This is a genomic window from Novosphingobium soli (genome assembly GCF_042432915.1).
Taxonomy (GTDB): domain Bacteria; phylum Pseudomonadota; class Alphaproteobacteria; order Sphingomonadales; family Sphingomonadaceae; genus Novosphingobium; species Novosphingobium soli.
Genome location: NZ_JBHLWK010000001.1, coordinates 1 through 115,343 on the forward strand (window position 1 = coordinate 1; position 115,343 = coordinate 115,343).

87 protein-coding genes (1 of these 87 running past the window's edge) are annotated in these 115,343 nt (G+C 70.5%); 50 read left to right on the forward strand and 37 right to left on the reverse strand.

Features of this window, described 5'->3' with window-relative positions; genetic code table 11:
- Positions 1–165: 165 nt before the first annotated feature.
- From ACFFJC_RS00005 to ACFFJC_RS00020, 4 genes are all read right to left on the reverse strand, one after another.
- Positions 166–777 (reverse strand): hypothetical protein, encoded by a 612-nt coding sequence (locus ACFFJC_RS00005; RefSeq protein WP_379485520.1) that lies wholly within the window; start codon positions 775–777, stop codon positions 166–168.
- Between the two features lie 55 nt (positions 778–832).
- Positions 833–3,988 (reverse strand): CHAT domain-containing protein, encoded by a 3,156-nt coding sequence (locus ACFFJC_RS00010; protein WP_379485521.1) that lies wholly within the window; start codon positions 3,986–3,988, stop codon positions 833–835.
- A gap of 5 nt (positions 3,989–3,993) precedes the next feature.
- Positions 3,994–12,642, reverse strand: coding sequence for a filamentous hemagglutinin N-terminal domain-containing protein (locus tag ACFFJC_RS00015; protein WP_379485522.1), 8,649 nt, complete (start codon positions 12,640–12,642; stop codon positions 3,994–3,996).
- A 14-nt stretch (positions 12,643–12,656) separates the two neighbouring features.
- The gene (locus tag ACFFJC_RS00020) at positions 12,657–14,309 is read right to left on the reverse strand and encodes a ShlB/FhaC/HecB family hemolysin secretion/activation protein (protein WP_379485523.1); all 1,653 of its coding nucleotides are present in this window, start codon (positions 14,307–14,309) and stop codon (positions 12,657–12,659) included.
- Between the two features lie 457 nt (positions 14,310–14,766).
- Between ACFFJC_RS00020 and ACFFJC_RS00025 the strand changes: the two genes are divergently transcribed.
- Both ACFFJC_RS00025 and ACFFJC_RS00030 read left to right on the forward strand, forming a co-directional pair.
- On the forward strand, positions 14,767–16,389 hold the full coding sequence (locus tag ACFFJC_RS00025; RefSeq protein ID WP_379485524.1) for an NAD(P)/FAD-dependent oxidoreductase: 1,623 nt from the start codon (positions 14,767–14,769) through the stop codon (positions 16,387–16,389).
- 19 nt (positions 16,390–16,408) lie between these two features.
- Positions 16,409–17,584, forward strand: a complete 1,176-nt coding sequence (locus tag ACFFJC_RS00030) for a BaiN/RdsA family NAD(P)/FAD-dependent oxidoreductase (protein WP_379485525.1) — start codon at positions 16,409–16,411, stop codon at positions 17,582–17,584.
- Between the two features lie 10 nt (positions 17,585–17,594).
- On the opposite strand, the gene msrA is transcribed toward ACFFJC_RS00030, so the two are convergent.
- The 4 genes from msrA to ACFFJC_RS00050 all read right to left on the reverse strand — a co-directional run bounded on the left by msrA (position 17,595) and on the right by ACFFJC_RS00050 (position 22,980).
- Positions 17,595–18,293 (reverse strand): peptide-methionine (S)-S-oxide reductase MsrA, encoded by a 699-nt coding sequence (msrA, locus tag ACFFJC_RS00035; RefSeq protein ID WP_379485526.1) that lies wholly within the window; start codon positions 18,291–18,293, stop codon positions 17,595–17,597.
- Positions 18,294–18,361: 68 nt separating this feature from the next.
- Entirely contained in the window at positions 18,362–20,086 is a 1,725-nt protein-coding gene (locus tag ACFFJC_RS00040; protein WP_379485527.1) for a hypothetical protein, read from the reverse strand.
- A 7-nt stretch (positions 20,087–20,093) separates the two neighbouring features.
- Positions 20,094–21,800 carry an Hsp70 family protein gene (locus ACFFJC_RS00045; RefSeq protein ID WP_379485528.1) on the reverse strand — a complete coding sequence of 569 codons (1,707 nt, stop codon included), beginning with the start codon at positions 21,798–21,800 and terminating at the stop codon, positions 20,094–20,096.
- 124 nt (positions 21,801–21,924) lie between these two features.
- Positions 21,925–22,980, reverse strand: a complete 1,056-nt coding sequence (locus ACFFJC_RS00050) for a LacI family DNA-binding transcriptional regulator (protein WP_379485529.1) — start codon at positions 22,978–22,980, stop codon at positions 21,925–21,927.
- A gap of 371 nt (positions 22,981–23,351) precedes the next feature.
- Here ACFFJC_RS00050 and ACFFJC_RS00055 point away from each other — a divergent pair, with 371 nt between their 5' ends.
- Together ACFFJC_RS00055 and ACFFJC_RS00060 are read left to right on the forward strand one after the other, a co-directional pair.
- On the forward strand, positions 23,352–24,275 hold the full coding sequence (locus tag ACFFJC_RS00055) for an ROK family protein (RefSeq protein ID WP_379485708.1): 924 nt from the start codon (positions 23,352–23,354) through the stop codon (positions 24,273–24,275).
- A 211-nt stretch (positions 24,276–24,486) separates the two neighbouring features.
- Complete coding sequence (locus tag ACFFJC_RS00060; RefSeq protein ID WP_379485530.1) at positions 24,487–29,256, forward strand: NAD-glutamate dehydrogenase domain-containing protein; 4,770 nt, start codon at positions 24,487–24,489, stop codon at positions 29,254–29,256.
- Positions 29,257–29,321: 65 nt separating this feature from the next.
- On the opposite strand, the gene ACFFJC_RS00065 is transcribed toward ACFFJC_RS00060, so the two are convergent.
- On the reverse strand, positions 29,322–29,783 hold the full coding sequence (locus ACFFJC_RS00065) for an Lrp/AsnC family transcriptional regulator (protein ID WP_379485531.1): 462 nt from the start codon (positions 29,781–29,783) through the stop codon (positions 29,322–29,324).
- A 28-nt stretch (positions 29,784–29,811) separates the two neighbouring features.
- Here ACFFJC_RS00065 and phhA point away from each other — a divergent pair, with 28 nt between their 5' ends.
- From phhA to maiA, 4 genes are all read left to right on the forward strand, one after another.
- A complete protein-coding gene (phhA, locus tag ACFFJC_RS00070; protein ID WP_379485532.1) occupies positions 29,812–30,747 on the forward strand; it encodes a phenylalanine 4-monooxygenase in 936 nt (311 codons plus the stop codon).
- Complete coding sequence (gene hppD, locus ACFFJC_RS00075) at positions 30,744–31,868, forward strand: 4-hydroxyphenylpyruvate dioxygenase (protein ID WP_379485533.1); 1,125 nt, start codon at positions 30,744–30,746, stop codon at positions 31,866–31,868. Before phhA ends, hppD begins: the two co-directional genes overlap by 4 nt.
- Before the next feature lie 209 nt (positions 31,869–32,077).
- The gene (locus ACFFJC_RS00080; protein ID WP_379485534.1) at positions 32,078–32,632 is read left to right on the forward strand and encodes a VOC family protein; all 555 of its coding nucleotides are present in this window, start codon (positions 32,078–32,080) and stop codon (positions 32,630–32,632) included.
- Positions 32,633–32,645: 13 nt separating this feature from the next.
- Complete coding sequence (gene maiA, locus ACFFJC_RS00085; protein WP_379485709.1) at positions 32,646–33,287, forward strand: maleylacetoacetate isomerase; 642 nt, start codon at positions 32,646–32,648, stop codon at positions 33,285–33,287.
- A gap of 27 nt (positions 33,288–33,314) precedes the next feature.
- On the opposite strand, the gene ACFFJC_RS00090 is transcribed toward maiA, so the two are convergent.
- The 6 genes from ACFFJC_RS00090 to ACFFJC_RS00115 form a co-directional block, all read right to left on the reverse strand.
- Positions 33,315–34,001: an HAD family hydrolase gene (locus ACFFJC_RS00090; RefSeq protein ID WP_379485535.1), complete on the reverse strand. Its 687-nt coding sequence runs from the start codon at positions 33,999–34,001 to the stop codon at positions 33,315–33,317.
- Positions 34,002–34,080: 79 nt separating this feature from the next.
- Positions 34,081–35,343, reverse strand: a complete 1,263-nt coding sequence (locus ACFFJC_RS00095; protein WP_379485536.1) for an N-succinylarginine dihydrolase — start codon at positions 35,341–35,343, stop codon at positions 34,081–34,083.
- 50 nt (positions 35,344–35,393) lie between these two features.
- Positions 35,394–36,401: an arginine N-succinyltransferase gene (gene astA / locus ACFFJC_RS00100; RefSeq protein WP_379485537.1), complete on the reverse strand. Its 1,008-nt coding sequence runs from the start codon at positions 36,399–36,401 to the stop codon at positions 35,394–35,396.
- Entirely contained in the window at positions 36,398–37,615 is a 1,218-nt protein-coding gene (locus tag ACFFJC_RS00105) for a hydrolase (protein ID WP_379485538.1), read from the reverse strand. Before ACFFJC_RS00105 ends, astA begins: the two co-directional genes overlap by 4 nt.
- Positions 37,612–39,036 carry a succinylglutamate-semialdehyde dehydrogenase gene (astD, locus tag ACFFJC_RS00110; RefSeq protein ID WP_379485539.1) on the reverse strand — a complete coding sequence of 475 codons (1,425 nt, stop codon included), beginning with the start codon at positions 39,034–39,036 and terminating at the stop codon, positions 37,612–37,614. The genes ACFFJC_RS00105 and astD overlap by 4 nt, the downstream gene beginning before the upstream one ends.
- The gene (locus ACFFJC_RS00115; RefSeq protein WP_379485540.1) at positions 39,033–40,064 is read right to left on the reverse strand and encodes a 2-oxoadipate dioxygenase/decarboxylase family protein; all 1,032 of its coding nucleotides are present in this window, start codon (positions 40,062–40,064) and stop codon (positions 39,033–39,035) included. Before ACFFJC_RS00115 ends, astD begins: the two co-directional genes overlap by 4 nt.
- Positions 40,065–40,287: 223 nt before the next feature.
- On the opposite strand from ACFFJC_RS00115, the gene ACFFJC_RS00120 reads away from it, so the two are divergent.
- The 4 genes from ACFFJC_RS00120 (at position 40,288) to ACFFJC_RS00135 (ending at position 45,961) form a co-directional block, all read left to right on the forward strand.
- The gene (locus tag ACFFJC_RS00120; RefSeq protein WP_379485541.1) at positions 40,288–41,091 is read left to right on the forward strand and encodes an NAD(P)-dependent oxidoreductase; all 804 of its coding nucleotides are present in this window, start codon (positions 40,288–40,290) and stop codon (positions 41,089–41,091) included.
- A 145-nt stretch (positions 41,092–41,236) separates the two neighbouring features.
- The gene (locus ACFFJC_RS00125) at positions 41,237–43,585 is read left to right on the forward strand and encodes a glycosyltransferase family 4 protein (protein ID WP_379485542.1); all 2,349 of its coding nucleotides are present in this window, start codon (positions 41,237–41,239) and stop codon (positions 43,583–43,585) included.
- Entirely contained in the window at positions 43,557–44,867 is a 1,311-nt protein-coding gene (locus tag ACFFJC_RS00130) for a glycoside hydrolase family 130 protein (RefSeq protein WP_379485543.1), read from the forward strand. The genes ACFFJC_RS00125 and ACFFJC_RS00130 overlap by 29 nt, the downstream gene beginning before the upstream one ends.
- Before the next feature lie 38 nt (positions 44,868–44,905).
- Complete coding sequence (locus ACFFJC_RS00135) at positions 44,906–45,961, forward strand: NAD(P)H-dependent flavin oxidoreductase (protein ID WP_379485544.1); 1,056 nt, start codon at positions 44,906–44,908, stop codon at positions 45,959–45,961.
- A gap of 161 nt (positions 45,962–46,122) precedes the next feature.
- Here ACFFJC_RS00135 and ACFFJC_RS00140 read toward each other — a convergent pair whose 3' ends face one another.
- From ACFFJC_RS00140 to zwf, 5 genes are all read right to left on the reverse strand, one after another.
- The gene (locus ACFFJC_RS00140; protein ID WP_379485545.1) at positions 46,123–48,921 is read right to left on the reverse strand and encodes a phosphoenolpyruvate carboxylase; all 2,799 of its coding nucleotides are present in this window, start codon (positions 48,919–48,921) and stop codon (positions 46,123–46,125) included.
- Positions 48,918–49,556, reverse strand: coding sequence for a bifunctional 4-hydroxy-2-oxoglutarate aldolase/2-dehydro-3-deoxy-phosphogluconate aldolase (gene eda / locus ACFFJC_RS00145; RefSeq protein ID WP_379485546.1), 639 nt, complete (start codon positions 49,554–49,556; stop codon positions 48,918–48,920). The genes ACFFJC_RS00140 and eda overlap by 4 nt, the downstream gene beginning before the upstream one ends.
- On the reverse strand, positions 49,556–50,539 hold the full coding sequence (glk, locus tag ACFFJC_RS00150; protein ID WP_379485547.1) for a glucokinase: 984 nt from the start codon (positions 50,537–50,539) through the stop codon (positions 49,556–49,558). The genes eda and glk overlap by 1 nt, the downstream gene beginning before the upstream one ends.
- Complete coding sequence (gene edd / locus ACFFJC_RS00155; protein ID WP_379485548.1) at positions 50,536–52,350, reverse strand: phosphogluconate dehydratase; 1,815 nt, start codon at positions 52,348–52,350, stop codon at positions 50,536–50,538. Before edd ends, glk begins: the two co-directional genes overlap by 4 nt.
- Positions 52,351–52,465: 115 nt before the next feature.
- The gene (gene zwf / locus ACFFJC_RS00160) at positions 52,466–53,908 is read right to left on the reverse strand and encodes a glucose-6-phosphate dehydrogenase (protein ID WP_379485549.1); all 1,443 of its coding nucleotides are present in this window, start codon (positions 53,906–53,908) and stop codon (positions 52,466–52,468) included.
- A 344-nt stretch (positions 53,909–54,252) separates the two neighbouring features.
- On the opposite strand from zwf, the gene ACFFJC_RS00165 reads away from it, so the two are divergent.
- Positions 54,253–55,242 carry a sensor histidine kinase gene (locus tag ACFFJC_RS00165; RefSeq protein WP_379485550.1) on the forward strand — a complete coding sequence of 330 codons (990 nt, stop codon included), beginning with the start codon at positions 54,253–54,255 and terminating at the stop codon, positions 55,240–55,242.
- 9 nt (positions 55,243–55,251) lie between these two features.
- Here ACFFJC_RS00165 and ACFFJC_RS00170 read toward each other — a convergent pair whose 3' ends face one another.
- A complete protein-coding gene (locus ACFFJC_RS00170) occupies positions 55,252–56,646 on the reverse strand; it encodes an OprO/OprP family phosphate-selective porin (RefSeq protein WP_379485551.1) in 1,395 nt (464 codons plus the stop codon).
- 335 nt (positions 56,647–56,981) lie between these two features.
- Here ACFFJC_RS00170 and ACFFJC_RS00175 point away from each other — a divergent pair, with 335 nt between their 5' ends.
- The 8 genes from ACFFJC_RS00175 to ACFFJC_RS00210 all read left to right on the forward strand — a co-directional run bounded on the left by ACFFJC_RS00175 (position 56,982) and on the right by ACFFJC_RS00210 (position 64,534).
- Complete coding sequence (locus ACFFJC_RS00175; protein ID WP_379485552.1) at positions 56,982–58,028, forward strand: substrate-binding domain-containing protein; 1,047 nt, start codon at positions 56,982–56,984, stop codon at positions 58,026–58,028.
- A gap of 123 nt (positions 58,029–58,151) precedes the next feature.
- The gene (pstC, locus tag ACFFJC_RS00180) at positions 58,152–59,525 is read left to right on the forward strand and encodes a phosphate ABC transporter permease subunit PstC (protein WP_379485553.1); all 1,374 of its coding nucleotides are present in this window, start codon (positions 58,152–58,154) and stop codon (positions 59,523–59,525) included.
- Complete coding sequence (gene pstA / locus ACFFJC_RS00185; protein ID WP_379485554.1) at positions 59,518–60,405, forward strand: phosphate ABC transporter permease PstA; 888 nt, start codon at positions 59,518–59,520, stop codon at positions 60,403–60,405. The genes pstC and pstA overlap by 8 nt, the downstream gene beginning before the upstream one ends.
- A gap of 4 nt (positions 60,406–60,409) precedes the next feature.
- A complete protein-coding gene (pstB, locus tag ACFFJC_RS00190; RefSeq protein WP_379485555.1) occupies positions 60,410–61,171 on the forward strand; it encodes a phosphate ABC transporter ATP-binding protein PstB in 762 nt (253 codons plus the stop codon).
- 23 nt (positions 61,172–61,194) lie between these two features.
- Entirely contained in the window at positions 61,195–61,896 is a 702-nt protein-coding gene (phoU, locus tag ACFFJC_RS00195) for a phosphate signaling complex protein PhoU (protein ID WP_379485556.1), read from the forward strand.
- Positions 61,893–62,579 carry a phosphate regulon transcriptional regulator PhoB gene (gene phoB, locus ACFFJC_RS00200; RefSeq protein ID WP_379485557.1) on the forward strand — a complete coding sequence of 229 codons (687 nt, stop codon included), beginning with the start codon at positions 61,893–61,895 and terminating at the stop codon, positions 62,577–62,579. The genes phoU and phoB overlap by 4 nt, the downstream gene beginning before the upstream one ends.
- A gap of 103 nt (positions 62,580–62,682) precedes the next feature.
- Complete coding sequence (locus ACFFJC_RS00205; protein WP_379485558.1) at positions 62,683–63,693, forward strand: LLM class flavin-dependent oxidoreductase; 1,011 nt, start codon at positions 62,683–62,685, stop codon at positions 63,691–63,693.
- Between the two features lie 7 nt (positions 63,694–63,700).
- Positions 63,701–64,534: an IclR family transcriptional regulator gene (locus tag ACFFJC_RS00210; protein WP_379485559.1), complete on the forward strand. Its 834-nt coding sequence runs from the start codon at positions 63,701–63,703 to the stop codon at positions 64,532–64,534.
- A gap of 2 nt (positions 64,535–64,536) precedes the next feature.
- Here ACFFJC_RS00210 and ACFFJC_RS00215 read toward each other — a convergent pair whose 3' ends face one another.
- On the reverse strand, positions 64,537–65,607 hold the full coding sequence (locus ACFFJC_RS00215) for a glycosyltransferase family 4 protein (protein WP_379485560.1): 1,071 nt from the start codon (positions 65,605–65,607) through the stop codon (positions 64,537–64,539).
- Positions 65,604–66,509 (reverse strand): UDP-2,3-diacylglucosamine diphosphatase, encoded by a 906-nt coding sequence (locus tag ACFFJC_RS00220; RefSeq protein WP_379485561.1) that lies wholly within the window; start codon positions 66,507–66,509, stop codon positions 65,604–65,606. The genes ACFFJC_RS00215 and ACFFJC_RS00220 overlap by 4 nt, the downstream gene beginning before the upstream one ends.
- 211 nt (positions 66,510–66,720) lie before the next feature.
- Between ACFFJC_RS00220 and ACFFJC_RS00225 the strand changes: the two genes are divergently transcribed.
- Positions 66,721–67,395, forward strand: coding sequence for a response regulator transcription factor (locus ACFFJC_RS00225; RefSeq protein ID WP_379485562.1), 675 nt, complete (start codon positions 66,721–66,723; stop codon positions 67,393–67,395).
- Between the two features lie 99 nt (positions 67,396–67,494).
- Here the strand turns inward: ACFFJC_RS00225 and ACFFJC_RS00230 are convergent, their stop codons facing one another.
- From ACFFJC_RS00230 to ACFFJC_RS00245, 4 genes are all read right to left on the reverse strand, one after another.
- The gene (locus ACFFJC_RS00230) at positions 67,495–68,031 is read right to left on the reverse strand and encodes a hypothetical protein (RefSeq protein WP_379485563.1); all 537 of its coding nucleotides are present in this window, start codon (positions 68,029–68,031) and stop codon (positions 67,495–67,497) included.
- A 175-nt stretch (positions 68,032–68,206) separates the two neighbouring features.
- Positions 68,207–68,782, reverse strand: coding sequence for a TMEM165/GDT1 family protein (locus ACFFJC_RS00235; protein ID WP_379485564.1), 576 nt, complete (start codon positions 68,780–68,782; stop codon positions 68,207–68,209).
- A 305-nt stretch (positions 68,783–69,087) separates the two neighbouring features.
- Positions 69,088–71,787 (reverse strand): TonB-dependent receptor domain-containing protein, encoded by a 2,700-nt coding sequence (locus tag ACFFJC_RS00240; protein ID WP_379485565.1) that lies wholly within the window; start codon positions 71,785–71,787, stop codon positions 69,088–69,090.
- A gap of 79 nt (positions 71,788–71,866) precedes the next feature.
- Positions 71,867–73,474, reverse strand: coding sequence for a beta-helix domain-containing protein (locus tag ACFFJC_RS00245; protein ID WP_379485566.1), 1,608 nt, complete (start codon positions 73,472–73,474; stop codon positions 71,867–71,869).
- Between the two features lie 292 nt (positions 73,475–73,766).
- Here ACFFJC_RS00245 and ACFFJC_RS00250 point away from each other — a divergent pair, with 292 nt between their 5' ends.
- From ACFFJC_RS00250 to virB11, 8 genes are all read left to right on the forward strand, one after another.
- Entirely contained in the window at positions 73,767–74,135 is a 369-nt protein-coding gene (locus tag ACFFJC_RS00250; RefSeq protein ID WP_379485567.1) for a hypothetical protein, read from the forward strand.
- Between the two features lie 189 nt (positions 74,136–74,324).
- Positions 74,325–74,669: a TrbC/VirB2 family protein gene (locus ACFFJC_RS00255; protein ID WP_379485568.1), complete on the forward strand. Its 345-nt coding sequence runs from the start codon at positions 74,325–74,327 to the stop codon at positions 74,667–74,669.
- A gap of 13 nt (positions 74,670–74,682) precedes the next feature.
- The gene (locus ACFFJC_RS00260) at positions 74,683–74,964 is read left to right on the forward strand and encodes a VirB3 family type IV secretion system protein (protein WP_232496084.1); all 282 of its coding nucleotides are present in this window, start codon (positions 74,683–74,685) and stop codon (positions 74,962–74,964) included.
- Positions 74,965–74,992: 28 nt separating this feature from the next.
- Entirely contained in the window at positions 74,993–77,422 is a 2,430-nt protein-coding gene (locus ACFFJC_RS00265) for a VirB4 family type IV secretion/conjugal transfer ATPase (RefSeq protein ID WP_379485569.1), read from the forward strand.
- Between the two features lie 4 nt (positions 77,423–77,426).
- The gene (locus ACFFJC_RS00270) at positions 77,427–78,695 is read left to right on the forward strand and encodes a TrbL/VirB6 family protein (RefSeq protein ID WP_379485570.1); all 1,269 of its coding nucleotides are present in this window, start codon (positions 77,427–77,429) and stop codon (positions 78,693–78,695) included.
- Positions 78,692–79,576, forward strand: coding sequence for a TrbG/VirB9 family P-type conjugative transfer protein (locus ACFFJC_RS00275; protein WP_379485571.1), 885 nt, complete (start codon positions 78,692–78,694; stop codon positions 79,574–79,576). Before ACFFJC_RS00270 ends, ACFFJC_RS00275 begins: the two co-directional genes overlap by 4 nt.
- Positions 79,577–79,579: 3 nt before the next feature.
- Positions 79,580–80,668, forward strand: a complete 1,089-nt coding sequence (locus ACFFJC_RS00280; RefSeq protein ID WP_379485572.1) for a TrbI/VirB10 family protein — start codon at positions 79,580–79,582, stop codon at positions 80,666–80,668.
- A gap of 6 nt (positions 80,669–80,674) precedes the next feature.
- Positions 80,675–81,712 (forward strand): P-type DNA transfer ATPase VirB11, encoded by a 1,038-nt coding sequence (gene virB11 / locus ACFFJC_RS00285; RefSeq protein WP_379485573.1) that lies wholly within the window; start codon positions 80,675–80,677, stop codon positions 81,710–81,712.
- 47 nt (positions 81,713–81,759) lie between these two features.
- Here virB11 and ACFFJC_RS00290 read toward each other — a convergent pair whose 3' ends face one another.
- Both ACFFJC_RS00290 and ACFFJC_RS00295 read right to left on the reverse strand, forming a co-directional pair.
- A complete protein-coding gene (locus ACFFJC_RS00290) occupies positions 81,760–83,253 on the reverse strand; it encodes a Ppx/GppA phosphatase family protein (RefSeq protein WP_379485574.1) in 1,494 nt (497 codons plus the stop codon).
- Between the two features lie 102 nt (positions 83,254–83,355).
- A complete protein-coding gene (locus tag ACFFJC_RS00295; RefSeq protein WP_379485575.1) occupies positions 83,356–85,563 on the reverse strand; it encodes an RNA degradosome polyphosphate kinase in 2,208 nt (735 codons plus the stop codon).
- A 132-nt stretch (positions 85,564–85,695) separates the two neighbouring features.
- Between ACFFJC_RS00295 and ACFFJC_RS00300 the strand changes: the two genes are divergently transcribed.
- The 3 genes from ACFFJC_RS00300 (at position 85,696) to ACFFJC_RS00310 (ending at position 92,516) form a co-directional block, all read left to right on the forward strand.
- A complete protein-coding gene (locus ACFFJC_RS00300) occupies positions 85,696–89,064 on the forward strand; it encodes a transglutaminase family protein (RefSeq protein ID WP_379485576.1) in 3,369 nt (1,122 codons plus the stop codon).
- A gap of 105 nt (positions 89,065–89,169) precedes the next feature.
- Positions 89,170–91,635, forward strand: coding sequence for a circularly permuted type 2 ATP-grasp protein (locus ACFFJC_RS00305; protein ID WP_379485577.1), 2,466 nt, complete (start codon positions 89,170–89,172; stop codon positions 91,633–91,635).
- Positions 91,632–92,516, forward strand: a complete 885-nt coding sequence (locus ACFFJC_RS00310) for a transglutaminase family protein (protein ID WP_379485578.1) — start codon at positions 91,632–91,634, stop codon at positions 92,514–92,516. Before ACFFJC_RS00305 ends, ACFFJC_RS00310 begins: the two co-directional genes overlap by 4 nt.
- Before the next feature lie 149 nt (positions 92,517–92,665).
- On the opposite strand, the gene ACFFJC_RS00315 is transcribed toward ACFFJC_RS00310, so the two are convergent.
- The 5 genes from ACFFJC_RS00315 to ccmA all read right to left on the reverse strand — a co-directional run bounded on the left by ACFFJC_RS00315 (position 92,666) and on the right by ccmA (position 96,634).
- Entirely contained in the window at positions 92,666–93,109 is a 444-nt protein-coding gene (locus ACFFJC_RS00315) for a hypothetical protein (RefSeq protein WP_379485579.1), read from the reverse strand.
- Between the two features lie 379 nt (positions 93,110–93,488).
- Positions 93,489–94,109, reverse strand: a complete 621-nt coding sequence (locus tag ACFFJC_RS00320; RefSeq protein WP_379485580.1) for a carboxymuconolactone decarboxylase family protein — start codon at positions 94,107–94,109, stop codon at positions 93,489–93,491.
- A 35-nt stretch (positions 94,110–94,144) separates the two neighbouring features.
- Complete coding sequence (locus ACFFJC_RS00325) at positions 94,145–95,272, reverse strand: sulfotransferase family protein (protein WP_379485581.1); 1,128 nt, start codon at positions 95,270–95,272, stop codon at positions 94,145–94,147.
- A gap of 130 nt (positions 95,273–95,402) precedes the next feature.
- A complete protein-coding gene (locus ACFFJC_RS00330; protein ID WP_379485582.1) occupies positions 95,403–96,059 on the reverse strand; it encodes a heme exporter protein CcmB in 657 nt (218 codons plus the stop codon).
- Positions 96,056–96,634, reverse strand: a complete 579-nt coding sequence (gene ccmA / locus ACFFJC_RS00335; protein ID WP_379485583.1) for a heme ABC exporter ATP-binding protein CcmA — start codon at positions 96,632–96,634, stop codon at positions 96,056–96,058. Before ccmA ends, ACFFJC_RS00330 begins: the two co-directional genes overlap by 4 nt.
- A 47-nt stretch (positions 96,635–96,681) precedes the next feature.
- Between ccmA and ACFFJC_RS00340 the strand changes: the two genes are divergently transcribed.
- Positions 96,682–96,972, forward strand: a complete 291-nt coding sequence (locus ACFFJC_RS00340; protein ID WP_379485584.1) for a 4a-hydroxytetrahydrobiopterin dehydratase — start codon at positions 96,682–96,684, stop codon at positions 96,970–96,972.
- A 163-nt stretch (positions 96,973–97,135) separates the two neighbouring features.
- Here ACFFJC_RS00340 and ACFFJC_RS00345 read toward each other — a convergent pair whose 3' ends face one another.
- The 3 genes from ACFFJC_RS00345 to ACFFJC_RS00355 all read right to left on the reverse strand — a co-directional run bounded on the left by ACFFJC_RS00345 (position 97,136) and on the right by ACFFJC_RS00355 (position 98,885).
- Entirely contained in the window at positions 97,136–97,576 is a 441-nt protein-coding gene (locus ACFFJC_RS00345) for a hypothetical protein (RefSeq protein ID WP_379485585.1), read from the reverse strand.
- Between the two features lie 197 nt (positions 97,577–97,773).
- Entirely contained in the window at positions 97,774–98,052 is a 279-nt protein-coding gene (locus tag ACFFJC_RS00350) for a hypothetical protein (RefSeq protein WP_379485586.1), read from the reverse strand.
- A gap of 215 nt (positions 98,053–98,267) precedes the next feature.
- Entirely contained in the window at positions 98,268–98,885 is a 618-nt protein-coding gene (locus ACFFJC_RS00355; RefSeq protein ID WP_379485587.1) for a DNA-3-methyladenine glycosylase family protein, read from the reverse strand.
- Between the two features lie 105 nt (positions 98,886–98,990).
- Between ACFFJC_RS00355 and ACFFJC_RS00360 the strand changes: the two genes are divergently transcribed.
- The 16 genes from ACFFJC_RS00360 to murB form a co-directional block, all read left to right on the forward strand.
- The gene (locus tag ACFFJC_RS00360) at positions 98,991–99,308 is read left to right on the forward strand and encodes a 2Fe-2S iron-sulfur cluster-binding protein (protein WP_379485588.1); all 318 of its coding nucleotides are present in this window, start codon (positions 98,991–98,993) and stop codon (positions 99,306–99,308) included.
- A gap of 90 nt (positions 99,309–99,398) precedes the next feature.
- The gene (locus tag ACFFJC_RS00365) at positions 99,399–100,424 is read left to right on the forward strand and encodes a cysteine synthase A (RefSeq protein WP_379485589.1); all 1,026 of its coding nucleotides are present in this window, start codon (positions 99,399–99,401) and stop codon (positions 100,422–100,424) included.
- 15 nt (positions 100,425–100,439) lie between these two features.
- Entirely contained in the window at positions 100,440–100,808 is a 369-nt protein-coding gene (locus ACFFJC_RS00370; protein ID WP_379485590.1) for a hypothetical protein, read from the forward strand.
- 58 nt (positions 100,809–100,866) lie between these two features.
- Positions 100,867–101,664 (forward strand): motility-associated ABC transporter substrate-binding family protein, encoded by a 798-nt coding sequence (locus ACFFJC_RS00375; protein WP_379485591.1) that lies wholly within the window; start codon positions 100,867–100,869, stop codon positions 101,662–101,664.
- A gap of 247 nt (positions 101,665–101,911) precedes the next feature.
- A complete protein-coding gene (locus ACFFJC_RS00380) occupies positions 101,912–102,418 on the forward strand; it encodes a division/cell wall cluster transcriptional repressor MraZ (RefSeq protein ID WP_379485592.1) in 507 nt (168 codons plus the stop codon).
- Positions 102,419–102,434: 16 nt separating this feature from the next.
- Positions 102,435–103,436: a 16S rRNA (cytosine(1402)-N(4))-methyltransferase RsmH gene (gene rsmH / locus ACFFJC_RS00385; protein WP_379485593.1), complete on the forward strand. Its 1,002-nt coding sequence runs from the start codon at positions 102,435–102,437 to the stop codon at positions 103,434–103,436.
- Positions 103,433–103,975: a hypothetical protein gene (locus ACFFJC_RS00390; protein ID WP_379485594.1), complete on the forward strand. Its 543-nt coding sequence runs from the start codon at positions 103,433–103,435 to the stop codon at positions 103,973–103,975. The genes rsmH and ACFFJC_RS00390 overlap by 4 nt, the downstream gene beginning before the upstream one ends.
- A gap of 26 nt (positions 103,976–104,001) precedes the next feature.
- Positions 104,002–105,747, forward strand: coding sequence for a peptidoglycan D,D-transpeptidase FtsI family protein (locus ACFFJC_RS00395; protein WP_379485710.1), 1,746 nt, complete (start codon positions 104,002–104,004; stop codon positions 105,745–105,747).
- Positions 105,744–107,204 carry a UDP-N-acetylmuramoyl-L-alanyl-D-glutamate--2,6-diaminopimelate ligase gene (locus ACFFJC_RS00400; protein WP_379485595.1) on the forward strand — a complete coding sequence of 487 codons (1,461 nt, stop codon included), beginning with the start codon at positions 105,744–105,746 and terminating at the stop codon, positions 107,202–107,204. The genes ACFFJC_RS00395 and ACFFJC_RS00400 overlap by 4 nt, the downstream gene beginning before the upstream one ends.
- Positions 107,205–107,211: 7 nt before the next feature.
- Entirely contained in the window at positions 107,212–108,669 is a 1,458-nt protein-coding gene (locus ACFFJC_RS00405) for a UDP-N-acetylmuramoyl-tripeptide--D-alanyl-D-alanine ligase (RefSeq protein ID WP_379485596.1), read from the forward strand.
- A 17-nt stretch (positions 108,670–108,686) separates the two neighbouring features.
- Entirely contained in the window at positions 108,687–109,757 is a 1,071-nt protein-coding gene (gene mraY / locus ACFFJC_RS00410) for a phospho-N-acetylmuramoyl-pentapeptide-transferase (RefSeq protein ID WP_379485597.1), read from the forward strand.
- Positions 109,758–109,770: 13 nt separating this feature from the next.
- The gene (gene murD, locus ACFFJC_RS00415; protein ID WP_379485598.1) at positions 109,771–111,126 is read left to right on the forward strand and encodes a UDP-N-acetylmuramoyl-L-alanine--D-glutamate ligase; all 1,356 of its coding nucleotides are present in this window, start codon (positions 109,771–109,773) and stop codon (positions 111,124–111,126) included.
- Positions 111,126–112,316 (forward strand): FtsW/RodA/SpoVE family cell cycle protein, encoded by a 1,191-nt coding sequence (locus ACFFJC_RS00420; protein WP_379485599.1) that lies wholly within the window; start codon positions 111,126–111,128, stop codon positions 112,314–112,316. Before murD ends, ACFFJC_RS00420 begins: the two co-directional genes overlap by 1 nt.
- The gene (locus tag ACFFJC_RS00425) at positions 112,313–113,572 is read left to right on the forward strand and encodes a UDP-N-acetylglucosamine--N-acetylmuramyl-(pentapeptide) pyrophosphoryl-undecaprenol N-acetylglucosamine transferase (protein ID WP_379485600.1); all 1,260 of its coding nucleotides are present in this window, start codon (positions 112,313–112,315) and stop codon (positions 113,570–113,572) included. Before ACFFJC_RS00420 ends, ACFFJC_RS00425 begins: the two co-directional genes overlap by 4 nt.
- 82 nt (positions 113,573–113,654) lie before the next feature.
- A complete protein-coding gene (murC, locus tag ACFFJC_RS00430; protein ID WP_379485601.1) occupies positions 113,655–115,079 on the forward strand; it encodes a UDP-N-acetylmuramate--L-alanine ligase in 1,425 nt (474 codons plus the stop codon).
- Positions 115,076–115,343 carry the beginning of a UDP-N-acetylmuramate dehydrogenase gene (gene murB, locus ACFFJC_RS00435; RefSeq protein WP_379485602.1) on the forward strand. Its footprint extends 632 nt past the window's final position, so the window shows 268 of its 900 coding nt (coding positions 1–268); it begins with the start codon at positions 115,076–115,078; the stop codon falls past the right edge of the window. The genes murC and murB overlap by 4 nt, the downstream gene beginning before the upstream one ends.

Consider the following 115,343-nt stretch of genomic DNA (forward strand, 5'->3'; position numbering starts at 1 on the left):
CTCCTAACCAGCCAACAGGTTGAATCAGAAAAATCAGGCGCGTGAATCCCCCTTACGATTCACTCAAAGAAGATCACGCTCTAGCGTGGCCTTAGCGTGGCATCAACGCGGCGGTAGCGCCACCGTCGGAAGCCGCGGGTCGGTCCACCGAGTTCGGTGGGGACCTCAGGACCATATCTTGGAGACCACGGCGTGGACGTCGAGCGGGGTCACGATCAGTCCCGCCGGGCGCAGGGCGGTCACCGTCCGGTCGATCCCGAGGAGCTTGATGCTTTCGATCACTTGCGCATAGCCGCCCCAGCCACCGACGATCCGGTCGAGGATCACCCCGGCGCGGGCCAGCGTGGCTTCGGTGTTTGCCTGGCTGCTGAGATAGGTGGCCCAGATCCTCGTCCGCAATTCCGGAGCGGCTCCGATGAGGAGCGCCCTGAACACGGTGGTGGAGCAGTTGTTGCTGAGGAAGCGGTAGGAGCCCAGCGCTCGCTCATCATGGGACCAGTTGTCGTTGGCGTCGCACACCGACTTCCACCACGAGAGGACCTTGTCCTCGTCGAGGTCCGCGATCGGGGCCGAGGCGAAGTGGGGAGTCCCGTCCGCTTCGATGTCGTCGCGGATGGTGTGCCGCTTGGCACGCGAGTCGAGCGCCGCCTTGAGCGCGTGCTCGGCCGGCCACCAGGAGATATAGGCGTCCCCGACTTGCGCCGAGGCATGGCCGACGCCGCGCGTACCCTGCGGACCGACCCCGCCCATGTTCCAGGTGAAGACGGTGATCGTCATGCCATGTCCTTGGCTGCCGCCGCCGGCGAGGCCAGCGTTCCGCGTGCGCCGGGCCTCACTTCATCGCCACCTGGCCGGGCTGCGTCAGCATCGTCTTGGCGCCATCGCCGACCAGGAAGTAGGCTCCCCAGTAATAGGGATGCGAATAGCGCCGCGTGTCGATGAGCTGGTTCTGCGCCACGCGCAGCGAGTTGCCCATAGGGGCGGTACGCCCGGTGCTGTAGAAGGTCTGCATCAGGTTCTGGGTTTCCTGCGAATCGGGAACCGCCCAGAAGGTCGCCATCACCGCGCGGGCCCGGGCGGCGATGAAGGAGCGCACCAGCCCGTCCAGCGCCGGCGATGCGTTCTCGAGGCCGGCCTTGAGCGCGGTCCGGCTGCTGGTGCCCGCCGCGGTGTCGCAGGCGGACAGCACCACCAGGTTGGCGTCGAGCTGCAGACGGGCGACTTCGTCGAACGAGAGCAGTCCGTCCGAGAGGACTTCCCCGTCGGCGGCCGGTGCCGCCAGCGTGGTGACCAGCGCCGGGGGAAGGTGGACCTTGCACTGCGGCAGGTCCACTTGCGTCTCGGGCAGCCCGTGCGTGGCGAAATGGATCACCTGGTAGCGGCCCAGCTCGGTGGAGGCGGGACCGTTCAGCAGGTTGACGTCGGTGAACGCCCCCAGCGTGATCTCGGGCGAGCCCGGTGCGCCCAGCGCCGCGGCGGCGAGGCCGAGTTCGCGTGCGCTGATCGGCTTGTTCTGCGCCATCACGCCCGCCCAGGTGCCGTAGGAGACCGCGCAGTCGAACGGCATCTTGTCTTCCGCCGCCGCGATCGAGGCGCGTTCGGCGGGGGCGTTCTCGCCCAGCCCGAGGAACTTGCCGGGCGCCTGCGAGGGGCGCACGTCGTTGCGCACGCGCAGGAACGCGCGGGGCGAGAGGGCCACCGCGGTGTCGGTGCCGCGCGCCAGGAACTTGAGCTTGGAATAGTCGCCCTTGGCGCGCTGCTTCTCGTAGGCCTCGGCCGACGCCGGATCGGTCACCAGGATCGCCAGGGGCAGCTGGCGCAGCTTGCCCGCGGGATCGTAGACGACGCGGGTGGCCCCGGCCACCGTCGCGGCCGCGGGGCCGGCGATCGCCTGGAACAGTTGCGAGGCCTTGCTCACCTGGAAAAGCCGCGTCGAGCGCGTGGCCTCGTCCAGGCGGGCGCTGGACAGGACCTGCTCGGCCAGCCGCTCGGTCCGCGCCAGGCCGCCATCGACCATGTAGATCCAGGTCTGGTCCCGGGTGATGACGATGCCCGCCATCGTCGAATAGAGCTGCGTCAGCTTCAGATAGGCCTCGCCGGGCGCCAGCGCATCGCGGATCTGGGCGATGGTGGCGGGCTCGTCCTGCAGCGCGCCGATACGGTCGCTGGAAAGGAGCTGGCCGTTGATCGTGTCGCGCTCGGCGGAGGTGGCCTGCCGCTCCTGCTCCAGCCGCTCGAACTCGGGCCCGCTGCTGGTCGGCAGCCCGGAGATCTCGGTGCGCAGGCGCACCATCTGGCGATCGAGGAGCGCGCGGCGGCGCAGCAGCCCTGCCACGCTTTCGTCGGCAGCGACCACCTTCTGAAGCTGGGCATACTCGCGCGCGATGGCCGGCTCGCCGATCATCTGCATTGCGTGGAAGTATTCCTGGTCGCGCGCGTCGCTCTGCGGCGCGTTGGTGAGCAGCGTGAAGTAGCGCTCCAGCGCGGCGAGCGAGACGTAGCCGGTGCCGGTCAGCTCCGGCAGCGTCTGGACCGCGCTGCGATAGTTGGCGAGGACCTTGTCCGGCGCGGTGGCGGGGTCGCGCGAGGCGATGCTGGCGCGCTCCAGCCGCGTGTCGGCCAGCAGAGGCGCGTTCTGGAAGGTGTCGCTGACCGGCCGCGCGCCCGGGAACACGCAACCCGCGCCGGCGGTGTTGCCGCTCAGCGCGTCGACGGCGCAGTCGAGATGCACCAGCGCCTTGTCGATGCTGCCGCGGCGCACGAGGATGCGGGCCTGCTGGCGCTCGATGACCGTGCGCAGCCACACGATGTTGTCGGCCGCGTAGCGCGCCAGGATGACGCGCGCCGCCTTGGCGGCGTTCTGCAGCGCCACGTCCGCCTCGTCGATGCGATTGGCGCCGAGATAGGCGACGCTCAGCGCCTGGTAGCGCTGCGCTTCGAGCAGCGAGCGATTGAGCTGGTTCTGGTCGGTCAGTTCGGCCTGAACCTCATCCGCCTGGCCCAGCGCTTCCTCGTTGAGGCGGCTCAGCGTGACCGGATCCTCGAGGCTCCCGGCCTCGGCCTGGCTGCGCGTGAGGGCGGCGATGGCGTCGTTCCAGCGATGCTGGTTGATGAGGTCCACGCCGCGATAGGTGGCGAGCTGGCGCACCTGCTCGTCCCGCCGCGGCAGATCGCGCCCGGTGCGGAGCAGGCCGTCGGCGACCGCGAAGTCGTTGGCCGCGAGCTCGAACTGGCTGAGGTTCGATTCGGCGAGGCCGGCCGCGAGGCGCAAGTCGATGCGGGTCGAGACGTCGGCATTGGCGAAGGCGCGCAGGGCATCGTTGAGCGTGCGCGAGGCATCGAGCAAGCGCCCGGTCTGGAGCGCGGTGACGCCGTCGGCCAGCGCAGCCTCGGCAGTCAGCGCCTTGGTGTCGCCCGCCGCGGTGAAGGCCTGGCCCGCGGGCACCGCGGCCAGGTCGAACGAAGGCTTGGCGGCGGTGTTGCCGCCGGGGGTGCGGCCGCCGCCGGCGATGACGCGAAGCGCCGTCTCCAGCGTGCCCACCGCCGATTCCAGCGCCGCGCCCTGCCAGGTCGTGCCCTTGCGCGTGAAGCGGATGTCGATCGCCGCCTTGCCCAGCGTGGCGTCGACGCAGCGGCGCACTTCGACCGGACCGAGGCCCGCGACCTCCGCCGTCAACGCCGCGCCGCAGTGGTCCAGCGGCGCGGGCTTGCCGGCGGGGCCGACGTAGCCTTGCGCATCGGCGGCGGCGATATCGCGGCAGGTGATGACATAGGCCTGGTCTCCGGCGTAGCGCACCGGGCCGCCACCGGCAGACCACTCGCGCGAGGCGGAGCACGAGTCCCCGTTCGCGTTCGTGCCCAGCGCAAAGCGCTCGGGCGCCGGCGCGGCGAGGGCCGGGCTGGCGGTCGCCAGGACGGCCAGCGAGGATGCCAGGGAGAGGACCGCCTTGCGGCCGTTCCGGAGCGGGGATGAGGTGCGGTTCGACATCGTGCTTACTCCGGTTTCGCGGCAGGGCATTCCGGGTTCTCCGGCCGGCATTCGAGCGTATCGATGCCCACCGGCGCATCCGCGACGTTGACGATCAGCCCTTCGTTGCCGCGCCCGATCAGGGGGCTGACCGCGATGGTGGTGTCGTCGTCGGCGTCGAAGAGGGCGATCTGGCGCTCATCGTAGAAGTTGAAGTTGGGCTGCGGGATGTCGGTGGAGAGGCAACCGCGATCGGGTGCGCCGATGACGCATCCGTTGAACCGCGAACTGGCGCGGGTGACGCGGAAGTCGTTGGGATCGCCGGTGGGATTGACGATCTCGATCGCCTCGTTGGTGAGCAGCGCGGCGGTGCTGTTCGTGAAGTTGTTGACCACCCCGAACATGGCGAAGCTGTTGTTCCCCGTCTCGCCGGTGCTGATCAGCCGCAGCGCGAGCGCGGTCTGGTCCGGTTGGCCGTTGGCGGGCGAGTTGATGAGGACGCCGCGGTTCCCGGAGATCTGCGTGTTCTGGAACAAGGCGAAGTTCCGGTATCCCACGGTGACGCGCCTGGCGGTGAGGAAGACGCCGAGGTTCTGCGCCGTCCGGTCCGTGTAGAGGATCGAGGCGGGGTTGGAGACCTCGGCGGCGATCTGCGCGTTGGTCATGCCGATGTAGCCGTCGACCATGAGCGTGGTGCCGAAGACTATGCGCTCGCCCCGTAGCTCGAGCAGGCTGGAGCCCGCGTCGATCCGCGGCGCCGTGCTCCTGTCGAGCCGGGCGACGATCGAGGTGGCGAGGCTTTCGGACCCGGCATCGTCGCCGAGCTCGCCCAGCAGGCCGCCGATCTGCAGTGTGCGTTCCGCGCTTCCGGCGACCACGATGGGGCCGGTGATCTCCACCGCGCCGGTGGTCAGGAAGCGGGTGTCGGTCGTGCCGGTAGCGGCGCCGATCGTCATCGTTCCCAGTTCCAGCGCCTTGCTGCCCGCATCGACGACCACGGTGGCGGCCTTGGCGCGGCCGAGTTCGGCGTTGGAGATCGCGAAGGCGGCGCCCGAGGTGATCGTCGAGTCCCCCATCACGGTGGCGTTGGCGCCGGTGTTGCGCAGCACCACGCGGCCATCGGCGCTGGTCAGGTCGCCGCGGATGTCGACGTCTGCCGCCGCGATGACGATGTTGCGGCCATTGGCGGCGCTTGCCAACGCCGACCCCGCCGGCAGCCCCGGCGCGCCGCGCGGGTCGCCCGCGACCAGGCTGATGCCCGCGGCCTGGCCGGCCAGCGCGGTGTCCAGCACCGCGTGGCGGGCGTCCGCGCCGCTGCGCGTGCCCCCGATCGTCGCCGCGCCGGTGGTGACGAGGCCGCTGGCGGCGATCTCGATGTCGTCCCCGGCGCTGGTGGTGCCGAGCGTGGCGTTGAGGCCCGCGCGGACGGCGACGTCCTCGCTGGCGATGGTGGTCGCCGCGCTCAGGTTGCCTCCGGCGAGGAGGACCACCGAGCCGCCGGCGGCGCTGCTGGTGGCGAGATCGAGGTTGCCCCTGGCGTTCACCAGCACGTCGCCCACGCCGAGCGTGCGCAGCGCGCCGCCCGAGGTCACGGCCCCACCCTGCGCCCTCAGGCGCAGGCTGGACTGGGCGAGCTGCGGGTCCTCGCCCCCGGCGATGCTCACGGCGTTGGCCGCTCCGGCCACGGCGGTGAAGGTCACCGAGGTGCCTCCCTCGCCGGTGGCGCCATTAGCCGTGCCGTTGGTGAGCGCGAGGTTGCCGGCGTTGGCGGTCATGTCGATGTCGTCGCCGGCGGTGGCGGTCGCGACGGTGATCCCCGAGCCGGCCTGGACGGCGATGTCGCGGCTCGCCACCAGCGAGCCGGCGGTGACCGCGCTTCCCGCGAGCACGCCCACCGACCCGGCGCTCGCCGTCGCCGCACCGAGCGAGACGGTGCCCGCGGCATTGACCAGGATTTCCCCGGCGCGCTGCCCGTGGAGCGCGGTGGCCGAGGTCACGTTGCCGGTCTGCGCCCGCAGGCGGATCGTCGCGGCGGTGAGCTGCGCATCTTCGGTGCCGATGCCGAGGGCCCCGGCCGCGCCCGGCGTGCCGGTGAAGACCACCGATGTGCCGCCCGCTCCCGTCCCGGTCGCGGTGCCGCTGGCGAGCGCCAGGTTCCCGTTGAGCGCCACCACGTCGATGTCGTCGCCGGCGCTGGCGGCGGCGATCACGACGTCGCTCGCCGCACCGCCGGTGGTGCCGCCGCGCACGCCGATGTCGCGGCTGGCGATGAGCGTGGCGGCGTCGATGCGCTGGCCGGCGAGCAGGCCGATCGACCCGTTCGCCGCAGTGACGGTGTTCAGCGAGAGGCTGCCGCTGGCATTGACCAGCACCTCGCCGGCGCCGGGCGTCTCGAGCGCGGTGGCGGAGACGATGTTCCCTGCCTGCGCGCGCAGCCGGATGGTCGAGCCCGTCAGCTGCGCATCCTCGGCGCCGAACGTCACCGCATCCACGCTGCCCGGCGCGGCGGCGAAGGCCAGCGACCGGCCATCGCTGCCGCCGGCACCGGTCGAAAGCCCGCTGCCCAGCGCCAGGTTCCCGTTGAGCGCCACCACGTCGATGTCGTCGCCGGCGCTGGCGGCGGCGATCACGACGTCGCTCGCCGCACCGCCGGTGGTGCCGCCGCGCACGCCGATGTCGCGGCTGGCGATGAGCGTGGCGGCGTCGATGCGCTGGCCGGCGAGCAGGCCGATCGACCCGTTCGCCGCAGTGACGGTGTTCAGCGAGAGGCTGCCGCTGGCGTTGACCAGCACTTCGCCGCGCCCTTGCGTCTCGAGCAGCGTGGCGGAGGTGACGTTGCCGTTCTCGCTGCGCAGGCGGATCGTGGAGTCGTCGAGTTGCGCGTCTTCGGCACCGATCCTCAGGGCACCGGCGCTTCCGGGCAGGCCGCCGAACAGGACCGAGGCCGCGTNATCCTCGGCACCGATGACCACGGCACCCGCGCTTCCGGGCAGGCCGCCGAACAGGACCGAGGCCGCGTCGGTGCCCGTTGCGCCGGTAGCCACCCCGGTGGTCAGGAACAGGTTCCCGTTGAGCGCCACCACGTCGATGTCGTCGCCGGCGCTGGCGGCGGCGATCACGACGTCGCTCGCCGCACCGCCGGTGGTGCCGCCGCGCACGCCGATGTCGCGGCTGGCGATGAGCGTGGCGGCGTCGATGCGCTGGCCGGCGAGCAGGCCGATCGCGCCGTCGCTCGCCTCGACGGTGTTCAGCGAGAGGCTGCCCGCGGCGTTGACCAGCACCTCACCCCGGCCGCGCGCCTCCAGCGCGTCGTCCGAAGCGATGCTGCCGACGGCCGCGCGCAGGCGGATGCTCGATCCGAGCAGCTGCGCGTCCTCGGTGCCGAAGCCGACGGCGTCGACGGTTCCGGGCGTGCCCGTGAACGACACCGAACGACCGTCGGTTCCGTCCGCGCCCAGCGCGGCCCCGGTGGTCAGGAACAGGTCGCCGTTCAGCGCCACCACGTCGAGGTCGTCGCCCGCCGTGGCCGTGTCGATCGCGACGTCGCTTGCCGGGCCGGCGGTGGTGCCGCCGCGCACGCCGATGTCGCGGCTGGCGGTGAGGCGGGTGGCGGTGACGGTGCCGCCCGCAAGGATGCCGATCGCGCCGCCGGCATCCGCATCCGCGACCGTGACCGCGTTCCCCGCATTGAGGAGGATGTCACCCTCGAGCGTCTGCAACCGGGTCCCGGTGAGCGGCGACCTCGAGCCGGCGATGTTGCCGGTGGCGGCGCGCAGGCGGATCGACGACTGGACGAGCTGCGGATCCTCGGCATCGACGATCCGCACCGCGTTCTCGGCGCCGGCCACGCCCAGGCTGACCCCGGTGCCCCCGGTCCCGTCGCTCGCGAGCGCGGTGCCGTCCTGCAGGTGCACGTTGCGCTCGGCCACGAAGTCGATGTCGTCGCCTGCCCGGGCCGAGCCGACGCTGACGTCGACGCCCGCCAGCATGCCGATGTCGGCTTGCGCGACGAGCGTGCCGGCCTGCGCGGCGAAGCCCGCCAGCACGCCGATCGACCCTTGGCGCGCCTCGGCCTCGCCGAGCGTCGCATTCCCCGCCGCGTTGACGAGGATGTCGCCGGCGCCGGTGCCGAGGAGCGTGTCGCTGTCGATGCTGCCGGCCGCCGCGCGCAGGCGAATGGATGCTCCGGCGAGGTCCGCATCCTCTCCCACGGCGCTGTCCAGCGCGTCCAGAGCGCCGGCCGCAGCGGTGAAGCGGATCGAGGTGCCGCCGACTGGGACGATACCGTTGGAGGTGCCATTGGCCAGCACGAGATCGCCCGCGAGCGCGACCATGTCGATGTCGTCGCCCGCGGTCGCGGTGCCGACGTCGATGCCGGCGCCGGCCTCGACGGTCACGTCGCGGCTGGCGGTCAGCAGCGTGGCGCGGGTGTCGAGGCCGGTCAGCACGCCTATCGAGCCGCCCCCGGCCGCTGCGTCGCCGAGCTGCGCGTCGCCGCTGGCGTTGACCAGGATGTCGCCGCTGCCGGTCGCGAGGTCGTCCGACTGGATGCCGCCCGCCTCTGCGCGCAGGCGGATCGTCGAGGCGGCAAGCGGCGCGATTTCGGTGGTCCGGTCGATTTCGACGGCGGCCGGCGCCCCGGCGGTGCCGAAGACGACCATGCTGCCGCCCGTGCCGGGGGTGCCGTTGGCCGTCGCCGACCTCAGCACGAGGTCGCCCGAAAGGGCGGTGACGTCGATGTCGTCGCCGGCATTCGCCGACCGCACGCGCACGCCCGTGCCGGCGCGGATGCCGATGTCGACACTGGCCGTGAGCGCGGAGAGAGGACCGTCCGCCGCGACCGTGCCGCCGGCAAGGATGCCCATCGAACCCACATCGGCGGTGACGAGGTTCAGCGTGGCATCCTGCGCGGCATTGACCAGGATGTCGCCGTCGCCGCGCGTCGCAAGCGTGCCCGTGCTGGTGATGCTGCCCTGCGCGGCGAGGCGGATGGTGGAATTGGAGAGTTGTGCATCTTCGCCCAGGTCGATGCCGATGGCGGTAGCCGTGCCAGGAATGCCGGCCGCCACCACCGAGGTCCCCGTCCCGCCGGTTCCCAGCGCGGTGCCGTTGGTGAGCGACAGGTCGCCGGTGGTGGCACGCATGTCGACGTCGTCGCCGGCGACCGCCGTCGCCACGGCGATGCTGGCGCCGATCACGCCGACGTCGGCGCTGGCTGCCAGACGCGATGCGGTCACTGTCCCGCCAGCGCGGATCCCGACCGAGCCCGAAGCGGCCTCGGCCGCGTTGAGCGCGGCGTCCGCGGCGGCGTTGACCAGCAGGTTGCCCGTGGCGGCGGTGGTGAGCGTGCCGGTGGAGGTGACGCTTCCCGTCTGTGCCCGAAGGCGGATCGTCGAGCCCGCCATCTGCGCGTCCTCGCCCGGGCCGACCAGGATCGAGCCCGGCTGCCCCGGCAATCCGGGGAAGCTGACCGTCTCGAGGTTGATCCCGGTGCCGGTGGCGGTGCCGTCCCGCAGGGCAACCGAACCGCCGGTGCTGACGAAATCGATGTCGTCGCCCGTGCGGGCGCTGGTCACCGCGATATCGCCGCCGGCGCGGATCGCCACGTCGTGCAAGGCGTCCAGCGCTCCCGCGGTGACGCTGCCCCCGGCATGGAGCCCGATCGCGCCGCTTGTGGACGCGGCGTTCGCGAGCGTGAGCGCGCCGCCCGCCGAGGCGAGGATGTCACCCGATGCGAAGGCACCTTCGATCCCGACCCCGGCAGCGCCGCTGACCAGGATGTCTCCGTCGACGGTCCGCAGCTCGGTGCCCGACGAGACGCTGCCGAGCGCCGCGCGCAGGCGGATGGTCGATCCGGCGAGGGCAGGGTCCTCGGGCGTGAGGACGGCGATCGAGCCCGGCAGGCCCGGCGCGACGGGGAAGGCGATGGCGCTGCCGCCCGTCCCGGTGCCCAGCGCGCTGGCGCGCGCGAGCGAGACGTCGCCGGTGCTGCTGAGGACGTCGATATCGTCTCCCGCCGCGGCGCTGGCGATGGTGACGTTGCCGCCGGCGCGGGCGGCGATGTCCTCTCCTGCCGTGAGGGCACCGGCGACGATGGCGCCGCCCGCGGACAGGCCGATGTTGCCGCCGACGGGAGCGGTGGCGGGGTCGGCGAAGGCGGTGGACGCGCCCTGGAGGCTGACGTCTTCCCCGGCCGAGACGCGGATGTCGCCGCGGTTGGTCCGCAGGTTGCCGGTGGCGGTCGCGTCGGTGCCGGCGCGGATCTCCAGCGCCGCGCCTTCGTCCTGGATCGTGATGCTGCCGGTGCGCACCGCGCCCGTGGTGGAGGCGATGGTCAGCGCGTTGTCGACCACGATGGCGCCCGTCGTGATCGCGCCGGCGGCGTTGAGCGCCGTGCTGCCGGCCGTGGACAGGCTGGCCGCAGTGACGTTGCCGAGGGTGATGGCGGGCGCGCTGGTGACGATCACGTCGCTGCGCTGGGCGGGCGTTCCCGCGGCAAAGCCGGCCTCCAGCAGGGTCTGCGCACCGAAGCGGACTTCGCCGAGGTCGGACTGGAGCTCGAGATCGGCATTGCCGGTGCGGTCCGTGTCGGAACGCAAGGTCAGCGCGCCCACGCCGGTCACGTCGTCATCGCGGGCGTGGATGAACACGCGGCGGGCCGCCTGCTGCGTGCTGGCGGCATCGTCGGTGCCGAGCGTGACGGAGCCGGCTTCCACCAGGTAGTCGTCGCCCGCGGTCACCCCGCCGGAGACGGAGATCTGCCGTCCGGCGCGGAGATCGACGTCGCCGCCGGTGGTGATCTGGCCGAGGAACGCGGCGTCGCGGCCGGCCTCGACGATCACGTCGGTCCCGGCATCGAGCGCGCCAAAGCGCGCGTCGTTGCCGATCGTTGCGGTGATCGCGCCGGTGCCGGCGGAGATCGGACCCGTCACGATGGCATCGCCGGCGGCGTCCAGGTCGACGCTTCGCTGGGCGAAGACGCTTCCCGCCTGGGTATAGTCCCGGGTGCCGGTGACGAGGACGTCGCGGCCCGCGACGAGGCTGCCTGCAACGGAGGTGTCGCGCCCGGCCGTGAGGCGGGTGTCGCGACCGGCGGTGGCCGCGCCGTTCAGGGCGATGTCGGTTCCCGCCTCGACGAGGAAGTCGACGCCGGCGCTGACGGCGCCATCGACGGTCACGAACCCGCCCGCTTCGACCGAGACGTCCGCGGCGGCCGAAAGCGCGCCAAGCGTGGCATCGCCGTCCACGTCGATGGTCAGCGTGCCGCCGCTCGACTGGTTGCGGCCGGTGGCGCTGACGGAACCGGTGACGAGAAGGGTGGAATCCCCGGCCGAGACGATGTCACCGGTCTGGGTGAGCGCGGCCGTCTCCAGCGAAAAGGTGCCCCCGGCGTTGATGTCGCCGGTGACGGTCGTGTCGCCCCCGACCTGGAGCGCAATATCGCCGTTGGCGACGGTGATCGCGCCTTCGATCACCGCGTCCAGCCCGGTGGCGAGCGCAAAGCCGCTGTCCGCCTCGACGGCACCGGCGAAGGTGGCGCTGCCCGCGGACGCGACCTCGACCCCCGCCCCGGCGGTGATCGCGCCCAGCGCGGCGTCGCCGGCGGTGCTGACGATGGCGTTCCGCCCCGCCGTCATGCTGCCGCTGCCGGTCAGGTCGCGCGCGGAAACGATGCGCACGTCGGAGCCGGCCTGTGCGGCGACGAGAGCGCCGGCCTGGTCGATCGATGCCGCATCGCTGCTGTTGATGGTGATGGTACCCGCGGGGGATGCCGCGGACGCCGTGGCGAGCGTGACCGTTCCGCCTGCGGCGGTCGCGGTCAGCGTGGCGTTCGCAGCGACGTTGAGCAGGGCGGCGGTCAGGGCGTTCTCCACGCCGCCGGCCACGACGACCGACTGGCCCGTGAGGTTGTCGTTCACGTTGACCGCGGCCGAGCCCAGCGTGGTGCCCGCGTTGATCGTGAAGCTCAGCGGGTTGCCGAGCCCGCCGGTGAAGGTGACGTCGCTCGCGGCGACCAGCACGATGGAGCCGCTGTCGGTCGCCAGCGCGCCGGTGGTGGAGATGGTCTGGCCGACCGCGACGATCGAACCCGCGACGTTGAGGCTGCCACCGAGCGCGATCGGGCTGGCACTGCCGCCGGCAAAGGTCAGCGCGGTGGAATTAGCGGCACCAGGCGCTGCGAAGGCCGTACGGAACGATCCATCGACGGTGTTCGCGAAGTCCAGCGTGGACAGCATCAGGCTGCCGCCGGCGAGGTTCACGCGCGACCCGGAGCCGAAGGCGATGCCCTCCTGGTTGACCAGCCACACCGAGATGCCCGCATCGGCGTTGATCGTGCCGTCGATCACCGAGGCAGGGCCGCCGGTCAGCACGCGATTGACCGCGACCAGGTCGGTGGCCGAGGCGCTCGTGTAGTTCACGACGTCGTTGGCGCCGACGCTGTAGCTGTTGAAGTCGAGGATGCGGCTGGCGCCGTTGAGGTCGATGTCGGTGGTGATCGCACCGTCGGGCGCGGTCGCGGTGCTGACCGAGGCGCCCCCCGCGTTGGCGAGGCTGGGCGCGACCTGGGCATGGGCCTGGTCGGCGAGGAAGCCCGTGCCGATCAGCGCGGTGGAGCCCAGCAGCGAGAGGCGCAGGGTGGCAGTGATGCCGAAGCGACGCGTGGTGGCGGTCATGGAACCTTTTCCTCTCAGAACAGCTTGGCCGTGATCGAGACCAGGACGCGGTCGGACGGCTTCTTCTCGTCGGTCGGCAGCACCCGGTCGAGCGGGTGGGCATACGTCAGATCGACCACCAGCCGGCGCGGCAGCACGAAGCGCAGGCCTGCGCCAAGCGAGCGCAGCGTGCGCTTTTCGTCGATGGTGCCGGGATCGAGGTTCTCCAGCCGCACCCAGTCGAAGAAGGCGCTCGCCTCCACCCCGAAGCGCGGCACCGGCAGCTTGACCCGCGGTTCCACCGTGAAGCCATAGGCGCGGTCGCCGCCGAAGCCGCCCGGATCGTAGCCGCGGCCGTGGGTGTAGTTGCCCAGCGAGAACTCCTCGAGGTTGAGGAGCGGGTCGTCGGTCCACTGCCCGAAGCCGCCGAGATCGAGCTGGATGCGGTCGGTGGGGCGAAGCGAGACGTCGAGGTCGCCCTTGACGACGAAGGCTTGCGGGTCGCCGAAGAGGCGGCTGGGCGCGCCGCTCGACGTCACCACCCCCTGCTGCGTGGCGTCGAGCACGTCGAGGCCCTTGCGCAGTTCGAGCGCGGCATGGGTGCGCATCCATTCGCGCGTGGCGTTCTCCACCCGGAAGTCACCCTCGATGCGGCCGTAGAGGACGCGGATCTTGTCGTAGGTGAACGGCAGCGTGTTGCCGCCGGCATGGAAGCGCGCCTTCTGCTCGATCAGCTCGAAGCCGCCGGTCGCCAGGACCGTGGTCTTGAGATCGCGCACCAGCGGCATGCTGAGGTCGATGCCCGCGATGATCGAGCGCGAGCGCAAGTCGAGGTCCTCGATGTCCGGACGCGACCACGCCATCGAGCCGCGCAGGCCCAGGCGCAGCCCCGAGGCGGTCACGCCGAAGTCGTGCCCGGCCTGCACCACGCGCACCTCGTCCCAGTCGAACGAATTGGAGTAGGCGACGTAGGTGCGGTCCGCGAGGCCGGTCAGGCCGTAGGCCTCCGCCCGCAGCGAGCCGACCCAGCGGCCGAGCTGGTGCGAGCCGTAGTCCTGCACGTTCGCCATCACCGCGAAGCGCTCCGACGTGACATTCAGCGTGCCGATCACGTCGCCCGGCGCCGCATTGGCGGAGCTCAGGGTGAGCGTCACGTCCAGCCCGGGCACGTCGCCGGTGAGCAGCAGCAGCCGGATCGCGTCCTTGCGGTTCAGCGGCTCCAGCGCGCGGATCTGTTCCACCGCCCGCTCGAGCTGGCCGCGGAACGGGCCCGGGTCGCCGACGATGCGCACTTCGGTGATGCGCGCGGTGACGACCTGGATGCGCAGCGTGCCGTTGCTGATCTGCTGCGGCGGGATCTGCGCGAGCGCGACGTAGCCCGCTTCGCTCAGCCGCTGGTTGATGGCATCGCGCACCCGGCAGACCACCGCGATCGGCTGCTCTCCGCGCACGTCGCCTTCGACGCCCGCCAGGAGAGCCTGCAGTTCCTGCGGCAGCGGCGAGCCGTCGGGCTTTTCGATCACCAGGCCGGAAAGGTTGACGCGCACGTCCGACCCTTCGAGCGCGCAGGGCGCCGGCGTCAGGGCGTTTGCGGTCTCCACGCGCACGTCGGGGCGCGGCAGGTCCCGTTCGGGAATGGTCTGTTCGATTTGCGGGCGGTCCGGAAGCACGTCCTGCGCCGATGCCACTGCACCGCCTGCGCATACCCCGACAGTCGCCAGGACTGCCTTCCCCCAAGCGTACTTCATATTGCCCCCTGCATCCAGGTGGAGCGGAATCATCCTACCGTTGCTGGTGAGATCATGTTCGCCCCGCGGCGGTTTATTCGGAGATTCTTTAAGCAAGTCAACTGAGTTAACAGAAGTATTGCATTGCGGCATGACAATCGCAGTCATACCACGATCAGGGTATGACGAATTGTGTCAGCTGTACTTTGGGGAGCATTTTCGCGGTGGTTTTGGTCTCCGCCCGCTGTTCCCATCGTCCCGGCTCGGGACTAGCACCTGCAGAGCGGACCTTCCGCCGGAAAAGCATTCAAAATGGATGCGGCGCTGCAGCATGGCTGAGCCGCGGAGCAGCGAGGTCCGTCCAGCGCCCGGCATGCACCGATGGCGCTCCGCCGCGGGAGCGTATAAAGGCGCGCGGATGCTTCGCCTGACCGATCTCTCGCTGCCGCTGGACCATACCCCTGCCGACCTCGACGCCGCGGTGGCCACGCGCCTGGACCTCGCGCCCTCGCGAATCGAGCGCGTGGCCGTCTTCCGGCGCGGCAACGATGCGCGCCGCAAGAACGCGATCAAGCTTGTCTATGCGCTCGACGTGACGGTGCAGGACGAGGCGGAAGTGCTCGCCCGTTTCGTGGGCGATCCGCATGTGCGGCCGACCCCCGACACCGCCTACAAGTTCGTCGCGCGCGCGCCCGAGGGCTATGCCGGGCCGCGGCCGGTGGTGATCGGCGCCGGGCCCTGCGGCCTGCTCGCCGCGCTGGTCCTGGCGCAGATGGGCTTGCGCCCGATCATCATCGAGCGCGGCAAGGCGGTGCGCGAACGCACCCGCGACACCTGGGGGCTGTGGCGGCGCTCGGTGCTCGATGCGGAGAGCAACGTCCAGTTCGGGGAGGGCGGCGCAGGCACGTTCTCGGACGGCAAGCTCTACAGCCGCATCAAGGATCCGCGCCATCTCGGCCGCAAGGTCCTGACAGAGTTCGTCAAGGCCGGTGCGCCCGACGATATCCTCACCGAAGCGCACCCGCACATCGGCACCTTCCGCCTGGTCACGATGGTCATGGCGATGCGCGAGACGATCGAATCGCTGGGCGGCGAGTACCGCTTCGGCACGCGCGTCGAGGACTTCGCGATCGAGGCGGATGGGGCTGGGGTCCGCCGGCTGCAGGGGCTGCACCTCTCCACCGGGGAGTTCCTGCCGGTCAGCCATGTCATCCTCGCGGTAGGGCACTCGGCCCGGGACACCTTCGAGGTGCTGCACACCCGTGGGGTCCATGTGGAGGCCAAGCCCTTTGCCATCGGCGTTCGCATCGAGCATCCGCAGAGCTGGATCGACAAGGCGCGGTACGGTCCCTGCGCGGGCAACCCGATCCTGGGGGCGGCTGCCTACGCGATCTCCCATAAGGCGACCAACGGGCGCACGGTCTATTCCTTCTGCATGTGCCCCGGCGGGCGCGTGGTGGCCGCCACGAGCGAGGAGGGGCGGGTCGTGACGAACGGCATGAGCCAGTATTCCCGCGCCGAGTTCAACGCCAACTCGGGCCTGGTGGTCGACGTCAGCCCGGAGCGCGACTTCCCGGGGCACCCGCTGGCCGGCGTCGCCCTGCAGCGCCGGCTGGAGGAGCTCGCCTTTGCGGCAGGCGGCTCCGACTACAAGGCCCCCGCGCAGAAGGTCGGCGACTTCCTGGCCGGGCGGCCCTCCAGCGAACTCGGCGCGGTGGTTCCCAGCTATCAGCCCGGAGTGCGGCTCACCGCGCTGGAGACGTGCCTGCCCGACTTCGTGACCGAGGCGATCCGCGAGGCGCTGCCGGTGTTCGGTCGCCAGGTCCCAGGCTACGACCATCCCGACGTGGTGATGACCGGCGTCGAGACGCGCACCTCGTCGCCGATCCGCATCACCCGCGGCAAGGACCTACAGAGCCTCAACACGCGCGGGCTCTACCCGGCCGGGGAAGGGGCGGGCTACGCCGGGGGGATCCTCTCGGCCGCGGTCGACGGCATCCGCGTCGCCGAGGCACTGGCGCTGGAGCTGGTCGGGACATGACCAGGCTGCGGAGTATCCGGTGATCGAGACCTACGACGCCATCGTCCTGGGGGCAGGCGCCGCCGGGTTGTTCTGCGCCGCCACCGCGGGGCAGCGCGGCCGGCGCGTCCTGCTGCTGGACCACGCGCCCGAACCGGGTCGCAAGATCCTGATCTCGGGCGGGGGGCGGTGCAACTTCACCAACCTGCACACCGCGCCCGAGCGCTATCTTTCGAGCAATGCCCACTTCGCCAAGTCGGCGCTGAGCCGCTACACCGCGGCCGATTTCCTGGCCCTGGTGGAGGCGCATGGCATCGCCTGGCACGAGAAGACGCTGGGGCAGCTGTTCTGCGACGGTTCGGCCCGGCAGATCGTGGCGATGCTGCTGGACGAATGCGCCAAAGCGACGGTGACGCTCCGCTGCGGCGTGGCGGTGGACGCCGTCGAGCATGCCGATGGGCTCTATCGGGTGCGCCACGGCGCCGTCACCGCGAATGCGCCGGCGCTGGTCGTCGCCACCGGGGGGGCGTCGATCCCGAAGATGGGGGCTACCGGGTTCGCCTATGATCTGGCGCGGCAGTTCGGGCTCAAGGTGGTGCAGCCGCTCCCGGCGCTGGTCCCACTGACGCTTCCGGGTGAAGAGGCGCTGTTCCGCGAGCTGTCCGGCGTCTCGACCGAGATCGTGGCGCGGTGCGGCAAGGCGGCGTTCCGCGAGGCGGCGCTGTTCACGCACCGCGGGTTGTCCGGCCCGTCGATCCTGCAGGTGTCGAGCTACTGGAAGCGGGGTGACACGATTACTGCGCAGTTCCTACCGGACCGCCCCGAAGGCTGGCTCAAGGCCATCAAGCGCGAGCGGCCGCGCGTGTCGTTCCGCAAGGCGCTGGGCGAAGGGTTGCCCGAGCGGCTGGCCGAGGCGCTGTCCGAACGGCTGGGGCTCGACGGCGAGATCGGTGGGCTGTCCGACAAGGCGCTGGCGAACGCAGAGGCCCGGCTGGCGCGCTGGCCTTTCGTGCCGGACGGCTCCGAAGGGTTCGCTAAGGCCGAAGTGACCGCGGGCGGGATCGACACCACAGCGCTCTCGTCCAAGACCATGGAAGCGCGCAAGGTGCCGGGGCTCTACGCGATCGGCGAAGCGGTGGACGTCACCGGCTGGCTCGGCGGGTACAACTTCCAGTGGGCCTGGGCGAGCGCCCGCGCGGCCGGACTGGCGATCTGAGAGCCGGCGGTCAGCTGCGCCAGAGCGCCGGCCAGGTCTTGCGCAGCGCCGCCAGCTTGGGCGCGTCGTAGCGGCGGATGTAGCTGCTCTGCGGGTTCCGGCGCAGGTAGTCCTGGTGGTAGGCCTCCGCCGGGTAGAAGCTGCCGCTCTCGATCTTCGTCGCGATCGGGCGCGGGTAGACGCCGGCCTGGTCGAGGCGGGCGATGTAGGCGGCGGCCACCTGGCGCTGGCCGGGGTTCTGCGGGAAGATCGCCGAGCGATAGCTGGGTCCCACGTCGGGGAACTGGCGATTGACCTGCGTCGGATCGTGTCCGACCGAGAAGAAGACCTTCAGCAGCGTGCCGTAGCTGACCTGTCGCGGGTCATAGACGATGCGCACGGCTTCGGCATGGCCGGTCCTCTCGGAGGACACGGCGCGATAGTTGGCGTCGGCCCGGACGCCTCCGGCATAGCCCGTGGTGACGGAGCGGACGCCGCGGACATGCTCGAACACCCCTTCCACGCCCCAGAAGCACCCGCCTGCGAGTACCGCCACCTGATCGCCGGCGGGCGTCGTCTCGGCCGGCGGCGCGGGGAAGGGGGCGGCCGCCGCGGGGGCTTGCGGCCAGGACGCGAGGCCTACCGTGGCGGCAATCGCGGCGGCGGCCAGGATGGCGAGGGAAGCAGGGCGGCTGGGACGCTGGGAGTGGGATCGGCGGCGTGTGGGCATGGGGCTCTCTCCGGTTGATCCCGATATGGGAAGCCTCGGCCGCTGCGCCAGGGGGCGGCGCCGGTGGGTCAGAGCGTCTGCAGGATGGCGCGGCGCTGGTCACCCCGCCAGGCGAGTGCCGCGTCCAGGAGGGCGATGGCGACGTCGCAGCGCTCCGCGTCGGGTCCCTTGCCCTGCAGGGCCTGCGCCACCGCATCGCGGGTGAGCCCGGTGGTGTCGCGTACCTGCGCCACGAGGCTGGCGGGCACGCGCGCGGTGATGGTGTCGGACGCCGCGGGTAGACCCAGCAGGTTTCGTTCGGCGAATGTGCTGGCAAGGCTGCGCTCCGCCGCGCGGGTCGCGGCCGGGACGGGGGTGCTGCCGGACAGCGTGCCGAAGCTCAGGTAGCGCACGCAAGTGGCGGGATCCCTGCCGCGCGCGGCTTCGAGCAGGTCCAGGCGCAAGTGCATCGTGCGCTCGAAGTCTTCTCCGGAGGTCAGGCGACCCTGCAGGAACATGCGCTGGCGCACCAGTTCGACCGTCTGGTCGACCGCCGCCGCGCTGCCCTTGCCGGAGAGGACGGCGTTGCGGCCGTGCCCCTCGACGGTGGCGGCCAGCAGGGCATCCTGTTCCCGCAGCCAGGCAAGGCCATGGTCGGCGCCGAAGGCCTCCCGCACGGCGGCCGTGCTGGCCTGCTCGATCGACCAGCTCTGTGCGGCAGAGCCGGCGCGGTGGTCGCGAGAGGGCTCGTTCAGAGTGCTGAGGATGCCGGCAAGGCCGATGAAGAACACCACCATGACCACCGTCAGCCAGGCGCTGCCTTTCTCCCAAGACGCCACCCGGTCGGCGTCGAGGCGCTGTTCCACCTCGGGGAAGCGCCTGCGTATGCCAGCCAGAAGCGCGCGCACGTCTGCGCCGTTGGCGCGCAAGAAGCGCAGCGGGCCTGCGGGGCCGGGGCGGCGAAGTTCGGCCCAGGCCCGGTGATAGCGGTGATCCTTTTCGCGTACCTTGCGCTCGAAGCGATAGCCGCGAAGGCGCGAACCGAGGTAGTCGACGGCGGGGCGCGCGTCTATCTTGCCCCACTCCTGCTGCCACGCGAACGCCTCGGCGGCCGTTTCCAGCAGCGGCGCGCTGCGCGGCCACGCCTGGGCCAGGAGGTCCGCCAGCCAGTCCTCCATCTCCTGCTGCGCGGTGATGCCGGATTGGTGGACCAGGTCGAGCACCTGGCGCAGCGCGGCTTGCGCGCGTGCCTCCTGCGCTTCGTCCAGCGGCGTCGTGTCCGGCGCGTGCTCGGGATCGAGCAGGGCGGCCAGGCGGGTGAACGGCGATTGCGCGGGAGGCGCGTCGATGCCGGCCGCCCGGGCGTGACCTTCGACGAGGGGCGCCACGAAGGGTTGCCCCGCATCGGTGGCGAGCGCCTGGTGCTCGCCCAACCCGTCCGTGACGCGCAGGTCCGGCGCGAGGCGAACGGCCAGCGGCGCCTCACCAAGCGGGGCGATGCGGGTTGAAAGGAGAGGGTCGGCCTGCCATTCGCCCGGCAGGAGCGGTGCGGCATGCGGCCACTCCGGCGCGGCGGGCGCGGGGGGCTCCGGGGTCGCGACGGTCGGCTCCAGGGCCGCAGCGTCCGGCGGCGATGCCATGCCTCTGGCCAGACGCAGGGCCGCGTCGCGGGCGTCGCGCAGCCGGGCATAGGCATCCACCTCGCGGTCGATGTCCATCGCCTTGATGCGTGCGGCGTAGGCGGCGCGGATCGCCTTGACGTCGGCGGTCGGGCCGATGCCCAGCGACGACCAGGGGAACCTCGGGTTGCTCACCCGCCGATCACAGTGGGCTTACGCGGTCGAGTTCGTCGAGGTGAGCGACGAGGACGTCGCGGGCGTCGGCGATCCGGCGCGGGTCCTGCGTGTCCAGCGCTCCCGCGAACTCGGTGATCCAGCCGCCGATCAGCTGCCGAAGCTCGCCGACATGGTCCTCGTAGCAACGCTCCGCCCGGGCCATGATGGCGACGTGGCGGGCATCCTCGCGCGGGTGGAACTTGAGGCGGGCGAGGGCCGCGCGGCGCGCCTCAAGTTCCTTCGGCTTGGGCCGGTCCTCCTCGTCGACGATGACCAGGTTGCGCGTGGTGCCGTTGAGCGGGACGTGGACGTCCACTTCCAGCAGGCCGGAGCTGTCGTAGGAGAAGCGCACCTCGGCGCTCACCTCGCCGGCCGGGCGCGGGGGCACCGGCACCACCAGCTGGCCGAGCCGGACGTTGCCGGAGACCTCGCGCGCCTCCCCCTGGTAGATGCCGAATTCGATCTGCTTCTGCCCGTCTCCCATCGTGTGATAGGTGCTGACCCGGCTGACCGGGACCGGCGTGTTCCGCTCGATGATCGGGGAGAACAGCCCGCGCTGAAGCCCTCCGTAGCGGTCCTGCTCCGCGACCTCGACGCCCAGCGTGAAAGGGCATACGTCGGTGATGCGGATCTCCTCCAGCGCGGCATCGCGCCCGGCCAGCCCCGCCTGGATCGAAGCGCCCAGCGCCACCGCATGGTCGGGATGGACGGAGGCATTGGGGAACCGGCCGAAGAGGCGGGTGATGGCCTTGCGCACGACCGGCATGCGCGTGGCGCCGCCCACGAGGACGATGTCCGACAGCGCGGCAGCGTCGATGGCGCAGTCGCGCAGCGCACGCACCACGGGATCGCGCAGGCGGCGCACCAGCGGCTCGCAGGCCGCTTCGAAATCGGCTTCGCTGACCGCGGTGGAAAGGCGCGTGTCCTCCACCGTCAGCGCGAACTCGGCCTCGCCCGCGGTGCTGAGCGCCTTGCGGCAGGCCTCGGCGGCGCGCTTGAGCAGGGCCTGGCGGCGGTCTTCGGGCAGCCGTTCCAGCAAGCCGTCCGGGTCGAGGCGCGGCCGTGCGAAGGCGGCCAGCGCGTCGTCGAAGTCGTCCCCGCCCAGGCGGTTGTCGCCGGCCGAGGCGCGCACCTCGACGATGCCGTCGAACATCTCCACCACCGAGATGTCGAAGGTGCCGCCGCCCAGGTCGAAGACCAGGAACGGCTCGCGGTCGCCCTTGTCCTGCAGGCCGAAGGCCAGCGCGGCGGCGGTCGGCTCGTTGATGAGGCGGCGTACGGTCAGCCCCGCCAACTCGCCCGCACGCCGCGTGGCCTTGCGCTGGCGGTCGTTGAAATAGGCGGGCACGGTAATGACGGCTTCGGTCGGCTTGGCGCCGCAGAGCGCCTCGACGTCGCGCACCAGCGCCTCTAGGACGATCGCGGAGAGATCTTCCGCCTTGTAGTCCCGGCCGGCGAGGGTGGCGCTGCGCTGCGTACCCATCATCCGCTTGAAGCTGGTGGCGGTATCCTGCGGATGCGTCGCGAGGCGGTCGAGCGCGGGGGTGCCGACCCAGACCTGGCCATCGCGCCCGATGCTGACCGCCGACGGCGTGAGCGGCTGGCCCAGCGCATTCGGCACGAGCTCCGCCGCGCCATCCCGCCAGATCGCCACGGCACTGTTGGTGGTGCCAAGATCGATGCCGATCAGCATCGCATGTCGCCGCACAGGTCGGGCATCCGTTCCCTTCGCCTCTTGAGCGGGGCGGGCGCCCCGGTCGTCCGGCGCGGTGAGTAGCGGCATCGCGACGGCAGGGCAAAGGGGCAATGCGCCGGCATCAGTGCCGCGTCGTCTCGCGCACGATCAGGCGCGGGGGCATGACGGTGCCGGGCATGTCCCGCCCTTCGATGCGGCCCTTCAGCGTCTCGACCATCAAGCGCGCCCCTTCGGCGATTTCCTGGCGCACGGTGGTGAGGGGCGGTGCGGTCTGCTGCGCCAGCGGCAGGTCGTCGAAGCCGACGATCTGCACATCCGCGGGCACCGCCCGGCCGGTCTCGTGCAGGCAGCGCAGCGCCGACATGGCGATCAGGTCGGAGGCGCAGACCAGGCCCTCGTGAGCCGCCCCGGTGCCGGCCAGGGCCGCCTTGATCTGCGGGCCCATCTCGGCGTCGGCGAGGTTGACCGGAACATGCGTGAGAGGCAGTCCGGCCGCCTGCGCCGCAGCAGCGGCACCAGCATGGCGCAGCGCGATCTCGGCGGCGGTCGTCTCCCCCAGGAACGCGAGCCTGCGCGCCCCGCAGGCGATGAGGTGTTCGGCGGCGAGGCGGCCGCCAAGGGCGTTGTCGGTCCCTACGGCGCAATGCGCCTGCCCGGCCTGGTGCGCGCCCCAGGAGACGAGCGGGCGATAGCTGGAGGCGACCCGGTCGATCACCGCCGACTGGTCGGCCTGGCCGATCACCAGCACTCCGTCGACCATGCCCGAGCCGGTGATCCGCTCCAGCCAGTCGGCCGTGCCGTCGGGGATGGCGCGGCTGAGCATCAGGTCATAGCCGCTCTCGGTCAACTCGTCGGCCAGGTGTCCGAGCAGCGTCAGGAAGAACGGATCGGAGATCTGCCGGCGCTGCTCGTGGCCCAGCGGGATGACCACGCCGATCGCGCCGGTGCGGCGCGATCGCAGTTTGCTGGCCATCTGATTGGGGCGGAACCCGTATTGACGCGCGAGCTCCTGGATGCGCTCGCGCGTCTCCGCATTGACGAGGGCCTTCCCGGCGAGCGCGCGCGACACGGTCCCGGCGGAGACCCCCGCCAGCCGCGCCAGGTCGGCGAGTGTGCGCACCTCGACGAGCGCTCCGGATCCCTCCGGGCTGCCATTGCCGCTTCTGCTTTCGCCCATCCCTGTCCCCATTTCGCGCCCCCTTAACACCCGGGTCCGCGCGCCGGAAGCACTTGTTGGACCCAAGCGCCGCCCACGCGGCGCGGCCCAAGCGGGGCGGCGGCGAGGCAGCCCGCCGGCCAGGGCCAAACACCCCCCAACCCGCTCAGCCTGAGCCTGTCGAAGGCCCCCCGGCAAGGCGCGGGGTTCCCATGCTTCGACAAGCTCAGCATGAGCGGGGTGAAATGGGCAAGGCAGCTCGCCACCCAGGGCCCGACGCGATCGTCCGGTCGGGGCGGGGATCGCGGCGGCTCGTGCAGCGGGTCGGAACCTTAGCGCCGTTCCTGCACTTGCCCCTTGGAGGCGACAGGCAAGCCTGAAGGACGGTGAGCATGCACAAGCTGGCGGGGATCGAACTGGGCGGCACCAAGACCGTCGTCGTGCTCGGGCAAGCCGGGCGGATCGACGAGCGGCTCGAGTTCGCGACCACCGAGCCCGAGGAGACGATAGCCCGGGCCATCGAGACGATCGAGGGCTGGCGCGACGACAAGCCGGTGGATGCGGTGGGCATCGCCAGCTTCGGTCCGATCCGCGTCTCGCGCGAGGCTGCGGACTACGGCTGTCTGCTCGACACCCCCAAGCCCGGGTGGAGCGGGGCCGCCGTCGTCGCCCCGGTGGCGGCGGCGCTCGGGTGCCCGGTCGCGCTCGATACCGATGTCAACGCTGCTGCCCTGGCGGAGCAGCGGCACGGCGCGGCGCAGGGCTGCGACAGCATGGTCTATCTCACCATCGGCACCGGCCTGGGCGGCGGCGTGCTGATATGCGGGGAGCCGGTACACGGGCTGCTCCATCCCGAAATCGGGCACGTCCGCCTGCGCCGGGCCGCGGGCGACGGCTTCGAGGGGGCATGCGCGTTCCACGGCGACTGCCTCGAAGGACTGCTGAGCGGCCCCGCGCTGGCCGCGCGGCTGGGCACGCACCCCTCGCGCGTCGATGCCGAGAACCCGATGTGGGAACCGGTCGCGCACGATCTGGCGGAACTCCTCGCCATGCTCGTGCTCACGGTCGCGCCGGAGCGCATCGTCGTCGGCGGCGGCGTCGCCCAGCGGCAGCCGCAGCTTCTGCCGATGGCGGTCGGGCGGGTTCCGACCCTCCTCGGCGGCTACTTGCGCGACTGCACGCGCGAGAAGCTGGGCGGGATGATCGTGCCGCCCCAGCTCGGCGATGATGCCGGCCCGATGGGCGCGCTGGTGCTCGCCTCGCGAGCGCTCGAGGACCGCGTCGCCGCAGTGCGCCACGTACCCGCGGCCGCCTGAACCCCGGTCCTTCCCTGCTTCTGATGTTCCACGTCGTTGAAGCAATGTTGCGCAGTGGGGGTAGCATGTTACAAGCGCAGCCGCACTTCGCCTGACATGACATTTCCAACCGCCGTGCAGGTGCGGTGTCACAAGTCCTGACCTATATGGTCGCCATCGCCCGTCCGACGCAGAAGCGGACGGTTTTGGAACGAACGACGCGGAGACAGCAATGAGCGCAGGCGAACTGGCCGGTACGGCAACGCGGAAGACCGCCAGGAAGCGGAGCGCGTCGCCGCCCTCCGCTCTGCAGGAGGCGCTTGCCGGGCAGGTTCGCGATTCCCTGCTGCCGGGCGACGGCCCCAGCGACGGCGTCTGGATCGAGGAAGCCAGCCGCTTCCTGCTGAACGCGGCGCAGCAGCGCACCGTCGGAGAGGCGGTCGTCGACCTGACCTCCGCCCGCGAGGAGCGGCTGATCCTGCGCATCGCGCTCATCAACGACGACATGCCCTTCCTCGTCGACTCCGCCGCTGCGGCGATCGCCGAGGCCGGGCTCGTGATCGACCGTCTTGCGCACCCCGTGGTCGCGGTGCGTCGCGACGGTGACGGCAAGCTCCTCGACCTGCCGGCCGATCCCGCCGAGGCGACCGGGCGCGAGTCGATGATCTACATCGAGACCGCGCGGGTGGATGCGCGGCAGCGGCGGATGCTCCACGAGGCGCTCGAATCGGCGCTGGTGGACGTGCGCGCCGCGGTGGGCGACTGGCCGCTGATGGTCGAGGCCATGCGCCGCGACGCGGAGCGCATCGCCGACCAGGAAGGCGCGGACCTGCTGCGCTGGTTCGCCAGCGGCATGCTGACGCAGCTCGGCCACGTCACGCGCGGGCGCGACGGAATGTGGACGCAGCGGCTGGGCATCTGCCGCGCGAAGAGCGAGAGCATCCTGTCCGACGCCAGTTACGCCCGCGCGTTCGAGGTGTTCGACGCAGCCCTGGTCGCGGGGCAGCTTCGCGCCCCGCTCGTCATCAAGGCCAACCACCTCGCCACGGTGCACCGCCGGGTGCCGCTGGACCTGTTCCTCGTCCCTGTGCTGGACGGGGGCAAGGTCGCCGCGATCTCGCTGCACGCGGGGATCTGGACCAGCGCTGCGCTGGCGACCCCGCCCGACCGCGTCCCGCGGCTGCGCCGCCACCTCGACGACATGGCGACGCGGCTGGACCTCGACCCGGTCGGGCATACCGGGAAGGCCCTCACGCATGCGCTGACCAGCCTGCCGCACGATCTCCTGCTCGGCCTTGGCGAGGCCGACGTGGAGCGGCTGGCGATCGCGATGACCGGGCTGGTGGATCGGCCGCGGCCGCGGCTGCTGCTCGCCCGCTCCCCGCTTATGCGCCATCTCTTCGCCTTCGTGTGGCTGCCGCGCGATGCGCTCTCCAACCCGATGCGCGGCCGCATCCAGGGCATGGTGGAAGAGGCCGCACAGGCCCCTACGCTCGACTGGAGCCTGCACGTGGAGGCGGGCAATCTTGCGCTGCTGCGCTTCACCCTGGACATCCGGGAAGGCACGCACGAGCCCTCCGAGGCGGACCTCGACCACCGCCTGCAGGTCATGCTGCGCGGCTGGACCGAGGCGGTGGAGGCGGCGCTGGCGACGACCTTCGAGCCCGCGCGTGCCGCCGCCGTCGCGGGGCGCTACGCCGAGGCCTTCCCGATGGGCTATCGCAACGACTTCGGCGCGGCCGAAGCGGCGATCGACATCGCCTTCCTCCGCCGGATCGCCGTGGGCGAGGGCGGCTCCGCGGGCGAGGGAGAGGCCGAGCGCGGCCAGCGCGACGTGCGGTTCCATACGCGCAGCGACGACCCGGCCACGTGGCTGCGGCTGAAGATCTACCAGTCGGAAGGGGGGCTGCCGCTATCCGATGCGGTGCCGGCGCTGGAGAACTTCGGGTTCCGCGTCCTGGCCGAGATCCCCACGGCTCTCGAGAAGGGGCGCCTCGGGACGATCCACGACTTCGTGCTGGAGCCGCTGGCCGGGCATGCGCCCGAGGACGTGCTGGAACAGGCGCCGATGATCGAGGATGCGCTGCGCGCCGTGCTCAACGGCGCGGGCGAGAACGACCCGTTCAACCGCCTGGTCCCCGGCCTCGGCCTCACCAGCGGAGAGGCGAACTGGCTGCGCGCCTGGTATCGCTACTTGCGGCAGGCCGGCACCCACTTCGGCATCGGCACGGTGGTCGATGCGCTGGCGGGGGCTCCTACGGTCACCAGGGCCATCCTCGACCTGTTCAGGGCGCTCCACGATCCCGCGTTCGAAGCCGATCGCGCCGCTGCACGCCGGGACGCCGAGGAGGCGATCCGCACCGGGCTTGCGGGCGTCAGCGCGATCAACGACGACCGCCTGCTGCGCTCCTACCGCGACATTGTGCTCGCGATGCTGCGCACCAACGCCTTTGCCGCGGCGGGGGAGACGGCGCTGGCCTTCAAGTTCGATTCGGCCCTCGTTCCCGGCCTGCCCAAGCCGGTGCCGTGGCGCGAGATCTTCGTCTACTCGCGCCGGGTCGAGGGCATCCACCTGCGGGCCGGCCCGGTCGCGCGCGGCGGGCTGCGCTGGTCGGACCGGCGTGACGACTTCCGCACCGAGATCCTGGGCCTGATGAAGGCGCAGCGCGTCAAGAACGCGGTCATCGTGCCGACCGGCGCGAAGGGCGGCTTCTATCCCAAGCAGTTGCCCGATCCCGCGCGCAACCGCGCCGGCTGGGCGGCCGAGGGGCAGGCCTCCTACGAGATCTTCGTCGACACGCTGCTGTCCATCACCGACAACATCGTCGGCGACCGGGTCGTGCATCCCGCCGACGTCGTGATCCTCGACGGGGAGGATCCATACTTCGTGGTGGCGGCCGACAAGGGCACGGCCAAGTTCTCCGACGTCGCCAACGCCATCGCCGAGCGCCGCGACTTCTGGCTGGACGACGCCTTCGCGAGCGGCGGCTCCAATGGCTACGACCACAAGGCGATGGGCATCACCGCGCGCGGCGCGTGGCTGTCGGTCCAGCGCCACTTCCTGGAGATGGGCGTCGACGTGCAGGCGGAGCCGGTGCGCGTGGTGGGCTGCGGCGACATGTCGGGCGACGTGTTCGGCAACGGCATGCTGCTCTCCAAGGCGCTCAAGCTCGTCGCCGCCTTCGATCACCGCCACATCTTCCTGGATCCGGACCCCGATCCGGCGCGCAGCTGGAACGAGCGCAAGCGCCTGTTCGACCTGCCGATCTCGAGCTGGGAGGACTATGACAAGGCGCTCATCTCGCCGGGGGGCGGGATATATCCGCGCAGCCTCAAGTCGATCCCGCTGAGCGCCGAAGTGCGTGAGGTGCTGGGCCTCTCGGCGGAGCAGATCGACCCGGACTCGCTCATCTCCGCGATCCTCTCCGCCCCGGTGGACCTGCTCTGGTTCGGCGGCATCGGCACATACGTGAAGGCTTCGGCCGAGAACAACGTGCAGGTCGGCGACCCTGCCAACGATACGCTGCGTGTCAGCGCGAGCGAGGTCCGCGCGCGGGTGATCGGCGAGGGCGCCAACCTGGGCGTGACCCAGGCCGGTCGCATCGAGTTCGCGCTGAGGAACGGCCGGGGCGAGGGCGGCCGGATCAACACCGACTTCATCGACAACTCGGCCGGCGTCGACTGCTCGGACAACGAGGTCAACATCAAGATCGCGCTCGCCGCCGCCAAGCGCGCGGGCAAGCTTTCCGAGAAGAAGCGAGTGGACCTGCTGCGCGAGATGACCGACGAGGTCGCCGCACTGGTGCTGGAGGACAACCGCCTGCAGGCCCTCGCGCTTTCGATCGCGGAGCGCGGCGGGGCGCAGGCGATCCCTTCGCACATCCGCCTGATCGAGACCATGGAGGAAGCCGGTCACCTCGATCGGCGCACCGAGGGGCTGGCCGACAACGAGGTCCTCGCGCGGCGGGCGCAGGACGGGCGCGGCCTCACGCGGCCCGAACTGGCGGTGCTTCTCTCGAGCGGCAAGCTCCAGCTCCAGGCGGCAATCGAGGACAGCGGCCTGCCGTCCGACCCGCATCTCGCCGGCCTGCTCCTTTCGGCGTTCCCGAAGCCGATGCAGGACAAGTACGCCCGCTACATCAAGGGCCACCGGCTGGCGCGGGAGATCATCGCCACCAAGCTGGCCAACCGCATCGTCAACCGGCTGGGCATCGTGACCCCGTTCGAGCTGGCCGAGGAGGAGGGCGCCGACCTCGCGCAAGTCGCCGCCGCGTTCTCGCTCGCCGACCGCCTGTTCGGGCTGGACGCGCTGTGGGAGCGGCTGGAGGTCGCGCCGATGGCGGAGACCGCACGCGTCGCGCTGTTCGACCGGGTCGCGCTCGCGGTGCGCGGGCACATGGCGGACCTGCTGCGCGCCGGGGCCGGACAGATCGCGCCTTCGGAACTCGCCGACCGGCTCGAGAAGGGCATAGCCGCGCTCGCGACCGATACCCTGGACCTCCTGAGCGAGCGGACGCTGGCCCATTCGCGCAAGCTGCGCAGCGGTCTCACCGACCTCGGCGTGCCGGAAGACGTGGTCGAGCCGGTGGGCAACCTGTTCGACCTCGACGGCGCGGTCGGCATCGCCTCGCTCTCGGCGGAGACCGGGATTGCGCCCCGCCGGCTCGTCGCGGCGTTCACGCGCATCGGCACCGGGCTCGGGCTCGACTGGGCGCAGGGGAACGCGGCCATGATGAGCCCGTCGGACCCTTGGGAGCGCCTGCTCGTGGCGGGACTCGCGCGCGATTTTCAGCAGATGCGGCTCGATTTCCTGCGGGGCATCGCACGCACCAAGTCCGGCCGTGCCGACCCGCTCGCCGCCACGGAGGAGTGGGGGCGCCGCCACGTGACCGCCATCAACGCGTTCCGCGGGATCGTCCACCGGGCCGAGAATGCGATGACGATCACGCCGGCCATGCTCGCGCAGATCGCCAGCCAGGCCCGCAACCTCCTGGCGCGATGATCCGCGTCGGCGTCGTGGGCCGGTGACGCGGCGGGGGCGATCCGCGCAGGATCGCTCCCGCCCGTTCACTCCACCGGAACGGCCCGGTCCTCCTTGATCGTCTCCAGCACGATGATCGACTTGACGTCGCGCACGCCAGGAATGCGCAGGAGCGTGCGCAGCGTGATTTCCGAAAGGTGCTCCACGTTGCGTGCCATGACCCGGACCAGGTAGTCCATGTCGCCGGTGACCGCATGGCAGGCGATCACGTGCGGGTGGGCGGCAATCACCTCCTCGAACCGGGCGATGTTCTCGTCGACGTGCGCGACCAGGTTGATGAGCACGTAGGCTTCGAGCTCGAAGCCCAGCTTGCGCGGATCGAGCCGGGGCGCGTACCCGCGGATCACCCCTTCGTCCTCCAGCCGCTTGATGCGCCGGCTGACCGGCGTGGCGGAAAGCGCGACACGGTCCGCCACTTGCGCCACAGGCATGCGGGCGTCCTCCTGCAGTGCGGAGATGATCCTGCGATCGAAATCGTCCAGCTGCATGAATTCCCCAAGGATTGCTTCGTCCTTGGTGGATTACACCAAGCGCACTGCTGCCGACAACCACAAGCGCACGGAAATGACGTTCACCCCGTGGTATGATGCGCGTATGAAGACGCCCTGCACGCCTACTTCAAGCAGCGGCCTTCGGGGAGAGTACGAGGGCGCTGCCGAGGACTACACGGTCGGGCAGCGCTGGCAGGCCTACACCCCGGAGATGCACGACCGCTGGCGGCGCCTGTTCGCGCGCCAGTCGGAACTGGTGCGCACGCATGCCTGCGGGTCCTTTCGGGAGGGGCTGACACGGCTCGACTGCGGGGACGCCATACCGCGCTTCGAGGATGCCAACGCGGTGCTCGAACCCGCGACAGGGTGGCGCCTCGTCGCCGTACCCGGCTTCATCCCCGACGCGGTGTTCTTCGATCACCTGGCGCATCGCCGCTTCCCCGTGACACGCTGGCTGCGCGAGGAGCACGAGCTCGACTACCTGGTGGAGCCGGACCTGTTCCACGACTTCTTCGGCCACGTGCCGATGCTGCTCGACCCCGCCGTCGCCGATTTCCTGGAGCTCTACGGCAAGGCGGGTGCCCGCGCGATAGCGATGGGCGCGCTCGACATGCTGGCGCGGATCTACTGGTACACCATCGAGTTCGGGCTGGTGCGCGAGGACGGCGCGCTGAAGGTCTTCGGCGCGGGCATCATCTCCTCCTCGGGCGAGACGCGCTTCGCAATCGAGGATCCGCAGGTGCTACGCCTGCCTTTCGATCCGGTTCGCATCATGCGGACGGGCTACATGATCGACAGTTTCCAGAAGACCTATTTCGTCCTCGACGGCCTGCCGCAGCTGATCGAGGCCCTTGTAGGGCTCGACTTCGGACCCGTTTACGAGACCTGGCGGGATCATCCGCCGCTGCCCGCCGGCCAGCTGCTGCCGGGCGAGACACCCCTGACCGGAGCACGCGCATGACCGACCTGTTCGACAATCCCATCGGCCTCGACGGCTTCGAGTTCGTGGAGTTCTCCGCGCCGGAGAAGGGCGTGCTGGAGCCGGTGTTCGAAGCCATGGGCTTCACCCGCATCGCGCGCCACCGCAGCAAGGACGTGGAGCTGTGGCGACAGGGATCGATCAACTTCATCACCAACTACGAACCGCACAGCCCGGCCTGGTACTTCAGCCGCGAGCATGGCCCCTCCGCTTGCGGCATGGGCTTTCGCGTGCGCGACGCCCGCGCTGCCTATGCGGAACTGCTCGCCCGCTCGGCCGAGCCGGTGCAAGTCGCCACCGGTCCGATGGAGCTGCACCTTCCCGGCATCCGCGGCATCGGCAATTCGATCATCTACCTGATCGACCGGTACGAGAAGGACGGCGACGGTGCGCTGTCGATCTACGACATCGACTTCGAATACCTGCCCGGCGTCGATCGCCACCCGGCGGGCGCCGGCTTTGCGGAGATCGACCACCTCACTCACAACGTCTACGGCGGGCGCATGGCCTACTGGGCGGACTACTACGAAAAGCTCTTCAATTTTCGCGAGATCCGCTACTTCGACATCAAGGGCGAGTACACCGGCCTGACGTCCAAGGCGCTGACCGCGCCCGACGGCAAGATCCGCATCCCGCTCAACGAGGAAGCCGAGGGCGGCAAGGGCCAGATCGACGAGTTCCTGCGTGCCTTCAACGGCGAGGGCATCCAGCACATCGCGCTCATCTGCGACGATCTCGTCGCGGCCTGGGACAAGCTCCAGGCGCTCGGCGTGCCGTTCATGACTGCGCCGCCGGAGACCTACTACGAGATGCTCGACGAGCGCCTTCCCGGGCACGGCCAGCCGGTCGAGGCCCTGAGGAGCCGCGGCATCCTGCTCGATGGCAGCACGGACGGCGGCCAGCCGCGCCTGCTCCTGCAGATCTTCGCCGAGGCGCGGGTAGGACCGGTGTTCTTCGAGTTCATCGAACGCCGCGGCGACGACGGCTTCGGCAACGGCAACTTCAAGGCGCTGTTCGAGAGCATGGAGCGCGACCAGATCCGCCGCGGCGTGCTCAAGCCCGTGCCGAGCGAGGCCGAAGGGGTGGGCGAGCTGACGGAGTAGGGGCCCGGCCCCGATCCTTCGACAGGCTCAGGATGACCGGGCGAGATCCGGGACGCAGAGTTTGGTCTTCGTCCTGGGACCGCCCACGGATCAGCGGGTGAGGCGGGGGACGGTGGAGTGTGCCATGCCTGTCCCTGCCTCACCCCGCTCATGCTGAGCTTGTCGAAGCACGAGCGGCACACCACCTCGGGCCTTACGGGAGAGAACCAATGACCAATGCAGCCCCCGCCCTCGGCGGCATCCATCATGTGGCCTACCGGTGCCGCGACGCCAAGCGCACGGTGGACTTCTACCGCGACGTTCTCGGCATGGACTTCATGCTGGCCATCGCGGAGGACAAGGTACCCTCGACCGGCGCGCCCGACCCCTACATGCACGTCTTCCTCGACTGCGGCGGCGGCAACGTGCTGGCCTTCTTCGAGCTCCCGAACGCTGCCGAGATGGGGCGTGACGAGGGGACGCCGGCCTGGGTCCAGCACATCGCCTTCAAGGTCGAGAGCGAAGAGGCGCTGCTGGCTGCCAAGGCGCGGGCCGAAGCCGCGGGCCTCGATGTCGTCGGCCCGACGCATCATGGCGTGTTCAAGTCGATCTACTTCTTCGATCCCGACGGCCACCGGCTGGAACTGGCCTGGCAGTTCGGCACCGCGGACCAGATGGCCAGCCTGCGCGCGGTCGCCGATGACATGCTGGAGGAGTGGGCCCGCACCCGCAAGGCGCCGCGCCATGCGGCCTGGCTGCACGAGAAGATCGCGGCGGAAAGCTGACCGGGTGGAGCCGATCCTGCGCCTTTTCGGCTACTATCGCAGCTCCACCAGCTACCGCTTGCGGATCGCGCTGAACCTCAAGGGGCTCGCCTATGAGACGGTGCCGGTCAACCTGCTCGCCGCCGAGCAGCAGGACCCGGCATTTCGCGCGCTCAATCCCTTCGCCGGCGTGCCCGCGCTGGAAATGGACGGGGTGGTGCGGGCGCAGTCCATGGCCATTCTCGAGTGGCTGGACGAGCGCTTTCCCGAACGCCACCTCTTGCCCCGAAGCGGGGACGACCGCTTCGCCGCGCGCGAACTGGCGATGGCGATCGCCACCGAACTGCACGCGCCCTTGAACTCGCCGGTGCTCGCCTATCTCAGGCAGGATCTGGGGTTGCCGCAAGCGGAAGTGGATCGCTGGTATCGCCACTGGCTGGGAAAGACGCTGCCGGGCGTCGAGGCGCGCCTGGCGGGCCGCAGCTTCGGGAGCTTTCCCTTCGGGGAGCCGGGCTACTTCGAGTGCGTGGCGATACCGCAGCTCTACAACGCGCGACGCTTCGGCTTCGATCTCGCAGGCTTTCCCGCGCTCGTGGGGATCGAGGCGGCGTGCCTCGAACGGCCCGAGTTCCGCGCCGCGCATCCCGACAACCAGCCCGACGCCCCGCCGGCCTGAGCGCCACCGCGCGCAAGGAGCCGGCGGTCAGCTTTCGGTGGGCGCCAGCAGCAGGTCGCGCAGGTCCGACAGGCTGGGCAGGACCCTGGCCACGACCAGCGTCTGCTCCTCGGTGGGCGGCAGCAGGTCCGGAACCATGACGGTGGCGATCCCCGCCGCGGTGGCGGAGCGTACGCCGGCATAGCTGTCCTCGATCGCTACGCAGTCCGCGGGGTCGATGCCCAGGCGTTCGGCGGCCAGCCGGTAGGGCTCCGGATGGGGCTTGGGGTGCGTCACGTCGCTGCGCGTCACGACGACGTCGAAGTAGTGGAGGAGCCCGGCCTTCTCCAGCCGGTCCTGCGCCTTGCCGCCCATCGTCGAGGTGCAGAGGGCGAGCGGGATGGCCGCCTTGCGGAAGTGGTCGAGGATCAGCTCGGCGCCGGGGCGCAGCGGCAAGCCGGCGTCCACGGCGGCCTCGAACAGCAGGTCCGCGTCTTCATAGAAGCGGCGCAAAGGGAAGTCCGCGCCCAGTCTTTGCGCGAGCATCAGCTCGTTGGCGTCGCGGTTCACGCCGACCATGGCTTCCAGGATGTCGTCCGAAAGCGGCCAGCCCAGCGCGGCGGCGGTCTCCACGAAGGCCCGGTGCTGGACCGCCTCGGAGTCGATCAGCGTGCCGTCCATGTCGAAGATGGCGGCGCGGATGGGGTCGGGCAGCGGTCGGGCGTCGGTGGTCATGGAATCCATATGAGGGCTGTATATCGAGGAACCATTGCAAAAAGCCCAACCGCCTTCCGGTTCCGCGCACCTGATACAGTCAGGCGATCGGATCTTCCAGCTCGGCAAGGTCCAGCTCGGTGCAGAGCGCCGTCCTCGCCTCCAGGCAGGTGCGCCAGAGCGCGGGGTCGGACAGGTCGTCCACGGCGATCCGTTCCGGCCAGAGCCGGCCGACCAGAGCCTCGATCCTGTCGAGCGTCTGCGGGCTTGCGAGAAAGCGCGGGTCGATCGTCGCGGGGTCGGCCACGACGCGCAGGCGCAGGCAGGCAGGGCCGCCGCCGTTGGCCATGCTCTCGCGCAGGTCGTGGACGAAGAGGTGGCGGATCGGACCGTTGCCGGCCACGTGCGCTTCCAGCCAGCGCCAGACCGACGGCGTCTCGCGCGCTTCGCCCGGCAGGACCAGCGCCATCTCGCCCGACGGCAGCGTCACCAGCTGTGCGTTGAAGAGGTACGACGCGATCGCATCGGCGAGGCTGACGGCGGCGGCCGGCACCTCGACGATCTCGACCTCGGGCAGCCTGGCGCGCAGGTCGGCGTAGAGCGCTTCCCGCCCGGCGAAGGCCAGCTCATGGGTGAAGAGCACGCGCGCGTTGGCGACGGCGACGACGTCGTTGTGGAACGCGCCGGCGGCGATGGCCGCGTCCGACTGGCGGGCGAACACGGTGCGCGCAGGGTCGAGCCCGTGGAGGCGCGCCACCGCCTCGCTCGCCTCGCGGTGCTGGCGGGCGGGGAAGGGGCCGCCCGCGACGCCGTAGACGAAGACCTCCAGGCCCGGCGCGTCGTGGGCGGCGCAGAGGCGCATGTGGTTGGCCGCGCCCTCGTCTCCGAAGGGCGGGGGCACCGGCGGGTGGACCGCGAAGTGCGCGGTGTCCGCGAAGGCGAGCCGCAGCTGCGCCATCGTCTCGCGCCATTCGTGGCTGCGGTGGGGCATCGTCACGAGGTTGGCGACGGTGAGGTGGCAGCGCCCATCGGCGGTGTCGGGGGCGGGCGAGACGGTCGCCGCATTGGCGGACCACATCGACGAGGCGGAGAGCGAATTGGCGCGCAGGGCGGGGCTGGCGGAGGCGATGTCGGTGCCCAGAGCATGCAGCCAGGCCTCGGCGGGGCGGCGCTGGGGGAGGAGGAAACCTTGCGCCAGGCCGCGCTCCAGGTTGGCCCGCATCTTGGCGAGGCCCTGCAATGCGGCGGCGCGGGGGCGGGACTCCCTGCCCAGGTTGCGGGCCGAGGCGAGGTTGCCCAGGCTGAGCCCGGCGTAGTTGTGGCTGGGCCCGACGATCCCGTCGAAGTTGATTTCGGTGAGCATAAGGCCAACTTAGCGCGCGGTTAGCAGCGTGTCAGGGCGAAACGCCGCGCTCACGCCGGCGCGCAGGTGATCGCGTCCCCCACCCCCACGCGCAGCAGGCCCGCCGCCGCTTCGTCCAGGCTCGCGTCCTCCCCCACCCGGCCGAGGCAGGCGCGGAACGCCCCCAGCCGCCCGGTGCAGACGATGTGGGTGGGCTCCCCGGATGGGGGGGAAAGGGTGGAGACATGCACCCTTCGGGCCTCGCGGATGGTGCGGATCTGGTCGGTCTTCGCGATCATGGTCGGGCCGCCGTCGAAGATGTCGATGTAGTTCTGGAAGGCGAACCCCTCGCTCTCCAGCATCCGCATCGCCGGGCGGCCGGAGTAGTGCGGCTGGCCCATCACCTGCCGCGCGGCCTCGGAGAGCAGCGCGGTGTAGATCGGGTGCTTGGGCATGAGGTCGGCGATGAACTGGTTGCCGTACTTGCCGTTGAACTCGTCGGCGTCGCGGAAGCTCATGTCGAAGAAGCGCCCCGCGAGGCCGTCCCAGAAGGGCGAGTTGCCGGCATCGTCGATGGCGCCGCGCAGCTCCGCCAGGGTCACCTCGCCGAAGCGCTCGCGGTGGGTGGCGATGAACAGGTAGCGGCTGCGCGCCAGCAGCTTGCCCACCCCGGCCGAGCGCTCGGAGGCGTCGAGGTAGAGCCCGCCCACCTCGCTCGCCCCGTCGAGGTCGGTCGAGAGCGTCAGCATCTCCGCGCGGAAGGTGCGGTCGAGTTCGCGCGAGTGCTGGGTGATGCGCCCGATGCGGTAGGAGTAGAACGGCAGCTCGGTCCCCACCTGCGAGAAGGCCTGGCAGGTGCCGCGCACCTTGCCGCTGGCGGTGTCCTCCAGGATGAAGGCGAATAGGTCGTTGGCGATCTGCCCGTCGTCGCGCGCGAAGCTGCGGGCGGCCCGCGCGAGCTTGGCCTGGAGCGTGGGGCGGTCGGGCGGGAGGTTGGTGAAGCCGCCGCCGGTGCCCTTGGCCATGCGGTAGAGCGCTTCGAGGTCGGTCTCGGTGGCGGTCCGCAGCACGAAGGTCATGCGGGCAGCCCCTGCCGGTCGAGGCGGTGCATCACCAGCGCGGTGAGGCGGGCACGGGCGTCGAGCGAGCTGGCGATCAGGAACTCCTGTGGCGAGTGGATCGCGCCGCCCAGCGCGCCCATCGTGTCGAGCACGGGGACGCCGCAGGCGGCGATGTTGTTGCCGTCGCACACGCCGCCGGTGTCCTGCCAGCGCATCGGCCGGCCGCCCGGCGGCGCGAGGTCGGCGGAAGCCCCGCCGACGAGGCCGAACAGCGCCTCGGTGCGGGGGGTGATCGGCTTGGGCGGGCGCGAGACGCGGCCCTGGAGACGGATGCCGACGTCGTGCGCGGCACCCACCTCCGCCACCGCCGCCTCCACCAGAGCCTGCGCCGCTTCGGCGAGGTCGGGCGTGCGCGGGCGCAGGTTGAAGTGCAGGATCGCGAGGTCGGGCACCATGTTGTTGGGCCCGCCGCCCTCGATCCGTGCCGGGTTGACCGTCAGCCCCTCGCGCGCGGCGGCCGCGAGGCGCATCGCCAGGTCGCTGGCGGCGACGAGGGCATTGCGCCCGTCCCCCGGGTTGCGGCCGGCGTGGGCGGAGCGGCCGGTGACGACAGCGGCGTAGTTGCCCGAGCCCGGCCGCGCGCGGGCCATGCTGCCGTCGGGAAGCCCGGGCTCGTAGGTCAGCGCCGCGAGCTTGCCCTGCGCGAGCTCGGCGATCAGCCCGGCGGAGGACAGCGATCCGGTCTCCTCGTCGCTGTTGACGAGGACGTCGTAGCCCAGCGTCGGTGCCGTCTGCTCGTAGGCGGCAAGGCCCGCCAGCATGAGCGCGAGGCCGCCTTTCATGTCGGCCGTGCCCGGGCCGTTCAGCGTGTCCTCGTCCAGCCACTCGCAGGCCTGGAACGGATGCTCGCGCGCATAGACCGTGTCCATGTGGCCGGTGAGCAGCACCCGGCGCGCGGCGTCAGGCCGGACCGAGAGGACGAGGTGGCGGCCATGGCCGACGTCCTGGAGCTGGCCGCGGGCATCGACCGTCTGCACCGGCGCCGGATCGACCAGGCGCACGGTGCCGGGCAGTTGCGAGAAGGCGTCGGCCAGGTAGCCGGCCATCGCCGCGAGGCCCTGCAGATTGCCCGTTCCGCTGTTGATCGAGGCCCATTCGAGCGTGTGCGAGAGGATCGGAGCCCGCTCGATCGGGGCGAGCAGCGCCTGTTCCTCGGCGGATAGCCCGGTCATGGCCGCAGCTTGCCGGCCAGGGCGGCGCCGTTGCCGGCAGCATCCGGCGCCTCGAAGCTGGCGACCGGATAGGCGCAGTAGTCCGCGGCGTAGTAGGCGCTGGGGCGGTGGTTGCCGCTCTCGCCCAGGCCCCCGAAGGGCATCGAACCGGCGGCGCCGGTGGTCGGGCGGTTGCGGTTCACCACCCCGGCGCGGCATTCGCGCAAGAAGCGGTCCCACAGCGCGTCGTCAGCGCTGAGGAGCCCGGCGGAGAGGCCGAAGCGCGTGTTGTTCGCCGCGTCCAGCGCCGCGTCGAAGTCCGGTACGCGGCTCACCTGCAGGACGGGAGCGAAAATCTCCTCGTCGGGGACGAACAGGCCCGTTACGTCCAGCACGGCCGGGGTGACGAAGGCGGCCGAGCGGCCCTCGACCGCGGAGAACGGCTTGATCGTGCGCGCGCCGCGCGCCACCAGCGCATCGACGCGCGCCCGGGCGCCGTCGGCCGCGGCCTCGGAGATCAGCGGACCGATCCAGGGCTCGGGGGTCTCGTCCCAGGCGCCGATCGTCACCCGGCCGGCGAGCGCGGCCACCGCCTCCACCAGCGCGGTGCCGAAGGCGCTGTCCGGCACGATCAGCCGGCGCGCGCAGGAGCAGCGCTGGCCGGTGGTGATGAAGGCGGACTGCACCACCACCGCGGCGGCCTCCTCCACCTCGGCGGCGTCCCAGGCCACCAGCGGATTGTTGCCGCCGAGCTCCAGCGCCAGGATCACGTCGGGCCGGTCGGCGAAGATGCGGCGGAAATGCGTGCCGGCGCCGGCCGAGCCGGTGAACAGGAGCCCGTCGATGGCTCCGGCGACGAGCGCCTCGCCCGTCGCGCGCGCGCCCTGGATGCACTGGAACACGCCCGGTCGGTCGCCGAGCGCCTCCTCCCAGCACTCGGCCATGGCCGCGCCGGTCGCCGGGGTCATCTCCGAGGGCTTGAACACCACCGTGTTGCCGGCGAGCAGGGCCGGGACGATGTGGCCGTTGGGCAGGTGGCCGGGGAAGTTGAACGGCCCGAGCACCGCCATGACGCCGTGGGGCCGGTGCCGCAGCACCGCCTGTCCGAACGGCATGTCCGAGCGCTTCTCGCCCGCGCGCTCGGCCTGTGCCGCGATCGAGAGCCCGACCTTGCCGATCATCGAGGCGACTTCGCCGCGCGCTTCCCACAGCGGCTTGCCCGTCTCGCGCGCGATCATTTGCGCCATCGGCTCCTTGCGGGTTTCCAGCGCGGCGCGGTAGCGCTCGACCACTGCCACGCGCGCCTCCAGGGGCAGGGCGGCCCAGCCCGGAAAGGCGCGGCGCGCCCGCAGCAGCGCGGCGGAGACTGCGTCCGCGCCCGCCGCCTCGCCTTCCCAGACCAGGTCGCCGGTGGCGGGATCGAAGGAGCGCAGCACGCTCATGCCCGGTCCCTCGTCACCGCGAAGATGCCGGTGGCGTTGCCGCTGTCGAAGGTGAGGTCCAGCCTGCCGGTCGCGGGGTCGATGTCGCGGCTGATGAACTCGAAGAACGAGCCGGGCACTTCGCGCAGGATCTCGCTCCCGTCGGCGAGGCGGAAGGCGCGCGCGACCCGGTCGGCCAGGATCGCGGTCTGCCGGACCCGCCCGTTGCGGGAGATCTCCACCGCCGGTTTCAGCGGGAAGCCCGCTGCCTTGAGTTCGTCGGCATGGGTCTCGACAGCGGGCACGCGGGTGGTGGCATGGTTGAAGGCGTTGCCCTCGGTGGCGATCCAGGCGCCTTCCTTGCTGTGCTGCAGCAGGGCTTCGTAGTCCGCCAGGGCCGGCGGCGCGTGCCGGCGCTTGAAGGCGCGCAAGGCGCCCTGCAGGATGGTGACGGCCTGCGCCAGCGTGCAGGCACCCTCGCGCGCGAGCACGTCCAGCGCCTGCCACTCGGCGTCGCCGAGCGGATCGGTCGCGCTCGCGAAGATGGCCGCCGCTGCCGCCTGCGCCGCCTCGGGAAGCTCGGACAGGTGCAGCTCCGAGACGAAGAACTGGGGGATCGCCTCGGGCATGTCGGCGTGGACGAAGGCCCGTCCGGTCATCGTCAGCGCCGGCAGCGGGTAGGTCCCGCGCACTTCGTAGCCGAGCGGGGCGAGGAACCGCAGGAACGCCGCGTGGCCGGAAGGCAGCGCCCCGGTCGGACCGTCGATGGTGCGCAGCGCCCCATGGTCGAAGACGATGCGGTCGCCCCCTTCGCGCACCCGCGCGACGTAGCGGGCGGCGGTCGGCACCCGGTCCAGCAGGTCGAGGAACAGCGCGGCGTTGAGCGCCATGGCCACTTGCGCGCGCGTTGCGTGCCCGCCTGTGCGCGAGCGGGCTTGGAAGCCGGACAGCTCGGGGTCGATCGCCAGGATCTCCAGCACCCGGGCGGCCGCGTCGGCGCCGGTGAGCGGCGACAGCAGCGAATGGAGCGTTCCCGTGCCTGCGGCCATGCTATCCCTTGTTCGATTGTTGCTTTGGACGGCAAGCATAGGAAAGCAGTGCGACCGAGTCCACTGGCGCTGGCCCAGCGACGCGAAGGGGCGCCCGCCACGCGCGGCGATCCGCATTACCGCCGTGGCGCGTCGCCGGGACGATGCCGAGCGGGTCCGCGCTGGACAGCGGCCCGGCAGGGGGCATCCTGCACCCTGGCCGGATGCGAGCAGGGAGAGAGGGATGAGCGGTATTCGCACGGGGTTCGTCGGCATCGGCAGCCAGGGCGAGCCGATGGCGCGGCGCATGATGCAGCGGTTCCCGCTCACGGTGTGGGCCCGGCGGCCGGAGGCCTGCGCCGCGCTGGCGCAGGCGGGGGCGCAGGTTGCCGGCAGCCTCGAGGCGCTGGGCCAGGGGTGCGACCACGTCGGCCTGTGCGTCGTCAACGACGCCGACGTGCTGGAGGTCTGCGCGCGGCTGGTGCCGGCGATGCGCCCGGGCAGCCTGCTGGCGCTGCATTCCACCGTGCTTCCGCAGACCGCGGAGGCGGTGGAGCGGCTCTGTACCGAAAGCGGGGTCGCCATGGTCGACGCGCCGGTCAGTGGCGGGGCGCCGGGGGCCGAGGCGGGCACGATGACGGTGATGTGCGGCGGCGCGGAGGCTGCCTTCGCGCAGGCGCGGCCGGTGTTCGAGAGCTTCGGCCGGCTGATCGTCCTGCTCGGCGCGGCCGGGGCGGGGCAGAAGGCGAAGATCGTCAACAACGCGCTGATGGCGGCCAACATGGGCCTCGCGCAGGCGGCGCTGCAGGCGGGCGAGGCGCTGGGCGTGGAGCGCGGGGCGTTGGCGGAGCTGGTGGCCGCCAGCTCCGGGCGCAGCTTCGGCTTCGAGGTCTATGCCCGCATCCCCGAGCCCCGCGCCTTCGAGCACGGCGCGCGGATGCTGCTCAAGGACACCGAGCTGCTCGCGCAGATCCTGCCCGGCTCCCAGGACAGCGCCACGCTGGTGGAAACCGCCCGGCCATTCCTGCACCTTGCGACGGCCACTTAGGGCACAAGTGTACGCAACTGGGGCAATGCGGCTCCATCGGGCCGCCCGGGCGATCGTCCTGCCCTTTTTTGCAGTGCAGCGGGAAACCGAATCGTCACAAAAGTATTCAGCCTGTGACAGTTCACCTCTCGTTCACGGAGTCCGCATGGCTCATCTGCCGCTCTCCCATGATTTCGAATTCGGGCGCGAGGTGGCCGAAGTCCACTCGATCTTCGAGGCGGGTGCGTCGGCGCTGAACCGCCCGGCCCGGATCGCGCTCGTGGGCAACTTCGCGCCCCGCCAGTGCGGCATCGCCACCTTCACCACCGACGTGTTCGAGAAGCTGCGGGAGTTCCATCCCGAGATCGCCGTGGATGTCCATGCACTGGACGACCCGCGCGAGCCGCTCTCCTACGAAGGCGTCGCCGGGACCATCACCTGCGACGATGCCGAGGACTATGCCCGCGCCGCGCGCCAGATCAACGAGGCCGGCGTCGACGCCGTCTGGCTCCAGCACGAATACGGCATCTTCGGCGGCCCCGACGGGGAGATGGTGCTCCACTTCGTCGACCGCCTCGCCGCGCCGCTGGTGCTGACGCTGCACACCGTGCTGAGCGAGCCCTCCGAGCGCCAGCGCGCGATCCTGCACCACCTCATCACCCGCTCGTCGCGGATCATGGTCATGTCCCGCCAGTCGCGCGACATCCTGGAGCGTGAATACGGCGCTCCTGCCGGCATCATCGAGGTGATCGACCATGGCGCCCCCGACCGCCCGTTCGGCCGCCAGGAGGAGTTCAAGGCGCGCCTTGGCCTCACCGGCCGCAAGGTGCTGACGACCTTCGGCCTGCTCGGCCCGGGCAAGGGCCTGGAGAACGCGATCCGCGCGCTGCCGGCGATCGTCGAGCGCCATCCCGAGGTGCTCTACCGCATCGTAGGCGCCACCCATCCCAAGCTCGTCGCGCACGAGGGCGAGGTCTACCGCGAGAACCTCGTCAGCCTCGCGCGCGAGCTGGGCGTCGCCGACCACATCGCCTGGGAGAACCGCTTCCTCGACACGCCCGAGCTGCTCGACCAGCTCGAGGCCTGCGACATCTACCTGACGCCTTATCCCAACCTGCAGCAGTCCACCTCGGGCACGCTCAGCTACGCCGTGGCGCTGGGCAAGGCCGTGGTGTCGACCCCCTATGTGCATGCCCGCGAACTGCTGGCGCAGGACGTCGGCCGGCTGATCGAGCCGAACTGCAGCGAAGCCATCGCCGCCGCCGTCAACGGCCTGCTCGATTCCCCGCGCGACCTGGCCGCGATGCAGCGCCGGGCCTATGCCCGCGGCCGCGAGACGATCTGGCCCCGCTTCGCCGACGCGACGGCCCGTCTGGTGACCACCGCCGTGGCGCCCGAGCCCGCCGAGCCGCCGCTTTCCGCCATCCCCGGCCTCTCCGCCGTGCTCGCCATGAGCGATGCCACCGGCATGCTCCAGCACTCGGTCGGCGTCGTGCCGGACCGCCGCCACGGCTACTGCCTGGACGACAACGCCCGGGCGCTCATGCTGATGAACGTCGCGCAGGGCCTGCCCGTGGCCGAGCGGATGAAGTGGAGCCTGGTCTACGCCGCCTTCATCCAGTTCGCCTGGAACCCGGACCTGCGCCGCTTCCGCAACTTCATGCGCTTCGACCGCAGCTGGTGCGAGGACGAGGGTTCGGAGGACTCCAACGGGCGCGCCGTGTGGGCGCTCGGCCAGACGTTCGAGCGCGCCCCCGACGCCGGGCTGTCGGATTGGGCGATGCACCTCTACGACGAGGTGCTCGGGTCGATCGAGCCGCTCGGCTCGCCGCGCGCGGTGGCCTTCAGCATGCTGGGCGCCTGCGCGGTGCTGCGCCGCGACCCCGGCCATGCCGCCTCGCGCGCGCTGGTCGAACAGGGCGGCGACTTCCTGATGCGGGTGCTGGGCGAGGGGCGACGGCCCGACTGGGCCTGGTTCGAGGCCGTGCTGGGCTACGACAACCCCCGTCTGTCGCAGGCGCTGATCGAGGCGGGCGAGGCGCTCGGCCGCGACGACTGGACCGGCGCCGGGCTCGAGACCCTGCAGTGGATCTGCGGCCAGCAGGTCTCCGCGCGCGGGCAGTTCCGCCCGATCGGATCCGAGAGCTTCCACAAGCCCCACAGCTACCTGCCGTTCGACCAGCAGCCGCTGGAGGCGCAGGCCGCCATCGAGGCGGCACACTCGGCGTTCCGCGCCACCCGCGGCGCCTTCTGGCTGGAGCACGCCAAGGTCGCCTGGCGCTGGTTCTTCGGCGGCAACGACCGCGGCGTCGTGCTGGCCGACCTCGCCGCCGGACGCTGCCGCGACGGCGTGACCCCGCGCGGTGCCAACGCGAACTGCGGAGCGGAGTCGATCCTGGCCTTCCAGTTGTCGCATTATGCGCTTATGGAACTGGTCGAGATGGAACCGCTGCCGTCGGCATCTCTGGCCCCCCAAGGAGGACTGCTTGAACCGGCCCGAGAACGTTTGGTCTGATCCGCTGCACATCTTCGAGACGCGCCTTCACGCCGATCCGGCGCGAGTCGTCATTCGTCCGTTCCACCTGGGCTGGCAGTCGAAGAATGCCCCCGGCGGCCGGGCGATGCGCCTCGTCGAGGATGTCGCCGCGCTGACCGAGGAGCGCGCCGCGGCCGAGTACGAGCGCGTGCTGCACGACTTCAAGGAGCGGCACTGGCAGACCGAGAGCATCTTCTCCGAGCGCTTCGAGGAAGTCGCGCGCAATCTGGAGCTGGACCGTGGCGCCCTTTCGGAAACGAAGCAGCGACTCATCGGCTCGTACTTCTGCCACGAGTACACGTTCGCGGCCGCGGCGCTGATGAACCCCTCGATCGTCCCGTCGCCCGACCAGTCGGGCCTGCAGGACGGCTGCGTGCGCTTCATCATGTCGCTGCGCGCGGTAGGCGAGGGGCACATCAGCACGATCGCCTTCCGCGAGGGCATCGCCGAGTGCGACGGCACCTTCTCGCTGTGGCCACAGGCGTCCTTCGCGACGTCGGTGGAGCTCGATGAGGAGGGAGAGACCGATGCCGAGGGGATCGTCTCGGTCCACCGGCATGCGGATTCGAGCCTGTCGAACACCGTCATCTTTCCCATCACCGAGCAGCAGCGCGGCGGCCTGGAAGATTTGCGCCTGGTCCAGTTCGACCACGGCGGCGGCGACTACGAGTGGATCGGCACCTACACCGCATGGTCGGGCACCTCGATCCGCTCCGAGCTGCTGCGCACGCGCGACTTCCGCAAGTTCGACCTGGAGCCGATCAGCGGCGCCGCCGGCCGCAACAAGGGAATGGCGCTGTTCCCCGAGAAGATCGACGGCCGCTACGCCATGGTCAGCCGGCAGGACGGCAAGAACCTGTTCCTGCTGCGCTCCGACCGCATCGACGTGTGGGACGACGAAGGCGTGCTGCTGATGGAGCCCAAGTATCCCTGGGAGTTCATCCAGATCGGCAACTGCGGCAGCCCGATCCTGACCGATGCGGGGTGGCTGCTGTTCACCCACGGGGTGGGCGCCATGCGCAAGTATGCGCTGGGCTGCGCGCTGCTGGACCGCGACGATCCGAGCAAGGTGATCGCGCGCAGCACCGAGCCCGTGCTCACCGCCGAGAACGCCGATCGCTCGGGCTACGTGCCGAACGTGATCTACACCTGCGGCGCGCTCAAGGTGGGTGAGCGCCTGCTGATCCCCTACGGCATCTCCGACAGCACCGTCGGCTTCGCCACTTGCGAGATCGACAAGCTGCTGGGACTGATGGAGTAACGGGCGCCGGCCGGCGCTTGCCCTTGCGAAAGACCGACATGACCCTGCCGCAGCGCCTCGGACTCACCGCCCCCATCATCCAGGCTCCGATGGCGGGGACCAGCACCCCCGCGCTGGCGGCCGCGGTCTGCGAAGCCGGCGGCCTCGGTTCGGTGGCGGTGGGCGCCCTCGATCCCGCGGGCGTGCGCGCGCTGGTGGCGGAGGTGCGCGGCCGCACCGCGCGGCCGTTCAACGTCAACCTCTTCGTCCACCGCGCGCCGGTCGCCGATCCCGAGCGCGAAGCCGGGTGGCTGGACTGGCTGCGCTCGCTCTTCGTCGAGTTCGGCGCGGAGCCGCCCGAGGCGTTGCAGGCGCCCTACCGCAGCTTCGTCGACGATGGCGAGATGCTGGCGCTGCTGGTCGAGCTCGCCCCGCCCGTGGTCAGCTTCCACTTCGGCCTTCCCGACGCGGGCGCCATCGCGGCGCTGCGCGACAAGGGCGTCCTGCTGCTCGCGACTGCTACCAACGTGGAGGAGGCGCGAGCGATCGCGGCGGCCGGGCTCGACGGCGTGGTGGCGCAGGGCATCGAGGCGGGCGGCCATCGCGGCATGTTCGATCCGGCCGCGCCGGACCCGCAGCTCGGCACCCTGGCGCTGACGCGCCTGCTCGCGCGCGAAGCCCTGCCGGTGATCGCCGCCGGGGGCATTATGGACGGCGCCGGCATCGCCGCCGCGCTCGATCTCGGCGCCGTGGCCGCGCAGCTCGGCACCGCCTTCGTGCTCTGCCCCGAATCCGCCGCCGATGAGGCCTATCGCGCCGCCCTTGCGGGCCCCGGGGCTTATGCGACCACGCTGACGCCGCTCGTCTCGGGCCGCCCGGCGCGCGCGCTCGCCAACCGCTTCACCGCGCTGGGCGCCGAACTCGGCGAGCGCCGGGTGCCCGACTACCCGATCGCCTATCACGCCGGAAAGGCGCTGAACGAAGCCGCCAAGGCCCGCGGCGAGCATGGCTTCGGCGCGCAGTGGGCCGGGCAGGGCGCACCGCTCGCCCGTGCCATGCCGGCGGGCGAACTGGTCGCGACCCTGGCGGCCGAGCTGGCGGCGGCGCGGGGTTAGTTTTTACCTCTCCACCCACACCCCTCCACCACTCGCTTCGCGAGCGGTCCCCCCTCCCCATCGCTGCGCGACGGGGAGGATCAAGAAGGAACCAATCCTCCCCGTTCCGCAGGAATGGGGAGGGGACCGCCGACGCAGTCGGTGGTGGAGGGGCCAAAGCCTCAGCCGTGCGCGCCGAACTCGTTCGCCAGCGCCGTCGTGATCCTGAGGCTCAGCGCGTAGGACCGGGCGATCGGGTCGATGTAGTCCTTGTGGATCTGCGCATAGCCGGTCGCGCTCGAATCGGGGTAGTCGCTCGGCTCGTCCACCGCGAAGTCGCTGATCGAAGGGAAGTGGACCGGGAAGGCGCGGCGCAGTTGCGCGAGGCCGTCGTCGACGCGCAGGGTGAAGAACATCTCCAGCACGTCGTCGCGGCTGATGTCGTTGGCGCGGCTGAACGGCGGGACCATGACCGCGCGCAGGAACATGTGCTGGAACAAGGCGATGCGCAGGGCCTGCAGCACGCCCAGCGACCGGCGCGTGTGCTCGCGGTCGGGCAGGGGCGCCTCGTCAGGGATCAGGTCGAGCAGTCGGTAGAGCTTGAGCGCATCGACCCTGAGGCGCGAGGCGAGGCGGCGGTAGACGCCGGTGCGGTCGTCCTTGGTCAGGTACTCGGCCAGCTTGAGGCAGGCGTCGGCGATGTGCTGCTCGTCGCCGCGATAGGGGCGGCTCGCCCAGTAGGCCGAGTTGAACAGCTCGCCGTAGGCCGAGACCGTCTTGATCGAGGCGAGCGCGTTGGCGGCACGGGCGAGGCGGATGATCTGGCGCCCGCGCGCGCTTTCGCGCAGGAGGGCGGCGATCTCCTCGCGGTTGCCGTCCGCGGCGGTGCCGATGCCGGCGATCACGTTCACCGGATAGCCGAGCTGCTGCAGGATGGCGTTGTGCGGGATGGCACGGATCTGGCGCAGGTTCATCGTGCGGTCGGAGGCCAGGTCCGACTGGCGGCGCGCCTTGCGGCTGCCGGTGTCGTTGAGCAGGCCGAGTCCGAATGCGGTGATCGCCCGGCTGTAGGTCGCCGATTCCAGGTGATCGTGCTGCACGGCGCGGATCGCGCGGTAGAAGTCGAGGCTGAGGTCGGTGCGGCGATAGAACAGGTCGGTCGGGGCGTTGACGTCGGCGTTCCACAAAGGCCGCTCGGCCATGCGCGTGAGCGTGGCGAAGGCCAGCGCGTCCGAGCCGAACCAGAGGTAGCCGTCGCCGCCCTGGAAGCTGACCTCGGGCTCCAGCCGGATCCCTGCGCGCAGGAACCGGCGGCGGGCCCAGGGCGACATCTGCCAGTCGAAGCGGTCGTCGATGCTGGAAGGGTGGCAGCCGCGGCCCATCGATTCGCCGCCGGTGTTGAACACCAGCGCGGCGACGTCGGACAGGCCGTTGGCGGCCATGGCCTCTGCCAGCCGGCCCTGCAGGCGCTCGATGGCGAGCGCGGCGGGCACCTGGCCGACGAAGCGGCCGGCGTCGGAGAAACCGGTCTGGATCGAGACGCGGCCGCGCTTGCGGGCGTAGTCGCGATAGGCCGGCTCGGCGAGCACCGCGTCGAGGAAGTGGCCGCCGTGCTCCAGCGCGTTCTCGGTCTCGAACAAAGGCGAGACGTCGACCTTCTCGTCGATCCCGAACATACGCGCGAAGTAGAGCGCGGCGAGCACCGTGGTGGGTTCCTCGCACTCGGCCACCAGCATGCGGATCGGGGCGTCGGCGTCGACGTGGCCGAGGATCTGCGCCATGGCGAGGAACTGGCGCACCGCGGTCGAGTTCTCGATCGCCAGCGCCGCGAAGTTGGAGCGCAGCGGCTTCACTTCGGCGAGCAGCTCGCGCATGCGCACCAGCGCCGCCTGGCTGGCGAGGCTGAGCTTGCCGTCGGGGTCGATGCGGCGGCGGATCGCGTTCTGGAGCTGCGAGGCGTTCACGCGGAAGTGGATCCAGCCCATGCCGAGGCCATCGGCGCGCATGGCGGCGGCTGTGACGAGGAGGGCGCGGGCCTGCTCCTGGTCGGCGTGGCGGGCTTCCTCCTCCAGGCGCGCGATCACCGGCTCGAGGCTGGTCAGCTTGTCGGGATGGTCGGCGGTGAGGCCGTTGGCGGCGGCGGAGAGCGCTTCGGGATCGGTGAGATCCTGCCTGAAGGCGCTCGCCACTGCGGTGGTGTGAGCCTGTGCGCGGGCCATCTGCGCGGCGATCTCGGGCGCCGCGCCTTCCAGGCTCGCGGCGTAGCTGGCGAGGCGCTGGGCCTTCTCCTCCAGGCGGTAGCGGATCGAGGTCGCCCACGAGATGTCGGTGCGCCCGTCCATGTCGTAGCCGACCCAGTGGGCGAAGCGCACCGGCATGGGCGCGAGGCTCTTCCAGCGCTTGGGCCAGCGGGCGGCGGCGACATCGAACAGGCGCGCGTTGATCCGGTCGCGGGCCGCCTGGCCGCGGGCCATGGCGGCCATCGCCGCGTCGTGCTCGTAGTCGAGCGTGATGGCGTCGCGCTCGGGCGAGGCGACGCAGACCGAGGCCTGGCTGAAGTCGCCGTTGGAGGCGGAGGTGGTGACCGCTTCGCTCTGCGCGGCGGTCAGCAGGAAGGTCGGGTGCGCGGTGAACACGACGTGCGCCGCCGGGCGCTGCCAGCGCACCGCGAAGGCGGTGAAGTCGTCGTCCGAGGCGGTGCCGGTGGCGAGCTCGTCCAGCAGGCGCTCGTTCTGCGCGACGGGAACGGTCTGGAGGATGCGGTCGAGCCGGGCGGCGCGGGCGCGCAGGCCCTCGCAGTCCATCTCCGCCACCAGGGCCTCGATGTCGTCCAGCGACATGCCGCCGTTCTCCAGCTCCCGCGACAGCTCGAGGCCGAGCTGGAACACGGGATTGAACATCGGCGTCATCGCCGTGAGCTTGTGCAGCTCCTGCAGACGGGCGTCGAGCTGGTCGACGGTGCGCAGCCCTGTGCCGGTCATCGGGCGAGCCCGGCGGCGGCGCGGGCCTCGGCCTCGATCTTCGCGACGTCCGGCTTGCCCTTGGGCACCATCCAGCTGCCGCCGACGCAGAGCACCGCGTCGAGCGCGAGCCACTCGGGCGCGTTCTGCGGGGTGACGCCGCCGGTCGGGCAGAACTTCGCCTTGTAGAGCGGGGCCGAGATCGCCTTCAGCGCAGGGGGGCCGCCGGCGGCCATGGCGGGGAAGAACTTGAGCCGGTCGAACCCGCATTCCAGCGCGAACATCACGTCGCTGGCGTTGGCGGTGCCGGGCAGGAACGGGATCTTCGACTTGAACGCCGCTTCCGCCAGCATGGGGGTCAGGCCCGGCGAGACGATGAACTCGGCCCCCGCGTCGATCGCGCGGGACAGGTCGTCGGGGGTGAGGACGGTGCCGGCACCCACGACGGCGCCGGGGACCTGCTTCATCACCTTGATCGCCTCAATCGCGCATTCGGTGCGCAGCGTGACTTCGAGCGCGGGCAGGCCGCCGGCGACGAGCGCCTCGGCGATCGGCAGGGCATGCTCGATGTCCTCGATCACCAGCACCGGGATCACCGGGGCGAGACGCATGACCTTTTCGACGGCTTCGGATGCGCCAGAGGTGTTGGTGGTCATTACTGCAGGTGCTCCCTTGCGAAGGCTGCCGCCGCGCCGAACAGGCCCGGCTGCGGATGGATGATGAGCTTGACGGGAAGGCTGGCCATGAGCCCGGCGAAACGGCCCTTGGCGGTGAACCTTTCGGCGAACCCGGACGAGCAGATGGTGTCGCGGATGCGGTAGCCCAGGCCCCCCGCGATGACGACGCCGCCGGCTCCGTGGGCCAGGGCATAGTCGCCTGCCGCGGCCCCCAGGGCCAGGCAGAAGCGGTCGACCGCCGCCGCGGCGAGGCTGTCCTCGCCCGAGATGCCGGCGGTCCAGATCTCCACGTCGGTCCTCTCGTAGACCGGCCGGTGCTCCATGGCCGCCAGCGTGGCGTAGATGTCGACGATCGCGGGGCCGGAGACGACCCGCTCCACCGAGACGCGGTTGTGGCGCTTGCGCAGGCGGGCGAGGATGGCGTCCTCGATCAGGTCGAGCGGGGCGTAGTCGATGTGCCCGCCCTCGGTCGCCTGCACGTGATAGCCGCCGCGCCCGTCGCGCCACAGGTGCGCGACGCCCAGGCCCGTCCCGGGCCCGAGCACGCTGATCGTCCCCGACCGCGGGAGCGGCACCTCGCGCGGGCCCGTCAGGTGGAGGAATTGGCTCTCGTCCGCCCGCGCCACGGCATGGGCCACCGCGGCGAAGTCGTTGACGATGGTGTGGCGCGTGGCCCCGAGCTTCTCCGCGATCAGCGCCGGGCGGATGATCCAGGGGTTGTTGGTGAACTTGATGACCTCCCCGCCCACCGGGCCGGCGACGGCGAAGGCGACCGCCTGGGGCAGGGTGCCGCCGTTCATCTCGCGAAAGGCCTGCCAGGCGAGCTGGAAGCTGCCGTGGTCCCGGGTGTGCAGCGTCGCCGGCTCGCCCAGCGTGATGGTGCCGTCGTCGGCGATGCTGGCGAGCGCGAAGCGGGCATGGGTGCCGCCGATGTCGACGGCGACGAGTTCGGTGGCGCTCACAGTCCTGCCAGCTCCAGCATCGAGGAGCCGCCCTGTTCGGCGCCGCCGGCATTGGCGCGGAACATCGCGAAGAGCTCCCGGCCCATGCCGAAGGCCGGCGCCGGAGCGGGCGCCGGATCACGCCCGGCGAGGTCGGCGGTGGTGGAGATCGTGCCGTCGTCGGCGGAGAGGCGCACGACGTCGCCGTCACGCAAGTAGGCGAGCGGGCCGTCGGCCAGCGCCTCGGGCGTGACGTGGATCGCCGCCGGCACCTTGCCCGAGGCGCCCGACATGCGCCCGTCGGTGACAAGCGCCACCTTGTGCCCGCGGTCCTGCAGCACGCCCAGCGGCGGGGTCAGCTTGTGGAGTTCGGGCATGCCGTTGGCGCGCGGGCCCTGGAAGCGGACGACCACCACCACGTCCCGGTCGAGCTCGCCGGCCTTGAACGCCTGCGCGACGCCTTCCTGGGTGTCGAACACCCGGCACGGCGCTTCGATGGTCCAGCGCTCCTTGTCGACCGCGCTGGTCTTGAAGGTGCCGCGGCCGAGGTTGCCCTGGACCAGCCGCATGCCGCCGTCGGGCAGGAAGGGGTTGGCGACGGGGCGGAGCATGGCATCGTCGCCGCTCTCGGCCGGGGCCGCGGTCCAGGCGAGGGCCTCCCCCATCAGCACCGGCGCCTGCTCGTAGGCCGCCATTCCGCCTTCGGCGATGGTCGGGATGTCGGCGTGGGCGAGCCCCGCGCCCAGCAGTTCGCGCACCACCCAGGCCATGCCGCCGGCGGCGTGGAAGTGGTTCACGTCGCCCGAGCCGTTGGGATAGACGCGGGTGATGAGCGGCACCACCGAGGAGAGCTCGTCGAAGTCCTCCCAGTCGATCAGGATTCCACCCGCGCGCGCCATGGCGGGAAGATGAATCGCGTGGTTGGTCGACCCGCCGGTGGCGAGCAGGCCGGCGATGGCGTTCACGATCGCCTTCTCGTTCACCACCTGCGCCATCGGGCGATAGTCCTCGCCCTTGCGGGTGATCGCCGCCAGCCGGTGCGTGGCGGCGCGGGTGAGCGCCTGGCGCAGCGGGGTATTGGGCGTGACGAAGGCAGCGTTGGGCACGTGCAGGCCCATCATCTCCATCATCATCTGGTTGGAGTTGGCGGTGCCGTAGAAGGTGCAGGTCCCGGGCGCGTGATAGCTGGCGCTCTCGCTCGCGAGCAGCTCCTCGCGGCCGACCTTGCCTTCGGCGTAGAGCTGGCGGACCTTCTGCTTCTCCTTGTTGGAGATGCCCGTCGGCATCGGCCCGGCCGGAACGAACACCGCGGGAAGATGGCCGAAGCGCATGGCGCCGATGAACAGGCCGGGCACGATCTTGTCGCAGATGCCCAGCATCGCCATGCCGTCGAACATCGCGTGGCTGAGCGCCACCGCCGTCGAGAGGGCGATGATGTCGCGGCTGAAGAGCGAGAGCTCCATGCCGTCGAAGCCCTGCGTCACCCCATCGCACATCGCCGGCACGCCGCCCGCGACTTGCGCGGTCGCGCCCACTTCGCGGGAGAACAGCTTCATCTGCTCGGGATAGCGGCCATAGGGCTGGTGGGCGCTGAGCATGTCGTTGTAGGCGGTGACGATCCCCAGGTTGATCGCCCGGCCCGAGGCGATCGCCGGCTTGTCCTCGCCCGAGGCGGCGAAGCCGTGGGCCAGGTTGGAGCAGGACAGGAAGCTGCGGTCCGAATGGCGGTCGGCTTCGCGCGCCACCATGTCGAGGTAGCGCTGGCGCGTGGGGCGGGAGCGCTCGACGATGCGCTGGGTCACGCGCTCGACCACCGGGTTGAGGTTGCTCATGGGTCTACTCCTGGTCCTGCCTCGCGGCCCCTGACGCGCCGCCGCACCCCTTGCCGGTGCGGCCTTGCCGATGGGCCGGGGGCCCGGTCACTTGAAAGCGCAAGCCCTTGCGGGCTCATTCGTGCCACGTGACGCCGTCGCGCTCGGCGAGCGCGATGGCGGCGGACGGGCCCCAGCTTCCTGCGGTGTAAGTCCTGGGCTCGCGCTGCTGTTCCTCCCAGCCCGCACGGATCGCATCGATCCATTGCCACTGCGCCTCCACCTCGTCGCGGCGGACGAACAGCGTCTGGTCGCCTTCGATGAGGTCGAGCAGCAGGCGCTCGTAGGCGATCCGGCGCTGGCGGTCGGCGAAGGCGTCGGGGGTGGTGATCGCGAGCGGCACCGAGCGCAGGCCGTAGCCGTCGCGGTCCAGGCCCGGCACCTTGGCCATGAGCGAGAGCGTGATGTTCTCTTCGGGCTGGATGCCGATCACCAGGCGGTTGGGCACCGTCTTCGCGCCGCGGCCATGGAAGATCGCGTGCGGCACGTCGCGGAACTGCACCACGATCTCCGTCGTCCGCCGGGGCAGGCGCTTGCCGGTGCGCAGGTAGAAGGGCACGCCCTGCCAGCGCCAGTTGTCGATGAAGGCCTTGATCGCGACGAAGGTCTCGGTGTCGGAAGCCTTGCCGAGCTCCTCGTCGTACCCCGGCACCGCCTGCCCGTCGATCGCGCCGGCGCGGTACTGGCCGACGACCGTCTGGTCGACGTTCACCTTGCGCAGGGAGTGGAGGACCTTGACCTTCTCGTTGCGCACGCTGGTCGCGTCGTACGAGACGGGCGGTTCCATCGCGACCAGGGCCAGGAGCTGGAGCATGTGGTTCTGCACCATGTCGCGCAGGGCGCCGGAATCGTCGTAGTAGGCGACCCGCGATTCCAGGCCCACGGTCTCGGCCACGGTGATCTGGACATGGTCGATGTGCGCCGCGTTCCACAGCGGCTCGAACATCAGGTTGGCGAAGCGCAGAGCCAAGAGGTTCTGCACCGTCTCCTTCCCGAGATAATGGTCGATCCGGTAGATACGCTCCTCGGGAAAGGCGTTCGCCACCGCGTCGTTGATGACCTTGCTGGACGCGAGATCGACGCCCAGCGGCTTCTCCAGGCCGATGCGGACGCGGGGGCCGGACAGGCCGCTCTTTTCCAGCCCGTGGATGGTCGGTTCGAACAGGCTGGGCGCGGTGGAGAGGAAGATCGACAGGCCTTCCTCCGGCGTGCCCACCTTGTCTGCCAGGGCCTGGAAGCTGTCGACGTTGGTGGCGTCGAGCGGCTGGTAGCGCAGGCGGTTGAGGAACGTCGCCATGCCGCCGCGGCGACCGGCGGGAAGGAACTGCTCCAGGGATTCGCGCGCGAAGTTGCGGAAGGCGGCGTCGTCGAGGTCGGAGCGCGCGGTGCCGACGATCTCGATGCGCGGGTCCAGAAGGCCCTCCGCGTCGAGCGCGCACAGCGAAGGGAGCAGCATCCTGCGGGAGAGATCACCTGTGGCGCCGAAGAGGAGCAGGCGATCGGAAGTGAATTGCGTCACGGGTACCTTTCCAGCGGACGGCCGCGCTCCTCCTCGCGACCGTGACGGACGGAGCCGGGCGCGGAGGGCGTGTCCGGCTTGCGGACGCCGCGTCAGGCGCGGGCCGCATAACAAATGTGGGGAGCCAAGGCTAGGTCGCTCGGCGCAGGTCGGCAGCTTTTCCCAAGTCGCGGGAGCCCTGCCCGACACGGAAACGTCATTCTGCCCCTCGGGGGATAGAGAATGTTGCAACGGTACTGTCATGCGCGCATGCCACCGGCGCTGAATCACGCGGCGCACCGGGGCACGGACGGCGACGGGATACGACTGCGGGCGACAAGGCCGGACGAAGGAACAGACTGCGCATGAACACCGAGGGCGCCCACCTCCTTGAACATCTCCAGACGCCGGCGATGATGGTCTCGCGGGGGCTGGTCCGCTTCGCCAACACTGCCGCCAAGGCGCTGCTGGGCGCGCACATCGTCGGGCAGGACGTGCGCATCGCCATTCGCGATCCGCGGGCGGTGGCGGCGATCCTCAGCGAGGACGGCGGCGCGGCGCGGGTCAAGGGGCTGTCGACCGGCGGCTCGGTGTGGGAGGTCGATTGCCGCGTGGTCGGCCCGCAGGAGCGGATCGTCAGCCTCTACGACCTGTCGGAGCGGGTGAGCGTCGCCAAGTCGCACGCGGACTTCGTCGCCAACGCCAGCCACGAGCTGCGCACGCCGCTGGCCAACGTGATCGGCTACTGCGAGACGCTGCTGAACCCCAAGGCGGGCGGCGACGAGGCCGTGCGCAACCGCTTCCTCGGCACTATCCGCCACGAGGCGCAGCGCATGCAGGCGCTGATCTCGGACCTCATGTCGCTCTCGCGGATCGAGGCGGTGAAGCACGAGGCACCTTCGGAGAGCGTCGACATGGTGGCACTGGCGCATGAGGTGGCCGGCGAGTTCCGCGGCGGCGCGCCGGTCTCCGTGCGCGCCAACTGCACGAGCGCGGTGATCGCGGGCGATCGCGGCCAGCTCTCGCAGGTGCTGCGCAACCTGATCGACAATGCGCGCAAGTACGGCCGGCCCGAGGGGCTCGTCGAGGTCTCCGTCGAGGCGGCGAGCACGGGTTGGGTGCTGGTGACCGTGCGCGACGAGGGCGAGGGCATCCCGCCCGAGCATCTGCCGCGCGTGACCGAGCGCTTCTACCGCGCCGACACCAGCCGCAGCCGCGCGGCAGGCGGGACGGGGCTGGGCCTCTCGATCGTCAAGCACATCGTCGAGCGCCATCGCGGTCGCTTCGACATCGAGAGCCGGCAGGGCGTCGGCACCACCGCCTCGCTCATGCTGCCGCTGCGGACCGTGGACTGAGCCCGCGCGTCAGAAGTCCAGTTCGAAGCGGGTGCCGATCACGTTGGCGTCGTAGCTGTCGTCTCCGGAGGGCAGCGCCGTGGCGCCGGTGTAGCGCAGCAGCGCGTAGTCGAGGTGGAAGCGCAAGTTGCGGATCGGCGTCCAGATCAGGCCCGCGATGTAGGCGTCCTGGGTGCCGCCGCGGACGTCGCGATCGTTGAGGTCGAGCCAGTCGTAGCGCAGGTTCACCTGGATCGAGCCGGGGCCTCCCTCTCCCAGCGGGCGGGCCGGCGCATTGTTGGTGAAGATCCCGCCCTTGTAGCCGCGGCTGTCGCCCCGGGTGAGGAAGTAGCCGAGCTCCGCATAGGCGCCGCGGAACGTGAGTGGAGAGGCTCCGACGCGGTCGGCGGTCAGGGCGTAGTACTCCCCGGCGCCGTGCCAGCGGCCGGCGATGGCGGCCAGCTCGAGGCCGTACATCGTCTCGTGCTCGACCTTGAGCGCAGGGGTGCCGATCAGGCGCGTGTTGGTGGTGTGGAGGAAGGGACGCTGGCGATAGCGGATGCTCGCGTCGGCGAGGCGGCCCAGCCGGCGCCAGTGCGCCGAGCCGCCGAGGTGGAGCTGGACCGCTCCCAGCCTGGGGTTCAGGACCAGGCGCCCGTCGACCGAGTAGCTGTTGTTCTCGTCCCCGCCGCTGGTGCCGTCGCTGCTGTTGGCCAAGGCGGTGATGTCGTCGGTGAACACGCCGAGTTGCGCGATCAGCGGACCGCGGGTGTACTGGACGCCGAGGCCTAGGCGCCGCTCGAAGGCGAAGGCGTCGGTGAAGGCGGCGCGCTCCATGACGCTGCCCGACGTGTCGCCGGTCAGCTCGTCGAGCGACCAGAAGGCGTTCTGGTTGCCCACCCGGACCTGCCAGCGGCCCTGCTCGAAAGTGAGGAAGGTGTCGACGAGGTCGACGGCGTTGTCCGAGAGCTCGACCTCCAGCTTGTAGGAGAACTGGGGCGACAGCTCGCCTTCGGCGCCGAGGCGGATGCGGCGCATCTCGCTGGAGAAGCCGAGGCCCTGGTCTTCGAGACTGGAGGGCGCCGAGACGATGCCGGCATCGGCCTGGATGCGGCCCTTCATCTTGAACGCCTTCCCGCCCGCAGGGGACGGCGTCGCGGCGGGTGCTGGGGCAGGGGCCGGCGCTTGGACCGAGGCGAGGGCAGGGATCGGCGCCGTCGCCGCGTCCGGCGCCGGCGATTCCGGCGCCGCCGTGCCGGGCGCCTGCGCCGCGAGCCGGCTCTCCAGTGCTTCCAGCCGCTCGCGCAGTTCCCGGATCTGCGAGCGCAGCGCCGCCGCTTCGGAGGCGTCGATGGCCTGCGCGAAGGCGGGCAGCGGGGCAGCGACGGCAAGGGCCGCGGCTGCAGCCGCAACGGGAGTTCGCATGGGCATCGCTCTCCTGCATGAGGAATTCATCGGGTGGTCCCGTCTGGCGCAGCGGCCTCTATGACCTGAACGTGACGAATAAATGACACTTCGGAGACAGGCGAGGCGGTGGCTGCCTCCGCCCGGTGCTTGCCATCGTCTGATGCGCATCCTAGACCCTCGTCAACGCTGCAGCGATCTCGACAGGTCGCCGGGAGAGGCACAGCCAGCGTGGTCGGCAGGATCGATCATCGGCGTTTTCCGCGCGTCGGCGGGAGTATGTCATGCTTTCGTCATGGAAGTGTCATTGAAGCCCAATAGGGGCGCTCCACAGTAGAAGCCCAAGGGGGTATCCAATGCGTTCGACCAAGATCATGATCTTCGCCGCGGGGTCCGTGCTGGCTCTCGGTGCCTGCGGCGGGTCCGGTGGCTCGTCCCAGGGTTCGCGGGACTTCGTCCGCGCCGTGGGCTCCTCGACCGTCTATCCCTTCGCGACCGCCGTGGCGGAAGCCTATGCCAAGGCCAGCGGCGTCAAGTCGCCGGTGATCGAGGCGACCGGCACGGGCGCGGGCATGAAGCTGTTCTGCGCCGGCGTCGGCGCGCAGCACCCCGACATCGAGAACGCCTCGCGCCGGATGAAGAAGTCCGAGTTCGACGAGTGCCAGAAGAACGGCGTCAAGGACATCGTCGAGATCCAGGTCGGCATCGACGGGATCGCCTTCGCCGAATCGAAGCAGGGTCCCGGCTTCAAGCTGACCCCGGTGGACGTCTACAAGGCGCTGGCCGCCAAGCCCTTCGGCAAGCCGAACACCGCCAAGACCTGGAAGGACGTCAATCCCTCGCTCCCGGCCGAACCGATCCTGGTCTACGGCCCGCCCTCGACCTCGGGAACGCGCGACGCGCTCAAGGAGCTGATCCTGGAGGCCGGCTGCAAGACCGACGCCGCCACCGCGGCGCTCAAGGACAGCGACAAGGACAAGTACGAGGCCACCTGCCACAACATTCGCGAGGATGGCCCCTACGTCGATGCGGGCGAGAACGACAACCTGATCGTCCAGAAGATCTCGCAGAACCCTAAGGCCATCGGCGTCTTCGGGTACTCGTTCCTGGAAGAGAACCCGGACAGCCTCAAGGGCATCGCGATGTCCGGCATCGAACCGACGTACGCGACCATCTCGGACTACAGCTACCCTGGCGCGCGCCCGCTCTACATCTACGTGAAGAAGCAGCACGCGGGCCCGATCAAGAGCCTGCAGGGCTACGTGGCGGAATGGACGAAGTCCTGGGCGCCGGACGGCCTGCTGCAGAAGAAGGGCATGGTCATCGCGCCGGAGGACGTGCGCACCAGGAGCGCGGACGTCGCCTCGAAGATGACCCCGTTGAACGGCGCGGACCTGAAGTAAGCGCAAGCTTGGTGCTTCCCTCCGGCCATCCACCGCACTGCGCCCGCGCATGGGCGCGTGGCAGCGCGGTCCGGGGCGCGCCGGCGGGAAGCGTAGCGTGAAGAAAGGGCCGGGCGGCCAGTCATGATTCTCATAGGCGTTCTCCTGGCCGTGCTCGGCCTCGGCCTGGTCGGCTGGTTCGCCGCGCGCGGGCGCGCGCGGCTGCTCTACAAGGGCCGCGGGTCGATGCACTCGATGCCGGCCTATCATGGCTGGCACGTCGCGCTGTGGATCCTGATCCCGGCGCTGGCGGCCTGGGGCGCGTGGCAGGCGATCATGCCGGGGCTCGTCGAAGGCTCCGTCTTCGCCAGCCCCGCCGCCGCCTCGCTGCCGCAGGACCCGTTCCTGCTCGGCTCGATCCTGGCCGAAGCCCGCAACCTTGCAGCCGATCCCTCCGCCTCCGCCTTCAACCCGGAGGCGCAGGCGCTGGTCGAGCCGATGCGCGCCGCACAGTTCCGCTACGGGCTGATCGGCGCCGCGATCGTGCTGATCGTCGCCTTCGCCGGCGGCGCCTTCGCCTTCACCCGCGTACGCGCTGAGTTCCGCGCCCGCACCGTGGTGGAGCGGGTGGTGCTGGCGGTGCTGCTGGCAGCCTCGCTGCTGGCGATCCTCACCACCTTCGGCATCGTCGCCTCGCTGCTGTTCGAGGCCGGGCTGTTCTTCAAGGACGTCTCGCCGATCGCCTTCCTGACGGGCACCCACTGGTCCCCCGCGAGCACGGCGGGCGAGAACATCTCGGACAACTTCGGCGCGGTGCCGCTGTTCTGGGGCACGATCTACATCGGTGCGATCATCGCCATGGTGGTCGCCATCCCGCTCGGTCTGATGAGCGCGATCTACCTGACGCAGTACGCCAGCCGCGACGTGCGCAAGTGGGTCAAGCCGCTGCTGGAGATCCTCGCCGGCATTCCCACCGTCGTCTACGGCTACTTCGCCGCGCTGACGGTGGCGCCGATCATCCGCGACTTCGCCGCCTCGGTCGGCATGGATAATCCCTCCACCGAGAGCGCTCTGGCTGCCGGCCTGGTGATGGGCGTGATGATCATCCCGTTCGTGTCCTCGATGGCCGACGACGCGCTGGCCGCGGTGCCGCGCGCGATGAGCGACGGATCGCTGGCGCTGGGCGCCACCCGCTCGGAGACGATCAAGAAGGTGCTGCTGCCGGCCGCGCTGCCGGGCATCGTCGCGGGCGTGATGCTGGCGATCAGCCGCGCCATCGGCGAGACCATGATCGTCGTCATGGCCGCGGGTGCCGCCGCCAATCTCTCGGCCAATCCGTTCGCCTCGATGACGACGGTGACCTACCAGATCGTGCAGATGCTGACCGGCGACCAGGAGTTCAACAGCCCCAAGACGCTGTCGGCCTTCGCGCTGGGCCTGGTGCTCTTCGTCGTCACTCTCATCCTCAACATCGTCGCCCTGCGCGTCGTGAAGCGGTTCCGCGAAGCCTATGAGTAAGTCCGACTGGAATTCGCCCGCGGCGGCCAAGCGCCTCGCGCGGCGCCACGCTTCCGAGCGTCGCTTCAAGGTGCTCGGCCTGGGTGCCATCGTCCTCAGCCTGGGGTTCCTGGCGCTGCTGCTGGTCATCATGCTCAAGAACGGGCTGGGCGGGCTGGACTGGGCCTTCCTCTCCGGCTCGGACTCGACCGACGCCAGCGCCGCGGGCGTGTGGGGCGCGGCCAAGGGTTCGCTGCTGACCATGCTGGTGACGCTGCTGCTGAGCTTCCCGATGGGCGTGCTCGCCGCGATCTACCTCGAGGAGTTCGCCCCCCGGGCGCGCTGGATCGAGTGGGTGGAGGTGTCGATCAACAATCTCGCTGCGGTGCCCTCGATCATCTTCGGCCTGCTGGGCCTGGCGGTGTTCATCAACACCTTCAACATGCCGCGGTCCTCCCCGCTGGTGGGCGGCCTGACGCTGGCGCTGATGACGATGCCGGTCATCGTCATCTCCGGCCGCAACGCCATCAAGGCGGTGCCCCCCTCGATCCGCGAGGCGGCCTACGGCCTCGGCGCGAGCAAGGTGCAGACCACGTTCCACCACGTCCTGCCGCTCGCGCTGCCGGGCATCCTTACGGGCACCATCATCGGCATGGCCCGCGCGCTGGGCGAGACGGCGCCGCTGCTGATGATCGGCATGCGCGCCTTCGTCGTCACTCCGCCGGATGGCCTGACCGCTCCGTCCAGCGTGCTGCCGATGCAGATCTTCCTGTGGTCCGACGAGATCGACAAGGCCTTCGTCCAGAACACATCCGCCGCCATCATCGTGCTGCTGCTCTTCCTGCTCGCGATGAATGGCCTGGCCATCTATCTTCGAAACAAGTTCGAAGTCCGCTGGTAGGGACATGACCGAAGCAAAAATCACAGCCCGCAACGTCGACGTCTTCTACGGACCGAAGAAGGCGATCAACGACGTCTCCATCGACATCGGCAACGGCATCGTCACCGCCTTCATCGGCCCGTCGGGCTGCGGCAAGTCGACGTTCCTGCGCACGCTCAACCGCATGAACGACACCATCGCGGGCGCCCGCGTCGATGGCGAGATCCTGCTCGACGGCGAGGACATCTACGATCCGGCGATGGATCCGGTCGCCCTGCGCGCCCGCGTCGGCATGGTGTTCCAGAAGCCGAACCCGTTCCCCAAGTCGATCTACGAGAACATCGCCTATGGCCCGCGCATCCACGGGCTGGCGAATGCGAAGGCCGACATGGACGTGGTGGTGGAGCGCGCGCTGACCAAGGCGGGCCTGTGGGACGAGGTCAAGGACCGTCTCTCCGACGCCGGCACCGCGCTTTCGGGCGGCCAGCAGCAGCGCCTGTGCATTGCGCGCGCCATCGCCGTGAGCCCCGAGGTCATCCTCATGGACGAGCCGTGCTCTGCGCTCGACCCGATCGCCACCGCGCGCATCGAGGAACTGATCGACGAGCTCAAGGAGAGCTTCGCGATCGTCATCGTCACGCACTCGATGCAGCAGGCGGCCCGCGTCTCGCAGAAGACCGCGTTCTTCCATCTGGGCAGCCTGGTGGAATACGGCGAGACCGACCAGATCTTCACCAACCCGCGCGAGACGCGCACCAAGGACTACATCACCGGCCGCTACGGCTGAGGTGATGGGTTAAGGAAAACGCCATGGTCGATCATACCGTAAAGGCCTTCGACAGCGAGATCGGGCAGCTGCGCGGCCTCGTCGCCGAGATGGGCGGGCTTGCCGAAGTCGCCATCCGCGACGCCATCACGGCGCTTGTCCACCACGACGAGGAGCTGGCCGCGCAAGTCGTCGCCGCCGACGCCCGCCTCGATGCGCTGGAGGCGGAGGTGGACCGCCTCGCGGTGCGCACCATCGCGCTGCGCGCGCCGATGGCCGACGATCTTCGCGACGTCATCGCCGCGCTCAAGATCTCCGGCGTGATCGAGCGCATCGGCGACTATGCCAAGAACATCGCCAAGCGCATCAACGCGCTCGAAGGCCGCACCAAGATCGACCCGGTCACGCTGGTGCCGGCCATGGCCGAGATCGCCGAGAGCATGGTGCGCGACGTCCTCAATGCCTACGGCTCGCGCGATGCGGCGCTGGCGGTGGAGGTGATCCGCCGCGACCAGAAGCTGGACCAGTTCTACAACACGCTGTTCCGCTCGCTGCTGACGCACATGATGGAGAACCCGGCGACGATTACCAGCGCTGCGCAGCTGCTGTTCATCGCCCGCAACCTGGAGCGCATCGGCGACCACGCCACCAACGTCGCCGAAATGGTCTACTATGCCGCTACCGGCGAGTACTGCACCGAACGCGATTCCCTCACCGACGACACCTCGCAGGGGATGCTCTCGTGAACGCCTCGATCCTCGTCGTCGAGGACGACGTCGCACTCAGCGAGCTGCTGACCTGGAATCTCAGCGCCGAGGGCTACGACGTGCGCTCCACGCCCGACGGCGAGGAGGCGCTGGTCATGGTGCGCGAGCAGATGCCCGATGCCATCGTGCTCGACTGGATGATCGAGCAGGTGCCCGGGATCGAGGTCTGCCGCCAGCTGCGCAAGGACAAGGAGACCGCGCAAGTCCCCATCATCATGCTCACCGCGCGCGGCGAGGAAGAGGACATGATCCGCGGCCTCAAGACCGGCGCGGACGACTATGTCACCAAGCCGTTCTCCCCGCGCGAGCTGATGGCGCGCATCGAGGCGCTGCTGCGCCGCGCGCGCCCTTCGCTCGCGGGGAGCGTGCTGCAGTGGGGCGACATCGAGCTCGACGCGACCAGCCACCGCGTCCGCCGCTCGGGCGAGGCACTGCACCTGGGCCCGACCGAGTTCCGCCTGCTGCGCTACTTCATGGAGCGCCCGAACCGCGTCGTCTCGCGCCAGCAGATCCTCGACGGCGTCTGGGGCATGGACTCCGACATCGACGAGCGCACGGTGGACGTCCACATCCGCCGCCTGCGCAAGGCGATCAACCGCGACGGCGACACCGATCCCATCCGCACCGTGCGCGCCGCCGGCTACGCGATGGACGTGGCGTAAGGCCGACCGGCGCACGGGTTTCCGGACACTCATCGCTCCGGCGCCTTGCCGCCCGGGCCGGCGCGCCTAATCCTCTCGCCAACGATACGAGGGCGAAGGTGCGATGACCGGCAGGCTGACTTTCAGCTATCTCTACGATTTCCGCAATCCGGCGCCGTGGCGCCGCGATCCCGAGGCGCTCTACGCCGAGACGCTGGACGTCATCGCCGAGACCGAGGCGTTGGGCTTCGACGGCGCCTTCGTCCCCGAGCATCATCTGGCGGACGACGGCTACATGCCCTCGCCGCTGGTGACGCTCGCCGCCGTCGCTGCGCGCACGAGGCGGATGCGCATCGGCACCGGCATTGCGCTCGGCCCGCTCTACGAGCCGCTGCGTTTTGCCGAGGACTGCGCGGTGCTCGACATCCTCTCGGGCGGACGGCTCCAGCTGGGCCTCGCCATCGGCTACCGCGCGCGTGAATATGCCGCCCATGGTCTCGACTTCACCAAGCGCGGGGCTCGCTTCGACGTGTTCCTGCACCTCCTGCGCCGCCTGTGGGACGGGGAGAGCGTGGATCACGAGGACCGGTTCTTCACGCTCGGGCGGGCGCAGGTAAGCCCGCTTTCCTGTCGCCGGCAGATACCGCTGTACATCGGCGGCTTCGCGCCCAAGGCGATGGAGCGCGTGGCGCGGTACGGCGACGGCTACTTCGGCAATGCCGAAGTCTGGCCGCTCTATCGCCAGAAGCTGGAAGAGCAGGGCAAGGACCCCGCCCAGGCCCGGATTTGGCTCCAGGGGCTGATGCTCGTCGTGGCGCACGACAAGGTAGCGGCGATGGAGGAGCTGGCTCCGTACTTCCACCATGTCAGCAACAGCTACGGCGCGTGGATGAACGAGGACAAGGCGATCGGCCTGGAGGGTGCCGTCTTGCGCCCCATGGACCTGGACGCCTTCAAGGCGAGCGGCATCCTCCAGATCCTCACGCCGGAGGAGGCGGTGGCGCACTTCCGGCACCTGCGCGAGACCGCGCCGGTCGAGCAATTCACGATGGCGATGCCGCCCGGCCTTCCGGCGGAGCGCTTCCTCGCATATGCCGGGATCTTCGCGCGGGAGGTTCTTCCGCATTTTCAGTGAGGGCCGGTTGCAGGCAGATGACGATGCAATTCCGGGAGCAGTTCCGGGGCCAGGCGCTCGGGCCGGGGAGGAGCGTCGCGGCGGATCGCCGCAGTCGGTCACCCGCGTCATCCGCGTGCTGGAGGCCTTGTGCGCGAGCAACGAGCCGGTCTCGCTTGCCGACCTGAGCCGCCGGCTCGCCACGCCCAAGAGCAGCCTGGCGGCGCTCCTGCGCGGCCTGGCAGACGAGGATCTGGTGACCGCTACGGAAGGCGCCTGGCGGCTCGGTCCGGGGGCATTCGGGCTCGGCAGCGCGCTCACCGAGGCGCGGCGCCGGCTGCAGAGCTCCGATCTGGTGCGCGAAGGGATGCGGCGGCTGTCGGAGCGCAGCGGCGAGACCGTGCTGCTCGCGGTGGGCGACCCGGACGGCGACATGGTCACATACGTGGATCTCGTCGAGAGCCGCAATGTCGTGCGCTACTCGGTCTCCGTCGGCGACCGGCGGCCGTTCTATGCCACGGCGGGCGGTCGGGCGCTGCTCTCCACCTGCTCGCCTTCCGCGGTGGACGCGTACTTGAAGCGGGTGGGCGTGGAACGTCTGGCGCCGACCACCGAGACCGACCGCGCCGCGCTGTCCGCGATCGTGGAAAGCGCGCGGGAGCGCGGCTTCGCGCAGACGGTGGACCAGGCGGCCGAAGGCGTGACGGGCACCGCCGCGGTCATCCGCGACGCCTCGGCCCGGGTCGTCGGCGCGCTGGTGATCGCGGCGCCGACGGCGCGGGCGCGCGACCGGTTGGATGAGCTGGCGCGGCTGGTGCTGGCGGAGGCTGCGGCCATCTCGCGCAGCCTCGGATTCCGGTAGCGTCAGGCGGCGCGGCGCAGAATGCCGTGCGTTTCGCCCAGGGCCGTGGCGATGGCGGCCAGGAACTGGTCGGTCGCCCGCTCCCAGGAATAGAGCGCGCCCAGCGCCGCGGCGTCGGTCCGCTCGACGGTGAGGGCACCGTCGATGGCGCGCGCCAGGTCCGCGTCGATCGCGCCTGCCGGCCAGCCGACGCGGTGGTCGACGCCGCGGCCATCGGGGCCGAGGATGTCGATCGGGCCGGTCACCGGGAACGCGGCGACCGGGGTTCCGCAGGCCAGCGCCTCGATCACGACCAGCCCGAAGGTGTCGGTCAGGCTGGGAAACACGAAGCAGTCGGCGGCGCGATAGGCGGAGGCGAGCGCCTCCCCGCAGAGCGCGCCAAGGAAAATTGCGTCGGGATAGCGCCGCCTTAGCGTGTCGAGAGCGGGACCGTCGCCCACCACCACTTTCGTGCCCGGGGTCTCTAGGCCCAGGAAAGCCTCAAGGTTCTTCTCGGGCGCGACGCGGCCGACGTTGAGCAGGACCGGCCCGGGCAGGGCGGACATCGCGGGATGGCGGGGGCCTTCGAGCCGGAACAGGGCATGGTCGATGCCCCGGCTCCACGCCCGCGTGGGCCCGATGCCGCGCCCCTCCAGCTCTTCCGCGAGGCTGCGGGTGGAGACCATGACCGCCTGGCTCTGCGCGTGGAAGCGTTGCAGGATGGGCCAGAAGTACGCGGCCGACAGCCCGGTGCGCACCGCGGCATACTCGGGAAAGCGCGTATGGAAGGCGGAGGTGAACGGCACCCCGCGCGACAGGCACCAGCCGCGCGCGGCCCAGCCGATCGGACCCTCGGTGGCGATGTGGACGATGTCGGGCGACGCCTTGTCCAGCATCCGCCGCACGCCGAAGCGCGGCGCCATCGCCAGCCGGATCGAGGCGTAGCCGGGCATCGGCAGGGTCAGGAAGCGATCGGGGGTGATCGTTTCGACCTGGTGCCCGCGGCCGACCAGGTGCTCGACCGTCGCGGTCAGCGAGCGGACGACCCCGTTGACTTGCGGCAACCAGGCATCGGTCGCCAGCGCCAGCTTCACGCCTCGGCCCTCGCGCCCTCGGCGGCATGGTCCACGCCGGCGAGCGCGGCCGAGGCGGCCTCGCCCCCGGTCTCGGCCACCCAGTCGATGATCGACATGGTCCCGGCGAAGTCCTCCGCCAGCGCGGTGCAGCTTTCGACCCAGTCGCCGTCGTTGTAGTAGGTGATCCCGGCGAATTCGCGGATCTCGGCGCAGTGGATGTGGCCGCAGACCACGCCGTCGAAGCCCCGGCTGGTCGCCTCGTTGGCGACCGCCTCCTCGTAGCTGCCGATGAACTGGACCGCGTTCTTGACCTTCTTCTTCATGTAGGCCGAGAGCGACCAGTACGGCATCTTCAGCCGGCGGCGCACCGCGTTGAAGGCGATGTTGGCGCGCAGCAGCATCGAATAGGCCTTGTCGCCCAGGAAGGCGAGCCACTTGGCGTAGAGCACGACGCCGTCGAAGGCATCGCCGTGGGTCACCAGCAGGCGGCGGCCGTCGGCCGTGACATGGACCGCTTCCAGCGCCAGCTCGACCCCGCCGAAGCTGAGGCCGGCATAGTCGCGCAGCATCTCGTCGTGGTTGCCGGCGATGAAGATCACGCGAGTGCCGCGGTGCGCCATCTTGAGGATGCGGCGGACCACTTCGTTGTGCGCATCGGGCCAGTACCAGCCCTTGCGCAAGCGCCAGCCGTCGACGATGTCGCCGACGAGGTAGAGCGTCTCGCATTCCACCGCGCGCAGGAAGTCCACCAGCATCGCCGCGTTGCAGCCGCGCGTGCCGAGGTGGATGTCCGAGATCCAGATCGTGCGGTACTTCCGCTTGGGCCGGAAGCCCTTGGGATCGGGGATGTCGAGCCAGGCCGGGATGCGGCCCCGGCGTTCGGCTTGGCGTTCGAGAAGAGTGTCGACGTGGTCGCGCATGGTCGTTCGTCCCCGGTTCCCTGCGCCCCTCCCACTGCCATCGTGCCGTTGCGCGGCGGTGACGGTTGCGGGTCACTTCGATGACACGCGGCGGCTCCTGGCCGGCTTTCTCCCGACCGTCACCGATATGTCACCCGTTCGTCACACTGCGGAGGCACAAGCCCGCGCGTACCGAGGGCGGGCAGCCATTCAGAAGGCGGGCGAAGGGGCGATGCGGCGGATCGACATATTGCTGGCGAGCGAGCTTTCGGGCGGCCTTTCGCCGTTCCGTCACGACCAGTTCGACGTCCTCCTGCACCGCTGGACGGACTTCTCCGAGCTGCCGCTGATCGAGGGCGCGCTCTGGATCTTCATCGACTGGGTGTTGCCCGAGATGTCGGGACTGGAACTCTGCCGCCGGCTGCGGGCCGACAGCCTCACGGCTCACGCGCACGTGACCATGGTGCTGGAGGAGGACAACCAGGAGGACCGCAAGCGCGCGCTGCGGATGGGGGCGGACGACTACATGGTCGGCCCGCTCAGCCGCACGGCGCTGCTCGACCGGGTGCTGGGCGCGAACCTGGGGGAACAGGACAGCGCCGGGATCCGCATCGTCACTCAAGGCGACCTGATGGTCGACGTGGCGGCCTTCCAGGCGCGCTTCCAGGGCAAGCCGATCCTGCTGATGCCCAACGAGCTGCGGCTGCTGCGCTACTTCATCGAGCATCCCGGCCGCGTGTTCAGCCGCAGCCAGCTGATCGCCGCGCTCGGCAAGCAGGAGCCGCCGGTGGACGAGCGGACGGTCGACGTGTGGATCGGCCGCCTGCGCCGCGCGCTCAAGGGCGTGGGCGCGGGCAACCCGCTGCGCACGGTCCGCTCGCTCGGCTACGTCTTCGACGCGGCCTAGGCGGCGTGGACAAGTTGGGACGTCCGGTTTCGCCCCCTTTGCGCCATAGCTGCCCTCAACGCCAAGCCCGTAAGCAGACGTCTTCGACGCAGCGGCGAGCTACCTCAGTCGACACGCTACCCTTTGAAGCGAGTAACTTGCGAAAGGCTTCTCATCGTTGTTTTCGTCCCGCGCTACGATCTGCCACATGAGGTGATTTCCCGAGAGACGCCAACGGTTCACGTATGCGTCGTCGGGATACTGGTAGGTGACGTTGAACCCTTCGGAGCTGATTTCGCCCTGCCCTAAAGCAGCGAAGCCACCTCCGAAGCTGTCGGCCCAAAAGCCAACGATCTGATCTTCCGTTTTCCCCGGCTGCTTGTTAGCTCCGCCAAATATCAGGTGAGCCGAATAGCGATCTTTGACATCGCTTACGGCGCTGCTTTGGACATCTAGCGCCAACATTGCTTCCTGAACGATTGGCTTTGCGAAGATACTGATGGTGACAGGTTTGTTCATCACCTCGCCGCTACCCTCCCAGCAACCTTTGAGGGCGATGACCGGCGGTGGAACTGGCGTCGTGCCCGGTTCCGCAGAATGTGCCGCAGCCGACGCGGCGAGCAGAACCACCATGGCACAACATAGCTTCTTGAGCATCAAAACCCCCATATTTCTTTCTCTATTAAGGCGGAGGAGCAACGAAACAAGGAATGTCGGCAAAATGCGGTTCGTGGCCGGAGGCGGACCGACCGCTGTCCACCCATTTCGGTCATTCCGGTCGACACGGAATTCGTCCAGGCGGCCTAGCGCGGAGCCCTTCGGGCGCGGCCGGTCAGCCGATCCAGCCCGCGGTCTGCGCCAGCAGCCACAGGCCGATCGCCAGGAACGCCAGCGCCGCGATCGTGCGGACCAGGCTCAGCGGCACCAGCCGGGTGATCCGCTCGCCCAGGAACACGGCAGGAGCATTGGCGATCATCATGCCCAGCGTCGTGCCGGCCATGACCGGCAGCACGCTCTGGAAGCGGGCGCCCAGCGCGATCGTGGCGATCTGCGTCTTGTCCCCCATCTCGACGATGAAGAACGCGATCGTCGTGGTCAGGAACGGCCCGAAGCGGCCTGGCCCGGCCTGCTCGTCGTCGTCGAAGGTGTCGGGCACCAGCGTCCACGCCGCCATCAGGACGAAGCCCGAAGCCACCAGGTAGCGGAACCAGGCGCCCTCCAGGAAGGCGGCCGCCTGTTCGCCCACCAGCGCCGCGAGGAAGTGGTTGGCGAGCGTCGCCACCAGGATCCCGGCCACGATCGGCCAGGGCCGCTTGAAGCGGGCGGCCAGCACGATGGCGAGGAGCTGCGTCTTGTCGCCGACCTCGGCGAGCGCGACCACGGCGGTGGAGGTGAGCAGGGCTTCCATTCGGTACTCCGGGGCCGGGCGACAAGCGGACGCAACGACGCATGCGGCGCCCGCCCGGCCGAGCGGAACCGCGATACGCCATTGGTCTCGCCCGGACGGTGTCCCGTCCTCCTGCGCGCCACGGCCTCTCGACCGAGTGTGTTGACGGCAGGTCCCGCAGTGACGCGGGCGGCTACTCCCCAGATGACGCCCGGCGAGTAGTCCCGTCCGAGGGCTTTGGAAAGCGCAAAAAAGAGGCCCGGTCGCAGCGAGTGCGACCGGGCCGTGGAGGTGCCGTCGGGAGGGCAGGACCCCCCGGTGAGAAATCAGAAGTTGAGCTGCGCCGACAGCGCGATCACGGTGCCCACGTCGTAGGTGTTGAACTCCAGCGTGTTCTCGCCGCTGCTCTGGTACTCGCGGTGGCGGGTGCCGAGCAGGTTGCGGGCCTCGAACTTGAGCTCGACGTCCTGGCCGAGGAAATCGACGCCCTCGCGGGCGACGAAGTCCAGTTGCACGCCCGGCTTCTCGATGATGTCGGGCTGCGGGGTCGAGCCGTTGAGGCCGCGGCTGACCGAGCGCTTGCTGGCGAAGCTGACCAGCAGGGTCTGCTGCGACAGGCGTTCGGTGTTCTCGAGGCCGAGCTGCAGGTTCGCCAGGTGGTCCGACTGGCCGGTCAGCGGGGCGCCGTCGCGGAAGTAGTCGGTCGCCACGCTGGAGGAGGCCGCATAGACGGCCACCGCATCGCCCGCCGAAACCTTCAGGTCCGACTTGCTGTAGGTGTAGTTGGCAATGGCCACCACGCGGCGATCGGTCAGCCAGCCGCCGGCGCTGGACAGGTCGAAGTACTTCGTCAACTCGATCTCGGCGCCGTAGAGACGGGCCTCGGGCGCGTTGGCGTAGCTGGTGACGAGATTGTCCGACAGCAGCGTGATGAACGATTCGATCGGCTTGTCGATCTTCTTGTAGAAGCCCGAGATCGACACGCGCTGCTCGGGCGCGAAGTAGTACTCGAGCCGCGCCTCGGCATTGTACAGCTGGCTGTCGGTCAGCCGCGGGTTGCCGAGGTACTGGCGGTTGCTGTCGGGATCGAAGAACGGCTGGTAGATCAACTCGCGGAACTGCGGGCGCGCGATCGTCTTCGACGCGCTGAGGCGGGCCTGCAGGTCGGGCTGCAGCTGCCAGGTCAGCGTGGCGGAGGGCAGCCAGTACTCCTTCCGGAGCGCCGGCGTCGGCGTGTAGTTCGGCGGGGTCGAGAACACCTGGACGGCGGTCACTTCCTGCCGGGCCTTCTCGAAGCGCACGCCGGCATCGAGGCTGATCTCGTCGGTGAACTGGACGTTCGCCTTGGCGTAGCCCGCCCAGTTGCGCAACTTGCCGCGGAACGCCGGCGTCGCTTCGTCCGGTTCGATCAGGTCGATGCCGCCGATGGTGGTGCTGCCGCTCGCGGTTCCGGTGATGAGGCCGGGGGAGAGCAGCAGGTCCGGACGCAGCACCGCCGCCTCGTTGGGGAAGGTGCTGGAGGCGCGGAACAGGAACTGACGGCGCGAGCTGGTGCGGTCCGTGTCGCTGAAGGCGCCGCCCACGGTGGCCCGGATCGACGACGAGAGCGTGTAGGTCAGGTCGAGCCCGGCCGACCACAGGTCCTCGTTGAGGTCCGAGAAGGTGACGCTGGCCTCGCCGGCGTTGCCGTTCAGGCGGTTGACGTAGAGGTCGCCGTAGGGATCGGATTCCGCGTTGGTCCGCACGTACTCGAAGAAGTACTCGTAGGGAGCTTCGCGCTGCGAGTTGGCATAGCCGGCGCGCACGTCGATCGACAGATCCTGCATCGGCTTGAACTCGCCGACGACCTGGGTGTCGATCAGCTGGCGTTCGTACCAGCCGGTGTTCTGCTGCATGTAGTCGGCAGTGGTCTGGTTCCGCTGACCGACGCCGAGACGACCCTGCTTGATGGTGTCGCGGATGTAGAGGTTGGTCCAGCGGATCTGGTTGTCGCCGAACTCGAGGCCGAGGCCGAGCAGGCCGTTGGCGACGATGCGGTTGTCCGTCGTGACGCGGTTGAAGTCGGTCTGCAGCGTGGAGAGGTCGCCGCTGAACGAGGTCTGCTGAAGCGCCTGGCGGTCGAGCCACTTGTTGCTGAAGCCCGCCGCGGCGATCACGCCGAGGTCGGCGCCGCCGAGGTCGAAGGCGGTGCCCGCGGTGATCGAGGCGGAGTAGTTGACCGGCAGGTCGTGGACCTTCTGCAGCGTGGCGCGGCTGAAGCGCACGAGCTGCGAGCCGATCGCGCGGGTGTCCACGGTGCCCGAGTTCAGCGAGGCGCCGCTGTCGAAGAACGACTGCAGGGCCGGCGGCGTGTCGCGGCTGCCGTTGTCGAAGCCGGTCCAGTCGCTCTTGGCGCCGAAGTAGCTGTAGCCGAACTCGCCAGTGGTCTCGGAGTCCACCTGGAAGCCGCCGCCGATGGTCAGGAACGATTCGCGCGGGACCGCCTTGGTGGTCAGGTTGATGACGCCGCCGCCGAACTCGCCGGGGAAGTTGGCCGAGTAGCTCTTCTGCACCAGCGAGGAGGCGATCACGCCGCTGGGGAAGATGTCGAGCGGGACGACGCGGCGGAGCGGCTCGGGGCTGGGCAGCGGCGAGCCGTTGAGCAGCGCGAGCGAGTAGCGGTCGCCGAGGCCGCGCACGTAGACGTAGCCGTTGCCCACGACCGAGAGGCCGGTCACGCGGCTGAGCGCGCCGGCGATGTTGCCCTCGCCGGTGCGGGCGATCTCCTCGGTGGTGAGGACCGAGACGACCTGGTCCGAAGACTTGACGACGTTGCGGTTGCGCGCGCCGGTGACGATGATCTCACCGCCGCCCGGGACCGAGATATCGACCTGTTCGTCCTCCGGGGCTGCTTCCGCGGGCGGGGCCTCGGCGCCGCTGCCGGCGGTGGTGGAGGGTGCAGGATCAACCTGCGCGAACGCCACGGATGGCGTGACGAGTGCCGACGAGATCAATAGTGCGCCGGTGAGCCGCGACGTCAAAGACATCGGAATTCCCCTAGTTCCAAATGCAAGGACGGGGGCAGCCGTGTGCGACTGCCCCCGCGTTGTGTCAGGCAGTCCCCGTTCAGGTCGTCGGCAGCGACGTGCAATTGCCCGAATTGCCCGTGCCGAAGTTGGCCGTCGCGCTGTTGCAGGTCCAGCTGGCGTACCAGGTGTCGGCCGCGTTGCGCACGGCGCCGATCCAGGTGGTGGTGTCGAAGAAGCTCGAGACCGTCTTGGGATCGGTGGCGACGACGGCGCTCTCGTTGGCGCCGTTGACGAAGGTGCTCGTCAGGGTGCTGGTGAACGAGTCGCTGTTGTTGCGGGCGGTCGGTGCGAACAGCGACTGTACGAAGCTGGCGGTGTAGGTCGACGAACCCGAGCCGATGTACTTCGTGCCGTTGCACTGCATGACCGTCGAGGAGGCCGTCAGCGTCGCCGGGGTGGTGCCGGTGCCGTTCATGCGCAGGCACTCGTTGTTCGGCGTCACGATGAGGCCGTTCACCCAGGTCGTGTCCGAGTTGCCGCGCAGCAGGATCGAGGCCTGGTCGTTGCCCTCGTTGTTGCTGCTGGCGGCCGGCTGCAGCGCGGTGAAGTTGGCGACGGCCAGCTTGGTACGGGGCGAGTCGCTCTCGTTGCCGTTGCTGTCGATCTCCATCAGCGCGTCGCCCATGCCCGAACGCTGGGCGAGGATGGCGTACTGCACGTTCATCTGCGCGCCGGTGTCGACGTCGAGGCTGTCGTCGTCGGCGCCGATCGCGATGTAGTACTTCATGTTGACGTTGCCGCCGAACCACTCCGAACCGTCGTCCGAGCTGTTGAAGCTCTGGAAGTGGTCGATGGTGGTGCCGGTGCCGATCGCTTCGCCGGTCAGCGACTGCAGCTCGACGTTCGATCCCAGGATGAAGCCCGAGAAGCGGATCTGGAAGTACTTCATGGTGCCGGCGTTGTAGGCCGTGTCCGCACCGCCGAAGCGCGCCGGGTTGGGCGAACCTTCGGTCTGGCGCTCGCAGGTGCCCGCGGCGACGGTGCCGGTGGTGCAGTCGGTGACCGGCGCGCGGCCCATCAGCACGACGCCGCCCCACTGGCCCTGCGACGAGTCGCTGTTCAGGCCCAGGATGTTGTCGCGGCTGGTGAAGATGATCGGGGCCGTGGCGGTGCCGGTTGCGTTGATCCTGTTGCCGCGGTTGACGGCGAGCCACGACTGGCCGGTGCCGCCGAAGACGATCACGCCCGGCTCGATTGTCAGGGTGACGTTGGTGTCGGCCGTCAGCGAAGCGGAGGGGCAACCCACGGTCGAGGTGGCATAGGGTGCCGCGGTGCTCGGGGCGGTGAAGCCGCCGTCGCAGCCGACGTCGACGCGGCCGGGCAGCTGGTAGAGCACGCCGGCGAGCTTGGGCAGCGTGGTCGAGGTGCGGATCACGTTCGGCAGGCTGCAGACGCGCCAGGTGCCGGTGGGGCCGCTGATGGTGCCGGCATCGGTCAGGCCCTGCGGGTCGGCGATGGTGGGGCAGCCGGTGGCGGGCGTGACGGTACCCGTGTCGGGGGTCGGCGTGGGCGAGGGGCTGGGCGAGGGCGCCGGAGTGATGATGACGTCACCGCCGGTGCCGGGCGAAGCGATGTCGCTCGGACCGCAGCCGGCAAGAGCCAGGGCGCTGCAGCCCACCATGAGCAGACCAGAAATTTTCTTCACGATGGATCCCCCGTGTTCAGGTCGAACGAGGCGGCGATTCCGCCCTCGTTGCAAGCGGCGTCTAGGCCCGGGGGGTGACACTTTGTTGGCGCTACAATGACACTAATCTTCAGTTATGTGACGGCAGTACGACGAAAGTGCACTGGGTACCTCTGCCGGTAGCGCGACTCGTCTGTTCGCGGGCGGCGCACAGCGAAATTGCCGTTTTATGACAGTGCCGTCATTTTCTTGAAGAAGCGTCGTTCCCAGCGGACGATGGCGGCATCGAACCACTGATACCGGGAGAGTCGTCATGTCCATCTTCGCCCTTGCCGCCGCCGTCGTCCTCGGAACCTCGGCGCTCTCGCAGGGGGAACCGGCAGCCGGCGGCGATGACGTGGCCTATGCCGAGCTCAGCGCCGGCCAGCCCCAGGAAGCCGTGCGCAAGCTGGAAGCCGGCGGAGCGCCCCGGTCGGACGATCCAGCCGTCCTCATCAACCTGGGCGCCGCCTACGCGCGCGCGGGACAGGCGGACAAGGCGCTGGCCGCCTATCGGGCCGCCGTCGCCACCCCGGTGCGCTACGACCTGGAGCTCGCCGACGGCACCTGGGTCGATTCGCGCATCGCCGCCCGCCAGGCGCTGCGCAACATGCTCGCCGCGAGCGCCGTCGCCGCACGCTGACGCGCTCCCGGGGCGTGGCTCGTCCCGTCGCATCCGCGCCGCGGGGCCTCGACCTTCGTGCGGGGCCCTGCTAGCGGCGCAGCAGGGCCCGGGCTTCGTGCGCGGCGCGGCACGCGGTCTTCGACCCTTGCCGCGCGATCGTCACACACCTGTCATCCAGGGGGCGCACTGGGCCTCCATACGGAGGGCATGGTGATTCGATACGCACAGTTCCGCAGCCGCAACGCACGCGGCTTCTTCCAGGCAATCGGCGGCGCCGTCGCGCTGCTGACGCCCGGCCTGGCCCATGCCCAGGCGGTCGCCACCGACCCCGCCGGCTCGGGTCCGATCGTCGCCGCGCTGGGCTGGCTGCAGGGCACGCTGCTGGGCAACGTGGCGACCGCAGTGGCGGTCATGGCGGTGGCCGCGGTCGGCTTCATGATGCTGACCGGCCGCATGAACTGGCGCTTCGGCGCGACCGTCATCATCGGCGTCTTCATCCTCTTCGGCGCGGGCGCGATCGTATCGGGCATCCAGCAGGCCGCGGTCGGCTGATGAGGCCCGCGCTGTGACCCTGGCCCGCTACCCCGTCCATCGCGCGCTCACCCGGCCGCAGATGTTCGCGGGGGTGACGTACAGCTTCTTCATCATCAACTTCGCGCTGGTGACGGAGATCTTCCTCATCACCAAGAGCTTCTGGACACTGCCGGTCATGCTCGTGATCCACGGCATCGGCTACCTGGCCTGCCTGCGCGAACCGCGGGTGTTCGACCTGTGGATCGCCAAAGTCAGCAAGTGCCCGCGCGTCGCCAACTGGCAGCGCTGGGGCTGCAACAGCTACGCGCCCTGACACGGGACGGCGCGGGGGAACGAGAACGATGGCCAAGAGCTTCAAATCGCCGCTGAAGGGCCCGATGGCGAAACTCGCCGGCAAGGAAGTGCTGGCCGGGGACCGCCTGCCCTATGCGGGGCTGGTCGACGACAACGTCGTGCGCCTGCGCGACGGGTCGGTCATGCTGGCCCTCATGGTGCCCGGTCTCGCCTTCGAGACGGCCGACAGCGACGAGCTCAACGCCCACGTCGCCACCCGCGAGGTGCTGCTGCGCTCCTCGCTGGACGCGCGCTTCGTGCTCTACCACCACGTCATCCGCCGCCGCGTCGAGATCGAGATGGCGGCGCAGTTCGACGATCCGCTCGCCGCGCACATCGACGCGCGCTGGCGGCAGCGCACGGGTTCGGGCGCGCTCTTCGTCAACGACCAGTTCATCACCCTGGTGCGGCGCCCGGCGCGCGGCAAGGCGGGGTGGGCGGACAAGCTCTCGCGCATGCTCAAGAGCAAGGGCGCCGACGCGGTCGAGGCCGATCCGGCCGACGTGCGCGCACTGAGGGCGGCGGCTTCGGCGATGGTGGCCTCGCTCGGCGCCTACGGTGCGCGGCTGCTGGGCGACTACGACGCGCCGGCGGGGCGCTGCTCCGAAGTGCTCGAACTGCTGAGCGCGCTCTACAACGGCGAGATGCGGCCGGTTCGCCGCCCCGCGGACGAGACAGACCTCGGCCACATGCTCCCCTACCGCCGAGTCAGTTTCGGCATGGACGCGCTCGAAGTGCGCGGCGCCACCGGCGGCGGCTTCGGCTCCATCGTCAGCCTGAAGGACTATCCCGATTCGACCGCGCCCGGCCTGACCGACGCGCTGCTGCGCCTGCCCTGCGAACTGGTCCTGACCGAGACGTACGCGCCGTCCGACCGCCAGATCGCGCGCGAGCGCATCGACCTCGCCATCCGCCGCCTGCGCAGCGCCGACGAGGAAGCCATGGCGGAGCGTCGCGAGATGGCGTCGGCCCGCGATGCGCTGGGCACCGGCTCGGTGGGCTTCGGCGACCATCACCTCTCGGTGCTGGTGCGCGCCGGATCGCTCGACCAGCTCGACGAGGTCACCGCGCTGTGCGCCGCCGCACTGGCCGATGCCGGCGCCGTCGCCGTGCGCGAGGACGTCAATCTCGAGCCGGCGTTCTGGGGCCAGTTCCCGGGCAACGAGAGCTTCATCGTGCGCCGCGCGCTGATCTCCAGCGCCAACATGGCCTGCTTCGGTTCGCTCCACGGCTTCGCCATGGGCCAGGCCGGCGGCAATCACTGGGGCGACGCGGTGACGCTGCTCGCCACCACCAGCGCGACGCCGTTCTTCTTCAACTTCCACCAGGGCGACCTCGGCAACTTCACCGTCATCGGCCCGTCGGGTTCGGGCAAGACGGTGGTCATGAACTTCCTGGCGGCGCAGGCGCAGAAGTTCGCGCCCCGCACGATCCTGTTCGACAAGGACCGCGGCGCCGAAGTGTTCCTGCGCGGCATCGGCGGCGCCTACAGCCGCGTCGCCGCCGGCCATCCCACCGGGTTCAACCCGCTCTCGCTGCCGGACACGGCCAGCAACCGGGCCTTCCTGCGCGACTGGCTGGGCGTGCTGCTGGCGGCCAAGGGGCCCGAGGAGCTGGCGACCATCGCCGGGGCCGTCGATGCGGCCTACCACAACGATCCGGCGCTGCGCCGCCTGTCGCACTTCCGCGAGTTGCTGGCTGGCGCCCGCCGTCCGGAGCCGGGCGACCTCGCCAGCCGCCTCGACGCCTGGATCCAGGGCGGCGAGCACGGCTGGCTGTTCGACAACCAGCACGACCGGCTCGACCTTTCCTCGCGCGTGCTCGGGTTCGACATGACCGCGCTGCTGGAAAGCCCGCGCCTGCGCACGCCGGTGATGATGTACCTGTTCCACCGCATCGACGAGCGCCTGGACGGCGAGCCGACGATGATCCTCATCGACGAGGGCTGGAAGGCGCTCGACGACGAGGTTTTCGCCGCCCGCATCCGCGACTGGCTCAAGACGCTGCGCAAGCGCAACGCGCTGGTGGGCTTCGCCACCCAGTCGGCGCGCGACGCGCTGGACAGCAGGATCGCCACCGCGCTGGTCGAGCAGACCGCGACGATGATCTTCATGCCCAACTCGCGCGCGCGGGCTGAGGACTATTGCGAGGGCTTCGGCCTGTCGCAGCACGAGCTGGACGTGATCCGCACGCTGCCGGCGCACTCGCGCTGCTTCCTCATCCGCCAGTCGGACGCATCGGTGGTGGTCCGCCTCGACCTGTCCGGCATGCCCGAGGTGCTCACCGTCCTTTCGGGCCGCGAGAGCACCGTGCGCAAGCTCGACCAGCTGCGCGAACGGTATGGCGATGCGCCCGAGGCCTGGTATCCGGTGCTCACCGGCATGGCGTGGCCGGGCGAGCTCGCCGAGGATGCGCCCTGGATCGAGGCGGCGGAGTAGGGCCATGAGCGCAGCCTGCGAACAGCTCACCGAAGTGGCCTCGGCTGGCGTCGCGCCGGCGCTGCGGGCGGTCGACTGCGTCGCCAACGAGATGGCCGCCTCGGCCTTCGGGCGGCTGTTCGGCGCGGGCGGGGCGATGGGCCCGGTGCTCACCATCCTGCTGACGCTCTACATTGCCTTCTTCGCCTTCTCGCTGCTGACCGGCCGTTCCAGCCTGGGGATCTCGGCGCTGTCGCCGCGCATGCTGCGCCTGGGCGTGGTGCTGACCTTCGCGACCAGCTGGATCGCCTACCAGGGCGTGGTCTGGAACCTCGCGATCGGCGGGCCGGACTGGATTGCGGGCTTGCTGATGGGGGCCAAGGGCTCGGCGACGCAGGTCTTCGGAGATCGCATCGACATCATCTTCTCGGCCATCAACGACATCTCCGAGGCGACCACCAAGGCCGGTGCCGCGGCGCAGGAGAGTGGCGCCAGCGGAGCCGAAGGCGCGGTCGTGGCCGGCGTCGCCAAGGGCGCGGGCGGGCTGTTCACGCCCGAGAGCGTGATGTGGATGGGCGCGCTGCTGCTGCTGCTCGGCACCGTGGGCGTGCTGCTCACCGCGCGCATCGCGCTGGCCGTGCTGCTCGCGCTCGGGCCGATCTTCGTGGTCATGGCGCTGTTCGGCGGCACCCGCGGGCTCACCGCAGGGTGGCTGCGCGGGGTGGCGCTGACCGCGGTGACGCCGCTCTTCGTGGTGCTGGGCGGCGGGATCACGCTGGAGCTGCTGGTGCCGATCATCTCGGGCCTGATGCAGAACGCCAATGCCGGCGAGATCGACGGCCGCGGTGCGATGGCGCTGTTCCTGGTGGCCTCGGTCCACGTCGCGCTGATGGTCATGGTGGTGAAAGTGGCCGCGACGATGGTGTCGGGCTGGCAGGTCTTCGGTCTCGGCAGCAGCGAGCGCGACCGCGCCGGGCCGCAGGGACAGGCCGCACCCGCGCCCGTGGCCGGCACCGCCGCGCCGGCACCCGCCGCGTTCCAGAGCCGCACCTCCACCGTCTCGGCCGCGGCTGCGGCGGCCTCGGGCAGCGCCGTGGCCGCGGCCGGCGAAGGCGGGGCGCGTTCCAGCGAGCGGCGGACCGTGGTCACGCAAGTCGTGGGCGGCGGGATCGAACCCCTGCGCCAGGGCGACGCGGCCACCCGCGCCAAGGGCATCGCGAACGGGATCGGCAGCCGCTTCCGCAGCGCATCGAACGACACCGGCAGGTTGCCGGCCAAGGAGAAGACACGATGAACCGCGCATCCTCGCGCAGGCTTGCCGCCGCCGCGATCGGCGCAAGCCTCGCTGCCGCGGCGCTGGCGCTGCCGGCCCGGGCGGACGATCGCCTCGTCACCCACGCCTACAGCGAGAACGAGGTGGTGCGGATCGACGGCAGGGCCGGGGTCCAGGCGACCATCGCCTTCGGCCGCAACGAGTCGATCGAGAACGTCGCGGTCGGGGATTCGCAGGCGTGGCAGATCACGCCGAACAAGCGCGCCGACCTGCTTTTCGTGAAGCCGCTGGAAGGCAGCGCACGCACCAACATGACGGTGGTGACCAACCGCCGCACGTACTTCTTCGATCTCGTCGCCTCGGCCAAGGCGAAGCCGCTCTACATGCTGCGCTTCACCTACAAGGACGAACCGAAGGACGATCTCCCCGGAGCGCCGGCGCTGGCCGGTCTGGATCCGGCCGAGCAGGCGATCGCGGCGGGCGATCCCGCGGCGCTGCCCGCCGACCCGGCCGCGCTCAACTTCGCGTGGAAGCGCGTGGGGACCGAGAAGCTGATGCCCTCGCGCATCTATGACGACGGCACCTCCACCTACCTGATCTGGCCCGACAAGGCGGCCGTGCCTGCCATCCTCGTGATGAACGAGAAGGGCGACGAGGGCCCGGTCAACTACGCGGTGCGCGGCGCCGCGATCGTCATCGACGACGTGCCGAACACCATCGTGCTGCGCTCGGGCAAGGCCAAGGCGGAGCTGGTGAACGGCCTGCCGCTCGCGGCCCGGCCTGCCTCCACGCCGCGGACCGCCGCTCCGGCACCCAGCGTCGCGGCCAATTCGCCCGTCACCGTACCCGCCCCGACCGCGCCGGTCGCGGCGGCGGCGGCGCCCACTTCTCAGGGGAACTGATCCATGGCGCCCAACTCCTCGCTGCGCGAACGCCTCGCACCCGACGCCGCCAATGATCCGCGCGACGGCGAAGGCGCGCAGGTCATCGACCTCGCCACCCGCAACGTCCTGCCGCAGGTCTCGCAGCGCAAGAAGGCCGACGGCCTCGGGCTGGCCGCGGGCGTCCTGATCGTGGCGGCGCTGGGCGGGCTGACGCTGTGGTCGATGGACTCGGCGCGCAATGGCCCGAGCGCGGCGGTGCCCGCCGCCCCGGCTCCGGTGCCCGCGGTGCCCGTCCCCGCCGGCGTGGTTCCCGCGCCTGCGCCGGCCGCGGCGGCGATGCCGGCGCCGCTGCCCGCGCCCGCCCCGGCCCCGGTGCTGGCGGCGCCCCCCGCAACCGCGGCCGCGCCCGGCACTCAGGCGAACCCCTATGCCAGCCCGACCGTGGTGTTCGACGTCGGGACCGGCGCGGCCGTTGCCGTCGGCGCTGCGGGCGACGCTGCCAAGGGCGGCAACGCCAACGACGATTTCGCGGCCCGCATCGGCGGCACCGGCTCCACCGCCTCGGCGGCGCGCTCCTTCGATCCGGCGACCACGGTCACCCAGGGCACGCTGATCCCCGCGGTGCTGGAGACCGCGATCGACACCGACGTCCCCGGCTACGTGCGCGCCATCGTCTCGACCGACGTGCGCAGCTTCGACGGGCGCCGCGTGCTCGTCCCGCGCTCCTCGCGCCTGATCGGCCAGTACAAGAGCGGGCTGACCGCCGGCCAGAAGCGCGCCTACGTCATCTGGTCGCGCCTGATCCGCCCGGACGGGGTCTCGGTGAACCTGGGCTCGCCCGCCATCGCCTTCGGCGGCGAGACGGGTCTGCCCGGCAAGGTCAACAGCCACTTCTTCGAGCGCTTCGGCTCGGCCATGCTGCTCTCGGTCGTCGGCAGCCTCGCCACCATCGGCTCGGGCGGCGCCAACGTCGTCGTCGGGGGCGGCAGCTCCGCCGCGGCGCAGGCGGTGCAGAGCGGCTCCCAGATCGGACCGACCATCCGCGTCCGCCAGGGCGAGCCGATCCGCGTGTTCACCGCCAAGGACCTGGACTTCAGCAAGGTCCAGTGACGCATCATGGCAGACGTGCTCACCTTGCAGCCGGATCGTACCGGACACCGCGCCCCCGTGGCTGAGACGCCGGTGCCCGAGGCGCGCAGCGTCTACCTCGACGCCTACCTGGCGCCGCTGCGGCCCTGGCTCGAGCGCGAGACGGTGACCGAGATCCTGGTCAACCGGCCCGGCGAGATCTGGGTCGAGGACGCCGCGCAGGCCGGCATGCAGCGGGTCGAGCTGCCGCAGATGGACAACCGCCTGCTGCAGCGCCTGGCCGAGCAGGTCGCGCGGATCAGCCACCAGGGCATCAACCGCGAGCACCCGCTGCTCTCGGCGACGCTGCCCGCCTATGGCGGCCAGTCGGGCGCGCGCATCCAGCTCGTCGGTCCCCCGGCGACGCGCGCCAACTGGGCGCTGGCGATCCGCCGCCACCGCCTGCTGGAGCTGCCGCTCGACGCCTACGACCGCGGGCCGATCGCGCCTCCGGTGGAGCAGCCGACGCCCGACGCGCTGGCCGAGCCGATCGCCTTCCTGCGCGATGCGATCCGGCGCCGCCGCACGATCCTGATCTCGGGCGGCACCTCGACGGGCAAGACGACCTTCCTCAACGCCATGCTTTCGGAGATCCCGGAGCACGAGCGCGTGGTGCTGGTCGAGGACACCGCCGAGCTGCGCCTGCCGGGCGCCAACGGGGTCGGCCTGATCGCCGTCAAGGGCGAGCTGGGCGAAGCCAAGGTTTCCGCCAACGACCTGCTGCAGGCCGCATTGCGCCTGCGCCCCGACCGGATCGTGCTGGGCGAGCTGCGCGGCACCGAGACGGTCAGCTTCCTGCGCGCCATCAACACCGGGCACCCCGGTTCGTTCTCGACCGTCCACGCCAACACGCCGCGCGGCGCGCTGGAGCAGATCGCGCTGATGTCGATGCAGACCGGGATCGGCCTGACCCGCGCCGAGACGCTCGAATATGCCGCATCGGTGATCGACATCGTGGTCCAGCTCGACCGCCACGGCGGCAAGCGCGGCATCGCGACCATCGCTGAGACCCGGACGCTGGTGTGATCGGCGCGGGGGAAGCGACAACCCGCTTCCCCCGCGCGCCGTTGCCCTCAGAGCTCCAGCAGTTGCCCCGCGGGGCTCTCCAGCCGCGGCTCGAGGCCGAGCCATGCGGCCAGCTGGTGAAGGTCCTTGGCAATGCCCGGGCTGAACAGCGGCTGCGCGCTTTCGTGCAGCGTCAGCACCAGCGCGTCGCCGCGGATCGCGACGCCGGTGGTGCGCAGGCCCTGTTCCGAGCAGCCGGTGAGGCGGCGGCACAGGCGCACCGCGAGACCCCAGCCGATCGCGCGCTCGAGGTCCGCCTTTCGCGCGAGGCGCGTGAAGGGGGCGGGGATGTCGGTCTGGCCCGAGTTCGCGAAGATGGTCATCGCCATCATGCCGCGCCCGCGCATGTCGAGGCCCACCCAGCGCTTGCGCAGCGCCCAGGTGAGCGCCTCCTCGGTGCGCAGGTTCGGCTCGGTCCGCATCGCGGCGAGCGAGAGCAGGCAGGCGGCCGTGTGCAGGTCGGCGTCGCCCGGGTCCTCGCGGCAGACCGGCGCGGTCCAGGCGACGACGTGCTCGGCATGCTCGGCCGAGACGCTCGCGGTCTTGGCGAAGGCGGCCACGCTGGCCAGCATCGGGCTCTCGCGCTGCACTTCGGGCGGGAGCTGCATGTGCAGCAGGCCTTCGCGAAGCCCCCAGGAGGAGAACACCAGGGCGGAGGGGCGCAGCTGCGTGACCATCTGCACCAGCAGCGCCGCCGCATCGGGCAGGCTGGCGATGCGGGCGGCGGAGATGCGCGGGTCCGGGTTGTCGATGCGCCCCTTCTCGAACTGGCGGGCGATGCGCAGCGCCTCCTCGGGGTCCAGCACGAAGCCGTGCGGGTCGTCCACCGGCCAGTCGAGCGCGCGCATCGCCTGCAGCGCCAGCGCGCGCCACGAACCGCCGACGATGTAGAGCGGCAGCCCCTCGCCACGGGTCCAGCCCCGGGCGGTGAGGCCCGCGCGCACGGCGGCGGCGAACTTCTGCGTGCCGAGCGCGCGCATGTCCGGCAGGCGCAGCGTGCCGAAGGGCAGGGTGATGCCGCCCGAGCAGATGCCGCCGGGCACCGCGTCGTCGATCTCGACGAGCTCCAGGCTCCCGCCGCCGAGGTCCGCTGCGATCCCGCGGGCGCCGGGGAAAGCGGCGATCACGCCCGTGGCGCTCGCCCGCGCTTCCTCTTCTCCCGAGAGCAGGCGCGGCGACAGGCCGAATCCGCGCACCGCTTCGAGGAACTCCGGCCCGTTCGCCGCGTCACGCGCCGCCGCCGTGGCGACGCATTCGACGTCGCTGACCTTCAGCAGCCGCAGCAGCGCGGCGAAGCGGGCGAGTGCCGCCAGCGCCGTGCGCATCGACTTCTCGCCAATCGCGCCGGTGCGGCCCAGGTCCTTGCCGAGCTTGGCGTTGACCTTCTCGTTCAGGATGACCGCAGGCGCACGCGGTGGGCCGTTGTAGACGACGAGGCGCACCGTGTTCGAGCCGATGTCGATGATGGCGCGATTTTCGCTGGACTGGCTGATGCCGATCATTCTGCTCAAGACGTTCGCAAGGGACGGATGTTCCGGCGGAGGCGACCACCGGAGCGTTTGGCGGGGAGGACGGTGCTCACCGCTTCGTGCCACCGCCCTATGTCAGATGTTGCCCCGCCGGAGCGAGAGCTTGGGCACCTTTCGTCCACTGTCGAGTGAGGCCCCGCGGCCGGACAGAGAGGGATTGGTCATGAAGTAGCGGTGAAGGTTGAAGGGGTTCTCCACTTCGCCCACCCGGTCGTAGCTGCCGTCCGGGGCGAGGTCCCAGGACTGCTCGGAATCGAGCAGGTTCGCCAGCATGACCTGGTCGAGCACCTGGTCGTGCACCGTCTTGTTGCGGATCGGCAGCATCACCTCGACGCGACGGTCGAGGTTGCGGCTCATCCCATCGGCCGAGGTGATGAACACCTTGGCCCGCCGGTTGGGCATGTGCGCGCCGTTGGCGAAGGCCCAGATCCGCGCATGCTCCAGGAAGCGGCCGATGATCGACTTGACCGCGATGTTCGCGGAGAGGCCGGGGATGCCGGGCCGCAGGCAGCAGATGCCGCGCACCACCAGCTCGATGTCCACTCCGGCATTGCTGGCGGCGTAGAGGCGGTCGATCAGGTCCGGGTCGGTCAGCGAGTTGAGCTTGGCCCAGATCGCCGCGGGTTTGCCGGCGACGGCGTTGGCGATCTCCGCGTCGATGCACTCGTTCAGCGTCGAGCGCAGCGAGATCGGCGAGATCGAGAGGATCTCCGCGCCGGTGGGCTCGACATAGCCGGTGATGAAGTTGAACAGGCGGCCGACGTCGCGCCCCGCCGCCGGGTCGGCGGTGAAATAGGACAGGTCGGTGTAGATGCGGGCGGTGAACGGGTGGTAGTTGCCCGTGCCGAAGTGGCAGTAGGTGCGGTAGGACTCGCCCTCGCGGCGCACCACCATCGAGACCTTGGCGTGGGTCTTCCAGTCGACGAAGCCGTAGATCACCTGGACGCCGGCCCGCTCCAGCTGGCTGGCCCAGAGCAGGTTCTGCTCCTCGTCGAAGCGGGCCTTGAGCTCGACCACCGCGGTGACGGACTTGCCCTGCTCGGCGGCGGCGATCAGCGCCGAGATGATGGCGGACTGCTTGCCGGCGCGGTAGAGCGTCTGCTTGATCGCCACCACGTCGGGGTCGCGCGCGGCCTGGCGCAGGAAGTCGATCACCACCTCGAAGCTCTCGTAGGGGTGCTGGACGACGATGTCCTTCTCGCGGATCGCGGCGAAGATGTCGCCGTCGTGCTCCAGGATGCGTTCGGGATAGCGCGGGCTGTAGGGCTCGAACTTCAGCTCGGGCCGGTCCTCGTCGCAGATCGTCGCGAGGCCCGAGAAGCCGATGATCCCCGCGGTCTTCATGATGAGCGACTTGTCGAGGCCGAGCTGCGTGCGCAGCAGCTCCTCGGCCGCGGGGTCGAACCGGCCCTGGAGCTGGAGGACGATCACGCGCCCGCGCCGGCGTCGCTGGATCGCGGTGCGGAAGTAGCGGACGAGGTCTTCGGCGTCTTCCTCGACTTCGATGTCGCTGTCGCGCAGGATGCGGAACACGCCGTGCCCGTTGAAGCGGAAGCCGGGGAACAGCTCCGCCGTGTTGCGGCAGATCAGGTCCTCGATCGAGATCCACATCGCTTCGGCGCCCGGGATCCGCACGAAGCGGGGGAGCGGCGAGGGGATCAGCACCATCTCCATCACCGAGGCCTGGTCGGCCAGCCGGGTGAGCGAGAAGAGCACGCCGATGCCCTGGTTGGCGACGAAGGGGAAGGGGTGCGCGGGGTCGATCGCCTGCGGGGTGATGACCGGCATGACGTCGTCGATGAAGTACTGGCGCAGCCAGCGCTCGCGCTCGCGATCGAGGCGGTCCTCTTCGCCGATCACGGTGATGCCGGCCTCGGCCAGCTGGACCTTCAGCGCGGCCCAGGTCTTCTGCTGGATGTCCTCGAGCTCGAGCACCTTCTCGTGCGTGACGGCGATCGCCTGCGAGGGCGTCAGCCCGTCGATCGAGACTTCCTCGATCTGGCGGCGCACCTGCGCGGCGAGGCCGGCGACGCGGACCATCAGGAACTCGTCGATGTTGCTGCCCGAGATTGAGAGGAACCGCAGCCGCTCGATCAGGGGGTAGTCGGGATTGCAGGCCTCGGCCAGCACGCGCTCGTTGAAGGCCAGCCAGCTCAGCTCGCGGTTGAAGTAGCGCTGGGGTTGGCTTCCGAGCTCGGATGCCTCGGTGCCGTCGCCGCTGGGGTTCGGTTCTTCGCTTGCTTGCAGCATGTCCATCGCATTCACCCGGAGGGCCTCTTGCATGCCATGATGACACATTCGCGGCAACAGCGCGAAAAGCCATCGGAAATCCGTGCCAGGCCGCGACAGGACCGCGCCTCGCGCCGCGTCGAACGTCGTTGCAGTGCAGCAACCTTTCGCGCACACTCGCCCGCGATGATCAAGGCCGCTCTCCACCATCTCACCCGCTACCGCTACTCGCGACGCGTTCGTCTCGGCCCCCAGGTCATAAGGCTGCGGCCGGCGCCGCACAGCCGGACGGCGGTGCCCAACTATTCGCTCAAGATCAGCCCGCCCGAGCACTTCCTGAACTGGCAGCAGGACCCGCACGGCAACTGGCTGGCGCGCGTGGTGTTTCCCGACCCGGTCGATCACTTCTCCATCGAGGTCGACCTGCTGGCCGAGCTGGCGGTCATCAACCCGTTCGACTTCTTCGTCGAGCCGGATGCGGAGGAGTACCCCTTCACCTATCCGGACACACTGAAGACGGACCTTTCGGCCTACTTCGACCTGGAGGAGCAGGGTCCCCTGTTCGATGCCCTCGTGGCCGAATACGCCGGCTACGAGGGCCGAACGGTGGACTTCCTGGTCGAGGTCAACCGCCGCCTGCAGCAGCGCATCGGCTACGTCATCCGCATGGAGGCGGGCGTGATGACGCCGGAGGAGACGCTGGCGGCAGGCACCGGATCGTGTCGCGATTCCGCCTGGCTGCTGGTGCAGCTGCTGCGCCGGCTCGGCTTCGCGGCGCGCTTCGTCTCCGGGTACTCGATCCAGCTCGTCGCCGATGTGCTGCCCAAGGAGGGGCCCGTCGGCGTGCTGCAGGACGTGACCGACCTCCACGCGTGGGCCGAGGCCTACGTGCCCGGGGCCGGGTGGATCGCGCTCGACGCGACCTCGGGCATGTTCGCAGGCGAAGGGCACATCCCGCTTTGCGCGACGCCCCACTACCGTTCGGCCACGCCGATCGAAGGACTGGCCGAGCCCGCCGAGGTCGACTTCGACTTCGCGATGAGCGTCAGCCGCATCGCCGAGGCGGTGCGGATCACCAAGCCGTTCACCGATGCGCGCTGGGAGAGCCTGCTCGCCCTCGGCGACGCGGTCGATGCGGACCTGCAGGCGGACGGCGTCAACCTGACGATGGGCGGCGAGCCGACCTTCATCGCCGCCGACGACTTCGAGGCAGACGAGTGGAACGGCGCCGCCGTGGGCCCCACGAAGGCGGCCTATGCCGACCGGCTGATCCGGCTGCTGCGGCGCAAGTTCGCGCCCGGCTCGCTGCTCCACCACGGGCAGGGCAAATGGTATCCGGGCGAGACGCTGCCGCGCTGGGGCATCTCGATCTACTGGCGCAAGGACGGCGTGCCGATCTGGCGCGACGATCGCCTGGTCGCCGGGGAGAAGCCGCTGGAGAAGGGCGGCGATCCCGATCCGGTGCCCGGCATGGACGTCCTCTCCGCCGCCAGGCTGCTGACGGCGACGGCGCGGAGCCTCGGGGTCGACGGCGACTTCGTGCAGCCGGTCTACGAGGACCGCGGCGTGTGGATGCTGCGCGAGGACGAGTTGCCGGTGAACACCACCCCGATGGACCCCAGCATCGAGGACGAGGAACTGGCGCGCCGGTTCCGCCGCACCTACCGCCGCGGCATCGACAAGCCGGTGGGCTTCGTGCTGCCGGTCCAGCGCTGGAACGATCGCGTCGATGCGGTGCCACGCTGGCGCAGCGAGTTCTGGCGGGTGCGCAAGGGGGTGCTGACCGCGGTGCCGGGCGATTCCGCACTGGGCTACCGCCTGCCGCTCGGCTCACTGCCCTACGTGCCGCCGGCCGATTTCCCCTACGTCCACCCGCGCGACACCGCCGAGCCCCGCGAGCCGCTGGCCGACTTCCGCCGGCAGGCGATCGAGCGCGGCAACCAGGGGCGGGAAGTCGGCACGGCCCAGCGCTCCGAGAGCGTGCCCGAGCCGCGCACCTTCAGCGATCCCGTGGTCGAGCAGGACCTCATCGAAGGCGCTGTCCGCACGGCGCTGACGGTCGAGCCTCGCGGCGACTACCTCGCGGTGTTCATCCCGCCCACCGAAGCGCTGGAGGACTACCTCGAACTCGTCGCCGCGATCGAGGTGGTGGCCGAGGAACTGCAGCTCCCGGTGCGGATCGAAGGCTACGCGCCGCCGCCCGACCCGCGGCTGATGGTGCTCAAGGTGACGCCCGATCCCGGCGTGATCGAGGTCAACATCCACCCCTCCGCCACGTGGCGCGAGACGGTGGAGATCACCGAGACGCTCTACGACTGCGCGCGCGAGGTGGGGCTGACCGCGGACAAGTTCATGGTCGATGGCCGCTCGATCGGCACCGGCGGCGGCAATCACATCGTGCTGGGCGGACCGACGCTGCTCGACAGCCCGTTCATCCGCCGGCCGGACCTGCTCAAAAGCTTCGTGGTCTACTGGCAGCGCCACCCCTCGCTCAGCTACCTGTTCTCGGGCCTGTTCATCGGCCCCACCAGCCAGGCGCCGCGCATCGACGAGGCGCGGCACGATTCGCTCTACGAACTGGAGATCGCGCTGGCGCAGGTCCCCGGCCCGCACCTGGAACAGCCCGCGCCCTGGGTGGTAGATCGCCTGTTCCGCAACCTGCTGGTCGACGTGACCGGCAATACCCACCGCACCGAGATCTGCATCGACAAGCTGTTCAGCCCCGACGGGCCCACCGGCCGGCTGGGCCTGGTCGAGTTCCGGGGCTTCGAGATGCCGCCCGAGCCGCGGATGAGCTGCGCCCAGCAACTGCTGCTGCGCGCGCTGACCGCCTGGTTCTGGCGCGAGCCGGTGGAAGGCCCGCTGGTGCGCTGGGGGACCCAGTTGCACGACCGCTTCATGCTGGGCCACTACGTCTGGGCCGACTTTCTCGACGTCCTCGAAGACCTCGGGCGCGCGGGCTACGCGTTCGATCCTGCCTGGTTCGAGGCGCAGCGCATGTTCCGCTTCCCCGTCCACGGCGAGGTTGCGGGGGGCGGCGTCACGCTGGAGGTCAGCCACGCGCTGGAGCCGTGGAACGTGCTGGGCGAAACGGGCGCGATCGGCGGCACCGTGCGCTACGTCGACAGCTCGACCGAGCGGCTGCAGGTCAAGGCCAGCGGCCTCGTCGAGGGACGCCACGTCATCACCTGCAACGGCCGCCGGGTTCCGCTGACCACCACCGCGCCGGGCGAGGGGGTGGGCGGCGTGCGCTACAAGGCGTGGTGGCCGGCGGAGAGCCTGCACCCGATGCTGGCGCCGCATGCCCCGCTCACCTTCGACATCTACGACCTGTGGAACGGCCGGTCGCTGGGCGGCTGCGTCTACCAGGTGGCGCATCCGGGCGGGCGCAACTACGACACCGTGCCGGTGAACGGCTACGAGGCGGAAGCCCGGCGCAAGGCCCGTTTCCAGGACTACGGCCATTCGCCCGGCCCGCTGGAGCGGCCGTCCGAGGAGTTGCCCAGCGAATTTCCCTACACGCTCGACCTGAGGCGGCCGTCGCGGCTATTGTAGCGCGATGATCCAGGCGTTCGTCTTTGCTGCTCGTCGCCGACCCATGACCGGGCGGGGCGAAGGGCCGGGCCACGTCCGTGCCGTGGCGCCCGCGCGAGGTGCGCGGTGACCGACCCCGAACTCGCCACTTCCTCCGGGTGGCTGGACGGCTATGCGGCCGAGGCTTCGCGCGGGGACCTGTTCGGCGATGCCAGCCGCCCGGTCGCCGCCTGCTGGCGCAAGGTCGCCGCCGGTCTTGCCGCCGCGACCGACGGCGATCCCTCCACGCTTCAGGAGGCAACGGCCCGGCACGCCGCGGACCTCGGGCTCGCCTTCCGCCTGACGGGCGACGAGGACGAGCGCGCCTGGCCGCTCGATGCCATGCCGCTGATCGTCGGGGCCGACGAATGGGCGCGGGTCGAGCGCGGGCTGGTCCAGCGCGCCGAGCTGCTCGAAGCGGTGGCGGCGGACGTCTACGGCGAGCAGACGCTGGTGCGCGACGGCCACCTTCCCGCCGCGGTGGTGGCCGGCAGCCCCTTCTTCGCGCGCAAGATGATCGGCCGCACCCCGCCGGGCGGACGCTTCATCCACGTCTACGCCGCCGATCTCGCGCGCGGTCCCGGCGGCCAGTGGCGGGTGCTGCAGGACCGGGTTCGCGCCGCCGGCGGCATCGGCTACGCGCTGGAGAACCGGCTGGCGATGTCGCGCGCCGTCGGCAACCTGCTGGCGGACGCGCACGCGCGGCGGCTGGCGGACTTCTTCTCGCACATGCGCGCCGGGATCGCCGCCAGCTGCCGGCGCGAGAACCCGCGCATCGCCCTGTTGACCCCGGGCCGCTTCAACCAGACTTACGCCGAGCAGGCCCACCTGGCGCGCTATCTCGGCCTGCCGCTGGTGGAGGGGCGCGACCTCACCGTGCTCGACGGCCGCCTCACCATCGGCACCATCGCCGGGCCCAAGCGCGTCGATGCGCTGTGGCGCTGGATCGACACCACGGCGCTGGACCCGCTCTCCTTCGACGCGCGCTCGCAGCTGGGCGTCGCCAACCTGTTCGACGCCTGGGCGGATGGGGGGGTGGAGATGGTCAACTGGCCCGGCGTCGAAGTGCTCGAATCGCCCTCCTTCGCGGCCTTCCTGCCGCGGCTCTGCCGGGTCATGCTGGGCGAGCCGCCGATCTTTCCCAATGTCGCGACGTGGTGGTGCGGGCAGGCGGCCGAGAGTTCCACCGTCGCCGCCCGGCTGGACGAGCTGGCGGTGGTGCCGGCCTTCGGGCAGCGGGTCGAGGGGCTGGAGAGCCGCGAGCCGGTCGCCGGCGCCGGCCTCGACGCGGCGGAGCGGGCGCGGCTGATCGACGCGCTGTGGCGCCGGCCGATGGACTACTGCGGGCAGGAGATTGTCCGCCTCTCCACCGCGCCTGCCATCATCGACGGCAGGATCGTCCCCCGGCCGTTCACCGTGCGCGCCTTCGTCGCCCGCACCGCGGACGGCGGCTGGACGGTGATGCCCGGCGGCTTCGCGCGCCTCTCTTCGACCAACGCGCTGCCGACCTCGCTGATGGGCCCGGGCGACCTCTCCGCCGACCTGTGGGTGGTGGACGAGAAGCCACCGGTGCAGCAGCAGGCCAGCCGCATCGCCGGCGAACCGCCGATCTCGCGCGGGGGCGGCATCCTGGCGAGCCAGGCGGCGGACAACCTGTTCTGGTTCGGCCGCTACAACGAGCGGGCCGAGGCGATGGTGCGCATCGTGCGCGCCATCCTCGCCAACCCGGCCGACAGCGACGGCAGCGACGGCGGCGTGCTGCCCCGGCTGGGAGGCCTGCTGGTCGAATCGGGAGCGATCTCGGCCGAGACCGCCCGGCTCTCGGTCGCGAAGATCTGCGCCCGCGCGCTCACCGAGACGCGCCTGCCGAGCGGAGTCGCCACGCTCATGCGCCGCCGCCAGCAAGTGGGCATGGCGCTGCGCGAGCGCTTCGCCCGCGACTTCTGGCGCATCGTGAGCCGGCCGATGCCCTCGATCGCGGTCGACCGCCCGCAGTCGATGCTGAGCAGCGCGCGCTGGCTGACCGAGCACTTCAGCGCGCTGGCCGGGCTTATCTCGGAGAACATGGTGCGCTCCGACGCTTGGCGCTTCCTCGAGATGGGGCAGCGGCTGGAGCGCGCGCAGGCGATCTGCCGCATGGCGCGGCGCTTGACGGTGGGCGAGGAGGAAGGGGGGCTCGCCCTGCTGCTGGACTTGTGCGACAGCCAGATCGTCTACCGCAGCCGCTACCTGACGCGCCCCTCCGCCGATCCGGTGCGCGACCTGGTGCTGCTCGATCCCGAGAACCCGCGTGCCCTGGCGTTCCAGGTGGCCCAGATCGTCGCCCATCTGGCGGCGCTGCCGGCGCTGCGCGACGACAATGTGCCGGAGCCGCCGCTGCGGGCCGCGCGCGCCCTGCTGGGCGAGTTGCAGGCCGCGGCGGCCGCGGACATGACGCCGCGCCGGCTGGAAGCGATCGAGGACAGGCTGCTGGCGCTCTCGGATGCCATCTCCGCGCGCTACTTCCTTCCGCTCGACAGCGAGGATGCGGAACGGCGCGCGAGGCTGATGTGACGCGCTACTCGGTCAGCCACATCACGACGCTCAAGTACGCCCAGCCGGTCAGCATGGCGCAGTTCAACGTGCGGCTGCGCCCCGCCGCCTGGACCGGGCAGACGGTCAGCGGCTACCGGCTCAGCCTCGACCCGCAGCCGGCGCAGGTGGCGCAGGGCCGGGGCGGCTACCACGTCAACGAGGCGCGGTTCGCGCTGCGCGCGCCCACGCAGCAGGTGCAGATCGAAAGCCGGTTCACCGTGGAGGTGGAACCGCTGCCGTTCTTCGTCGAGGGCGCTGGCGGGCCGGGCCTCGCCGACTTGCGCGAGCGGGCGATGCGCAAGCCCGACCTGTCGGACCTGGCGCCCGCCTCGTACATCTTCGCCTCGCCGATCGCGCAGCCCGAGCCCGCCATCGCCGCCTGGGCGGGCTCGTTCCTGGACGAGACGATGCCGGTGATGGAGGCTGGGCGCGCGCTGATGTCCGCCATCCACGACGAGTTCGCCTTCGATGCCGATGCGACGGAGACGGATACACCGCCCGCGGAGGTGTTCCGGCGCCGCCGTGGGGTGTGCCAGGACTTCAGCCATGTCATGATCATCGCCGCGCGCGCGCACGGCATCCCGGCGGCCTACGTCAGCGGATATTTGCGCACGCTGCCCCCGCCCGGACGCGAGCGGCTGGTCGGCACCGACGCGATGCATGCCTGGGTCAACCTGTGGTGCGGCGAGGAACTGGGCTGGATCGGCTTCGATCCCACCAACGACACACTGGCGGACACCGACCACATCTTCCTCGGCATGGGGCGCGACTACGCCGATGTGGCGCCGCTCGACGGCACGTTCCGCGGTGCCGCCGAGCAGGCCATGTTCTTCTCGGTAGACGTCGCGCCGCTAGACTGAGCGAAGACGTGTGAGGGCGGCGCTGGGCCTTCGACAAGCTCAGGCCAAGCAGGACGGAAGCGCGGGCATAGGACGGAACCTGCGCTCCGCCCCACACCGCCCATGCTGAGCCTGTCGAAGCATGCGAGCCTCGCGCGTGGGAAAGCGGGTCAGCCGCGGCCCTGGCTGGCGACCGGCTCGCCGGGGAAGATGCCGGCGATCGCCAGTGCGGAGCCGATTCGCGACAGCGTCTCCAGCATGTCGCCCACGCTGTCCTCGGTCACGACCAGCTCCAGCGTCTCGCGAGTCGCCTGGGGACCGCGGTCGCGCAGCGAGGTGATCAGTTCCAGGATCACCGCCTCGTGCTCGGAAACGTGGCTGCAGCCCATCGGGCAGAACGCCAGGGTCTCGAGCGCATCGCGGTTGAGCAGCATCATGGCGCGGTGGAAGGGCTGCAGCCCCCCGATCATGCGCCAGCGGGCGAATGCGGGGGCGAGAAGCTGCGCCGGGCAGCGCTTGTGCCCGATGGCCGTCACCCAGGCCCGCATCGACCAGACGAGGAACCGGCAGCCTTCGTCGAGGGTGCTCAAAGGGCGGTCGACGTACTTGTACATGCCGGTGACTCCTTAGGGCTTGCACGTGCGAATGATTATCATTAGCTACTGTTGCGCGGCTTGCTCCTCTCGTCAAGCCTGCACCAAGCCCGGAGGAACGCTTGTCATGGGGCGTTTCTCCCATCCTGTGAACTTGGCCGGGGCGGCTCCTTGCCTTGCCCGCCCCGGCCATTTTTTCCCGCACGCGGGGGGAAGAGCGCAGGACGCGGCCAAGCGCCTCATCCAGCGAGCTTTTCCAGCGCCCACAAATCGGCCGTGCGCCTGCCCGCCCCGCGCTGCAGATGACGAAAGAGGCCGAAAACCTTGCGGCCCGGCCTCTCGTATCATCAGGTCATGCCGGGTTTTGCCGGCTTATCCACAAGCCTGTCCCCGGCGGGAATCACCGATAGTCGAAGCCGCCCTTGGGTTGGATCTTGAGCGAGTTCTGTTGCAGCGCCGTCATCAAATACGAGCCCACCAGCAAGGGGAACTCCAGCATCTGCTTCTCGTCCCAGCTCTGCGCGAGCGCGTCCCAGGTGGCATCGCTCATGCAGTGGTCGGCGAGCAGTTCCTCGACCCCGCGCAGCACCGCCGATTCGTGCGCGCTCCATCCGGGCGCCGACGAGCCCTCGACCACCCGCTCGATCTCCTCGCCGGTGAGGCCGAACGCCTTGCCGATGTCGACGTGCTCGCACCACTCGAACGGGGCGCGGGCGAGGAGGGCGATGCGCAGGATGGCCAGCTCGCGCTCGCGGGGCGGGATCGCGCCCTTGGCCAGCTCGATGCCCAGCACCATCTGCCCCTTGAACATGCCGGGATGGCGCAGCGTGATGAGGCTGACGTCGGGGAAGGGCCGGCTTTCGGGGATCGAGAAGGCGGCGCGGATCACGTCCACCTGCTCCTGCCCCTCGGGGCTGACCTCCTCCAGCCGCAGCGGCGCATAGCGCGGCCCGTGCGCGACCGTCTGGGCCACGCGTGCCTCCGCGTCGAATTCGTACCTGCCGGTGATCGGTTCGGCCATTGTCGTGTGAGTCCTCGTCTGGAGATGAAAGGGGTTCAGGCCGCCCAGCGGTCCATGTGCCGCAGGTAGTCGGCAAAGCGCGCGCGCACCGCGCCGTCCTCGAGCCCGAAGCGCGCCGGGTCGGGCTTGGCCATGCGTTCCGCGGAGGCGTTGCTGTCCCACCACTGCGCCATGGCCTGGGCGAAGGCGGGCGAGACCGGCTCGCCCAGCCAGTCGTAGAGCCGCCGCACCTGGCCGAGCGGATCCTGCTGCATGGCGCGGAAGTGGATGTCGAAGAAGCGGTGGTCGTTCCCCGCCTCGCGGAAGGCGATCGCGCGCGCCATCGCCTCGGACCAGCAGCGCACGTTGAGCTCGCCGATATAGGCGGTGTCCACGTGGTCGGTGAACTTGCCGATGATGTCGGCATAGACCGTCGCCACCGAGAGCATGACGTCGGTGGGATCGCGGTGCGTCATCACGAAGCGCGCGTCGGGAAAGGCCGCGTCCAGCGCGTCCAGGTAGAGCATGTGCGTGGGCGCCTTGAGCCGCCAGGGCCGCGCCGGCTCCCCCCACTGCAGCAGCTTGAGCACGCGCTTCTCGTAGCGGTACGTTCCGGCGTGGTCGGCCTCCAGCAGCCACTCGGAGTAGCTGGGGATCTGGGCGAAGGCCTGGAAGATCTGGCTGTGGAAGTCGAGCGCCATGAGGTCCTGGCACTCCATCGCGCCGTCGATCCCGGTGGGAGTCCGGTTCCCGCCCCGCAGGCTCTCGTCGGCGGCACTGGCCGCCACGCCGCGGCGCGGGTCCGGCCCTTGCACTGTCGCCGGCGGCGGGCAGGGCTGCGAGCTTTCCCAGACGCGCAGGTAGCGCACCCCGGGGTCGCTCGACAGCAGGTAGGACAGCGCCGAGGAGCCGGTGCGGGGCAGGCTGACGCCGAACAGCGGCGCCGCGATCCGCTCCTCCTCGATCTCCGGATGGCGCGCGTACCAGTCCTCGACCATCAGCCTCTGGCGCAAGTGGAGGAGGATGCGGTCGCGCAGGGCGTGCTCGCCCAGCGCATTGAGCCGCGCCTCGGTATTGAGGGCGGCGACGAGGCGCTCCAGCCCCTCGCGAAAGCCGTCCTCGCCGAAGTCGCTGAGCCCGGTCGCCGACTGCGCGGCGGCCATCAGCGCGCTGGGTTGTTCCATGGCGTTCCTCCCCGTCCGGCATCTCCGGTCCGTTCCGGCACTATGCGCGCCGCCGGGGGAGGGGCCAAACGCCGCGGCGATTTCGCCCTCAGCCCCGAGCCCTTAGCCCGCAGCCCTCAGCCCTCAGGCCTCAGCCGCGCGCGGCGCGCACCGCGGCGGCGCCGGCGAACGGCGCGATGGCGATCAGCACCAGGCTGGCGGCGGCGGTCAGCGCCAGCCCGCTCGCGCCCCCCGTACCGAGGCTCCCGGCGCCGAAGATCAGCACCGGCACCGCCATCGGGATCACCAGCAGCCCCGACAGCGCCGCGCCCCCGCGCAGCCCGGCGGTCAGCGCCGCCACCGTGACCCCCAGCGCGGCGAGCCCGGGGGTCCCCGCCAGCAGGCCCAGCTCCACCGTGCGCAGCGTCGCCCCGTCCAGCCCCAGCAGCGCCGAGGCAGGCAGGGCGGCCAGCATCAGCGGCGGCCCGAAGCCCAGCCAGTGGGCGAGCACGCGCACGGCGATGACCAGCTCCTCCGAGATGCCGCGCAGGCTCCACTGGTCGAACATGCCGAGTTCGATGTCCGGCTCCACCAGGCGGTCGAGCGGAAGGATCGCGGCGAGCAGCGCGGCCACCCAGATCACCCCGCCCCCGGTGCGTGCCAGCAACGGCGCATCGGGGCCGACCGCGAAGGGGTAGAGGATCGCGACGCACAGGAAGAACAGCACCGGCAGCAGCGCCCCGCCGCCGCGCCCGGCCAGCAGCAGCCGCGCGAGGTCGCGGCGCAGCAGGGCGGCGGCGCGGCTCATGCGGCGTGCTCCGCCAGGACCAGCGGGCGTAGGCCCGGCAGGCGGAACGGCTGGTGCGAGGCGATCACCGCCACCCCGCCGCGGGCGCAGTGCTCCGCCGCCAGGGCCTCGGCCAGCGCGACCGCCTGGCCGTCCAGCCCGTTGAGCGGCTCGTCGAGCAGCCAGATCGGCGCCGCCTGCCCCAGCAGCCGGGCGAACGCGGCGCGCTTCTTCTGCCCGGTCGAGAGATAGCGCACCGGCACGTCGAGCAGCCCGTCCAGCCCGAGCCGCCGCGCCGCGTCGCCATCGTGCCCGTCCAGCCGCCGCCAGAATGCCAGCGCGCGCCCGAGCGGCAATGCCGGATCGAGCGCCGGCCGCTCGTCGAGCAGGCCGACCGCGCCCTCGGCGGTCACCGTGCCGGCATAGGCCGGCGCCAGCCCGGCCAGGATGCGCAGCAGGCTCGACTTGCCGATCCCGTTGTGGCCGACCACCTGCAGCGCCTCGCCCGCACCGAGCGCGACCGAGAGGCGCGCGAACAGGAGCCTGTCGCCGCGTCGGCACGCGAGGTCGGTTGCGGCGATTGCGGCCCCTTGCATGGGCGCGAGCCTTAGGGGAAAGGCAGGGACCTGCCAAGGAGACCCGGATGCCCATCGCCCGCCTGACCGACGCCGAACTTGACGCCGCCCTCGCCGAACTGCCGCGCTGGAGCTTGCGCGCCGACGGCTTGGCGCTGGAGGCGGACCTGAAGTTCGCCGACTTCAACGCCGCCTTCGGCTTCATGACCCGCGTCGCGATCTACGCCGAGAAGGCCGACCACCACCCCGAGTGGTTCAACGTCTACAACACCGTGCGCGTGACGCTGACCACCCACGACGCCGACGGCCTCAGCCAGCGCGACGTGGCGATGGCGCGGTTCATCGAGGGGGTGGTTTGAGGGGAGGGTTGGGAGAGCGTTCGGCCCCGGGGGCGGCGGCTTTGCGCCCATCTACGCCGTTCACCGGCTCATTAAGATTTCCCGGAAGCGGTCATTCGACTGGGATCAGCGCCCTATCGGACAACGGAAAAGCGGACGGTACGCCGCCGACCAGAAACGGTCACTATGCCTCGGTGTAGCGAAGCCCGTTAGCTGCCATAAAGCCTTTAGCGTCAAAGCTGCTCCACACCTCACCCCAAGGTTTCTGCCCCGCATGGATATTCATGTCCCGAACCAATGTTTCGCGAACGAACGACAACTCGCTGTCGATGGCTTCCCGCGTCGGCCAACCGGCTTCCGTCGGTGCATCCGGCAACCGAACACTCCATGATGCTTGTTCAAGGCGACGGTTATGGAAACATATTGAGAGCCGAGCAGGTAGCCCGCCGAACGTCAGGCCGCCGAGGTAAAGCCACTCAAAGCCATTGCCATAATCTCGCGAGCCTTCGAGCAAACCAATTACCAGTGGCTCTATCGAGCCTTTCATCTGATAAGGTTGCAATAGCGCGAGATCGCCGATGCGCATCTCGCCCGTGTTTTCATTGATCCATAATTCAGCAGCCATGCAGCATACATCCACAATCTGATGTCTGTGGCAATGTCCGCTTTACGCATCAGCGGTTCAAAAGCCGACCGTCTGAAATCCACCCCTGATAGCCATTCCAGGCGGTCCACGGCACGAGCCACAGCGAACAGCAGCCGGACCGGTTTCAGGCCGCCCGAAACGACGGCCGCCGCGACTGCGATGGGTGGGTAGCGGACTTATGGGGTTTGCCGCCTTACCTTCGAAATCTGCCTAAAGCGGTCGTTGAATTGCGCAATAATTGGCAGTTCGTCGTAACCGCCCCACTGGTCGCCGATGTGCCAACCCAATGCATGGCAAGCTCGCTCAATACCTGATGGCGATGGATCAGCATCTATCGATGCGATAAACTTGCGAAAATTATTGAAGCCATACCAAGTCGCGGAACCTTCCAGCGCATTTGGCTGCTCGGCGAGCCAGCATTTAGCTTCGGCCAGAACTGCATTCACGTCGTTCATCGGAAGAGTGATGACACTTAGACCTGATGTTCACAACGGGGCGGTGGCCGACCGGCAGATTATTTATCCTACCGTCATGAGCTTCTCCGCACAGCAGACGAGCAGCTATCGCCCGTTTCCCAGCGGTTACGCGACAGTCGCCTATCGGCCCAAGCCCGCCACCATGCCAAAGCTCGCCACCATCCTGCAAACCCCACAACGCCCCCCGCCCGCCCTCACAACGCCGGGTTGTTGTAGCAGTGCCAGGTGAAGATCGCCGCCGCGCCGCGGTGGGGGCGCCAGGGCTCCGCGAGGTCGCGGGTGCGCTTTTCGCTGGGGCGTTCCGCGAGGTCGAGGAGCTTGTGCAGGCCGGCCTGGACGGCGAGGTCGCCGGCGGGCCAGATGTCCGGGCGGCCCTCGGCGAAGAGGAGGTAGATCTCCGCAGACCAGCGGCCGATGCCCTTGATCTGGACCAGCTGGGCGATGGCCGCCTCGTCGTCGGCGGGGAGGTTGTCGAAGTCGAGGCTGCCGGCCACCACCAGCTCGCACAGCGAGCGCGCGTAGCCCTGCTTCTGGCGCGAGAGACCGCAGCCGCGCAGCGCCTCGAACTCGGTGGCGAGCAGGGCCTCGGGCGCGATCGCCTCGCCCAGCAGCGCCTCCAGCCGGGCCCAGACCGAAGCGGCGGCGGCGACGCTCACCTGCTGGCCGACGATCGTGCGCAGCAGGGTGGCATAGCCGGTCGGCCGGATGCGCGGCTCGGGGTAGCCGACCCGCGCGATCGCGCGGGCGATGGCCGGCTCGGTGCGGGCGATGGCGTCGAGCCCGAGGCGGAGTTGGTCGGCGGTCAGGCCCATGGTTTCGGCTACCTTGCAAAAGAGGGTTGCAGCCTTTAGCAGCCTGCGGCAAGTGCGCATACCAGCGCATTATGATACAGGGTGTATCAAAGGGGAATCGAGAGCATGCCGCAGATCATCGTCGTGAACCAGTCGGGTGAGGAATCCAGCGTCGAGGCGCCCGAAGGCCGCACCCTGATGGAAGTCATCCGCGACAACGGCTTCGACGAGCTGCTGGCGCTGTGCGGCGGCTGCTGCTCGTGCGCGACCTGCCACGTGCACATCGACCCGGCCTTCATGGACAAGCTGCCCGCCATGAGCGAGGACGAGAACGACCTGCTCGACAGCTCCGACCATCGCAACGCATACTCGCGCCTGTCGTGCCAGGTGCCGGTGACCGGCGCGCTGGAAGGCCTCAAGGTCACCATCGCGCAGGAAGACTGATCGGGGTCGCGCTGGGCTGCCCGGCAGAATCGTCCGGCCCCGGGCGCAAAACATTTGCGCGCCGGGCCCGGGCTTCCTAACTGTCGCCCCATGACGGCCTCCCAGCTTACCGCCCCGCCGGCCCGGCGCTCCACTCTCGACCTCATCGGCAACACCCCGCTGGTCCTCCTCAAGGGGCCGAGCGAGGCTGCCGGCTGCGAGATCTGGGGCAAGTGCGAGTTCGCCAACCCCGGCGCCTCGGTGAAGGACCGCGCCGCGCTCTGGATCGTGCGCGACGCCGAGGCGAAGGGGCTGCTGCAGCCCGGCGGCACCATCGTCGAGGGGACGGCGGGCAACACCGGCATCGGGCTGGCGCTGGTTGCCAACGCCCTGGGCTACAAGACGGTCATCGTCATGCCCGAGACCCAGTCGCGCGAGAAGATGGACACGCTGCGCGCGCTCGGCGCCGAGCTGGTGCTGGTGCCGGCGGCGCCGTTCTCGAACCCCGGTCACTTCGTCCACACCTCGCGGCGCCTGGCGGAGGAGGCCGAAGGGGCGATCTGGGCCAACCAGTTCGACAACATCGCCAACCGCCGCGCCCATATCGACAGCACCGCGCCCGAGATCTGGGAGCAGATGGACGGCCGCATCGACGGCTTCACCTGCGCCGCGGGCACCGGCGGCACGATCGCGGGCACCGGCCTGGGCCTCAAGGCCTTCGACGAGACCATCACCATCGCGCTCACCGACCCGCACGGCGCCGCGCTCTACAACTACTTCGCGCATGGCGAGCTCAAGGCGGAGGGCAACTCGGTGGCCGAGGGCATTGGCCAGGGGCGCATCACCGCCAACCTGGAAGGCGCGCCGATCGACACGCAGTTCCGCATCTCGGACGAGGAAGGCCTCGCATGGGTCTCGCGCCTGCTGAGCGAGGAGGGGCTGTGCCTGGGGCTGTCGTCGGGGATCAACGTCGCCGGCGCCGTGGCGCTCGGGCGGCAGCTGGTGGCGCAGGGCCGGACCGCGCCGCGGGTGGCGACGATCCTGTGCGACACCGGCTTCCGCTACCTGTCCTCGCTCTACAGCGCCGCCTGGCTGGAGGCGAAGGGCCTGCCGGTCTTCCCATGGCTGGCGCGCTGATGTAGACCGGCCCGGATGAGAGTGCAGCTTCCCGCCTCCATGATCGAGAACCACGACTTCGTCGAGCCGCTCAAGGTGCCCACCCACTTCGCGCCGCCCACCGCGCGCGAGCTGCGCTCACAGGCGGTACACCGGCTGCAGATCGGGCTGTTCGGCCTCTGCGCGATGCTGCTGATCGTCGGGCTGGCCAACATCATCCGCGACCGCTTGCGCCTGGCCGACACGCAGGACCCGCTCCAGCAGGTCGTGGCGATGGACGCCAAGCCGACCAAGACGGCCAGCGATCCGCTGGCGGACATCGGCGTGGTTCCCGCCGCCGACCCCAGCCCGTCGCCGAGCGTGCCAGAGGCAGCCGGTGAGCCGGGCGTCCAGGCCACGCGCTAGGCGGCTCCTTTCCGCGGTGCTTGCGCTTGCCAGCGCCGGCTGCGGCAGCGGCGACGCGGTGGCACCGGCGCAATCCGACCCGTCGACGATCTTCGGCCTGCGCACCAGCCTGCCGATCGCCTGGGCCGAGAGCGAGGACATCCGCAGCCTCATCGCGAACAAGGCCGCGCCGCACTGGGCAATGGAAGCGCTGCGCGCCCGGGGCGAGGTGGTGCCGCTTGATACGCTGGCCGGGCCCGGCGGGACGCTGCCGCTGCCGCCCGCGGCGGTGCTCGTCCTCGCACAGCCGCAACCCCTGACCCCGCGTGAGAACCTGGCGCTCGACACGTGGGTGCGCGCCGGCGGGCGCGTGCTGCTGTTCGCCGACCCGATGCTCACCGCCCCCTCGATCTTCGCGCTCGGCGATCCGCGCCGGCCCCAGGACGTCGCGCTGCTCTCGCCCATCCTCGCGCGCTGGGGCCTGGTGCTGGAGTTCGACGAGGACCAGCCCGCCGGCCCGCGCCCGGCCACCTTCGAGGGGACGGCGATCCCCGTCGATCTGGCCGGCCGTTTCCGTGCTTCGGGGAAATCTGGGGACGGGCCGCCGCGCTGCCGCATGCTGGCGGGAGGAGTGCTGGCCGAGTGCGGGGTCGGCCGGGGCCGTGTTCTGGCCGTCGCCGATGCCGCCTTGCTCGATGCCGCCACGGAGGTCGCCGATCGCCAGGCCCGGGCGGCACTACTGGGCCGCCTCCTCGCGCGCGTGGCGGCTGATGGCGCATCGGGGATCGGGCGGGATCGGCCCGGGACGATCGGGGATGAACGGGGTTACCTCATTTCTCCTCGTGAAAGCGCTGAAAAACAGGAGTTTGCGCAGTGACCGGCAGCGCAGACGTCCGCTGCGGCCGAGCCGGACCTGCCGAACGGTCGCGGTGCAGGCCTTAAAATCACTATCTTTCCCCAATTTTCCCTTTGATCCCCAACTTTCCCGGTATAGAAGAACAGCCAATCGGAATGGCTGAGTCTCGCCGTGCCCTGCGCGGGTGCGGAACCCCGGCGCGCGGGTGCGCTCCGGGCGCGGGTTCCGTCATTTCCGAGACGGTTATTTCGGGGCGAAACAGACGGGCATGGCGGGGCAGCCATACATCTACAGCGGGCAGGGCTTCTCGCTTCTACGCGACAAGAACCGCTTCGTGCTGCCCAACGTCCTGCGCTCCACCGTGCGCGATTCCAGCGGCAAGGACATGCTGTGCATCGCCAAGCATGCCGAGTGGAAGTGCCTGGTGGGCTTCGGCCTCTCCCGCGTCGACGAGTTCGAGGCGCAGCTCGATTCCGAGCAGGCGCGCGCGGACGCGGCGGGCGCCGCCTTCAACCGCGACCTGCGCGCGATGCAGCTCTACAACTTCCAGCAGGTGCCGTTCGACGGCAGCGGCCGCTTCACCATGCCCGAGGCGCTCGCCAGCCTGGCCGGGCTGGAGGACCAGCTGTTCTTCCAGGGCATCGGCCGCAGCGGCGTGCTGATCTGGAACCCGGACGAGCTCTACCGCCGCTCCGACGACCCCGGCTTCGAGGCCGCCATCGCCACCTGCCGGTCGCTCCAGGCGGCGGAGCTGGCGAAGGCGAGCAAGAAATGACGGGGGGCGGCACGACATGAGCGCCCCCGGCCAGCCCCACGTTCCCGTGCTCCTCGAGGAGGTGGTCGCCGCCCTGAACCCCCAGGGCGGCGACCTCATCGTGGACGCCACGTTCGGCGCGGGCGGATACACCCGCCGCCTGCTCGACGCCGGCGCGACGGTCCATGCCTTCGACCGCGATCCCGACGCGATTCGCGCGGCGCGAGAAAATCCGGGGAAATGGCCCGAACTCGCCAGCAATCCGCCGCGCCTCGTGTTGCACCCGCGCCGGTTCTCCGAAATGGTCCAGGGACTTGGAGATGCGGGGATCGACAAGGTGGACGGCGTGGTCATGGACATCGGCGTGTCCTCTATGCAGCTGGACCAGGCGGAACGCGGCTTCTCGTTCGGCGCCGAAGGCCCGCTTGACATGCGCATGAGCCAGGAGGGCGGCTCGGCCGCGGACTTCGTCAACGAGGCCGACGAGGGCGAGATCGCGGACGTGCTGTACCTCTATGGAGAGGAGCGGCAGTCGCGCCGCGTGGCACGCGCGATCGTGGCCGCCAGACCGCTGCAGACGACGGCCGATCTCGCGCGCGTGGTGCGCAAGGCGCTGGGCTACAATCCCGCCTACAAGGGCCAGGCGGCGCCCAAGGATCCGGCGATCCGCAGCTTCCAGGCGATCCGCATCCACGTCAACGGAGAGCTCGACGAGCTGGACGCCGGGCTGGGCGCCGCGGAGGTCCTGCTGCGCGAGGGCGGGCGGCTTGCGGTGGTGACCTTCCACAGCCTGGAGGACCGCAAGGTGAAGCACTTCCTGCGCGAGGCCAGCAGCGCCCGCGGCGCCACCTCGCGCCACCTGCCGCAGGCCGTCGGGGCGCCCGCCCCGTTTGCGAAAGTGGCCAAGGCCGTGCGGCCGGGCGAGGCGGAGCTTGCCGCCAACCCCCGGGCCCGTTCGGCCACCTTGCGCGCCGCCGTGCGCACCGACGCCCCCCCCAGAGAGTCCGATGGCTCCCCCAGCCACAGGAGTGCCGCATGAACCTGACCAGCGACCGAGTGCGATCGATCGGCTGGATATCCGCCCTGGTGGTCTGCGGCGCGATGACGGTCGGGCTGACGCTGCGCGTCAACGCGGTCAAGAGCCAGGTCCACGATGCGGAGAAGCGCATGGTCTGGGTCCAGCGCGACATCGACTTCCTGGAGACCGAGTTCCAGACCCGCTCCAACCAGCAGGCGCTGCGCCAGCTCAACGACCTGGAGTTCGGCTACAAGGCGCCGGTCGCGGCCCAGTACATCGAGGGCGAGCGCCAGCTCGCGGCGCTGGGCATGCCGGCCGGGCCGGGCGCGCCGGCGCCGATCCGCTACGCCAACGCCGAGGCGCCGGCAGGAGAGGGCGGCGGCTCGCTGCTGGCCATGGTCTCGCCGGTCGCGGGGGCGACCGCGGCGGCGCTGCCCGGCGCGGTCACGGGTGCCGAACGCGAAGGGCGCGACCCCGAGCGGGAGGCGCTCGCGCGCGATGCCGCCGCGCTGGGCAAGCGCCTTGCCCATATCGAGGTTGCCGAGGCCGCCAAGCAGTGAACGCGCCCGCCTTCCCGCTGGGAACGATGCCGACCACGGTGTCCGTGGGCCGGCGCAAGCTCGTGAACGTGCGCCAGCGCTCCCTGCTGGTGGCGAAGCTGCGCACCTTGTGGATCATGGGCGTGTTCGTGCTGGTGGGGACCTGTGCGCTCCTGCGCATCCTGTACCTGGGCTTCACGGGCGTGGCGCCGCGCACGGGCGAGCTCGGCGACATGCTGATCCCCGCCCGGGGCGAGATCGTCGACCGCAACGGCGTGCCGCTGGCGCGCGACTTCCGCGTCTATTCGCTGTGGTTCAACCCCAAGGCGATGACCGAGGGCTCGGCGCTGATCCACGGGCCGGAAGAAGTGGCCTCGCAGCTCATCCGCATCTTCCCCGATCTCGATCGCGACGAGCTGGTGGCGCGGCTGCGCGCCGGGCAGCCCTGCTACTTGCGCAAGTCGATCCTGCCGGAGGATGCCAACAAGGTCCACGCGCTGGGCGAGCCGGCGCTGGAGTTCCCGCTGGAGGCGACCCGCTTCTATCCCCAGGGCTCGATGGCCGCGCACGTGCTGGGCTACGTCGACAGCTACGGCAAGGGCAAGGTCGGCATGGAGCAGGCCTTCAACGACCAGCTCGTCAGCCAGGAAGGCCGCACCAGCCCCTCCATCCTGTCGATCGACTTCCGTGTCCAGAGCGCGCTGGAGGACGAGCTGGCGCGTGCCATGCAGCTCAGCAAGGCCAAGGGCGCGGCCGGCGTCATCCTCGATGTCGACACGGGCGAGATCCTCGCGCTCGCCTCGCTGCCCTCGTTCGACCCCAACCACGTCAAGCCCAACGACATGGTCGTCACGCCCCAGCAGGCGGCCGAGGGCGAGGTTCCGCACGGCTTCAACCGCGTGACCAACCAGGTCTATGAGCTCGGCTCCACCTTCAAGCCGATCACCGTGGCCGCCGCGCTCGACGCGGGCACGATCACGGACCTCGGCCGCCGGTTCCCGGCCGGGCCGCTCCACGTCGCCGGCTTCACCATCCACGACACCCACAACTACGGCGTCTCGCTCAACGTGCCCGAGACGCTGATCCACTCCTCCAACATCGTCACCGCGCAGATCGCCGACGAGCTGGGCGGCGTGCGTCTCAAGAAGACGATGGAATCGCTCGGCATGAACGAGCGCCCCTACGTGGAGCTGCCGGCACGCGGCTTCCCGATCTGGGCGAGCGGCACCTGGCCGCGGCTGCGCACGATGACGGTCGCCTACGGCCATGGCATCGCGGTCACGCCGCTGCACCTAGCCTCCGCCTACGCCGCACTGGTCAACGGCGGCATCTGGCGCCCGGCGACCCTCCACAAGCTCGACCCGGCGCAGGTCCCGGCCGGCCGGCGCGTGTTCAAGGCCTCCACCAGCGCCCGGCTGCGCCAGCTGCTGCGCATGATCGTGCAGTACGGCACCGGCCGCAAGGCGGATGCCCCGGGCTTCCGCGTCGGCGGCAAGACCGGCTCGGCGGAGAAGCCGGGCGCCGGCGGCTATCGCAAGCACTCGCTGATCGCGACCTTCGCCGCCGCCTTCCCGATGGACAAGCCGCGCTACGTGGTGATCTCCATGATGGACGAGCCGCAGGGGACGGAGGCGACCTCGTTCCAGCGCACCGCCGCCTGGAACGCCGCGCCGGTGATCCAGCGGGTGGTGCCGCGCATCGGGCCGCTGCTCGGCGTCATGCCCGACGAGACGCGGGACATCGACATCACCGACCTCAAGCCGCTGATCCCGGGAGGCAACGCCGAAGAATGAAGCTGTCCGCCCTCTGCGCTGCCGCCGGGCTGGACCCGGTGGGGACCGACGAGAACGTCACCGGCTTCGCCATCGACCATCGCAAGGTGGCGCCGGGCACCGTCTTCGGCGCCTTCCGGGGCGCGCGCTTCAACGGCGAGGACTTCATCGCGGCGGCCGTGGAGGCCGGCGCGGTGGCGATCGTGGCGCATCCGGAGGCGCGCGTGGCAGGTGCGGTCCACCTGGCCGACGCGGAGCCGCGCCGGCTCTTCGCCCGCCTCGCCACGCCGTTCTTCGCGCCGGTGCCCGAGACGATCGTGGCGGTGACGGGGACCAACGGCAAGACCTCCACCGTCGAGCTGACGCGCCAGCTCTGGCGCATGGCGGGCGAGCGCGCCGCCTCGATCGGCACCCTGGGCGTCACCACCAGCGACGAGAGCGTCTCGACCGGGCTGACCACGCCGGACATCGCGACCTTCCTCGCCAATCTCTCGGGGCTCGCGCGCGAGGGGGTGACCCACGTCGCCTACGAGGCCTCCAGCCATGGCCTGTCGCAGTTCCGCAGCGAAGGGCCGCGGGTCGTCGCCGGGGCGTTCACCAACCTCAGCCGCGACCACCTCGACTACCACGCCACCATGGACGATTACTTCGCGGCCAAGATGCGCCTGTTCGACGAGGTGGTCGTGGAAGGGGGCACGGCGGTGATCTGGGCCGACGATCCCTGGTCGGAGCGGGCGATCGGGCATGCGCGCGGGCGTGGGCTCCAGGTCTTCACGGTCGGGACCCGCGGCGAGGGAATCCGGCTCCTCGGGCGGGTTCCCGGCGGATTGGGGCAGAAGCTGGAGATCGAACACGCGGGCGCGTCGCGGATCATAGAGCTGCCGCTGATCGGGGCTTACCAGGCCGCTAATGCACTCGTGGCGGCCGGCCTGGTGCTGGCGACGGGGGGCGAGGCGGGGGCGACCTTCGAGGCGATGAAGCGCCTCGTCACCGTGCGCGGGCGGATCGAGCGCGCCGCCATCACGCCGTCGGGGGCGCCGGTCTACGTCGACTATGCCCATACGCCCGACGCGCTGGAAGCCGCCATCGCGGCGCTGCGGCCGCACGTTTCGGGACGCCTGATCGTCGTCTTCGGCGCCGGCGGCGACCGCGACCAGGGCAAGCGCCCCGAGATGGGCCGCGTCGCCAGCGCCGGCGCCGACCTCGCCATCGTCACCGACGACAACCCGCGCGGCGAGGATCCCGCCGCGATCCGGGCCATGGTGCTGGCGGGCATGACGTCCGCCGCGGTCGAGGCGGGCGACCGGCGCGACGCCATCGGGCTGGCGGTGCGCGAGGCAGCGGCGGGGGACATCGTGCTCATCGCGGGCAAGGGGCATGAACAGGGGCAGATCATCGGCAGCGGCGAGAATCTGCGCGTCCTGCCATTCGACGATGTCGCCGTGGCCAGGGACATGGCCGGCGCGCTGGGAAGGTAGAAAGACGATGAACGCTGTCGCCCGGATCCTCGATTGGCCCGTGACCGCGCCCGAAGACAACCCGCTGGTGCTGTGGGATTCGCAGTCCCTCGCCCGCGCGGTGAAAGGCACCGCCAGCGCCGAGTTCACCGTCTCCGGTGTCGAGATCGACAGCCGCGACGTGCAGCCCGGCGACCTGTTCTTCGCCCTCAAGGGAGAGGCGATGGACGGCCATCGCTTCGTTGCCGCCGCCTTCGAGAAGGGCGCCGCCGCCGCCGTGGTCGACCGGCCCGTGGACGGGCCGCACATCCTGGTGGCGGACACCATGGAGGCGCTCGAACGCCTGGGCGCAGCGGCGCGCGCGCGAGCCCGCGGGCCGGTGATCGGGGTCACCGGATCGGTCGGCAAGACCGGGGTGAAGGAAATGATCTTCGCCGCGCTCGACCGCGCCAGCCGGGGCGACGCGCATCGCTCGGTCAAGAGCTACAACAACCACGTGGGCGTGCCGCTCAGCCTGGCCCGGATGCCGGCGCGGGCGCGCTTCGGCGTGTTCGAGATGGGCATGAACCATGCGGGCGAGATCGCCGCGCTCACCCGCCAGGTGCGCCCGCATGTCGCCATCATCACCACCATCGCGCCCGCGCACATCGAGATGCTGGGCAGCGAGGAGGCGATCGCCGAGGCCAAGGCCGAAGTGTTCCAGGGGCTGGAGGAGGGCGGCACCGCGATCATTCCCGCCGACAGCCCGCATTGCGAGCGGCTGCGCGCCGCGGCGCTGGCCTGCGGTGCCCGCGTCGTCTCGTTCGGGCAGTCGAAGGACGCCGACGTCCGGCTGCTCGACACCGTTCCCGCCATCGGCGGCGGCTCGCTGGTCACCGCCGACATGGGCGACCGGCGCCTGTGCTACACCGTCGCCGCGCCGGGGGAGCACCAGGCGATCAACTCGCTGGCGGTGATGGCCGCGGTGCGCGCGGTCAACGGCGACCTGGGCTCCGCCGGTGTCGCCCTGGCCGAGATGGGCGGCCTCGCCGGCCGCGGCGCCCGGATCGAGATCGCGGTGGCCGGCGGCAAGGCGCTGCTGATCGACGAGAGCTACAACGCCAATCCCGCTTCGATGCGCGCCACCCTGGCGCAGCTGGCGCGCACGCCGGCACGCCGCCGCATCGCGGTTCTGGGCGCGATGAAGGAACTGGGCAGCCACGGCCCCGACTACCACGCGGCGCTGGCCGGCCCGGTCGCCGAAGCGGGGATCGACTATGCCGTGCTGGTCGGCGAGGAGATGGGCGCGCTGGCCGCGGAATTGGGGAAATCGCCGGTCGGCGCGCTTGGCAAACAAGTGCCCTTCGCCCATTGCGCGAATGTGCAGGAAGCTGTCGAAACCTTGCGCGCGTTCGGGCTGGAGCGGGATGACGCCATCCTCGTCAAGGGCTCGAACTCGGTGGGTCTGGCAGCGCTCGTAACGGCGCTCAGCAAGCAGGAAGGGTAGGGGCGAAAGCCCGCAAGATGCTGTATCTCATCGCAGACTGGTTCCACTACGAGGGACTGTCCAACCTCTTCCGCTACCAGACGTTCCGTTCGGGGGCGGCGCTGATGACCGCGCTGCTGATCGGGCTTATCATCGGCCCCAAGTTCATCAGCATGCTGCGCGTGCGCCAGGGCAAGGGCCAGCCGATCCGCGAGGACGGTCCGCAGAGCCACCTCGCCAAGCGCGGCACGCCGACGATGGGCGGCCTGATGATCCTGACGGCGCTGCTCGGCTCGATGGTCCTGTTCATGGACGTGACCAATCCGTTCGTCTGGGCCTGCGTGGCGGTGACGGTCGGCTTCGGGGCGATCGGCTTCCTCGACGACTACGACAAGGTGACCAAGCGGCACCATGCCGGCCTCTCCAGCAAGCTGCGCCTGCTGCTGGAGTTCGTCGTCGCCGGCATCGCCGCCTACATCATCGTCAGCCAGCTCAACACCAACCTCTACGTGCCGTTCCTGTCGGGCCGGTACATCCCGCTGGGGCCGTTCTACTACGTCTTCGCTGCCTTCGTGATCGTCGGCGCGGGGAACGCTGTGAACCTGACCGACGGGCTCGACGGGCTGGCGACGATGCCGGTCATCATCGCCGCCGGGACCTTCGCGATCATCTGCTATCTCGCCGGGCGCGTGGACTACGCCAATTACCTCGGCATCCCGCACGTGCCGCGGGCGGGCGAGCTGGCCATCTTCTGCGCCGGGATCATGGGCGCGGGCCTTGCCTTCCTGTGGTTCAACGCGCCGCCGGCCGCCGTCTTCATGGGCGACACCGGGAGCCTCGCGCTCGGCGGAGCGCTGGGCTGCATCGCCGTGGCCGCGCACCACGAGATCGTGCTGGCGGTCGTCGGCGGGCTCTTCGTGCTGGAAGCCGCGTCGGTCATCATCCAGGTCCTCTGGTTCAAGCGTACCGGCCGCCGCGTCTTCCGCATGGCGCCGATCCACCACCACTTCGAGCAGAAGGGCTGGCGCGAATCGACGGTCGTGATCCGCTTCTGGATCATCTCGATCGTGCTCGCAGTGCTCGGCCTCGCCACCCTGAAGCTGCGATAGGAAGGGCGGGCGCGTGATCGTCTCCCCCGTCTTCGCCGGCAAGCGCTACGCGGTCCTCGGCCTTGCCCGCTCGGGCCTCGCCGCGGTCGCGACGCTGGTGGAGAGCGGGGCGCACGTGATGGCCTGGGACAGCCGGGACGAACCGCGCCAGCAGCTGTGCGAGTGGACCGACTGCGGCAAGGTCGAACTGGCCGACCCGGTCACCGCCGACATCGCCGGCTACGACGGCGTGGTGGTCTCCCCCGGCATCCCGCTCAACCGCCATCCGATCGCCGAGGCCGCGGCGCGCGCGGGCGTGCCGGTGATCGGGGACATCGAGCTGTTCGCCCTGGCCCGGCCCAGCCTGCCCGCGCACCGCGTGGTGGGCATCACCGGCACCAACGGCAAGTCGACCACCACCTCGCTCGTCCACCACCTGCTGGAGACCGCGGGTGTCGCAGCGCGCGTCGGCGGGAACATCGGCGTGCCCGTGCTCGGCACCGCGCCGTTGCCGGAGGGCGGGGTCTACGTGCTCGAGCTGTCGAGCTACCAGATCGACATCACCCATACCCTCGACTGCGAGGCCGCGGCGCTGCTCAACATCACGCCCGACCATCTCGACCGCTACGACGGCTTCGAGGCCTATGCCGCGTCCAAGGCGCGCCTGTTCGCCATGCAGGAGCGCGGGCGCCAGGCGGTGTTCGGCATGGGCGACAAGGAGACCCGCGCCATCGCCCACATCGAGGCGGCGCGGCGCGCCCCGGGGCTGGTACGGCTGGTGGACGGCGCGGACCTGCTGGCGATCCAGCCCGAGTGGCCGTCGCTGCAGGGGCCGCACAACCTGCAGAACGCCGCCGTCGCCGTCGCCCTGGTCGAAGCGCTGGGCATCCGCAAGGCGCAGTGGCGCAAGGGCCTGCGCACGTTCAGCGGGCTGCCGCACCGCATGGAGCGCGTGGCGGTGGCGAACGGCGTCACCTACATCAACGACAGCAAGGCGACCAACCCGGCCTCCACGGCGCCGGCCATCGCCGCCTTCCCGCCCGACCCGGAGCCGCGCATCCACTGGATCCTGGGCGGCCTGCCCAAGGGCGACAACCTGGACGAGTGCGTGCCCTTCTTCGGCAACATCGCCGCCGCCTACACCATCGGCGATGCCGGCCCGCGCTTCGCCGAGATCCTGGCGCCGCACATGCGCGTCCACCGCTCCGAGATGATGGCCGAGGCGATCCGCCAGGCGATGGCCGAGGCGAGGCCGGGCGACGTGGTCATGCTCTCGCCCGCCTGCGCCAGCTTCGACCAGTTCCGCGACTACGAGGCGCGCGGGCAGGCGTTCCGCCAGATCGTCGAGGCGCTGCTGGCGCCGGACGAGGACGCCGAAAGGCAATCGTGATGGCCACCCTCGCACCCCAGCCCGGCGCCCAGCGCTACGCCCGCAACCGCCGCAACCAGATCGCCATCTGGTGGCAGGAGATCGACCGCACGACGATGGTCCTGGTGCTGATCCTGATGGCGATCGGCGCGGTGGCGGTGGCCGCGGGCTCCCCCGCGAGCGCGCGACGGCTGTCGACCGCGGCGGAGAAGCTGCCGCAGCTCTACTTCTTCTTCCTCCACATGCGCTGGCAGATCCTGGGCCTGGTGGCGATGTTCTGGGCCTCCAGTCTCAGCAAGGACAACGCCCGCCGCTTCGGCATCCTGCTCGCCGCGACGATGCTGGCGGCGCTGGTGCTGGTGCCGCTGGTCGGCTCGGAAGTGAACGGCGCCAAGCGCTGGCTGCGCTTCGGCATCTCGCTGCAGCCCTCGGAATTCCTCAAGTGCGGCTTCCCGATCCTGCTCGCCTGGATCATCTCGTGGCGCGCGCGCGACCCGCAGATCCCGGTCGTCGGCATCTGCTTCGGGCTGATGGGCGTGCTCGGCCTGCTGCTGATGCTGCAGCCGGACTTCGGATCGACGATGCTGTTCTCGGGCGCGTTCCTGGTGCTGATCCTGCTTTCGGGGATCGACGTCCGGAGGGTGGGGATGTTCGCCGGGGCGGGCCTGATCGGCCTCGTCCTGATGTACTTCACCTATGACAACGGCCGCAACCGCATCGACAACTTCCTGTTCGGCGGCACCGCGTTCGACCAGGTCGACCTGGCCCAGCGCACGCTGCTGAACGGCGGCTGGACCGGGCTCGGCTTCTGGATGGGCACGCGCAAGATGGCGCTGCCCGAGGCGCACACCGACTACATCTTCTCGGTCGTCGGCGAGGAGTTCGGGCTGCTCGCCTGCATGGTCATCGTCGTGCTCTACCTCGCGATCCTGGCGCGCGTGATCCTGCGGCTGGTGGAGGAGGAGGACCTGTTCACGGTGCTCGCCGCCTCCGGCTTCGCGGCGCAGTTTGGCGGCCAGGCCTTCATCAACATCCTCGTCAACCTGCAGCTCTTCCCCTCCAAGGGCATGACCCTGCCGCTCATCAGCTACGGTGGCTCGTCGACCGTGGCGATGTGCCTGAGCATGGGGCTGCTGCTCGCCGTCACCCGGCGCAATCCGTTCATCCAGCGCGAGAAGTTTTCGCTGCGCGCCATCGGAGATTTCCAATGAGCCTGGTTTCCCGCCACTACGTCCTCGCCGCGGGCGGGACCGGCGGACACCTCATCCCGGCCTTCGCGCTCGCGGCCGAGCTGCACGCGCGCGGCCACCACGTCGCCCTCGTGACCGACGAGCGCGGGGCCGCCATCCCGGGCAAGCCGGACTACCTGCCCGCCCACGTGCTGCCGCCCGGCCGGATCGCCGGCCGCAACCCGCTGGGCTGGATCAAGGGCGCCGCCGGGGTGCTCGAGGGCCGCCGGATGGCGCTGCGCCTGTTCGACACCTTCGCGCCCACCGCCGTGGTCGGCTTCGGCGGCTATCCCGCGCTGCCGACGCTGCTCGCCGCGCGCGCGGCCAGGCTGCCGACGGTCCTGCACGAGCAGAACGCCGTGCTCGGCCGCGTGAACCGCTATTTCGCCGCCAAGGTCGATGCCATCGCCACCTCCAGCGAGCGGACCGACCGCCTCGACCCCGCGCTCGAATCCAAGGTCACGCTGGTGGGCAATCCGGTCCGGGAGAACGTCCTGGCGCTGCGCGACAGGCCGTTTCCCGAGTTCGCCGAGGACAGCCTGTTCCGCATCCTCGTGACCGGCGGCAGCCAGGGCGCGCGCGTGCTCTCGGACGTGGTGCCCGATGGTCTGGCGATGCTGCCCCCCGCGCTGCGCTCGCGCCTGCAGGTGATCCAGCAGTGCCGTGCCGAGGACATCGAGCGGGTGCGCGAGCGGTATGCCGCGCACGGCATCCCGGCCGAGCTCGCCACCTACTTCGAGAACATGGCCGAGCGGCTGGCCGGCGCGCACCTCTTCATCGGCCGCTCCGGCGCCTCGACGATCGCCGAGCTCACGGCCGTCGGCCGGCCGGCCATCCTCATCCCGCTGCCCTACGCCACCGACGACCACCAGAGCGCCAACGCGCGCGAGATGGTGGCGGGCGGCGGCGCGCGGGTGCTGCGCCAGCCGCCGGTCACGACCGAGGATCCGGACAGCTACGGCGGCGACAAGCGCAACGCGCTGCTGCGCGAGCAGGCCGAGATCCACCAGCGCATGGCCAAGGACCTGTGCCTGCAGATCCAGGCCATCGCCCAGCACCCCGAGACGCTGGCGAACGCCGCGCATGCCGCATGGAACTGCGGCTATCCGCGCGCCGCGAAGGACCTCGCGGACCTGGTCGAGAGCTTCGGCGCGGCGCCCATCATGGACGTGATCCGCCTGGAGAAGGCCAGCGCACCGCAGGGCGGGGAAGCGCTGGCGCGGGAGATGGCGCCGTGATCGCCCGCTCCTTCCCGCCGCGCAGGGCCGAGGACGAGCGGAACTTGGTCCCTCTCGCCCCGATCCATCCGGGAGCCGCCGCATGAAGGGCGTGGGCACCGACATCGGTACGATCCACTTCGTCGGCATCGGCGGCATCGGCATGTCCGGCATCGCGGAGGTCATGCACAACCTCGGCTATTCGGTGCAGGGCTCCGACATCGCCGAGAGCTACGTGGTCGAGGGCCTGCGCGCGCGCGGCATCAAGGTCATGCTCGGCCAGGTCGCCGAGAACGTCGAGGGCGCGGCGGTGGTCGTCACCTCGACGGCGGTCAAGCGTGACAACCCCGAGGTCGTCTACGCGCTGGAGCACCGCATCCCGGTGGTGCGCCGGGCCGAGATGCTGGCCGAGCTGATGCGCCTCAAGAACACCGTCGCGGTGGCCGGCACCCACGGCAAGACGACCACGACCTCGATGGTCGCGGCGCTGCTCGACGCCGGCGGGGTGGACCCGACCGTCATCAACGGCGGCATCATCAACTCCTACGGCTCGAACGCCCGCCTCGGCGCCTCGGACTGGATGGTGGTGGAAGCCGACGAGAGCGACGGCTCGTTCCTGCGGCTCGACGGCACCATCGCCATCGTCACCAACATCGACCCCGAGCACCTCGACCACTACGGCTCGTTCGACCGGATCAAGGAGAGCTTCGTCGAGTTCATCGAGAACGTGCCGTTCTACGGCGCGGCGATGCTGTGCATCGACCATCCCGAAGTGCAGGCGATCATCCCCAAGGTGCGCGACCGCCGCGTGGTGACTTACGGCTTCTCGGCGCAGGCGGACATCCGGGGCGAGAACGTGACGCCGATCCCCGGCGGCAACCGCTTCGACGTCGCGCTGCGCCAGCGCGACGGGTCGTTCCGCCGGATCGAGGGCATCGAGCTGCCGATGCCCGGCCGCCACAACGTCCAGAACGCGCTCGCCGCGGTCGGCGTGGCGGTGGAGATGGGCTGCTCGGACCGCTGCATCCAGACCGGCTTCTCCAAGTTCGGAGGGGTCAAGCGCCGCTTCACCAAGGTCGGCGAAGTGGCGCTCGAGGGCGGCGTCGCCACGGTGATCGACGACTACGGCCACCACCCGGTCGAGATCCGCGCCGTGCTCGCCGCCGCGCGCGAGGGCGTGTTCGGCGGCAGGGTCATCGCCGTCGTCCAGCCGCACCGCTTCACCCGCCTGCGCGACCACATGGAGGACTTCCAGGGCGCCTTTAACGACGCCGACGTGGTCTACGCCGCGCCGGTCTACGCTGCGGGCGAGCTGCCGATCGAGGGCGTCGACAGCGCCGCGATGGTCGCGGGCATGAAGGCGCGCGGGCACCGTTCGGCGCAGGTCGTCGAGGGGCCCGAGGCGCTGGCCGCGGTTCTCGCGGAGACGCTCCAGCCCGGCGACATGGTCGTGTGCCTGGGCGCGGGCGACATCACCAAGTGGGCCGCCGGCCTCGCGACCGCGATCCAGGGGCGGAGGGCGGCATGACGCCGCCGGTCGATCCAGCCGGCGTGCGCGGCAAGCTGACCCCGAACGCCCCGCTCGCTCCGCTGGTCTGGTTCAAGGCCGGCGGCCATGCCGAATGGCTGTTCGAGCCCAAGGACCTCGCCGACCTGCAGGACTTCCTGCGCGGCCTCGACGCGGCGGTCCCGGTCATGGCGCTGGGCCTCGGCTCCAACCTGATCGTGCGCGACGGCGGGGTGCCCGGCGTGGTGATCCGCCTCGGCAAGGCCTTCGCCCAGGTCGCCGCGC

Excerpts from the sequence above, each read along its gene's own strand:
- ACFFJC_RS00005 (WP_379485520.1), bottom strand. The coding sequence starts at position 777 with ATGACGATCACCGTCTTCACCTGGAACATGGGCGGGGTCGGTCCGCAG.
- ACFFJC_RS00010 (WP_379485521.1), bottom strand. The coding sequence starts at position 3,988 with ATGTCGAACCGCACCTCATCCCCGCTCCGGAACGGCCGCAAGGCGGTC.
- ACFFJC_RS00025 (WP_379485524.1), top strand. The coding sequence starts at position 14,767 with ATGCTTCGCCTGACCGATCTCTCGCTGCCGCTGGACCATACCCCTGCC.
- msrA (WP_379485526.1), bottom strand. The coding sequence starts at position 18,293 with ATGCCCACACGCCGCCGATCCCACTCCCAGCGTCCCAGCCGCCCTGCT.
- ACFFJC_RS00045 (WP_379485528.1), bottom strand. The coding sequence starts at position 21,800 with ATGCTGATCGGCATCGATCTTGGCACCACCAACAGTGCCGTGGCGATC.
- ACFFJC_RS00050 (WP_379485529.1), bottom strand. The coding sequence starts at position 22,980 with ATGGGCGAAAGCAGAAGCGGCAATGGCAGCCCGGAGGGATCCGGAGCG.
- ACFFJC_RS00055 (WP_379485708.1), top strand. The coding sequence starts at position 23,352 with ATGCACAAGCTGGCGGGGATCGAACTGGGCGGCACCAAGACCGTCGTC.
- ACFFJC_RS00060 (WP_379485530.1), top strand. The coding sequence starts at position 24,487 with ATGAGCGCAGGCGAACTGGCCGGTACGGCAACGCGGAAGACCGCCAGG.
- ACFFJC_RS00065 (WP_379485531.1), bottom strand. The coding sequence starts at position 29,783 with ATGCAGCTGGACGATTTCGATCGCAGGATCATCTCCGCACTGCAGGAG.
- hppD (WP_379485533.1), top strand. The coding sequence starts at position 30,744 with ATGACCGACCTGTTCGACAATCCCATCGGCCTCGACGGCTTCGAGTTC.
- ACFFJC_RS00080 (WP_379485534.1), top strand. The coding sequence starts at position 32,078 with ATGACCAATGCAGCCCCCGCCCTCGGCGGCATCCATCATGTGGCCTAC.
- ACFFJC_RS00090 (WP_379485535.1), bottom strand. The coding sequence starts at position 34,001 with ATGACCACCGACGCCCGACCGCTGCCCGACCCCATCCGCGCCGCCATC.
- ACFFJC_RS00095 (WP_379485536.1), bottom strand. The coding sequence starts at position 35,343 with ATGCTCACCGAAATCAACTTCGACGGGATCGTCGGGCCCAGCCACAAC.
- astA (WP_379485537.1), bottom strand. The coding sequence starts at position 36,401 with ATGACCTTCGTGCTGCGGACCGCCACCGAGACCGACCTCGAAGCGCTC.
- ACFFJC_RS00105 (WP_379485538.1), bottom strand. The coding sequence starts at position 37,615 with ATGACCGGGCTATCCGCCGAGGAACAGGCGCTGCTCGCCCCGATCGAG.
- astD (WP_379485539.1), bottom strand. The coding sequence starts at position 39,036 with ATGAGCGTGCTGCGCTCCTTCGATCCCGCCACCGGCGACCTGGTCTGG.
- ACFFJC_RS00115 (WP_379485540.1), bottom strand. The coding sequence starts at position 40,064 with ATGGCCGCAGGCACGGGAACGCTCCATTCGCTGCTGTCGCCGCTCACC.
- ACFFJC_RS00120 (WP_379485541.1), top strand. The coding sequence starts at position 40,288 with ATGAGCGGTATTCGCACGGGGTTCGTCGGCATCGGCAGCCAGGGCGAG.
- ACFFJC_RS00125 (WP_379485542.1), top strand. The coding sequence starts at position 41,237 with ATGGCTCATCTGCCGCTCTCCCATGATTTCGAATTCGGGCGCGAGGTG.
- ACFFJC_RS00135 (WP_379485544.1), top strand. The coding sequence starts at position 44,906 with ATGACCCTGCCGCAGCGCCTCGGACTCACCGCCCCCATCATCCAGGCT.
- ACFFJC_RS00140 (WP_379485545.1), bottom strand. The coding sequence starts at position 48,921 with ATGACCGGCACAGGGCTGCGCACCGTCGACCAGCTCGACGCCCGTCTG.
- eda (WP_379485546.1), bottom strand. The coding sequence starts at position 49,556 with ATGACCACCAACACCTCTGGCGCATCCGAAGCCGTCGAAAAGGTCATG.
- edd (WP_379485548.1), bottom strand. The coding sequence starts at position 52,350 with ATGAGCAACCTCAACCCGGTGGTCGAGCGCGTGACCCAGCGCATCGTC.
- ACFFJC_RS00165 (WP_379485550.1), top strand. The coding sequence starts at position 54,253 with ATGAACACCGAGGGCGCCCACCTCCTTGAACATCTCCAGACGCCGGCG.
- ACFFJC_RS00170 (WP_379485551.1), bottom strand. The coding sequence starts at position 56,646 with ATGCGAACTCCCGTTGCGGCTGCAGCCGCGGCCCTTGCCGTCGCTGCC.
- ACFFJC_RS00175 (WP_379485552.1), top strand. The coding sequence starts at position 56,982 with ATGCGTTCGACCAAGATCATGATCTTCGCCGCGGGGTCCGTGCTGGCT.
- pstC (WP_379485553.1), top strand. The coding sequence starts at position 58,152 with ATGATTCTCATAGGCGTTCTCCTGGCCGTGCTCGGCCTCGGCCTGGTC.
- pstA (WP_379485554.1), top strand. The coding sequence starts at position 59,518 with ATGAGTAAGTCCGACTGGAATTCGCCCGCGGCGGCCAAGCGCCTCGCG.
- pstB (WP_379485555.1), top strand. The coding sequence starts at position 60,410 with ATGACCGAAGCAAAAATCACAGCCCGCAACGTCGACGTCTTCTACGGA.
- phoU (WP_379485556.1), top strand. The coding sequence starts at position 61,195 with ATGGTCGATCATACCGTAAAGGCCTTCGACAGCGAGATCGGGCAGCTG.
- ACFFJC_RS00205 (WP_379485558.1), top strand. The coding sequence starts at position 62,683 with ATGACCGGCAGGCTGACTTTCAGCTATCTCTACGATTTCCGCAATCCG.
- ACFFJC_RS00220 (WP_379485561.1), bottom strand. The coding sequence starts at position 66,509 with ATGCGCGACCACGTCGACACTCTTCTCGAACGCCAAGCCGAACGCCGG.
- ACFFJC_RS00225 (WP_379485562.1), top strand. The coding sequence starts at position 66,721 with ATGCGGCGGATCGACATATTGCTGGCGAGCGAGCTTTCGGGCGGCCTT.
- ACFFJC_RS00230 (WP_379485563.1), bottom strand. The coding sequence starts at position 68,031 with ATGCTCAAGAAGCTATGTTGTGCCATGGTGGTTCTGCTCGCCGCGTCG.
- ACFFJC_RS00235 (WP_379485564.1), bottom strand. The coding sequence starts at position 68,782 with ATGGAAGCCCTGCTCACCTCCACCGCCGTGGTCGCGCTCGCCGAGGTC.
- ACFFJC_RS00240 (WP_379485565.1), bottom strand. The coding sequence starts at position 71,787 with ATGTCTTTGACGTCGCGGCTCACCGGCGCACTATTGATCTCGTCGGCA.
- ACFFJC_RS00250 (WP_379485567.1), top strand. The coding sequence starts at position 73,767 with ATGTCCATCTTCGCCCTTGCCGCCGCCGTCGTCCTCGGAACCTCGGCG.
- ACFFJC_RS00255 (WP_379485568.1), top strand. The coding sequence starts at position 74,325 with ATGGTGATTCGATACGCACAGTTCCGCAGCCGCAACGCACGCGGCTTC.
- ACFFJC_RS00265 (WP_379485569.1), top strand. The coding sequence starts at position 74,993 with ATGGCCAAGAGCTTCAAATCGCCGCTGAAGGGCCCGATGGCGAAACTC.
- ACFFJC_RS00270 (WP_379485570.1), top strand. The coding sequence starts at position 77,427 with ATGAGCGCAGCCTGCGAACAGCTCACCGAAGTGGCCTCGGCTGGCGTC.
- ACFFJC_RS00275 (WP_379485571.1), top strand. The coding sequence starts at position 78,692 with ATGAACCGCGCATCCTCGCGCAGGCTTGCCGCCGCCGCGATCGGCGCA.
- ACFFJC_RS00280 (WP_379485572.1), top strand. The coding sequence starts at position 79,580 with ATGGCGCCCAACTCCTCGCTGCGCGAACGCCTCGCACCCGACGCCGCC.
- virB11 (WP_379485573.1), top strand. The coding sequence starts at position 80,675 with ATGGCAGACGTGCTCACCTTGCAGCCGGATCGTACCGGACACCGCGCC.
- ACFFJC_RS00290 (WP_379485574.1), bottom strand. The coding sequence starts at position 83,253 with ATGATCGGCATCAGCCAGTCCAGCGAAAATCGCGCCATCATCGACATC.
- ACFFJC_RS00295 (WP_379485575.1), bottom strand. The coding sequence starts at position 85,563 with ATGCAAGAGGCCCTCCGGGTGAATGCGATGGACATGCTGCAAGCAAGC.
- ACFFJC_RS00300 (WP_379485576.1), top strand. The coding sequence starts at position 85,696 with ATGATCAAGGCCGCTCTCCACCATCTCACCCGCTACCGCTACTCGCGA.
- ACFFJC_RS00315 (WP_379485579.1), bottom strand. The coding sequence starts at position 93,109 with ATGTACAAGTACGTCGACCGCCCTTTGAGCACCCTCGACGAAGGCTGC.
- ACFFJC_RS00320 (WP_379485580.1), bottom strand. The coding sequence starts at position 94,109 with ATGGCCGAACCGATCACCGGCAGGTACGAATTCGACGCGGAGGCACGC.
- ACFFJC_RS00325 (WP_379485581.1), bottom strand. The coding sequence starts at position 95,272 with ATGGAACAACCCAGCGCGCTGATGGCCGCCGCGCAGTCGGCGACCGGG.
- ACFFJC_RS00330 (WP_379485582.1), bottom strand. The coding sequence starts at position 96,059 with ATGAGCCGCGCCGCCGCCCTGCTGCGCCGCGACCTCGCGCGGCTGCTG.
- ccmA (WP_379485583.1), bottom strand. The coding sequence starts at position 96,634 with ATGCAAGGGGCCGCAATCGCCGCAACCGACCTCGCGTGCCGACGCGGC.
- ACFFJC_RS00340 (WP_379485584.1), top strand. The coding sequence starts at position 96,682 with ATGCCCATCGCCCGCCTGACCGACGCCGAACTTGACGCCGCCCTCGCC.
- ACFFJC_RS00345 (WP_379485585.1), bottom strand. The coding sequence starts at position 97,576 with ATGGCTGCTGAATTATGGATCAATGAAAACACGGGCGAGATGCGCATC.
- ACFFJC_RS00350 (WP_379485586.1), bottom strand. The coding sequence starts at position 98,052 with ATGAACGACGTGAATGCAGTTCTGGCCGAAGCTAAATGCTGGCTCGCC.
- ACFFJC_RS00355 (WP_379485587.1), bottom strand. The coding sequence starts at position 98,885 with ATGGGCCTGACCGCCGACCAACTCCGCCTCGGGCTCGACGCCATCGCC.
- ACFFJC_RS00360 (WP_379485588.1), top strand. The coding sequence starts at position 98,991 with ATGCCGCAGATCATCGTCGTGAACCAGTCGGGTGAGGAATCCAGCGTC.
- ACFFJC_RS00365 (WP_379485589.1), top strand. The coding sequence starts at position 99,399 with ATGACGGCCTCCCAGCTTACCGCCCCGCCGGCCCGGCGCTCCACTCTC.
- ACFFJC_RS00370 (WP_379485590.1), top strand. The coding sequence starts at position 100,440 with ATGAGAGTGCAGCTTCCCGCCTCCATGATCGAGAACCACGACTTCGTC.
- ACFFJC_RS00380 (WP_379485592.1), top strand. The coding sequence starts at position 101,912 with ATGGCGGGGCAGCCATACATCTACAGCGGGCAGGGCTTCTCGCTTCTA.
- rsmH (WP_379485593.1), top strand. The coding sequence starts at position 102,435 with ATGAGCGCCCCCGGCCAGCCCCACGTTCCCGTGCTCCTCGAGGAGGTG.
- ACFFJC_RS00390 (WP_379485594.1), top strand. The coding sequence starts at position 103,433 with ATGAACCTGACCAGCGACCGAGTGCGATCGATCGGCTGGATATCCGCC.
- ACFFJC_RS00395 (WP_379485710.1), top strand. The coding sequence starts at position 104,002 with ATGCCGACCACGGTGTCCGTGGGCCGGCGCAAGCTCGTGAACGTGCGC.
- ACFFJC_RS00400 (WP_379485595.1), top strand. The coding sequence starts at position 105,744 with ATGAAGCTGTCCGCCCTCTGCGCTGCCGCCGGGCTGGACCCGGTGGGG.
- ACFFJC_RS00405 (WP_379485596.1), top strand. The coding sequence starts at position 107,212 with ATGAACGCTGTCGCCCGGATCCTCGATTGGCCCGTGACCGCGCCCGAA.
- mraY (WP_379485597.1), top strand. The coding sequence starts at position 108,687 with ATGCTGTATCTCATCGCAGACTGGTTCCACTACGAGGGACTGTCCAAC.
- ACFFJC_RS00420 (WP_379485599.1), top strand. The coding sequence starts at position 111,126 with ATGGCCACCCTCGCACCCCAGCCCGGCGCCCAGCGCTACGCCCGCAAC.
- ACFFJC_RS00425 (WP_379485600.1), top strand. The coding sequence starts at position 112,313 with ATGAGCCTGGTTTCCCGCCACTACGTCCTCGCCGCGGGCGGGACCGGC.
- murC (WP_379485601.1), top strand. The coding sequence starts at position 113,655 with ATGAAGGGCGTGGGCACCGACATCGGTACGATCCACTTCGTCGGCATC.